Below are 113,368 nucleotides of genomic sequence, written 5' to 3'. Positions count from 1 at the left end.
GCGCGCTCGGCAAGGGCCTGGTCGTCACGGACCACGCGGCCGTCAAGGCCCCCGCCTGCCACGACGGCTCCCCGCTCGAACCGGAGCAGGCCGCGCAGAACGGCGCCGCCTACCTGGCCACCACGCTCGCCGCGAATGGCGGCCATCTGAACACGCCCCCGATGCCCGGCGCGGAGGACAGCGAGCCGCAGCCCGACTTCGGCAACACCGCCGACGCGGTCGTCGCCCTGTCCGCCGCCGGCCACAAGGACAAGGCCGCCGCCTCCGTCGCCTGGCTGAAGAAGAACTCCGCCGCCTGGGCCGAGCAGAGCGGGCCCGCCGCGTACGCGCAGCTGATCCTCGCCGCCCGCGCGACCGGCGCCGACGTGCGCGACTTCGGCGGCGCGAACCTGGTCGCCGAGCTGAACGCGACCGGCCCCGAGCCCGCCGCCGTGGCGAAGCCGAAGCCGGCCGACACCGAGGACGAGGAGAAGAAGGACAGCGGCGACGGCGACGGCATCGGCGGCGTCTGGTGGTTCGTCGGCATCGGCCTCGCGGTCGGCGCGGGCGCCGGCTTCCTCATCAGCGGCCGCCGCAAGAACCAGCAGCTGTGAGCCGCCTCGCGCGGGCGGCCGCGCTGCTGGTCGTCGGTGCCGTCCTGGTCGTGCTCGGCGCGGGCACGGCGCAGGCGGCCGGCTACCGCTACTGGTCGTTCTGGGAGGGTTCGGCGAGCGGCTGGTCGTACGCGACGCAGGGGCCCTCGCTGGTCCGGCCCGAGGACGGTTCGGTGCAGGGCTTCCGGTTCGCCGTGAGCACGAACTCGCAGGACGCCACGCAGCCCCGCCGCGCCCCCGACTTCGCGAAGATCTGCGCCGACACCCCGGCGAAGGACGGCAGCAAGCGCGTCGCGCTCGTCATCGACCCCGGTGTCGCCGCCGACGCGCCGGACGGGAAGACCCCGCCCGCGATGCGGACCGCGTGCGCGCGGGTGGCGGAGGACGCGAGCAGCGCGGAGGCTCTGGCCTCGGTGGCGAAGCCGCTGCGCTACGACACCAACGCCATGCTCTGCGCGATCTCCGGCTACCCGGCCACGGGCTGCGGCGAACAGGTCTCCGGCAACGGTGACGGCGGCGGCAAGGCACCCGCCTCCGCATCCGACGGCGGCGGCAACGACGACGGCGGGCCCTCCGCGAGTGTGCTCGTCGGCGTCGGCGCCGTACTGCTCCTCGGTATCGCCGCCGTCGCACAGGCCCGCCGCCGGCGCGGATGACCGGCACCACGGCCGGCCGCACGGACCCCGCGACACACCGGCTCCCCGCCTGGCGCGCCCCCGCCGCCGCGCGCGGCAACGCGCTGCCGGCCGGGGCGTGGTGGCTGTGGGCGCTGGGCCTCGCGACCGCCGCGTCCCGGACCACGAACCCGCTGCTGCTCGGGCTGCTGGTGGGGGTCGCCGGCTATGTGGTGGCCGCCCGCCGCACGGACGCGCCGTGGGCCCGCTCGTACGGGATGTTCATCCGGATCGGGCTCTTCGTGATCGCGGTCCGGCTGCTGTTCTCCATCGTGCTCGGCTCCCCGATCCCCGGCACGCACACCCTGTTCACCCTGCCCGAGGTGCCGCTGCCCGACTGGGCGAAGGGCGTCCGGATCGGCGGCCGGGTCACCGCCGAACAACTGCTGTTCGCGCTGTACGACGGGGCGAAGCTGGCGGCGCTGCTGATCTGCGTCGGCGCGGCGAACTCGCTCGCCAACCCGGCCCGGCTGCTGAAGTCGCTGCCCGGCGCGCTGTACGAGGCCGGGGTGGCCGTCGTCGTGGCGATGACGTTCGCGCCGAACATGGTCGCCGACGTGCTGCGGCTGCGCACCGCCCGCCGGCTGCGCGGCCGGCCGACCGGCGGGGTGCGGGCCGTCCTCCAGATCGGGCTGCCGGTCCTGGAAGGCGCCCTGGAACGGTCGGTGGCCGTGGCGGCCTCGATGGACGCGCGCGGCTACGGGCGCACCGCCCGCGTCCCGGCCGCCGTCCGGCACACCACGAACGTCCTCACGCTCGGCGGGCTGCTCGGAGTGTGCGCCGGTACGTACGGGCTGCTGGCCGCCGAGGGCGCCGGCTACGGCGTGCCGCTGCTGGTGGCCGGGCTGGCCGCCGCGCTGGCCGGGCTGCGGCTGGGCGGGGCGCGTTCGGTGCGGACCCGCTACCGGCCCGACCGGTGGGGGGTACGGGCCTGGCTGGTCGCCGGGTCCGGCGCGGCGGTCGCGGCCGCGATGATCTGGGCCGGGCACGCCGATCCGGCCGCGCTGCACCCCGGCGTCGTGCCGCTGGTCGCCCCGGTGCTGCCGCTGTGGCCGGCCGCGGCCGTGCTGCTCGGGCTGCTGCCGGCGCTGGTCGCGCCCGTCCCGCCCTCCCCCACCGGCTTCGAGGAGCAGCTGTGATCCGGTTCGACGATGTTTCGGTGCGGTACGAGGGCGTGGAGCGCCCCACCCTGTCGGGGATCGACCTCACGGTCCCGGAGGGTGAGCTGGTGCTGCTCGTCGGACCCTCCGGGGTCGGCAAGTCAACCCTGCTCGGGGCCGTCTCGGGGCTGGTGCCGCACTTCACGGGCGGCCGGCTCACCGGGCGGGTCACGGTCGGCGGGCGCGACACCCGTACGCACAAGCCCCGCGAGCTGGCGGACCTGGTGGGCACGGTGGGCCAGGACCCGTTGTCGCACTTCGTCACGGACACCGTCGAGGACGAGCTGGCCTACGGCATGGAGTCGCTGGGCCTGGCCCCGGACGTGATGCGGCGGCGGGTCGAGGAGACCCTGGACCTGCTGGGCCTGGCCGGGCTGCGCGACCGCCCGATCGCCACGCTGTCCGGCGGGCAGCAGCAGCGGGTCGCGATCGGCTCGGTGCTCACCCCGCACCCGCGCGTCCTGGTCCTCGACGAGCCGACGTCCGCGCTGGACCCGGCGGCGGCGGAGGAGGTCCTCGCGGTCCTCCAGCGGCTCGTCCACGACCTGGGCACCACGGTCCTGATGGCGGAACACCGGCTGGAGCGCGTGGTGCAGTACGCGGACCAGGTCGTCCTGCTGCCCTCGCCGGGCGCCGCCCCGGTGATGGGGACGCCAGCCGAGGTGATGGCCCTCTCCCCGGTGCACCCGCCGGTCGTCGCGCTCGGGCGCCTCGCCGGCTGGGAGCCGCTGCCGCTCTCGGTCCGCGACGCCCGCCGCCGCGCCGCGGACCTGCGGGCCCGCCTGGCGGACGCGGAGCCGGGCGCCCACCGGGGAGCGCCGGACGCGTCCGGCGCCGTGCACCCGGCCGCGCCCCTCCCCCCGCTCCGCCCCGCGCCCCGCCTCGGCGTCCTCGCCCGGCTGTTCGGGCGCACCCCCGGTACCGAGCCCGTACCGGAGTCCGCGCCCGCGCCCGGCGACACCGCCGCCGCCCGCGTCGAGCGGCTGGGCGTGCGGCGCGGCCGGGTCGAGGCGCTGCGCCGGGTCTCGCTCACCGTGCACGCGGGCGAGACGGTGGCCCTGATGGGCCGCAACGGCGCCGGCAAGTCCACGCTGCTCGGCGCCCTCGTCGGCATGGTCGAGCCCACCTCGGGCACCGTGCTGACCGGGGGCCGGGCCCCGCACCGCACCCCGCCGCGCGAGATGGTGCGCCGCATCGGTCTCGTACCGCAGGAGCCCCGGGATCTGCTGTACGCGGACACGGTCGCCGCCGAGTGCGCGGCGGCGGACGCCGACGCGGGGGCGGAGCCGGGCCGTTGCCGGGCCCTGGTCTCCGAGCTGCTGCCGGGTGTGGCGGACGGCACGCACCCCCGTGATCTGTCCGAGGGGCAGCGCCTCGCGCTGGCCCTCGCCCTGGTGCTCACCGCACGGCCGCCGCTGCTCCTGCTGGACGAGCCGACGCGGGGTCTGGACTACGCGGCGAAGGCCCGGCTGGTGCGGGTGCTGCGGGCGCTCGCGGCGGAGGGCCACGCGATCGTGCTGGCCACCCATGACGTGGAGCTGGCCGCCGAGCTGGCGCACCGGGTGGTGATCCTCGCCGACGGGGAGGTCGTCGCGGACGGGCCGACCGCCGAGGTGGTGGTGTCCTCGCCGGCGTTCGCCCCGCAGACGGCCAAGGTGCTCGCCCCGCAGGAGTGGCTCACGGTCTCGCAGGTGCGGGCGGCGCTCGGGGGTGGCGCGTGAGCGGCGGGGAGCGGCGCGGCGGCGGTCCGGTCCGGCTGGGGCCGCGCGCGGTCGTGGCGCTAATGCTGATCAGTGCCATCGGGGTGGCCGCCTTCGGCTGGCCGCTGCTCGCGGACGCGGACTCGGGGCTGGCGCACGCGCAGGACGCGCCGTGGCTGTTCGCCGCGCTGCTGCCGCTGCTGGTCGGGGTGGTGGTCGCGATGATCGCGGACGCGGGCCTGGACGCGAAGGCGGTGGCGATGCTGGGGGTGCTGGCCGCGGTGGGGGCGGCGCTGCGCCCGCTGGGGGCGGGCACGGCGGGCCTGGAGCCGATGTTCTTCCTGATGGTGCTGAGCGGGCGGGTGCTGGGGCCGGGGTTCGGCTTCGTGCTGGGGTCGGTGACGATGTTCGCGTCCGCGCTGCTGACCGGCGGGGTGGGGCCGTGGATGCCGTTCCAGATGCTGTCGATGAGCTGGTTCGCGATGGGCGCGGGCCTGCTGCCGGGCCCGGACCGGCTGCGCGGGCGCGGTGAGCTGCTGATGCTCGCCGGGTACGGAGCGGTCGCGTCGTTCGCGTACGGCACGGTCATGAATCTGTACGGGTGGACGATCGTGCCGGGGCTCGCCTCGGGCATCTCGTTCCGGCCGGGTGATCCGCTGGGCGACAACCTGGTGCGCTTCCTGGCGTACTGCGCGACGACGTCGCTGGGCTGGGACCTGGGCCGGGCCGTGCTCACGGTGGTCCTCACGCTGACGGTCGGGGCGCCGCTGCTGAAGGCGCTGCGCAGGGCGACCCGGCGGGCTTCCTTCGAGGCCCAGGGCCTGTTTTGAGTTCCCCGTCGTCCGCCCGGAGGGCGGGCGCGGCGGCGGTCGGTGCGTGCGATCGGTGTGCGGCGGTCCTGGTCATGTGGCGGAGCCACCTGTCCTGGACCGCCGTGCGGCGAGCGTGCGTGCCGGGCGTCGGGGCGCAGACGGGGAACTCAAAACAGGCCCTGGGGTCACATTCGGGGGCCGTGCGGAGTGAGGGCACCCACAGGACTTTGGTCCCGTACTAGGCGGGGTAGGAGGCGCGGGGCCGGACCACAGGGCCCCGGTACACCCACTGTGACCTGCTATGAAGCGTTTTGAGGGGGTTCGGGACCTTCGGCCCCGGGTGCGAGGCGGGGTCGTATCGGGGGTCGTTGCCACGGCCGAACGGCGCCGCTAAGACTGGAACCCGTCGCCGAGCACCGCAGGTCCTCACCCGGATCACGGTCAACGAGCGCCGGTCCACGCAGGATTCGGACCGAGCCCGCGACTCCCCCGTTCCCAACCGTTAGGTTCCCTGTGTCGTTCGCCCGTAACCTCGTCTCCGCGCCCCGCATCTCCCGTCGCAAGGCCGCCGCTGCCGGCGCCACCGTTCTGCTGGGCGCCACCGGCCTCGGCCTGGGGGTCTCCTCCACGGCCATGGCGGCCCCGTCCGCCGTGCCGACGTCCGCCGGGAGTGCCCAGGACACGGCGCGGCAGATGATCGGTGACGGCGCCCAGTTCCAGTGCTTCAGCAACATCGTCAGCCACGAGAGCGGCTGGAACCCGACCGCGACCAACGCCTCCTCCGGTGCCTACGGCCTGGTCCAGGCGCTGCCCGCGTCGAAGATGGCGTCGGCCGGTTCCGACTGGAAGACCAACCCCGGTACGCAGATCAAGTGGGGTCTGGACTACATGAACTCCCGCTACGGCAGCCCCTGCGCCGCCTGGTCCTTCTGGCAGGCCAACAACTGGTACTGATCGGGCCCGTCCCGGACAGCCGGTGATCACCGAAGCCCCGACCGCCTCGCGCGGCCGGGGCTTCGGCCTGTCCGGGTGCCGGTGAGCATCCCCGTACGCCCGCCCGCGCCTCCACTCGCACCCCGGTCCGGATGTCGAACGGGCGCACGGAATCATGGCGGGCATGTCCGCCCTGCTCTCCGGCTTCGCCCCCATCTGGGTCCTGACCGGCATCGGCTACGCGGTCGGGCGCGGCGGACTCCTCGGGGCGCAGGCGGAGGCGGTGCTCGGCCGGTTCGTCTTCCACGTGGCCATGCCCGCGGCCCTGTTCACCATGGTGTCGGCGGCGAGCCCGGACGTCTTCGGCCATCCGTCGATGGTGGCGTTCGCCGCGAGTACGGCGGTGGCCGCCGGTGTTGGGTTCGTCCTGGCGCGGCGGGTCTTCGGCCGGGACCGGGCCGGGGCGGCGGTCGGCGCGATGACCTCGGGCCAGGTGAACTCCGCCAATCTCGGCATTCCGGTGGCGGTGCAGGTGCTGGGCGACGCCTCGTTCGTGGCGCAGGTCATCCTCTTCCAGGTGCTGGTGCTCTCGCCGGTGATCCTGACGCTGCTGGACTCCGGGACGCGCGGCGGCGGGGAGGGGGAGCCGGGCGGACGGCGGGGCGGCGGGGTCCGCCGGATGCTCACCATGCCCGTGCGCAACCCGATCATCCTGGCCTCGCTGCTCGGGGTGGCCGTCTCGGCGTCCGGGCTGCGGCTGCCGGCCGCGCTGACGCACCCCTGCGAGGTGCTGGGCGCGGCGGCGGTGCCCACGGCCCTGATCACGCTCGGCCTGTCGCTGCACCGGGGGCCGGGCGGGGGCGAGGGGCGCGGGGGGCGCGGAAGCCGGGCGGAGACGGCGGTCGTCGTCGCGGTGAAGACGCTGGGGCAGCCGCTGGTCGCGCTGCTGGTGGCGGGCCCGCTGCTGGGGCTGCCGGACGACCGGCTGCCGGCGGTGGTGCTGTGCGCGGCGCTGCCCTCGGCGCAGAACTCGTTCATCTACGCCCGTGAGTACGGCCTGGACACCGGGCCGGCCCGCGACGCGATCGTGGCGTCCACGCTGGTGTCGATGGTCACGCTGTCGGTGGCGGCCTGGGCGCTGGGGGGCCGGTGAGCGGCCGTGAGCCGTTCGAGTGGCGGGTGGTCGGGGGCGGGCCGATGCTTGAGGGGCGACGATCCACATACCGAAGGGGTGCGGGGACGTTTCACGTCTCCCCGCACCCCTTCGGTCAGGTCCGGGCCTCCAGCGCCCGGCCCGCGTCCTCCGGTGCCGCGGGTGCCGGCGGGGCGGCGCGCGGCCGACGCGGCCCGGTGAGCACGTACGTGATCAGGAAGCCGAGCGCGACGACGGTCGCCCCGCCCACCGCGTCCAGCACCCAGTGGTTGGCGGTCGCGATGATCGCGGAGACGGTGAACAGCGGATGCAGCGCGCCGAGGGCCTTCATCCACGGTTTCGGGGCGAGCAGTACGACGATCACCCCGCACCACAGGGACCAGCCGAAGTGCAGCGAGGGCATCGCCGCGTACTGGTTGGTGACGGCCGTCAGCGCCCCGTAGTCGGGCTGGGCGAAGTCCTGGACGCCGTGGACCGTGTCGATGAAGCCGAGGCCGGGCATCAGCCGCGGCGGGGCGAGCGGGTAGAGCCAGAAGCCGACGAGGGCCAGCAGGGTGGCGAAGCCGAGGGCGGTGCGCGCCCAGCGGTAGTCGGCGGGGCGGCGTACGTACAGCACGGCGAGGATGGCCAGCGGCACGAGGAAGTGGAAGGTCGCGTAGTAGTAGTCGAAGAAGGCCCGCAGCTCGCCGGTGCGGGCGACCGCGTGGTTGAGGGCGTGTTCGATGTCGATGTGCAGCCGGCGCTCGACGGAGTGGATCTGCCGGCCGTGCCGTTCGGCGGTCTCCCGTCCGGCCGTGGCGGCCAGCCGGATGTGCGCGTACGCGGAGTAGACGACCCGCAGCAGCAGCAGTTCGAGGAGCAGGTTGGGCCGGCCGAGGGCCCGCCGCAGCGGCAGGAGCGGCGTGCGGCGGGAGGCGGCGGGTTCCGCGTACGCGGTGGGCAGCGGCCGCCGCCAGTACGGGGAGGTGCGCGGCAGGAACGGGGCGGCGCAGGCGGCCCCGAGCGCGGCGATGAGCAGCACGTTGTCGCGTACCGGGAACGCCGCCCCGATGTTCGGCAGCAGCACGGTGCCCGGCAGGGTGGTGACCAGGACCACGACGGCCGGCCACACCATCCGGTCCGAGGCGCGCCGGCCCGCCCGGCCGACCACGGCGAGCAGCACCCACAGCAGCTGGTGCTGCCAGGCGGTCGGGGACACGGCGACGACGACGCAGCCGGTGACGGCCACGGCGAGCAGGAGCTGCCCGTCGTGCGCGTACCGCACGGCGCGGCGCAGGCCGATGGCGCAGACGGCGGCGCCGAGCGCCAGGAACAGCGCGATCTCCGGCGGCCCGGTCAGGCCGGATCGCAGCAGCGCCCCGTGCAGGGACTGGTTGGCGAGGCTGTCCGCCTGGTCGCCGAGGCCGGCCCCGGCGACGTGGTGCACCCAGTACGTCCATGAGTCGTGCGGCATGACGGCCCAGGCCAGGGCGGTGCAGCCGGCGAAGGCGGCGATGGCGGTGAGCGCGGCGCGGCGCCGGCCGGTGAGCCGGAGCAGGACCGCGAAGAGGAGCACGGTCGGCTGGAGGGCGGCGGCGACGCCGATGAGGACCCCGGCCCTGCGTTCCCCGCGCACGGCGAAGAGGCCGACGAGGACCAGGAGGACGGGCAGGATGCTGACCTGGCCGAGGTGGAGGGCGTCGCGCACCGGCAGCGAGAGCATGAGCAGGCTGATCGCGACGGGTGCGGCGAGCAGGGCGGTGCGCCGGCCGACCGGGCCGGGCAGGGCGCGGGCCGCGACGACGCCGAGAGCGGCGACCAGCAGCAGCGATCCGAAGGTCCAGGCGACGCCGAGGCTCTGTTCGGCGGTACGGGTGAGCGGCTTGAGGACGAGCCCGGCGAACGGGGTGCCGGTGAAGTGGTCGGTGTCGTAGAGCGAGCCGGGTACGTGGAGCACGCCGTGCGGGCCGATCCAGGTCTCCAGGTCGGTGAGCCGTTCGCCCGGCGGCCGGCTCAGGACGGCCGCCATCTGCCGCAGGGCCAGCGCGGCCACGATCAGCCAGAGCACCGCCCGTGCCGCGGTGGTCCCGGGTCCCGCCGTCGCGCTTCCGCTGCCGCCGTGCTCCGCGTTCGCCACGCTGTGCCGTTCCTCCCGAGGTCTGCCACCGGCCGACTGTCCGGCATGTGTAGAACCTTCGCACTGTGTGACGGGATAGGCACAATCAACCCGCTCTTCGAAATTCACCCCCATTTGTCCTAAAAGATGCCCGGTCAGGTGTGCGGAACGGCCGGAACCGGGGTGCGTCCGCGCACGTCTGAGCCCGTGATCAGCAACGACGGGGAGGACGGAAGATGCGGCGCGCGCGGAGAGAACGCGGGACGGGCAAGGGGGCGCGCGGCTGGGCGGCCCGTGCGCTCTCCCTGACCCTGATCCTGGTGTCGTTGCAGCTGGGATCGCTGATCGCGCCGGCGTACGCCTGCGGGTGCGGGGCGATGGTGGTGGACCGCGACAGCCGGGTCGCGGTGGACCGGGAGACGTCGGCGGTGGGCTGGGACGGCCGCACCGAGCAGATCGTGATGCGGCTGAGCGTCCGGGGCGACGCGCCCGACGCGGCCTGGATCATGCCCGTACCGAACCGCGCCACGGTCGAGCTGGGCGACGCGGAGCTGTTCACGGAGCTGGAGGCGATCACCGCGCCGGTCCACGAGGAGCGGCACTACTTCTGGCCGCGCGAGAAGGACTGGCCGTTCGGCGGCTCGGACCACGCGGTGGGCGACAGCGCCGCCGGGCCCCGGGCTCCCGCGCCGGTCGAGGTCGTCGGCCGGGAGCGGCTGGGCCCCTTCGACGTGGCCCGGCTGGCGGCGACGGACCCGGAGGCGCTGGAGGGCTGGCTGACGGAGAACGGCTTCGAGCTGCCGGACCGCCTCGCCACCGCCCTGACCCCGTACGTGGAGCAGAAGTGGGAGTACGTGGCGGTGCGGCTGGCGCCGCGGGACCGGGGGGCCACGCTGAGCGGCACGCTCGACCCGCTGCGGCTGCGGTTCGCCAGCGACCGGCTGGTCTATCCGATGCGTCTGTCGAAGCTGGCCGCCACCCCGCAGTCCCTGGACCTGTACGTGCTGGCCGACCACCGCATGGAGCCGCGCGGCACGATCGGCGGGCGGCCCGCGAAGGTCTCCTACGCCGGCCGGGTGGACCCGGCGGCGGAGCCGTACGAGGCGCTGTCGGCGGTCACCGGCGACAAGCCGGTCTTCCTGACGGCGATGCACCAGTACTTCCCGACGCCGGAGCGGATCAACGGCGACCACGAACTGCTGGCGACCGCCGAGGACACCCCGTACCGGACGGTGATCCACCGGGAGACGCTGCTGACCTGGGGCGGCATCCCGGCCTGGCTGCTGACGCTGCTCGCCGGCGCGGCGGCGGTGGTCGTGACCGTGCTGCTGCTGGTACGCGCCCGGCGCCGGCGCCCGGTGACGCCCCCGGCCCCGGTCCTCACGCCGCCGCCGCTGCGGTGAGCCGGGTCCGCATGTGCGTACGAGGGGTGAGGTGTCACCGGCAGCCATCGCCCTCGAAATCACGTGGCCCATACATGTGTGCGATGCCCAGAATGGCCCCATGACCTGGACCGTGGCCCCCGAACCCTTCGACTCCGCCGACGCGGCCCTGCTCCGGCGCGACTACTACGGCGAGGTCGCCGGCCGCTACTGGGGGCGCCCGGCGACGGCCGCGGAGATCGACGAGGGGCTCACCGACGACGGCGCTTCGCTGCTGCGGGCGCCCACCGGGGACTTCCTGGTGGGCCGCTCCGGCGGCCGCCCGGCGGGCTGCGCGGGCCTGGTCCTCGTGGGCGGCGGCACCGCCGAGCTGACCCGCGTCTTCGTCCGCCCGGAGTTCCGGGGCACGGGTGGCGGCGGGCTGCTGCTCGCGGCGGTGGAGGCCCGCGCGCGGGCCCTGGGGGCGGCGCTGCTGCGGCTCGACACCCGGCACGACCTGGTCGAGGCCCGCGGCCTGTACGCGAAGCACGGCTACCGGGAGGTACCGGCGTTCAACGAGGGCCCGTACGCCGAACGCTGGTTCGCCAAGGAGCTGCGCGGGACGGCGCAGTAGGTGCGGGGGCCGGGGGTCTTCCCCGTACGCGTACGGGTCACTCGCTCCGGTGGGGGTGGCCCGCCGCGTGGTCGCGCCTCGGTTCGGGGCTGTGCGGCCACTCCTTGCTCGATCCGCTCGTCTCGGCCGTCAGCTCCGAGACCAGGGCGACCAGGTCGGTGGGCCGGTCGGGCCCCCACCAGTCGCCCAGGAGCGCGGCCAGCGAGTCCTCGCGGGCCTGGGCGAGCTTGACCACCGCCTCCGCGCCCGGCTCGGTGAGCACCATCTGCACCCCGACGCGCCGGACGAGCCCGCGCCCCTCCAGCTGCCGGGCCGCCTCGTTGATCACGCGCAGCGGTACGGGCGCCACCTCGGCGAGCCGGGCGGGCTCCACGGTGCCGTGGCGCTTGATGCGCAGCAGCATCCAGCCGGCGGCCGGCAGCAGATCGAGGCCCGCCCGCTCGGTGATCTTCACATAGACCTCGCGCCGGCCCTCCCGGGTGGCGAGCACGGACAGGGCCCGCGCGCACTCGTCGTACGAGGAGCGCTCGACCGGGTTGGAGGCCAGCGTCTCGGTCGGGTCGGGCGCCGTCACCGAGCCGCGCAGCGGGTCCTCCTTGAGGAACCAGGCGAAGACGAAGGCGACCAGGACGACGGGCGCGGCGTACAGGAACACATCGGTGATCGACGTCGAGTAGGCCTGGAGCACCGGGCCGCGCAGGCCGGGCGGCAGCTGCCCGATGGCGCGCGGGTCGGCGGCCAGGGCCTTGGCGTCGACGCCTGGCGGCATCGACCGGCCGGCGAGCGCGGCGCCGAGTTTGTCCGTGAGCCGGTTCGTGAAGATCGTGCCGAAGATCGCCACACCGAACGAGGCCCCGATGGACCGGAAGAACGTCGCGCCGGAGGTCGCCACGCCCAGGTCCCGGTACGAGACGGCGTTCTGCACGACCAGGACGAGGACCTGCATCACCAGGCCGAGCCCCGCGCCGAACACGAAGAAGTAGGCGCTCATCTCCCAGGTGCCGCTGGAGACCGTCAGCCGGTGCAGCAGGAGCAGGCCGATCGCGGTGATGCCGGTCCCGGCGATCGGGAAGACCTTCCAGCGGCCCGTCCGGCTGACGATCTGCCCGGACACCGTGGAGGTGATCAGCAGCCCGAAGACCATCGGCAGCATGTGCACACCGGACATCGTCGGCGTGATGCCGTGCACCACCTGGAGGAAGGTCGGCAGATAGGTCATCGCGCCGAACATCGCGAACCCGATGACGAAGCTGATCACGGCGACCAGGCTGAACGTCCTGATCCGGAACAGTTTCAGCGGGATCACCGGCTCGGCGGCGCGCCGCTCCACGAACACGAACGCGATCAGCAGCAGGGCGGCCAGCACCGCGAGGCCGATGATCTTCCAGGAGCCCCAGGGCCAGGTGGTGCCGCCGAGGGAGGCGACGAGGACCAGGCAGGTGGCGACCGCCGCGATGAGGAAGGTGCCCAGGTAGTCGATGGTGTGCTTCGTCCGGCCGACCGGGATGTGCAGCACGGCGGCGATCACCACGAGGGCGACCACCCCGATGGGCAGGTTGATGTAGAAGACCCAGCGCCAGGAGAGGTGCTGGGTGAAGAAACCGCCCAGCAGCGGCCCCAGGACGCTCGTCGCCCCGAACACCGCGCCGAAGAGGCCCTGGTACTTGCCGCGCTCACGGGGCGGGACGATGTCACCGACGATCGCCATCGACAGCACCATGAGCCCGCCGCCGCCGAGCCCCTGGAGGGCACGGAATCCGATCAGCTGGGGCATGTTCTGGGCGATACCGCAGAGCGCGGAGCCGATCAGGAAGATGACGATCGCGGTCTGGAACAGCTTCTTGCGCCCGTACTGGTCGCCGAGCTTCCCCCAGAGCGGAGTCGCGGCCGTCGAGGCCAGCAGATAGGCCGTGACCACCCACGACAGGTGTTCGAGCCCGCCGAGGTCGCTGACGATCGTGGGAAGTGCCGTGGAGACGATGGTCTGGTCGAGTGCGGCGAGCAGCATGCCGAGAAGCAGTGCGCCGATCGCCACCAGGACCGACCGCGTGGAGCGGTCCGCGCCGGGGGCCTGGGCCGGGGGGCTCAGCTGCTGGGCCATGAGACATCTCCTCGGAGGCTCTCCTCGGATGATCCGCTACACACCCATCCTGTCTGTTCCACCCCGTTATGGCCTGCCGGAGACCCACCTGATTGGGGTTCTCGGCGGCGGGCTGCATAATCGCAGGCAGTTCAAGGGGAGGGGACCCACCATGACCGGACATATATGCCCGGAGTGCGGTACGGAAGGCAGACCGGGCACCGGCCCGGGCTGCGCCTGCGCGGGCCGCGCGGTGTACGGCGCCACGGGCGCGCCCGGTCACCTCACCGACCCGGAGCGGGCCGCCGAGCAGCGGCGCATCGCCGAGGAGCACCACGCCGGCCGGTCCGCCGAGATGGCCGCGGCGGAGGACTTCGACCCGCTGCGCATCCGCCCGTACGTGACGCTGGGCGGCGACACCGCGGCCGCGCCGTCCCCGACGACCCCGCCGGGCGCCCCGCACGTCTACGCCCCCGAGGCCGACGCCGCGACGACCATGCCGCTGTATCTGCCGCCCATGGCCCCCGCGCCGCACGCCGGCGACGGGACCGACGAGCCCACGACCGCACTGCTGCTCACCCGCCCGGACCCGGTGGCGCCGCGCCGCCGCAAGCCCTTCGCCGCCGTGGTCGCCGGGGCGGCCGTGGTCACCGTCGTCGGCACGGCCGCCTTCATCGGCGGGCTGTTCAACGGGGACGGCGGCGGGGAGGCCGACCTCGACCAGGCCCTGCCCTCCACGGTGGCCAGCCTCCCCGACGAGAGCGTCGAGCCCTCGCCGTCCGCATCGGCCTCCGCATCGCCGTCCCCGTCGCGCTCGGCCTCCCCCTCGGCGTCCGCGACCGCCTCGGCATCGGCGTCCGCGTCCGCGTCGTCCTCCGTATCCCCCTCCCGCTCCGCGTCCGCGTCCGCTTCGGCGTCCGGGGCGGGCCACGCCTCCTCGTCCCCCTCGGCCACGGCGGGGAGCAGCGCCCCGGTGGAGGGCGTGGCCCCGCCGCCCACGACCCCGGACGAGGGGGAGACGCTGCGGCGGGGCGATTACGGACCGGCGGTGGCGGAGTTGCAGAACCGGCTGCGCGAGGTCTGGGTCTACAACGGCCCCGTGGACTCCTCCTACGGGGACCGCACCGAGCAGGCCGTGGGCGATCTCCAGAACTGGTGGAACATCACGGGGGACCCGAAGGGCGTCTACGGCCCGCACACCCGGACCCGCCTGGAGGCGGTGACGACGGGACGCGGCCGCCGCTGACCGCTGCCCGCTGCCTGTTCCCCGCTGTCCGCACGGCCGGACGCGGGACCGCCGGCCGGAGGGATTCGCCAACACCGGCATGTTTTTGTATCGTGGAGGAACAAAGTGGCCTCCGCGCGCACACCCTGACCGGCGGGCGGGGGCCGCTTGATCTCTCGCGCCGCTCACCCCCGCGGCGCCCTCCCCCGTTCTGGAGCCCGCCCATGCCGGCCACCGCCCTCACCGCCAAAGCCCTCCTTCTGGACATGGACGGCACCCTGGTGAACTCCGACGCCGTCGTGGAGCGCTGCTGGCGCCGCTGGGCGCTGCGGCAGGGGCTGGACCCGGAAGAGGTGCTGAAGGTCGTCCACGGCCGGCAGGGGTACGCCACGATGGCGGTGCTGCTCCCGGACCGCCCGATGGCGGAGAACCACGCGGACAACCGGGTGATGCTCGCCGAGGAGACCGCCGACACGGACGGGGTGGTTCCGATCGGCGGCGCCCCCGCCTTCATGGACGCCATCGCCGCCCTGCCGCACGCCCTGGTCACCTCGGCCGACCTGCCGCTGGCGACGGCCCGGATGGGCGCGGCCGGACTGCGGATGCCGGACCTCCGCGTCACCGCCGAGAGCGTCGGGGCCAGCAAGCCGGACCCGGAGGGCTTCCTCAAGGGCGCGGCGGCGCTGGGCTTCGATCCGGCGGACTGCGTGGTCTTCGAGGACTCCGAGGCGGGCATCGCGGCGGGCCGGGCGGCCGGCATGCGCGTGGTGGGCGTGGGCCCGCGCGCGGGAGCCCACGCCCCGGACGTCCACGTGCCGGACCTGGCCCACCTGCGCGTGGAGCCGGCACCGGACGGCACGATCACCCTGCACATCGCGACGGCCTGAGCCGAAGAGACCGGCCCGCCCGCATCCGGGTGGGGCCGGTGACCTGAGCCGCGGGCGCCACCCCCGCCAGGCACGGCCGCACCCGCGACCACCCGCACCCCATACGCCCGACGCGGCTCCTCACGCCCCCTCAGACACCAGCGCCACGAACCTTCGTACGGCCCCCGCCTCCATCCGGCGGGGGCCGTTACGCATGCGCTCCCGTCCTGGTCAGGGGCGTCGGCCTCCCGCCGCCCGCCGCGCCGCACCGGCTCGGCGCGCCCGCGTGCGCGAGCCCGCGCTCCCCCCGCACCACAAACGTCTCCGTCAGATCCCTTGATGTGACGTGCCCATGTCGCCACTCTGTTACCTGGCGCCCACCCCACGGCAACCCGGCGCCGCCACGATGGCCGGGTCGTCGCTGACGGCCCGTCCGCATCCCCCCACATCAAGGGAGTTCGCATGTCAGGTGTCTACGCGCGTCGCATAGGCGTCCTCGCCGCATCCGCCGCCCTGGCCGCCGCCACCGGCCTGCTCGCCGCCCCGAGCGCCCAGGCGGCCATGCCCACTCCGGTCTCCGCGGCCACCGCCCGTACCTATCTGAGCCAGCTGACCGTCAAGGCGGAGGGCTCGTCCAGCGGGTACAGCCGGGACAAGTTCCCGCACTGGATCACCCAGTCGGGGACCTGCAACACCCGCGAGGTCGTGCTGAAGCGGGACGGCACGAACGTCACCCAGAGCTCCAGCTGCGCGGCGACGAGCGGCACCTGGTACTCGCCGTACGACGGCGCCACCTGGACCGCCGCGTCCGACCTGGACATCGACCACATGGTCCCGCTCGCCGAGGCCTGGCGATCGGGCGCCGCCAGCTGGACGACCGCGCGACGGCAGGCGTACGCCAACGACCTGACCCGGCCGCAGCTGATCGCGGTCACGGACAACGTCAACCAGTCCAAGGGCGACAAGGACCCCGCCTCCTGGCTGCCGCCGCGCGCCGCGTACAAGTGCACATATGTGCGCGCCTGGGTACATGTGAAGCACTACTACAACCTGACCGTGGACACGGCCGAGAAGTCGGCCCTTCAGTCCGCGCTCAGCGGCTGCTGAACCGGGGCGCGCGACACCGCGCGTCCACCCCCCGGTGGCCCCACCGGCCGACGCCCGCACGACGGGCCGGCCGGGCGGGGCCACCGATGCGTTTTCGGCCTTCTACTGCTGTTCATGACAAGCCACCGAGCCCCTCCAGGGGCGGCGCCGGGTCGCAGCGAGCCGCCATCGGGACGAATCGGGCCCACGACTCCAGCGGGACTCAGGTGAGAACAGAGGCAGCCATGGTCGGGGCACCGACCGCCCTCCACCAACCCCCATGGCCGGAAAACTGCGTTGCCATTGGTTCAGGCCAACAGAGGAAGGAAGACTGCCCAGTTCGAGGCGGTATCGACCTGCCGATCGGCTCACAACTGGCCATCGAATTCTGGCCAGTCGGCAGAACGTTGAACTTGCAAGTATTGGTGAGGTCTACCTAATCTTTGGCGCCCAGTCGGTTCACGTCCCCACCAGACCGAAGGAGCCTCCCCCACCATGACCCCACACCTCCACCGGGCCCAGCCCTACGCCCTCGCGCTCTTCCGCATCGTCGCCGGTCTCCTCTTCGCGTGCCACGGTGCCGCCTCGATCTTCGGGATTCTCGGCGGCGCCCACGGCGGCGGCTCCATACCCGCCGGCACCTGGCCGGGCTGGTACGCGGCGGTGATCCAGCTCATCGGCGGCATCCTCGTCGCCCTCGGCCTGGGCACCCGCGTCGCGGCCCTCGTCTCGTCCGGCTCCATGGCGTACGCGTACTTCACGGTCCACCAGTCGCACGCCCTCCTCCCCATCGAGAACGGCGGCGAATCGGCCGCGATCTTCTGCTGGATCTTCCTGCTGCTCGTCTTCACCGGCCCCGGCGCCTTCTCCCTGGACGGCCTGATCACCGCCCGCACGCCGCACCGCCAGAACCGGGACCACAGCCAGGGGCAGAACTCCCCCGTCGCCGTCTGACCCCCCGCCGACCTCCCCTTCCCACTCCCCCCTCCCCCGGGGCCCGCTGACCGACCGGGCCCCGAAACCCCCCACCGGACCCCCCTCGAACCCCCATCGAAACCCCCTGTCAGACCCCCTGCCGAAACCCCTGTCGGACTCCCCACCGACCTCCGTACGCCTCCGTGTACCGCCGGGAAACCGCTCCCCGGTGGTACACGCTCAAGCCTCGCTCAAGCGAGGTGCCGAACATCACGCATATATATGGATCACCGGGTGAACGGCGGGCGTACGCTGTACAGCTGGACCTGCCGCTCCTGCCGCTCCCCTGCGACGTCGCGGCGTTGTCACCGATCGGGGAGTAGAAGGTGCTGGAGAGTGTGGGTGCGCTGATCGGCAGCCCATGGATCTATGCCGTGGTCGCCCTCTCCGTGCTGCTCGACGTCTTCCTCCCCGTCCTGCCCAGCGGTGTCCTGGTGGTCACCGCCGCCACGGCGGCCGCCGCCGGCACCACCGGGGTCGCCGCCGACGCCGTGGGCGCCGCCCGGCATGTGACCGAGGTCCCCTCGCTGCTCGCCCTCCTGCTGTGCGCCGCCACCGCCTCGGTGCTCGGCGACCTGGCCGCGTACCGGCTGGCCCGGCGCGGCGGGGAGCGGCTGGACCGCGCCATCGCACGCTCCCGGCGCCTCAACTCCGCGCAGGAGCGCCTGGGCGCCGCCCTGAGCCGGGGCGGCGGCATCCTCGTCGTCATCGCGCGCTTCGCCCCCGCCGGGCGCTCCGTCGTCTCCCTGGGCGCGGGCGCCTCGCACCGCAAGGTGAAGGAGTTCCTGCCCTGGTCGGCCGTCGCGGGCCTGGCCTGGGCCGGCTACAGCGTGGGCCTCGGCTACTTCGGCGGGCAGTGGCTGGGCGCGGGCTGGCTGGGCACGGCCGTCTCCGTCCTGGCCCTGTTCCTCGCGGGCTCCTTCGCGGCGCTGCTCATGCGCCGCCCGGCCGAGGCGGCCCGCGCCGCCGCGGCGTCCTGACGGCGGCCCACCGGCCCTACGGCGTTCTGGCGCCGCCCCGTATCTCCAGGCCGTCGAGCAGCCGGGCGGTCGCCTCGGTGATCTCCTCGACGGCACGGTCGAAGACTTCCCGGTTGTGCGCGGCCGGGGCGCGGAAGCCCGACACCTTGCGGACGAACTGCAGGGCGGCGGCGCGGATGTCCTCCTCGGTGGCTTCTTCGGGGAGGGCGGGCGGTCGGAGCGTCTTGATACTGCGGCACATGTCTCCAGTGTGACCCGCACCACTGACAACGGCGCCCGACGGCGGCATCCGGTCCGGCCGGTCAGATGACCGGCTTGAGGCGTCCCGTGCACAGGGCCCAGATCACGAACGTGTCGATGGCCAGGGAGACCACCGCCCAGATCGGCTGGTAGGGCAGCCACATGAAGTTGGCGATCATGTTGAGCGCCGCGAGGCCCACACCGGCCCCGCGCGCCCAGGCGAAGCCCCGGAGGATGCCCCAGCCGACGAGCGCGACGAGGATGCCCAGGACGAGGTGGATCCAGCCCCAGGCCGTCACGTTGAACTTGAAGACGTAGTCGTTGATCCGCGCGTACACGTCGTCCGAGGCGATTCCGGCGATGCCCTTGATCGCCCCGAGCACCCCGTCGACCATCAGCAGCACGCCGGCGAACATGATCCCGCCGGACGCCCAGGGGTTCTCGTCCTCCGGCCCGGTCCCGCCGCCGGGAGGCGGGGAGGGCGACGAAGGGGTGCCGGGCGGGGGCGCTGTCTGTGCCATGAGGACTCCTCGGTCGGTGGAAGGTGCGGGCCAGACCGACCCTGCGCCCCCGCCCCCGGCACGGCCACACGGACGCGCCCGTTAGGGTGACGCCGGCTCCGGCGTCCCGCCCCTCGCCCACCCGGTTCGCGCCCTCCCCGCCGCAGGTCAGGAGCGTCCGACATATGCCGCTGAACGACACATGACTGCCGTAGGATGCCGGGCATGAGCGAACGCGCGATGCAGGAACCGACCCTCCTCCTCCTGACCGCCCTGGCCGACCAGCCCCGGCACGGCTACGCCATCACGCGCGAGATCGAGAAGATCTCTGACGGCCGCGTGAAGATGCGGACCGGCACGCTGTACGGGGCGCTGGAGCGCCTGCTCAACGAGGGCCTGATCGAGGTGCACGCGGAGGAGGTCGTGGACAGCAGGCTGCGCCGCACGTACACGCTCACCGCCACCGGCCGCGAGGTCCTGGCCGCCGAGGCGCGCCGCATCGCCGCCACCGCGCGCGAGGCCACCCGGCGGCTGGGTGTCGCCGGGAAGCCGGCCACCGCATGAGCACCCCGCTGCTGCGGCTCTACCCGGCCGGTTACCGCCGTGCCTTCGGGGACGACATCGCCGAGGCGTACCGCGAGGCGGTCGAGGGCGCGGGCCGGTCCGCGCGGCTGCGCGAGGCGGGCGACATCATGGCGCACGCGCTGCGGGTGCGGCTGCGCCTGGGCTCCGCGCAGCGCGCCGGCCGGCTGTTCGCCGCCGCCGCGCCCTTCGCGCTGGCCGCGACGGCCGCGTACGCCGCCTTCGGCCTGGTCTCGATGCTCGCCGACTGGCGGCTGAGCGGGACTTCGGACTTCCTCCTTCCGCTCAGCTACGTCATGATCGGCTGCGATCTGGTGACGCTGACGGGCGCGGTCCTGGCGCTGGGCGGCCGCTTCACGACGGGGGCGCGGTGGGCGTTCGCGGGCGCGCTGGCGCAGCAGCTGGCACTCGTCCTGGTCCCGCTGTCGGCCGGGGCACTCGTTCCGCCGGCCGCCGCCCCGTACATCCTGGCGCCGGTCGCGGTGGCCGCGCTGCCGGTGGCCTGCCCGCCGGACCTGCGCCCGCCCGGCCGCGCCCTGGGGGCGTCGGCGCTTGCGGCGCTGTCGCTGTGGACGCTGCTGGGTGTGGCCGCGCTGGCCCTGACGGACATCACCGGCCATCTCGCGATCACTCTGTGGCGCCTGGGCGTGCCGATGGCCGCCACGCTGCTGCTGGCGGGGCGCCCGGCGCTGTCCCGGCTGCGGACGCCGGGGCAGTTCGCGCTCGCGGGGGTGCCGTTCGTGGCGATGGGGTACTGCGCGGGGGTGGTGGGCCGGGACACGCTGGTCCCGGCCCTGGCGGAGATGGTGGCCGCGGGCATCGCGCTGCGTCTGTGGCGGGTGCGGAGCGGGGCGGGGGCGGGCTGAGGGGCCCTGCGGGCTACGCGGTGACGCGTATCTTCGACTGGCCGTGCCCGAGCTTCTCCCAGTCCTCCATGAACCGCGCCCGCAGCCCGTGCCGGGCGGCGAGGTCGATCAGGGTCTCGGTCCGGTAGTAGAAGTCCTCGCGCAGCACCTGGTGTTCGGCGCCGGTGGTGCGGTCGAAGGTGAAGTCGAAGTGCCCGCCGGGCGCCAGTACGCGGCCGACATGGGCCAGGCACTCGTCGATGATCTCCAGCGGCGAGTGCGAGAACACGCTGTGCGCGTGGACGACGTCGAAGTACGCGTCCGGCAGGAAGTCCAGCGTCAGGTCCTTGGTGATGGTCAGGTGCGGCACCTTGGCCTGGAGCCCCTGCGTGGTCAGGGTCTGCTTGGCGGCCATCAGGATGTCGGGCGAGATGTCGATGCCGTAGTAGTGCCCGGCCTCCAGGTAGTCGATGAACCGCCAGCCGGCGCGCAGGTTGCCGCAGCCGATGTCGAGCATCCGGGCGCCGGGGGCGAGCCCGTGCTCGACGAGGTAGTCGAACTGCATCTGCCCCAGGGCCAGCCACCGCTCGTGCGTCTGACTGCCCACGGCGGCCTCGGGGTTGCGCCGGGTGTCCGAGGCCATCACGGCCCGGTAGTAGTTCACGTGGTCCGGGTGCTTGAACGCGAGCCAGCGGTCCCTGGCCGCCCGCTTCAGATAGGGCGCGATGCGGTCCGGACGGCGTGCGGCGTAACGGACCTTGTGGGCGAGCGACTCGCGGTTGGCGACGAGGTTCTTCTTGGAGGCCATACTGCTCCACCTTCTCCACTGCGTGCGGCACCCCGGAAGGCCGCAGCGTGAAGCGGCCCGGGGCGGGACGTAACGCTGTCACTATAGGTCGGTCACCGACATATACAAACCAACGACGTACGCGTACTCCCTCCTCGCCGTCCGGCCCGCTCCCGCCTCCGTCGCTACCGCTCGCGTCCGCGTCCGCGTCCGTGATCGAGGTCCGCGTCCAGGCCGGGCAGTTCCTCGTGGCCCTCCGAGTAGTGATTGACCCATCCGCAGAGCGCACAGGCGTACCGACCGGCCAGACCGTGCACCTCGGTGCCGCAGCGGGCGCAGTCGGTGCGGGTGATCTCCGGAATCGCGGGCTCGGGCTCACTGGTCACACCGGGACTGTACCGAGCACGCCTTCGACGCGCGCGAACCACGACTGTCGGACCGGCCTGCCATCCTGCCTGTGTGACGATGACATGGGCCGACTTCTGGGCACTGATAGCCACCCTGAACGGCGAAGCGACCGAAGCCAACTGCCGGCGCCTGGCGAAGAGGCTGAGCCGCCGCCCCCTCCCCGAGATCACCGCCTTCGCGGAACGCCACGCGGAAGCCCTCTACCGCCTCGACCAGGAGAAGTTCGGCACCCTCCCGGTCGCCGACATGACCCTCGACGACGGCGCACCCTTCCCGCAGTCGGGCGACTCCTTCCTCTACGCCCGCTGCGCCGTGGTCGCCGCAGGCCGCCACACCTGGGAGAGCGTCTTCTCCGACCCCGCGAAGTTCGCCCCGTACACCGCCACCACCTACGACGGCGAGCGCCTTCTCTACGTCCCGGACGAAGCCTACGAACTGGCCACGGCCGAGGAATGGCCCCGTACCACCCGCTACTGCTACGAGTCGTTCAGCAACAAGGACGGCTGGCCCGCACTCCCCCACCACGCGAACCGTGGAGGCGAAAGTGAAAGCCCCTGACCTGTCCCACGGTGCGCGTCTCACCGCCCATGGCTCCGTCTCGACATCCCTGGCCCTGTGCAGTGATCGCGCACTCCTCGAACTCATGGACACGGCGGTGCCGCTCGGAACCGGCATCGGCGGGAAGTGCGCTCTGCTGGAGATCGCCGGAACCCCGACCTTCGTGAAGCGGGTGCCCCTTACCGACCTGGAGAGGCAGCCCGAGCACGTCCGGTCCACGGCGAACCTGTTCGAGCTGCCCGGCTTCTGCCAGTACGGCATCGGCGCCATCGGCAGCCCGGGCTTCGGGGCCTGGAGAGAACTCGCCGTGCACACCATGACGACGAACTGGGTACTCGCGGGCGAGTACGAGGGCTTCCCCCTCATGTACCACTGGAGGGTCCTGCCCGATGCGACGCCCCTGCCCGACGAACTGGCGGACGTCGAACGGGCCGTGGCGTACTGGGACGGCGATTCGCGGGTACGCCACCGAATCCGGGCTCTCCAACACTCCTCGGCGAGCATCGCACTGTTCCTGGAGTACATCCCGCAGAACCTGCACCAATGGCTGAGCACTCAAATCGAAGCCGGAGACCGGACCACCAACCGGGCCTGCGCCATGGTGGAGCGGGAGCTGGCACCTCGTTCATGAACAGCCGCGAACTCCTGCACTTCGACGCCCACTTCGAGAACATCCTGACCGACGGCCGGCGCCTCTACTTCGCGGACTACGGCCTCGCCCTGTCCTCCCGGTTCGAGCTGTCCCAGAACGAGGCCGACTTCTTCGACCGGCACCGGACCTACGACCGCGATTACACCGCCACATATCTGGTGAACTGGCTGGTCACCGCTCTCTTCGGTTACCGGCGAGAGGACAGGGACGGCCGCTACGAACTGGTGCGCGCCTTCGCAGAGGGCAAGCGCCCCACCGGAATCCCCAAGGAGGCAGCAGCAATCCTCACCCGCCACGCACCAACCGCCACCGCAACATCGAACTTCAACCACACATTCCAACACCAAAGCAGAAAAACCCCGTACCTCCCCCGAACCGACCACGCGTACAGCCCACCCGCCACAGACACCAAAGACTCCCAACCATGATCGGCCGGGGGCCTCTGTACTGGCAGGCGCGGACGGCCTCGAACCGCCAGCACCTGCTTTCCAAGTTCGACCGGACGGTCCCACTCGCTTGCGCTCCCAAGGCTGCCGCTGCCGTGAGGAGCCGGGCACGACCGCCTCAATCCGCCGCCGTTGATGTCAGTGATGTGTCAGATCCTTCGCCCCTACGGCCCGCGGTATGCCGACGGGCGACGCCTGACTGTGGGTCTCTCCTGATGCTCACGTACGCCGGGCGCTCGAGGTCGCGAACCTCCATGAGGGCAAAGAGATCGAGCTCACGTCTCGCGAACCGATGGAGGAACTGGAAAAAGAGCTCTAGCCTCGGGCTTTCATGAGGTGGGCTGTCCGAAGCGTGATCGAAAACGTGAGAAGTGCTCCTGACCTGCAACGATGGGACTTGTCGAAGGTCCAGATCGTGCCGTGGAAAGAAGCACTTCTCAGGTGAAGAAGCGTATCGGGTCGTACCCGCGTATCCGCATCGAGGGCGGCGGCCGGGCGGTGGTCTCCCAGGCCGGGGGCGTGCTGCTGGTCGAGACGGTCCGCAAGGCCGGGCTGGACACCGCGATATCCGCGGCGCTGGCGCCGTGGCGGAAGGCTCGGGCGGTGCACGACCCGGGCAAGATCCTGCTGGACGTGGCCCTCGCGGTCGCGCTGGGCGGCGACTGCCTGGCCGATGCCGGGATGCTGCGGGCCGAGCCGGCCGTGTTCGGCCCGGTGGCCTCCGACCCGACCGTCTCCCGCCTCGTCGACACCCTGGCCGAGTCCGGCCCGAAGGCTCTGAACGCGATCCGGTCCGCGCGGGCCGAAGTACGCGAACGAATATGGAAGTTGGCGGGATCCTCGTCGCCGGACGCCTCCGGGCAGGTGATCGTCGACCTGGACGGGGTGCTGGTACTGGCCCACTCCGACAAGCAGGACGCGGCCGCGACCTGGAAGAAGACCTTCGGACATCACCCGCTGGTGGGCTTCGTCGACCACGGAAGCGGCGGCACCGGCGAGCCGGTGGCCGCGCTGCTGCGGCCCGGGAACGCGGGCAGCAACACCGCCGCCGACCACATCACCACGGCCCGACTCGCCCTGGCCCAACTGCCGAACAAGTACCGGCGCGGACGCCAGACGCTCATTCGTACCGACTCCGGCGGTGGCACCCACGAGTTCGTCGCCTGGCTCGCCCAGCGGGGCAGGTGGCTGTCGTACTCGGTCGGCATGACCATCACCGACGCCATCCACCAGGCCGTCCTCAAGATCCCGCCCGCCGCCTGGACAGTGGCCGTCGAACCGGAAGGTGAGATCCGTGACGGCGCCTGGGTCGCCGAACTCGACGGTGACGTCCTCAAGGGCTGGCCGCAGGGGATGCGGCTGATCGTCCGCAAGGAACGCCCGCACCCCGGCGCCCAGTTGCGCCTCACCGATGCCGACGGACTGCGGCTCACGGCGTTCGCGACCAACACCACCGGCGTTCCGATCGCCGCACTCGAACTCCGGCACCGCCAACGCGCGAGAGCCGAGGACCGCATCCGAAACGCCCGCGCCACCGGCCTGCGCAACCTGCCACTCCACGACGCCGCACAGAACCAGATCTGGCTGGAGATCGTCCAAATCGCCCTCGACCTGCTGGCCTGGATGCCCATGCTCGCCCTCACCGGGCAAACCCGCAGGTGGGAGCCCCGGCGGCTGAGGCTCCGACTGTTTTCCGCCGCCGCTCAGCTCGTCACCACCGCCCGCCGCCGACACCTGAGATTCGCAGGCCACTGGCCCTGGACCGACCTGATCACCGACGCCATCGCCCGACTCGAAGCTCTCCCGAACCCCGGCTGACCAGCACGTCCCCGCCCCTGCGAGCAGCACCACCCCGACCGGAGCCGTGGAACCCGACGCCCACCCGACGCGACAGCCGGGCCATCAGCCTGCCCGCCACCCGCCCGAACAGCCGAAACGGCCCGCCGGAGGAACCGACGGACCGTCACGAAAGATCGAGGTTAGGACGTCCTCGCTGGTCATCCGCCAATCCGAGGCGCTGGGCCTGTCAAGACAGCACTTGCGCCACTGGGCGCCCCAGTTGACCGTGGCTGACCGCTCGATCTGGCACGCTTGCCCCTCACTACCCGCCGCCTGACTCACTGCCTCGCAAGTTACCCCAAACAGCTACCAAGTTGGATCGCTCTCCTGCACTATGAGTGTCAGATCATCAGCTGCCGCCCCCACCAGTCAGCCTGCTGCTGCGCCTAGCAGATGATCCGCGTCGGATCGCGCACCACCTAGCAAAGCTAGGAAACCGAATGACAGGGGGCACAGTGCCGCTCATATTTCATTTTCTGAACGTCGGGCACGGCGACTGCACTTTCATCGAATTTCCGAGCGGGCGCCTGATGATGGTCGATATAAACAACAGCAAGTCACTGCCAGAAGACGACCTCGAAGCGCTAGCGGAAAACAAGGGAATCTCGCACTACGCCTTCAAGTACATGGCGACTCAAGGTTCTCGATCATGGGAACATTATTATGAGTCTCTACTGGTCGACCCATACGAATACTATTCAGCAAATTTCGCCGGCCAATCCATATTTCGATATATTCAGACGCATCCAGACATGGATCACATGAGCGGCCTTCATAGATTCTTCTGGCAAGAGCGCGTCGAGCTTCAAAATTTTTGGGACACCGCACACAAGAAAGAACTCGAAGAGGATAGCTTCGCGAAGAACAGCTTCGCTTACGTGGACTGGGCCGTCTACAACTGCCTGCGCCTGGGATTTGGGCCAGAAGACGCAAATGGCCAGTCGAGTAGTCACAAAGTAATCAAGGCAGAGAGGGGGGATACGGCTTCGTTCTGGGAGGAGGATGGCATACAGATACTTTCTCCAACAGCAGAGCTTGTATCTGCATGCAATGAGACGGAGAACTATAACGATTGCTCCTACGTAGTCAAGATCAGCCACGCGGGTCGCCACGTCATCCTTCCCGGTGATGCGGAAAAGGCATCCTGGGACTCGGTTCTTTCCCACTACCCCAAGGAAGACTTGCAGTGCGACATCCTTAAGGCATCTCACCACGGGCGGATGAGTGGATATCACGAAGAAGCTGTCAAAGCCATGGGGCCTGACACTGTCATCTGTTCCGTTGGCAAGAAGCCATCGACGGACGCGTCAAGCGAGTACGCGAGGGTCGCCAATCGTGTACTTTCAACGCGCTATAACGGTTCCATGAAAGTCAAGATTTGGGATGATGGAGACGTTTGGATCTACAATCATTCCGGCGATCGCATCGCTACGATCGAATCGTGAGGCCTCTGTTTCGTGACCAGTTCAAACCTCAGCAACATATTCGACGGATACACTCGCCGGGCACGCCTCGCCCCAGCCTTTATCGCCACCCTACCAGTGTCACTGACTTGCATTGCCGCGATTCCGAATTTTGCTAACTGGCATAAGTTGTGGCTTTTGGTGCTCGCAACAGGGGCGATCGGACTAATCGACCAGATCGTCAGGGATCGAGGTCGGAAAATACAGCCTACGCTGTGGGAGTCCTGGGGCGGCCCTCCTACAACGCAGGCATTGCGTCACAGGGACTCCACGAATTCTAAACTTCTTGCACGCAGGCATCAACAAATAGAATTGCTATTGGGCGAACAAATGCCGTCCCGGAGACAAGAAGCCAGAAGCCCCAGCAAGACTGACGAGGCATACGAAATGGCCGTGCGGTACTTGATCTCACGAACGAGGGACACCACAACCTTTCGCCTGATATTCCTTGAGAATTGCCAGTACGGATTCAGGCGCAACATGCTCGGCATGCGCACAGTTGGCCTGTTCCTATCTGTTTCTGCCTGTATTGCAACCCTAGGATTCGCTATCGGGACCTTTTACGGGCTACCTATTTGGCGGGTAGGCTTCTCTCTGGTCGCCGCAGCCAGCCTAATACTGACACTGATCTGGTGGCGGGTTGTCAACCCGGATTGGGTCCGATCCGCAGCCCGTGACTACGCAGAACGACTACTCGATAGCCTCGACGTCCTTCTACCTATCGAGACTCAGCAAGCGCAGGCTGGAGACTCACAGACTTAGTGGCCAGTAAACGGTGCCGTTTGTTGCCGACTATCTGTGCTCGGGTTCTATCGAATGGTTGGCGGAGTCGAATTTCATGCTATCTTTCCGTATCAGTTGTCGCCGGAGAAGGGCTTGGTCCAACACGGCAGTGGACGGCACCGAAGGACCAGAGCGAATGCACGAAATCAGGAGGTCTCACAACAGATGCCAGGAGGATTTCAGCGTTCCCACGAGTTTCGCATTCTCCAAAATCCCTGGCGAGTCGCTCAGAAACCCAGCCCAGATCAGGTTTCGTGATCACCTCCGCCGCTCCCCATAGCGGCATTCTGGCCCGTCTGCGCCGGTCCGGGTCGGACCGGGCTGGTCTTCACCGAAGCTCGCGGCGGGCAGCTGCGCCGGAACAACTTCCGCCGGCTGTGGCTGCGGGCCCTGAAGGACACCGATCTTCGCGACGTCCACTTCCACGATCTGCGCCACACCGGGAACCCCTCGCCGCGACCGGCGGCGCCACGACACGGGAGCTGATGCAGCGGATGGGGCACTCGTCGGTGCGGGCCGCGCTGATCCATCAGCACCTCGTGAACGGGCGTGACCACGCCATCGCCGCACACGCCGACGAGCAGATCAGGAAGGTCCGGCCTGCCGAACCCGGCGAGGCATCTGGCACGTATGTGGCACGGCGCCTCTCCCCCGCCCTCGCGGCCGGGGAACGAACAAGGCCCAGGCTCCCGGTTCAGTACCGGTGACCTGGGCCTTCGTGGTTCAACCTGCTGGTGGGCGCGGACGGTTTCGAACCGCCGACATCTGCTTTGTAAGAGCAGCGCTCTACCCCTGAGCTACGCACCCGTGGACGAAGGAACAGGGTACATGGCCTTCGGCGCATGTCGACAATCGGTTCGGGCGGGGTCGGGCGGGGCGTACGGGGGATAGCCCCACCCCGGAGACGGTAGCCGTCCGGATCGTGGGGGCGGGGTGCCGCTGCCTACCGTAAGGACATCGCAAGAGGCACATCGCAGAGCCGGCCCAGGGGGACCTGATCACATGACCATCCGCAATCGCCACGCACTTCTGGCCGCCGGGGGCGCCGTTCTGCTCGTCGCGGCGCTCACCGGGTGCGGGAGCACGGACGTGGACGACGCACCCGTCGAGCACAAGTCGTTCGCGTACGACGGGAAGGCGCTGACCATCGACGCGGAGAACTCCGTGGTGGAGGTCGTCCCCGCCGATGTGGACGAGATCGAGGTGACCCGGAGGGTGGACGGCTGGGTGGTCCTCGGGAGCGGGCCGGACCCCGTGTGGAGGCTGGAGGGCGACACCCTCACGCTCCGGGTGAACTGCAAGGCGATGATCAGCGACTGCGAGGCGCGGCATCAGATCAAGGTGCCGCGCGGGCTCGCGCTCACCGTGGACGCGGACAACGGGAAGGTCACCGCGTCCGAGTTCACCACGGCCCTGAAGCTGTCCTCCGACAACGGCGGCGTCGTCGTCAAGGACGTCAGCGGGCCCCTGGACCTGAAGAGCGACAACGGGGCCATCCGCGGCGAGCGGATCGCGTCCCGGTCCCTGGTGGCCCGGTCCGACAACGGGTCCGTGGACCTCGATCTCGACCGCGTCCCCGACCTCGTGGACACCGTGAGCGACAACGGGCGCATCGCCATCAGCCTGCCCCGGGGCTCGACCACGTACGCCGTGAGCGCGTCCTCCGACAACGGGCACGTCTCCGTCGAGGTGCCGCGCAGCAACACCAGCGCGCACGTGGTGAAGGCCCGCAGCGACAACGGCGGCGTCGCCGTCCGCCACGGGAGCTGAGCCGTCCGGCCCGGAAATCCGGGGGCCCGCACGACCGTCCCGTACGCCGTGAACTATCCGGCCCGTGTGTTCGTCCTTACTGGTGGGAGAATGTATCGGGCAGGCTGGAACGGCACGGGAGAGGCATGTGACGGCGACACACGCGGGACCGCAGGCGGCAGTCGTCCGGGCGGTCCGGGGGCGGAGTCGGCGTCCTGCGGCCGGGCAGGCCCTCCGTGACGTCTGCTTCCTCGTCCTCGCGCCGCTCCCCCTCCTCGCCGCCCTCCCCCTCTCCTTCGCCGGCGGTGGTACGCGGCGGTGGTTCGGGGGCCGGGGCGGCGGGCAGCGCGCCGAGGCGCAGGCGGCGAAGGACGCGGCCGCCGAGGCGTTCTACGAGCTGGACACCGCCCAGCGCGACCTCCGGATCTCCATAGAGACGATCACCGCCGTCGACAGCTCGCCGGCCGCCCGCAAGGCCGTCGACGACTTCGCCGCGCTCGGGCGGCGCATCGACGAGGCGAGCCACGCCTACATCACCGCCGTCGACGCCCACGACCTCGACCGGGACGACCTGGAACCGTCCGTCGCCTCGCGGGCGCGCGCCGAGCTGACCTCGGCGAAGGAGCAGCTGGTACGGGTCAAGGGCGAGCTCGACCGGTTCGGCGCCGGTCTCGGGCCGCTGCTCGGGAGCGCCGAGACCCAGCTCGCCCGGCTGGCCCCCGCCGTCGAGCGGGCCCGGCAGGCGCTCCTCGGCGCGAGCAACGCCCTGGACGCGGTGCGGGCGTCCGGGCTGCGCGCCGACGACCTGGCCGCCCGGCTCGCCGCGCTGGCCCCCGAGCTGACCAAGCTCAACCAGGGCGCGGGGCGCCACGGCGTGCCCGAGACCCTCCAGCGCGCCGACCGGGTGCTGCGCGACGCCGAGGCGGTGCGGGCCGAGGCACAGAAGCTGCCGGAGCGCGCCGCCGAGATCGACCGCCGCCTGGTGACCCTGCGCACCCGTGCCCAGGCCCTGACGACCCGGTCCGCGTCCGTCGAGCCCGTGCTCAGCGAGTTGCGGCGGCGGTTCTCCGCCGCCTGCTGGCAGGACCTCCAGCCGGTACCGGAGCAGGCCGAGGTCAATGTGCGCCGGGCCGAGGAGAAGCTCAAGGAGGCCGCGCTGGCCCGCGAGGAGCAGCGCTGGGCGGATGCCACCTCCCGGCTGAGCACCGTGCACGCCCTGCTCAACGCGACGGACGAGGCGGTGTCCGCCGCCGGTGACCGGCTGCGCCGGCTCGACGAGGTCGCCAAGGACCCGCAGCGGGAGATCGAGCGCACCCGGTTCGCCATCCGCGACGCCCAGCGGCTCGCCATGGCCGGCCGGCACACCCCCGAGCCGCGGCACGCCCGTCCGCTGGACGACGCGGTGTCCCGTCTCGACCAGGCCGTCACGGCGCTGGAGAACCGCCACCCGGACTACTGGCACTTCCTGACCGTGACGGAGTCCCTGCGCCGGACCGTCGCGGACGTCGTGGCCGACATCCGCGAGGAGCGGGGCGCGGGCAGCCACTGACGTGTCCGCCCGCTGCCGCTAGCCTGGCGTCATGCCTCGTTACGAATACCGCTGCCGTTCCTGTGGGGACACCTTCGAGCTGAGCCGGCCCATGGCCGAGTCCTCCGCGCCGGCCTCCTGCCCGGCCGGGCACGAGGACACGGTGAAGCTGCTCTCCGCCGTCGCCGTGGGCGGCTCCCGTACCGCGCCCGCCGCCGGGGGCGGGGGCGGTGGGGGCGGCTGCTGCGGCGGGGGCTGCTGCGGCTGACGAAGGGGTCAGCGCTTGCGGGACAGTGTCAGGCCGTCCGACACCGTGAGGAGCACGCTGTCCATCCGGGCGTCCGCCGACACATGGTCGTTGAACTCCCGGATGGCCTTCGCCGCGCCCGTCGCGGCGGGGTCCGTCACCTGGCCGTGGAAGAGCACGTTGTCCGTGGTGATGACCCCGCCCTGCCGCATCCTCGGCACCAGTTCCTCCCAGTACGCGATGTAGTTGCCCTTGTCCGCGTCCAGGTAGGCGAAGTCGATGTGGGGTTCTGCGGGCATCGCGCGCAGGGTGTCCAGGGCGGGCGCGATGCGCAGGTCGATGCGGTCGGCGACGCCCGCCTTCGCCCACGCCTCGCGGCCGTACGCCGTCCACTCCTCCGAGACGTCGCAGGCGATCAGCCGCCCGTCCTCCGGCAGCGCCCGGGCCATCGCCAGGGCGGAGAAGCCGGTGAAGGTGCCGACCTCCACGATGTGCCGGGCGCCGGTCAGCCGGACGAGGAAGGCGAGCAGCGGGCCCTGCTCCTCGGCGGACTGCATGCCCGCGTGTTCGGGCAGCCGGGCGTAGGTGGTCTCGACGAGCTCACGCTGTACGGCGTCCAGCGGCGGATTGTGCGCCAGCATGTACGCGTACAGCTCGTCGGTGATCTCGGTGGAGTTTCCCTTGGTCATCGCACACGCCCCTTGGTCATCGCACACGCCCCTCGCTCGTCGCGCCCGCCTCTCCGTTATCGCACACCCCTCTCCGCCGTCGCACGCCTCCCGGGCATGTCGCCGGCCCGGCGGTGTCCCGTCAGGCGCCCGATGCCCGCAGGAAGCGGCGCAGGATCTCCTCGCCCGCCGCCACGCCCCGTTCGGCGGTGGCCTCGACGTGCGGTGCGGTCCAGCCGGCGTCGGCGAGTTCGCCGTGGCCGGGGCGCCAGCCCTCGTCGGCGGCGAGCAGCAGGTCCGCGTCGAGGAGCGAGTCGCCGGCGGCGAGGGTGCGCGTCGCACCGGTGCGGCGGGCGACCTCGCGCATGGCGGCGCTCTTGGTGAGCGGCCGCGGCACGACGTATATCTTGCGGCCCTGGAGGGACACGGTCCAGCCGCGCGGCTCCGCCCAGTCGGCCAGCTCCTTCATCCACTCCGGGGGCAGTTCGGCGCGGTCGACGACGAGATAGGCGAACAGGTCCTCGGCTACGCGTTCCTTCAGCAGCCAGGCCGGGTCGGCGGTGGCGACGAGATGGGCGCGGACCTCCTCCAGCGGGGCGCACTCGTCGGCGAGCCGGCGGGCGACGGTCCGCTGCCAGTCCGGGTCGGACTCGCCGTCCACCAGGATGTGGCCGCCGTTGGCGCAGATCGCGAACTCGGCCGGGTTCCCGGGCAGCTGGATGCGGTGGTACTGCTCGCGGGTGCGGGTGGTGGTGGGGACGAAGACCGTGGACTCGGCGTCCGTCAGGTCGGTGAGGAGACCGGCGGCGGTCTCGGTGACGTACGAGAGGGGCTTGTGTCCGTAGACCTCGACGCACAGCAGCCGGGGCGCCTGTACGTCCTCCATGGTGAGGTTGAGGGCGGCGGTCGAGTAGATCAGGGTGCGGTCGAGATCGCTGGCGATCAGGGTGACCGGGGAGGCCGTCACGCGGTCTCCACCGCCTTGCCGTCGGCGCCCGTGGCCCCTCGTGTGTAAGCGGGGTGGATGAGCCCGACACAGGTGTACGGGAGCGAGTCGACCTCCTCGACCGGTACGCCGCGCTGCTCGGCCAGCAGCCTGATGTGGTCCAGGTCCGGGCCGGCTCCGCGCCGCGCGAGGATCTTCCACGGGACGCGGCGCAGCAGGACGCGTGTGGTCTCGCCGACGCCCGGCTTCACCAGGTTGACGTCGTGGATGCCGTACTCCTCGCTGATGCGCTCCACGGCGGCCCAGCCCTCCCAGGTGGGGGCCCGGTCCGCGGTGAGCAGCTCCTTCACCTCGGCGTCCACGGCGTCCGCGACCTCGGCGAAGCGCGCGGCGACGGTGTCGAGGAAGAGGCCGGAGACATCCGAACCGGCCAGCTCGCGGTAGAACTTCGCGCCGTGGAAGTCGTGCGGCCCGACGAGGTCGGCGCGCAGGACGGTACGGGAGATGAGCCCGGAGACGGTGGAGTTGAGGCAGGCGGAGGGGATGAGGAAGTCCTCGCGGGTGCCGTACGTCCGCACGCAGCCGCCGGGGTCGGCCAGCACCGCGATCTCCGGGTTGAAGCCCTCCACTCCCCCGGCCTTCTCGAACTCGACGATCGCGGCGGCCAGTTCGCGGGTGATGGCGCCCTTGCCGGTCCAGCCGTCCACGAAGACGACGTCGGCCGGGTCGTGCCGGGCGGCCAGCCAGCGCAGCGCGTTGGCGTCGATGCCGCGTCCGCGCACGATGGAGACGGCGTAGTGGGGCAGTTCGACGCCACGGCGCTCCTGGGCCCAGCGGCGCATCAGCACGCCGACCGGCGTACCGGCCCGGGCGAGCGAGACGAGGACGGGGCGCGGGCCGCGCTCGGCGAGCACCGTCTCGGTCACCGTGCCCACGGCGCGGGCGATGCGGGCGGCCGACAGGTCGAGGGCCTCCTTGAACAGCCGCTGGTACTCGGCGGAGGGCTGGTACTCGATGGGGAGCGACTCCGCGTAGTGCGCGCCCCCGCTCTGTATCGCCTCCTCGCGCTCCTCCGTGGGCGCTTCGAGCCGGGTCTCCGAGAGGTCCTGGAGCAGCCACCCGACCTCGTCCGGCGCGTACGAGGAGAACGCGGGGCCGCGCAGGGGTTCGGGGAGCTGCATCAAGGCTTCTTCCTGGCATTCGGCGGCTGTCGCCACGGGTACGTACGAGGGGATCACCGCGAGCAGGACGTGCGCGGTGTGCGGAGCGAGCCGGTCGAGCAGGCCGCCGGGGGCGTGCAGCGCCGGGGTGTCGGCGGTCGAGTCGACGACGACGACCACGGCGTCGAAGCCGGCGCCGGCCACGTTGTACGCGTAGCGGTCGCCGGGGCCGTCGGCCGGGTCGTCGTGGGCGGGGAAGACGATCCGGGTGCGTATCGCGTAGCCGGGGTCGTCCACGGCCAGGACCGGGGAGCGGGTCGTGGTGGAGGAGCGGATCTCGGCGTCGGTGCGCTCCTCCAGGGCGGTGGCCAGGCGCAGCGGCGCGTACATCAGCTCCTCGGAGCCGAGGACGAGGACGCGGCGGGGGGTGTCGCCGAGGGCTTGGGCGACACGGTCCGCCATGGCGGGCAGGGCGGGCTCCAGGAGGGCGCGGTGGGCGCCGGTGAAGCCGTGCCGGCCGCCGTCCGGGACGCCGGCGGGCCAGGGGAGGTCGATGCGGGTGTGGGGGCGCGGGGCGGGGGCGGCCCCGTCGGCGGCGCCCGGGTCGGCGGCCGCCTCGCGTTCCGCCACCAGCGCCTGCCCCTTCTCCAGGACGCCGTCCGGGAGCGTGACCGTGCCGGTGGTGCGGGCCACCAGGTCCACGCGGGCGCCGATCTCCGCCGCGAACTCCGCGAGCCGTCCCCGGTCGTCCGGTGAGCGCATGTCCACCAGGGCGACGATCACGTACCGGTCGCGGGGGTAGCGCTCGTGCAGGGCGCGGATGGTGTTGAGGACGGTGTTGCCGGTGGAGAACTCGTCGTCCACGAGCACCAGCGCCGAGCCCTCCCCGCCGTGCCGGTCCGCCGCCAGCAGCCGGGGGTCCTCCGGGAGCAGCAGATGCGAGGTGGCGTGCGAGTGGGACTCCTCGAAGCCGCCCGCCCGGGCCACGCCGGGCACCGGCCTGCGGGTGGAGTGGAGGTAGGGGGCGTCGCCGAGGCCGTCCGCGACGGAGTGCCCGAGGCCGGTGGCGGTCTCCGCGTAGCCGAGGACGACCGCCCGGCGCGCGCCGTCCTCGCCGAGGAGGGCGCGGACCCGGCGGCCCAGCTCGACGCCGGCGGCGTACACGACGGAGGGGCGCTGCGGGACGTGCTTGCCGAGGACGTTGGACACGAGCAGGTGCGCCCGCTTGGGGTTGCGCCGCAGGGCCAGGCCCAGCAGCTCGCGCAGTTCCCCGTCGCCCACCAGCCCGACGCCCAGTCGCTCCGCCACCCAGCTACCCGACCACACCACGTTCGCTTCTCTTTCCGTTCGTCCGCCGGGCCCGGAGCAACCGCCCGGCCCGTCCGTACCCGATCCTGCCGCCGGTTGCGGTCACTCCGCGAGGCAGGCCGTCAGCAGGTCCACGAAGCCGATGTCCTCCCGCGCCACGCCGAAGACCTCGGCGCGCAGCAGCGTGCGCTCCGCCCAGGCCCGGTGGGGCTTCACCTCGTTCATCTTGTTGGTGTAGGCGGAGCGCAGCACTCCGCCGCCGTTGCTCTCGGGCCGCAGGATGTCGCGGGCGTCGCTGTACTCCTCGTGGCTGACCACGGACAGCGCGTGCACGGGGGCGACGTGGGAGGGGTGGATGCAGGTCTTGCCGAGGAGGCCGTTGGCCCGGTCCAGCTCGATCTCGCGCAGGAGCCCGTCCAGGTCGTGGGCGATGAGCGCGGTGCGCAGCGACTCGGCCCGGTTCTGCTGGAAGGGGCTGCTGCGCAGCTGCGGCTTGAACATGCGCTCCTGGCGGGGGAAGTACTCCCAGACGGGTCCGGTGACCGTGAAGCCCGTCCCGTCGGCGCGGCCCAGCATGTTGACGACGTCGGCGATGACGTGGGCGACGATCCCCACGTCGTACGCCGTCATGTCCGGGGAGCGCCGCAGTCCGTAGGCGGAACAGAAGTCGGTGACGCCGAGGCGCAGCGCGAGTACGCGGTCGCGGTGGGCGGTGATGATCTCGGCGATGCCCCGGAGGGTGTCGGTGCGGGTCTCCAGGTGGAGCAGTTCGGGCGATTCGAGGACCGGCATGGCGAAGAGCCGCCGTCCGGCGCTCGCCTCGGCCTTGGTCAGGGCGTCCATGAAGGGCGTCCCACGTTCGCGGGTGAACTTGGGCAGTACGAATCCGGACAGCAGCCGGACCGACGCGCCGAGGCGGCCCACCAGATCGGTGATCTGTTCCGGTTCGCGGACCCGGATGAACAGCAGCGGCAGCGCGGCGGGGCGGGTGTCGAGGTCGGCGAACTGCCGGACCAGGTTCTCCTCGGCTCCGGGGACCTCGGAGTCGTCGATGGAGTCCTCCAGGCACAACACCATCGAGACGACTCCGCGCCCGGCGAGCTTGACGATGTCGTCGGCGAGCCGGGGGCGGGTGGCGGGACTGTAGAGCGTGGCGCCCAGCGCGGCGGAGAGCAGGGGGCCCGGTGAGTCCCGGTCGAACTCACAGGGCTCCTGGAAGAAGAGCCCGTCCTTCGCAGCAGCTGCGATATGACCGAAATGACGCATGCAATTCCCCCCGTACTCTCTGACCGATCGGACAACGTGTGGCCGGTAATAGTACGTACGAACGGGTGTCGGCAGTTCCCAGCTGAGGTGAATTCCGGATGTCGTACCCCTTTCGTACTGCTTTCGAGGGGGGCGGAGCGGGTGAATCCGACCGGCTGCCGGAAGGGACACCACGCCCCCCGCGTTGTCCGCGCGGGCGGCCAGCAGGCAGGATGACCGGCATGACGCACGCGATGGTGAAAGGCTCGAACGTCCCCCTCGACGCCATGGCCGTACGGGCCGTGCTGCGCTGGACGCCGGGCGCCGGGGTGCCCGACGTGGACGCCTCGGCCCTGCTGCTCGGCGCCGGCGGGCGCGTGCGCTCGGACGAGGACTTCGTCTTCTACAACCAGCCGCGCCATCCGTCGGGCCTGGTGCGCAGGCTGCCCAAGCGCAGTCTGCCGGAGGGCCTGACGGACACCATCGAGGCCGATCTGAACGCGCTGGACCCGTCGGTCGACCAGGTCGTCATCGCCGCGTCCTCGGACGGGGCCGCCTTCGAGCACGTACGCGATCTGCGCATCCTCATCTACGACGCGGCGGCGGCCGGCGGCGAACCGCTCGCCGTGTTCGACGTGCGCGCGGAGACCGGCGAGGAGACCGCGATCATCTGCGGCGAGCTGTACCGGCGCGGGGACGGCTGGAAGTTCCGGGCGGTCGGGCAGGGCTATCCGACCGGTCTCATCGGCCTGGCGACCGCGTTCGGCATCTCGGTCGACGAGGCGGAGCCCGAGCCGCAGCCCCAGGCCCCGGCACAGCCCGAGCCGCAGTACCGGCCGGACCAGGCGCCGCCCGCTCCCGCGTTCCCGCCGGCTCCGGCGCCCGCGCCCGACTCGCAGGCCACCGTGCTGCACCAGCAGCCCTCGTACGGCTATCCGCAGCCCGCCGCGGCCCCGGCCCCGCAGCCCTCGTACGGCTATCCCCAGCCGGCCTCGCCGCAGCCCGCCTACGGCTACCCGCAGCCCGCCCCGGCGGCCGCGCCGGCGCCCGACCCGAACTTCACGCTGCCCCCGCAGGGCCCACAGTTCATACGGCCCTGAGAACGGCACGCGGCGACGGGACACGCTCAGGTGCGGGTCTTGTAGCCGCGGCCCCACTGCATGCCGAAGCCGTACATCCGGTCCAGCTCGGACTGGAAGCCGTAGACGAACTTCACCTCACGCCGCACGATCAGCTCGTCCTTGACGTTCTCCAGCGTGAACACCGCGCAGGAGCGGGCCTGCGGGGCGCGCTCGTCCAGCTCGATCTCGATGCTGGGCCCGTTGCCGGGATAGAGGGTCACCTTGGCGTGCGTGCGGTCGAAGGCGGGCGTCTGGTCGTAGATGTAGACGAAGCACATCAGCCGCTTGATGTGCTCGCGCTGATCGATGTTGACGTAGAGGGTCTCGCCGGAGGGGGCTCCGAAGCGGTCGTCGCCGCTGAGCCTGATGTACGGCGGCCCGTTCAGATCGCCGAGCAGGTTGCCCAGCGGCTGCACCACGCCCTTGGTGCCGTCCGCCAGCTCGTACATGCAGCCCAGGTCCAGGTCGACGTTGACCATGCCCTGGGTGTGCGCCTGGACGGCCTCCGGCTGGAACAGCTTCAGTGGGTGCAGCAGCCGGCCGCTCTGGCGGGAGCGGCCCCCGATGTCCGAGGTGCGCATGCGCCAGGAGAGGTTCACCCGGAGGTTGCCGCTGAGCGCTCCCTGCTTGGTCAGCGAGACCGTGGCGTGCCGCCGGGTCAGCACGATGGAGTTGGTGGCCGCGCTGCCCGCTTCGAATCGTGTGTCCCGCCCCGGCCACAGGCTGTCCCAGAACGCCATCCCCGACCCCGCCCCTTTCTCGGTCCCTCACCCGTCGCATGCGGCGCATACGGCGCATACGGCGCACGCACCACCGCGGGGCGGCTCCGGGCCGTCTCCGGGGTGTCCCGGAGCCGTTGCCGTACGAGCCGCCCCGCAGAGAGCGTTCCCTCCATACCTACCGGGTCACACCCCGGCGGTCACTTCGGTGCTGCCTTCCTCCGCCTCCAGCGCCTTGTTGCGGCGGACCGAGGACCAGAAGGACCAGGCGATCAGGACGACACCGATCAGACCGGTGATGATCTCGTTGATCTCGTACTGGATGGTGACGAGCAGCAGGACCGCCAGCGCGCCGATCGCGTAGTGCGCGCCGTGCTCCAGGTAGACGTAGTCGTCCAGGGTGCCCTGGCGGACCAGGTAGACCGTGAGCGAACGGACGTACATGGCGCCGACGCCGAGGCCGAGGGCCATGAGCACGATCTCGTTGGTGATGGCGAAGGCGCCGATCACGCCGTCGAACGAGAAGGAGGCGTCGAGCACTTCCAGGTAGAGGAACATGAAGAACGCGGCCTTGCCGGTGAGGGCGATGGCCGAGACCTTCTTGCCGCTGCGCTTGGCCTCTTCCTCCGCCTCGTGCTCGCGCTCCTCCTCCTCTTCGAGTTTGTCCTCGAAGTAGCCGGAGAGCCCGCCGACGATCAGATACGTGATCAGACCCGCGACGCCGGAGAGCAGGACGGTCGCCGCCTTGTCCGCGTGGCCGCCGCCGTGCTGGTGGGCCTGCGTGGCGACGGTCAGGGAGGCGATCAGCAGAACGATCAGCGCGACGCAGACCGACAGCATGTCGACCTTGCCGAGCTTGGCGAGCGGGCGCTCGATCCAGCGCAGCCACTGGATGTCGCGCTCCTCGAAGATGAAGTCGAGGAAGATCATCAGCAGGAACATGCCACCGAAGGCGGCGATCGCCGGGTGGGCGTCCGTGACCAGCTGCTTGTACTGGTCCGGGTCGTTGAACGACAGGTCGATCGCGTCGATCGGGTTCAGACTCGCCGTGACAGCCACGATCACGACGGGGAAGACCAGCCGCATACCGAAGACCGCGATCAGGACGCCGATCGTGAGGAAGATCTTCTGCCAGAAGGCAGACATCTTCTTCAGGATTCCGGCGTTGACCACCGCGTTGTCGAACGACAGCGAGATCTCCAGGACGGACAGGATCGCCACCACACCGAAGGCTTCCCACCCCCCGTAGAAGAATGCGGCCACAAGACCGGCCACGGTGATCGCGAACGACCACCCGAAGGTTTTCAGAAGCACTGGCTACCCCATCATGTATGTAACGGGTCTCCCCCGATGTGCACGGGGCTCCCCCGCGCCGTGCGCGGCTTTACGAAACGTTGACCCCGAAGTCTAGAGCGATGCCGCGCAGCCCCGACGCGTACCCCTGACCAACTGCACGGAACTTCCACTCGCCGTTGTAGCGGTAGAGCTCGCCGAAGATCATCGCGGTTTCCGTCGAGGCGTCCTCGCTGAGGTCGTACCGTGCCAGTTCCTGGCCGTCGGCCTGATTGACGACGCGGATGAACGCGTTGCTGACCTGGCCGAACGTCTGGCCGCGGTTGTCGGCCTCGTGGATCGAGACCGGGAAGACGATCTTGTCGCAGTGGGCCGGCACCTGCGTGAGGTGGACGATGATCGACTCGTCGTCGCCCTCGCCCTCACCCGTGAGGTTGTCACCGGTGTGCTCCACGGAACCGTCGGGGCTCGTGAGGTTGTTGTAGAACACGAACCATTCGTCGCCGAGCACCCGGCCGGACTGGCACAGCAGCGCGCTGGCGTCGAGGTCGAAGTCGGCCCCGGTCGTGGATCGTGCGTCCCAGCCGAGACCGACCAGCACCTGGGTGAGATTGGGTGCGGCCTTGGAGAGGGAGACATTGCCTCCCTTGGCGAGCGTGACGCCCATGGTGTGTCCTCCCCGAGTTGGTGAACCGTCTTTTGTACCGGACGGAGCCGCCGGCCGCACGTGTTCGGCCGGCGGCTCCGTCCGCCCTGCGCGTCCGGCGCCGCACGTGGTGCGGCGCCGGACGGATGCTGATGCCGGGGCCGGGGCCCCAGGGCGACTCAGACGTTGACGCCGAAGTCCTGCGCGATGCCGCGCAGACCGGAGGCGTAGCCCTGGCCGATGGCCCGGAACTTCCACTCCGCGCCGTTGCGGTACAGCTCGCCGAAGACCATGGCGGTCTCGGTCGAGGCGTCCTCGGACAGGTCGTAGCGGGCGAGCTCGGTGTTGTCGGCCTGGTTGACGACGCGGATGTACGCGTTGCGGACCTGGCCGAAGCTCTGCTGGCGGGACTCGGCCTCGTAGATCGAGACCGGGAAGACGATCTTGTCGACGTCGGCCGGCACCGTGGCCAGGTTGACGTTGATGACCTCGTCGTCGCCCTCGCCCTCACCGGTGAGGTTGTCACCGGTGTGCTCGACGGAGCCGTCGGGGCTCTTGAGGTTGTTGAAGAAGACGAAGTTGCCGTCGTTGGCGACCTTGCCCTCGGCGTTCGTCAGCAGAGCACTGGCGTCGAGGTCGAAGTCCCCGCCGGTGGTGGTACGGGCGTCCCAGCCGAGACCCACGATGACCGCGGTCAGGTTGGGCGCGGCCTTGGTCAGCGAGACGTTGCCGCCCTTGCTGAGGCTGACTCCCACGAGTCCTCCCATTGGTTTCTTGGGGGCCGGCCGGTGCCGGCGCCTCCACGTCGTGTTGACATCGGATCAACGAGTGGATACTAGTGACCGGTTCCCGGCCTCAACAGGCATTCGGGCCTCGGGTCTCCGGTCTGCGGTCCACTCCCGAACCGGTTTTCAGAGCGCGCCGAGCGCCTTGACGTAGTCGTTGAGGTCGCGCGCGTCGGGCAGCCCGTTGACGACCGTCCAGCGCACCACGCCCTCCTTGTCGATGATGAAGGTGCCGCGCACGGCGCAGCCCTTCTCCTCGTCGAAGACGCCGTACGCCCGCGAGGTCTCGCCGTGCGGCCAGAAGTCCGACAGCAGCGGGTACTCCAGGCCCTCCTGCTCGGCGAAGACGCGCAGGGTGTGGATGGAGTCGTTGGAGACGGCGAGCAGCTGCGTGTCGTCGTTCTCGAACGTGGGCAGCTCGTCGCGGAGCGCGCACAGCTCGCCCGTGCAGACGCCGGTGAAGGCGAACGGGTAGAACAGCAGCACCACGTTCTTCTCACCGCGGAAGTCGGAGAGCTTCACGGTCCGGCCGTGGTTGTCCTTCAGCTCGAAATCCGGGGCCTGGGTGCCGACCTCGATCGCCATGGAAACGCGTCCCTTCGCTACATCACCGGGCTGGGCTGTCCGGGTGACCCCCACCCTACGCAGAGGAGGGGGCCGCCCGTGCGGCACCCGGTAAAGCGGGACGCACGAAGACCCCCGGCCGGCGCGATGCCTGTCGGGGGCCCTCAGTGGTCGGAGCGGTCAGCGCTTGGCCTTGGCCGCTTTGGGCGTGACGAGTCGGCTTCCCGACCAGTCCTTGGCCGCGTTGACGCTCTTGGTCTGGGTGAGACCGGCGGTCTGCGAGGCCTCGTTGATGTCGCTCGGCTCGACGTATCCGTCGCGGCCGGTCTTCGGCGTCATCAGCCAGATCTCGCCGCCCTCGTCGATCAGACCAATGGCATCCACCAGCGCGTCCGTAAGGTCGCCGTCCTCGTCGCGGAACCAGAGCAGGACGACGTCGGCGATGTCGTCGTACTCCTCGTCGACGAGGTCCTGGCCGGTAATGGCCTCAATGCCCTCACGGAGCTCATGCTCGACGTCGTCGTCGTAGCCGATCTCCTGGACCACCTGTCCGGGCTCGAACCCCAGGCGTGTCGCCGGGTTGGTCCGCTCCTCCGCGTGGTCCGCGGTCGCGCTCACGGGTTGCCTCCTGATCATGTTTCGGAAAATGCTTCAGCCACGCGCGTGCGCGGGGCGCTGGCCGTAGTCCACACGGGAGCGGCGGATCGCGCAAGTACCCAGCGTACGAGACCGCCTAAACGGTGACGATTCCTCCCACGTCGCCGTCCTGTCGGCGGTCCTCCACGAGGGCCCGCGCGCTTTCTCCGCTCCCTGTGCGACCTACGTCCATGGACAGCTTATGCCGTTTCGCGTCGGCATCCGGAGCCGAGCCGTGTTTGGGAACACTTGGACGCCTTGGGCGTATGGTTACGGTCCGTCCTCGGTCATCCCGACTGTCCCTCCTGTCCCGACACCTTCTGCTGCACCGATACCCACTCGGCGGCGGTCCATCCGCCCCGGCCGGACCGGGTCCGGAACGCGTGCGCGGTTACCTCTCGGTAGAGATGACGTAAGCGTTCCAGCGGTACACGATGGGGAAGGCGTACACATCGATACGGCCGGGGGCAGGACTCCCGCAGCAGACCCCGAAGCGCAGCACCGAACAGCGAAGGAACAGCGTGGCTTCCGGATCAGATCGCAACCCGATCATCATTGGCGGCCTTCCGAGTCAGGTCCCGGATTTCGATCCCGAAGAGACCCGTGAATGGCTCGACTCCCTCGACGCCGCCGTCGACGAGCGCGGCCGTGAGCGGGCCCGCTATCTCATGCTCCGGCTCATCGAGCGAGCGCGCGAGAAGCGTGTCGCCGTGCCGGAGATGCGCAGCACGGACTACGTGAACACGATCGCCACGAAGGACGAGCCGTTCTTCCCCGGCGACGAGGAGATCGAACGCAAGATCCTCAACGCGACCCGCTGGAACGCGGCCGTGATGGTGTCGCGCGCCCAGCGGCCGGGCATCGGCGTGGGCGGCCACATCGCCACGTTCGCGTCGTCCGCCTCCCTGTACGACGTGGGTTTCAACCACTTCTTCCGCGGCAAGGACGACGGCCGGGGCGGTGACCAGATCTTCTTCCAGGGGCACGCCTCCCCCGGGATCTACGCCCGCGCGTATCTGCTGGACCGGCTGAGCGAGGCGCAGCTCGACGCGTTCCGCCAGGAGAAGTCGAAGGCGCCGAACGGGCTGTCCAGCTACCCGCACCCGCGGATGATGCCGGACTTCTGGGAGTTCCCCACGGTGTCGATGGGGCTCGGCCCGCTCGGCGCGATCTACCAGGCGCGGATGAACCGCTACATGGAGGCGCGCGGCATCGCCGACACGTCGGACTCGCATGTGTGGGCGTACCTGGGCGACGGCGAGATGGACGAGCCGGAGTCGCTGGGCCAGCTGTCGATCGCCGCCCGCGAGGGCCTGGACAACCTGACCTTCGTCGTCAACTGCAACCTCCAGCGCCTCGACGGGCCGGTGCGCGGCAACGGCAAGATCATCCAGGAGCTGGAGTCCCAGTTCCGGGGCGCCGGGTGGAACGTGATCAAGCTGGTCTGGGACCGGTCCTGGGACCCGCTGCTGGCGCAGGACCGCACGGGCATCCTGGTCAACAAGCTGAACACGACGCCGGACGGGCAGTTCCAGACGTATGCGACGGAGACCGGCGCGTACATCCGGGAGCACTTCTTCGGCGACGACCCCCGGCTGCGCGACATGGTCAAGGACATGACCGACCAGCAGATCCTGCACCTGGGGCGCGGCGGCCACGACCACCGCAAGGTGTACGCGGCCTACGCGGCGGCCAAGGCCCACAAGGGCCAGCCCACGGTGATCCTGGCGCAGACGGTCAAGGGCTGGACCCTCGGGCCGAACTTCGAGGGCCGCAACGCGACCCACCAGATGAAGAAGCTCACCGCCGAGGACCTGAAGCGCTTCCGGGACCGGCTGCACATCCCGATCGCGGACAAGGAGCTGGAGGACGGCAACCCGCCGTACTACCACCCCGGCCGCGACACGGAGGAGATCCAGTACATGCACGACCGCCGCAAGGGTCTGGGCGGCTACGTCCCGACCCGTGTGGTGCGTGCGAAGCCCCTGGCGCTGCCCGGCGACCAGGCGTACGCGGCGGCGAAGAAGGGTTCGGGGCAGCAGTCGATCGCCACCACGATGGCGTTCGTCCGCATCCTGAAGGACCTCATGCGGGACAAGGAGATCGGCAGGCGCTTCGTGCTGATCGCGCCCGACGAGTACCGCACGTTCGGGATGGACGCCTTCTTCCCGAGCGCGAAGATCTACAACCCGCTCGGGCAGCAGTACGAGTCGGTGGACCGCGATCTGCTGCTCGCGTACAAGGAGTCGCCGACCGGTCAGCTGCTGCACGACGGGATCTCGGAGGCCGGCTGCACGGCCTCGCTGATCGCCGCCGGTTCGGCGTACGCCACGCACGGCGAGCCGCTGATCCCGGTGTACGTCTTCTACTCGATGTTCGGCTTCCAGCGCACCGGCGACCAGTTCTGGCAGATGGCCGACCAGCTCGCCCGCGGCTTCGTGCTCGGCGCGACCGCCGGCCGGACGACGCTGACCGGCGAGGGCACCCAGCACGCCGACGGGCACTCGCAGCTGCTGGCCTCGACCAACCCGGCCTGTGTGGCCTACGACCCGGCGTTCGGGTACGAGATCGCGCACATCGTCCGGGACGGGCTGCGCCGGATGTACGGCGGGACGCCCGAGGAGAACGAGGACGTCTTCTACTACCTCACCGTCTACAACGAGCCGATCCAGCACCCGGCGGAGCCGGCCGACGTGGACGTCGAGGGCATCCTCAAGGGCGTCCACCGCTACCGGAGCGGGGAGAAGGGCGAGATCCCGGCCCAGATCCTGGCCTCCGGGGTTGCGGTGCCGTGGGCGGTGGAGGCCCAGCGCATCCTCGCGGACGAGTGGAACGTACGGGCGGACGTCTGGTCGGCGACCTCCTGGAACGAGCTGCGGCGCGAGGCCGTGGACGTGGAGCGGTACAACCTGCTGCACCCGGAGGAGGAGCAGCGCGTCCCGTATGTGACGCGCAAGCTGTCCGGGGCGCAGGGGCCGTTCGTGGCGGTGTCGGACTGGATGCGGTCGGTCCCGGACCAGATCGCCCGCTGGGTGCCCGGCACGTACCAGTCGCTGGGGGCGGACGGCTTCGGCTTCGCGGACACGCGGGGCGCGGCGCGGCGGTTCTTCCACATCGACGCGCAGTCGATCGTGCTCGCGGTGCTCACGGAGCTGGCGAAGGACGGGAAGATCGACCGTTCGGCGCTGAAGACGGCGGTCGACCGCTACGAGCTGCTGGACGTGGCCTCGGCCGATCCGGGGGCCGCGGGCGGAGACGCGTAACGCCGTGTCCGGAACGGGGCGGCGGTGCCCGCAAGGGTGCCGCCGCCCCGCGGCGCGTCCGGGCCCGTTCAGTTCTCCCACACCTTGAAGGCGCGGACCTGGTACGGGGAGCGGGGCAGCCAGGTGCCGCCGCCCGGGTAGGTCTCGAACTCGCCGGTCTCCTGGCACTCGGCGGACTGGTAGGTCGTGACGGGCCGGCCGGTGCGGTTGGCGAGGGACTGGGCGGTGGTGCCGGGTTTCAGCGGCACGCAGCTCTCGATGTCGATGGTGGACAGCTCATGGGTCTGCCGGGCTCCGGTGAAGTCCGGCTTCGTCCAGAGGCAGAGCTGTCCACTGGCGCAGTCCCCGAGGCGGACGGGCGCGGCGGCGGGCACTGCGGCCCCGGCGGGCACGGCGGCTGCGGCCGACGCCGCCGCTCCGGCGGTCGCGGGCGTGAAGAGGGCCGTGGTGATCAGGGCGACGGCGGCCAGGGCGGTCGCGGCAAAGGTCGTACGCATGCGAGATGAACCCCCGTGGTGATGGAACCTGTGAGGGGAGCGTCCACCGGTGTGGATCTCCCGCCATCCACCCTGCGTGATCACGGAGAGTAATCGGAAGGGTTCGGAGCGGGATTCACCCGTACAGGTGACGGCCCCGCCGGATCGCTCCGGCGGGGCCGTGGTGCGCGCGGGGCCGTAGTGCGCGCGCGGGGGTGTGGTGTGCGCGGGGCCGTGGTTGCGCCCAGGGGCGTGCCGCGGCCGTCAGATGTGGCCGCCGCCCATGCCCGCCTCCGCGTTCTCGCCGCGCTTGGTCAGCGTGGCGACGAGGGCGGCGATCACCGCGACGATTCCGGCGACCATGAACGCGGTGCTCATGCCGGAGACGAACGTGTCGTGCGCGACGCCCACGATCTTCCCCGCGATCTCCGGCGGGGTCTTCTCGGTGACCGGCGGCATGCCGACCTTGATGGCGGAGGACGCCTGTTCGAGCTGCTCGGGGGTCAGCTGCTGCAGCCCGGCGTCCTTCCAGTTGCCCGGCAGCGCGGAGTCGACGCGCGAGGCCATGATCGCGCCGAGCACCGCCGTACCGAGGCTGCCGCCGACCTGCATCGCGGCCTGCTGGAGGCCACCGGCGACGCCGGACAGCTCCATCGGGGCGTTGCCGACGATGACCTCGGTGGCGCCGACCATGACCGGGGCGAGGCCGAGGCCGAGCAGGGCGAACCAGATCGACATCGTCAGCGTGCTCGTGCCGACGGTCAGCTGGGACATGCCGAAGCAGGCGACGGCGGTGCAGACCATGCCGCCCACCAGCGGGACGCGCGGGCCGAACTTGGTGATCAGGGCGCCCGCCACCGGCGAGGCGACGATCATCATCGCGGTCAGCGGCAGCAGGTGCAGGCCCGCGTCCACGGCCTTCATGCCGTGCACGTTCTGGAGGTAGAAGGTGACGAAGAACAGGCCGCCCATGAACGCGAAGGCCATCAGCACCATCAGCACCGTGCCGGCGGAGAGCGGGACGGAGCGGAACATGCCCAGCGGGACCAGCGGCTCCCGCACCCGCTGCTCGACCATCGCGAACGCCAGGAACAGGACGGCCGCGCCGACCAGGTAGCCGACCGTCTGGAGGTCGCCCCAGCCCCACTCGGCGCCCTTGATCAGCGCCCAGATCAGGCAGAACATCGCGCCGGACAGCAGGACGATGCCCGCGATGTCGAAGGAGCGCGGCGCGTTCTCGGCGCGGTGGTCCTTGAGGATCAGGATGCCGAGCACCAGGGCGATCACGCCGACCGGCACGTTGATGAAGAAGACGGACTGCCAGCTGACGTGCTCGACGAGCACCCCGCCGAGGATCGGGCCGCCCGCGGTCGAGGCGCCGATCACCATGCCCCAGATGCCGATCGCCATGTTCAGCTTCTCGGCCGGGAACGTGGCGCGCAGCAGCCCCAGCGCGGCCGGCATGAGCAGCGCGCCGAAGAGGCCCTGGAGCACCCGGAAGGTGATGACGAGGGCGACGCTGTCGGACAGCCCGATGGCGCCCGAGGCGGCCGCGAAGCCGACGACACCGATGAGGAAGGTCTGGCGGTGACCGAAGCGGTCACCCAGCTTGCCCGCGGTGATCAGGGAGACCGCGAGGGCGAGCATGTAGCCGTTGGTTATCCACTGGACGTCGGCGAGCGAGGCGCCGAGATCCTGCTGGATGGCGGGGTTGGCGATCGCGACGATCGTGCCGTCGAGCGCGACCATCATCACGCCGATGGCCACGGAGAACAGCGTCAGCCAGGGGTGGCCGCGCAGCCCTCCGGCCGGTGCGGGACCGGGGCCCTGTGGGTCCCGCGGAGCCTTTTCGACGGTGGTCTGACTAGTCATACGCGCGAGATTAGTGTCAGCCGCTGACAGTTGACAAACCATTTCACTATTCGGTAACTGTCACGTAGCTCACAGGTAGGCTGAGCTGGACAAAGCAGGGAAAAGAGGACCAGTTCAGTGACCGAAGGGCAGCCGTCCGCGGCCCTCCCGACGGGGCTGCGCGAGCGCAAGAAGCGGCGTACCCGCGACGCGCTGCTCGTCGCCGCCCTCGAACTCTTCACCACCCACGGGTACGAGGAGACCACCGTCGACGAGATCACCGACGCGGTCGAGGTCTCCCAGCGCACCTTCTTCCGCTACTTCGCGGGCAAGGAGGCCGTCGTCTTCGCCGTGCAGGACATGGTGGAGTCGCACTTCCTCTCCGAACTGCGCCAACGGCCCGCCGGTGAGGCCCCGTTCGAAGCCATGCGCCAGGCCGTGCTGTGCGCCTGGAACGATATCGGAGCGACCGTGGAGTCCATCATCCCGGTCGAACTCCACATGCGGGCCTACCGGATGATCGAGTCCACCCCGTCGCTGCTCGCCGTCCATCTGCACCGCGGCATCCAGCTGGAGAACCGGATCGCCGAACTGATCGCGGGGCGCGAGGGGCTGGACATGGCCCGCGACCCGCGCCCCCGGGTCGCGGTCGCCGCCTTCTCCGGCGTGACGCGGGCGGCCGGCCAACTGTGGGGCCAGGGGCGGGACGCCGGGATGGATTCGCTCCGCACGCTGACCGAGACCTACCTCGACGCGCTCACCCCGGCCCTCGCCGGGGACTGGCGCGCACCGTAGAGCGCCACCAACGTACAAGCGCCGCCCACGCACGCAGCGTGAGGCGATCGCCGTGTCATTCCGCACAGTCGGGTGATGTGCGTCACCCCGCTCCCGAACCGGCCCCGTGCGTCTCCTAGGGTGGTCCGGAGTGACTTCCTTCGATTCCTCCCCCACGCTCACCGCCTGGCGCGCGCTGCTCGCCCTGGCGGTCGTCTTCGTGATGCTCGCGACCACCGGCTGGACCGCCGTACGCCATCAGCGTTCCACCGACGGCCGCGCGCTCGCGCTGGCCGCCTGGGCCAAGGGATCGATAGCGGGCCGGCCGCTGCCCGACGCCGCGGCCCCGCCGTACAAGCTGGCGTACTTCTTCGGCACGCTGACCGCCGCGCAGCGCGACCACCTCGCCGACACCTACCCGCTGGTGGTCGGCAACCTCAACGGCGCCCCGGTCACCACCCGTTACCGGGCGAACCGGCGGGCGATCGTGCGGGCGAGCGCGGTCGAGCGCGAGCGCGTCCACGACACCAGGCTCTCCCCCACCGGCCGCGCCCGCGCCCAGCAGCGCCTGGACCGCTTCCGCTCGATGCTCGGCCGGGACCGGCACTTCCTGGCGTTCGACCCGTCCGGGCGCGGGCTGGCCGCCGAGGTCTTCGGCGACCTCGACCGGGCCGGGCGCATCTCGCTCGTCGTGCCCGGCGTGGACACCGGCCTGCTGACCCTGGAACGCACCGGCGCGAAGGTCAACGCCGCGCCCGTCGGCATGGCCCGAGCGCTGTACGCCGCCGAGCGCGCCGCGGACCCCGGGGTGCGCACCGCCGTGATCGCCTGGGCCGACTACACCACGCCGGTGGGCATCGGGATGGACGCCGCGACCGGCACCCTGGCCGAACGCGGGGCGGTCCGGCTGGACGCGCTGGTCCGGGCGCTGCCGGGCCCCGCGCCCGTCTCGCTGTTCTGCCACAGCTACGGCTCCGTCCTGTGCGGGGTCGCCGCGAGCAGGCTGCCCGGCCGGGTGGCGGACATCGCGGTGGCCGGCAGCCCCGGCATGCGGGCGGACAACACCGCCGAACTGCACACCCGGGCGCATGTGTGGGCGATGCGCGACAGCGGCGACTGGATCGAGGACGTGCCGAACCTGGAGATCGGCGGCCTGGGCCACGGCGCCGACCCGGTGGACCGGGGCTTCGGCGCCCGCGTCGTCTCGGCGGACGGGGCGATCGGCCACAGCGGCTACTTCGTGCCCGGCACCGAGAGCCTCGACAACTTCGCCGCCATCGGCGTGGGCGCGTACACGTCGGTGACCTGCGCGTCCGCCGACAACTCCTGCAACGCCGGGGTGTACGCCGACGCGCCTGCCTGACGCGCGTAGAGAAAACCGCCTCCGATGGCCGGAAGCGGTCGCTTCGGAGAGGGGACGGGGCGGGTAAGTGCCGCATACGATGAGGCCCATGGGTGATGTGCTGGCCGGAATTCATGCCACCTGGGAGTTCGACACCGACTCCGTGCTCATCCGCTACGAACGGGGCATCCGCACGCCGAGACTCCTCCAGAGCCTCCGCGAGCGCCGCATCCCGCACGCGGCGCTGTCGTCGGTGACGCTGACTCCGGGCAGGCGGGGCACCGTGGTGCTGCGTGCCGTGCCGCGCCCCGGCGCCGATCCCCTCCTGGAGGCCGCCGCCGGGCAGTTGAAGGACGGCTGCGACCCCTACCGGCTGGTCCTGCCCGCCGCCCGCGAGACCCTCGCGGAGTACTACGCGGACGAACTGCGGGCCTGTCTCGGCGGGGACGCGGCCCGGCCCGCCGACCGCTTCCTGGTCGCCGCCCCCGAGGCCCCGATGCAGTTCAAGGCGTACGACGGCCGGGCGGGCTTCGACGGCGAGCGGATCTCCTTCCGCTGGTTCTGGACGGGCGCGTCCTCCGAGAAGTGGAAGGCCGGCGACCAGACGTTTCCGGTCACGGACCTGTGCGGGGTCGAGTGGCGCTCGCCGGAGGGCTTCGAGGGCTATCTGCGACTGCTGCCCAAGGGCTCCGACCCGCTGGGGCCCGCGTCCGGCGGGCTCACCGGGCCCGCGTCCGGCGGCGGGCCGCGGTCCGGCACGGCGACGGGCGTCCAACCGGTGATACCCCGGCCCGCGCGCGCCGACCAGGACCCCGCCGCGGTGATCTTCGGGCTCGGCTACGGCCCGGTCCACGAGTCGCTGCCCTTCGCGGCGGCCGTACTGGAATCCGTACGCAGGAAACAGTCCGGGCCCCCGCTCACCGCGCCCCACGCCACCGCCGCTGTCGCCCGGCGCGACCCGGCGGACATCGCGGAGCGCATCCATCACCTCGGTGAGCTGCACCGGGCCGGCCTGGTGACCGACGAGGAGTTCAGCGCGAAGAAGGCGCAGCTCCTCGCCGAGCTGTAACGGCCGTCCCGCCCATGACCGAGCCGATAGCGGGCCCCGCGCCCGTGCGCGCGGAAGCGACCCGCGCCGAATCAGGCGTGGGCCGCTTCCTCATTGTTGTCCCGCGCCGGGCTTCGTGTCCTCGACGGCGATGCGTTCCGGATCCCGGCTGAGTGCGTCAGGGGGTCAGTACCCACTTCTGATTGGCGAGACCATTGCAGTCCCAGATGACCAACTGGGTGCTGTCGGCGGTGCTGAAACCGGGGTCAGTAAGGCACTTGCCGGAGTTGACGTTCTTCAGCGACCCGTTGGCCTGGGGAATCCACTGCTCACTGAGGCTGTCGGACAGACAGTCGTAGATCTCCACCTTGGTCCCGTTCGCGGTGCCCGCCCACACGACGTTCAGGCACTTGCCGAGCCCCCTCACGGTGTGGTCCGATCCGAGAGTCCACCACTGGGCGCCGGTGCCGTTGCAGTTGTAGATCTGGACGGGCGTGGCAACCGTCGTCCTCGACTTGCGGATATCCACGCACTTGCCGCCGTATCCGACGAGCCGCCCCTGGCTGCCCTGGACACCCACGACCACGGCACGGAGCAGATTGCCGGCATACGAGCCGGGCTGGGAGCACAGGCCGGTCGACGTTCCGTTGCCCGTGACCACCCCGCCGAAGGCCTCGTATTCCACGGGCCATCCGTTGACCACATAGAAGCAGCCGATCTCGGTACGCCACATCGTGCCCGGCGACACCCCGGTGCACGAGACGGAGCCGACGGGACCGTTACGGTGCGGCGAGCAGTTACCAGGGCTTGCCGCGTGGGCGGTGGCCGGGAGGGTCAGGGCCGCGAACACGGCCATCAGGATCGTCATCAACATCGACGATGCGCGTCTCGGAACACGTCTCACTGAGAACCACCTTCCTTTCGGGAGAAGTTGTGAAGAGGACTCGCGAAACCTGTGGAATTGTTGTGGGCATATCAATCACTGTCAACGCACTCCCTTGCTATGGCCGGATTTTGCCGGGCAGGGGATCGGCGATACACCGTCATGCGCCTTGCCGGTGCGGCGCCGTCATCGAGCCCGAGGGGCCGTCATCCCGAAGCACGGGAAATACGGCGGTTCGAAGCGCATCTCACCAACCGCCCGCAGAAAATGTCCGAATACCGCTCCCCGCAGGACCGGCCCGGGAGTCGACCGGACCGGGCGCCGCCCACCCACCCCGCACACACGCGGCCGGCCCGCCACCGCCGAAGCCGCGCCCGACCGGCGAGCTCGTTGGTTCCGCGGCCACCGCCCTCCGACGCCGTACGGGCTCGCGCTCCGCTGTCGGTACGCATCCGTCCCGCGGCTCGCGACCCGACCGGCCAAGGCACCCGCAGCCGGTCCGCGCGGCCGCTACTCGCGGGCGAGCGCGGTCAGGCTCATGTCCGGGTAGCGGTCGCCGGCGACCCGGCCGGCGATCGGTTCGAGGAGGGCCAGTTCGTCGTCGGTGAGCGTGATGCGGGTGGCGGCCGCGTTCTCCCGGAGGCGGTGGCTCCTGCGGGTGCCGGGGATCGGGACGACGGCGATCCCGTGGACCCGGGCGCGCTGCTGGACCCAGGCGAGCGCGATCTGCCCCGCGGTCGCGCCGTGCGCGGCGGCGATCGTGCGGACCGGTTCCAGGAGGGCCGCGTTGGTCTTCGCGTTCTCGCCGGTCATCCGGGGCTGCGAGGCGCGGAAGTCGCCCTGCGACAGCTCCTTGCCCGCGTCCGCGAAGGACCCGGTGAGGAAGCCCCGGCCCAGCGGCGAGTACGGCACGACCGTGACGCCCAGGTCGGCCGCGGCCGCCACCGCGCTGCGCTCCACGTCGCGGCTGAAGAGGGACCACTCGGACTGGAGGGCGGCGATGGGGTGCACCGCGTACGCCTCGCGCAGTTCGGCTCCGGTGACCTCGCTGAGCCCGAGCTGCCTGACCTTGCCCTCCTTCACCAGCTCGGCCATGGTGCCGACGGACTCGGCGAACGGGACGGCCGGGTCGTGGCGGTGCATGTAGTAGAGGTCGATGACCTCGGTGCCGAGCCGGCGCAGGCTGGCCTCGACGGCTGTGCGGATGTAGGCGGCGTGGTTGTTGACGCCCCGGTAGTCCGGGTCGGCCTCGCGCCGCTCGATGCCGAACTTGGTGGCGAGGGTGATCTCGTCGCGGTGCGCCCCGACGAACGGCGCGAGGAAGGTCTCGTTGGCACCGCTGCCGTAGATGTCGGCGGTGTCGAAGAGGGTGACGCCCACCTCCAGCGCCGATTCCAGCGTCTCGCGGGCCGAAACCTCGTCGGTGTCGCCGTAGAACTCGCTGATGCCCATGCAGCCGAGGCCCTGGACCCCGACCCGCGGGCCGCCCCTGCCGAGCTCCGCGGTGGCGATCTTGTCGTCCGTCATCAGGCACCGGTTCCTTCCGGCGCCCGCCGGGCGCCCGCGTAGAAGTCGATCTTGTAGTCCAGCACGGCCAGGGTGTCCTGGAGCTCCGCGATCCGCGTCCGCACGTCGCGGCGGGTCGCCTCCAGCAGTTCCTGGCGTTCCTCGAAGGTGTGGTCGCCCTCGCGTATCAGCTCCGCTTGACATCCTCTCCGCCCTAAAGGACTCCGTTGGGGAATGCAGAAACTGGCGTCGTCGACTCGTTGTGGTTGGCATGATCGTTCTGTTCGTTGGAGCGAGGGGTGGGCTGGGTGTCGTTGGAGTCCCGGGATGACCGTGGGGTGCCGGAGCTGACCGCTCGGGTGGTGCGGGCGGCGTTCCCGAAGGGCACGCTTGCGGTGCGGGTGCGCGAGGCTCTCGGCTCGCTGTTCGAGGACGGGTCCTTCGCGGAGGCGTTCGCGAAGCGGGGGCGTCCGGCGGTCTCGCCCGGCGCGCTGGCGCTGGTCTCGGTCCTGCAGTACGCAGAAGGGCTCACCGACCGGCAGGCCGCTGACCAGGTGCGGGCCCGTATGGACTGGAAGTTCCTCCTCGGCCTGGAACTGGACGACCCCGGGTTCGACTTCTCTGTCCTGAGCGACTTCCGCGTCCGACTGATCGAGCACGGCCTGGAGGAGAAAGCCCTGGACCTGGTCCTGGAGCGGATCTCCGCGCTTGGGCTGCTGCGGTCGGGGGGCCGTCAGCGCACCGACTCCACCCATGTGCTGGCGGCGGTGCGGACACTGAACCGGATGGAGTTCGTCGGCGAGACCCTGCGCGCCGCGCTGGAGGCGCTGGCCGTGGCTGCCCCGGACTGGCTGAGCGGGTTGGTCACCGCCGACTGGGTCAAGCGCTACGGCGCCCGGGTCGACTCCTACCGGTTCCCCAAGGGCGAGAACGTCCGCGCGCAGTGGGCCGAGCAGGTCGGCCGGGACGGCTTCACCGTCCTTGAGGCCGTCCATGCCCCCGGGGCCCCCTCCTGGCTGCGGCAGATCCCGGCCGTCCAGGTCCTGCGCCGGGCCTGGGTCGAGCAGTACCACCGCGACAGCGAGGGGGTGCACTGGCGGGAGGGCAAGGACCTCCCGCCGGCCAGACGTCGGCTCTCCTCGCCCTACGACCCCGACGCCCGCTACGGCGTGAAGCGGGGATCGGGCTGGTGCGGCTACAAGACCCACCTGAGCGAGACCTGCGAACCCGACGCCCCGCACCTGATCACCCATGTCTGCACCACGGACGCCACCGTCGCCGACACCGAGATCACCGAGGCCGTCCACCAGGGCCTGGGACAACGGGAGTTGCTTCCCGACGAACACGACGTGGACGCCGGCTATGTCACCGCCGCGCACATCGTCACCGCCCGGGACCAGTACGGGATCGAGCTGGTGGGGCCGGTCGGCCTGGACACCTGCCACGAGAACCATGACGGCGAGCACTTCACACAGAGCGCGTTCACCATCGACTGGAACGCCAAGACGGCCGTCTGCCCCCAGGGCAAGGTCAGTGCCAGCTGGTCCGATCAGCGCAAGAGCAGCGGCACACCCGTCTCGCGGGTGCACTTCACCGCTCAGGACTGCGCGGCCTGTCCGGTGCGGGACAAGTGCACCAGGGCGTCGAACGGCAAGTGGGGCCGAAGCCTCACCCTGCTGCCCCGCGAGCAGCAGCAGGTTCTCGACCAGCGCCGCCGGGAACAGCGAACCGAGGAGTGGAAGAAGCGGTACGACATCCGGGCCGGTGTCGAGGGCACGATCTCGCAAGCCGTCCGCCGCACCGGCATCCGCCACACCCGCTACACCGGGCAACGCAAGACCCACCTCGGCAACGTCCTCGCAGCCACCGCCATCAACATCATCCGACTCGACGCCTGGCTGAACGGCACCCCCCTCGGCCCAACACGCACCTCCCACCTCGCCGCACTCACCCTGACAGCCTGACCACCAGCCCCGTTTCTGCATTCCCCAACGGAGTCCTAAAGGGCGGAGATTCCCGCCTGCTTGCCGGTGGTCACCGGCTGGGGCTTCGGGTGGGTTCCTGTTTCTTCGCGCTGTGCCGGGACAAGTCCCGGTCCTACCTGCGCTCCGCAGGCTGACACCGCCAGTCCGGCGGCCTTGGCGACGTTGACCGCCGCGTTGATATCCCGGTCCAGGACGGTCCCGCACGCCCCGCACGTCCACACGCGGACATTCAGGGGCTTCGGGCCGTCCTTCACGCCGCACTGCGAGCACACCTGTGATGTCGGCTCGAAGCGGCCGATCTTCACGAAGGTGCGCCCGTACCGAGCGGCCTTGTACTCCAGCATGTTCACGAACGCCGACCATCCGACGTCGTGCACGGACTTGGCCAGGCGTGTGCGGGCGAGCCCCTTGACCGCCAGGTCTTCCACGGCGACCGCTTGGTTCTCGCGGATCAGCTTCGTGGAGAGCTGGTGGTGGAACTCACGCCGCGCATCCGCGACACGGGCGTGTGCTCGTGCGACGCGGACCCTGGTCTTATCCCTGTTCTTGCTGCCTTTCTTCTTGCGGGACAGCTCCCGCTGCGCCTTCTTCAGGCGCTTCTCCGCCCTGCGCAGGAAGCGCGGGTTGTCGATCTTCCGGCCGTCGGAGAGGACGGCGAAGTGCCCGATTCCGAGATCGATGCCCACCACGGGCACAACCTCGGACAGCACCTCTTCCGGGCCGGTCTCCACGACGAAGCTCGCGAAGTACCGGCCCGCACTGTCCTTGACCACTGTCGCCGTCGACGGCACCGAAGGCAGGGAACGGGACCACTCCACCTTGACGTCGCCGATCTTCGGCAGGCGCAGTCTCCCGCCGGTGGTGACCGACCAGCGGGCGTTCGCGGTGAAACGGACCGCCTGCCGGGCATCACGCTTCGACTTGTACCGGGGCGCGCCCATGCGGGGGCGCTTGCCCTTGAGCCCGTCGAAGAAGTTACGGTACGCGGCGTCCAGGTCGCGGAGGGACTGCTGGAGAACGACCGCTGACACTTCGCCGAGCCAGGCCCGCTCCGGGGTGTCCTTCGCTGCAGTGATGAGCTGTTTCGACAGGTCGCCGGCCTTCGGGAACGGCAACCCCTCCACACGGGCGGTCTCCCGAGCGCGGAGCGCGTCGTTGTAGACCACCCGCGCGCACCCGAACGCTCTCGCCAACGCCGTGCGCTGACCGGCGCTCGGGTACAAGCGGAAGCCGTACCGAAGCCGCATAGGGCCAACCTGGCATCAATATGGGACCAGTGCCAGAATGGTCCCATGACGAAGCATGTGAACCTGCGCCTACCCGACGACGTGCACAGCCTGGCCGTCGATGCTGCCACCGCAGACGACCGCTCCCTGAACTCGTGGCTGATCGCCGTGGTGCGCCGAGCCGCCAAGTCGGCCCGGACGAACAGTGAAGATCCGGGCCCACAGTCGAGGTCAGAGCAGTCTTGAGATTCGCTTCACCACCGGGCCGAAGCCCGGTGCACTACGAATAGGACCGGTAGCGGACCATGTGGGCGACCGGCATGCCGGTCAGCCGCAGCTTGGTGACGAAGGCGAGCCAGTCCAGGTCGCGGTCGCTGAATCGGCGCTGCCCGGTGTGCGAACGGTCCACGTGGGGCATGAGGCCGATCCGCTCGTACCAGCGCAGCGTGTGCGCGGTCAGGCCGGTGAACGCGGACACCTCGCTGATCGTGTACCGGTCCTGCCCGTCGGGCCGCGGGTGCGCCGAGGGGCCGGAGGCGCAGAGGTCGGTCCGTGTCGAAGTGGTCTCCATCACCGTCATGCCTCCACGCTATGACGTTGGAGTGCACTCCAAGCAAGCACCGACGGGTGCGGGTTTCCGGCGACCGGGATCAGGAATCTACTCTCGTACGCATGCAGAGCCTGGCGATGATCGAGAACTGGCCCGTCCCCCACGCGGCGGCGGCCGTCGTACGAGCGGACGGCACGGTCGCCGGTACGCACGGCCCGACCGCGCACCGCTTCCCCCTCGCGTCCGTCACCAAACCGATCGCCGCCTACGCGGCGCTGGTGGCGTACGAGGAGGGTGCCGTGGAACTGGACGAGCCGGCCGGCCCGGAGGGCTCGACCGTACGCCACCTCCTCGCCCACACCAGCGGCCTCGCCTTCGACGAGCACCGGGTGATGGCCCCGCCCGGCACCCGGCGCCTGTACTCCAACGCCGGTTTCGAGGTCCTGGGCGACCACATCGCCGAGGCCACCGGCATCCCGTTCCCGGAATACGCGCGGCAGGCGATCCTCGAACCCCTCGGGATGACCGCCACCACGGTGGACGGCTCCCCCGCCAAGGACGGCGTCTCCACGGTCGACGATCTGGCGCGCTTCGCGGCCGAGGTGCAGGCGCCCCGGCTGCTCGACCCGCGCACGGTGCTGGCCGCACAGAGCGTCGTCCACCCCGGCCTCAAGGGCGTCCTGCCCGGCTACGGCCACCAGAACCCCAACGACTGGGGCCTCGGCTTCGAGATCCGCGACTCCAAGTCCCCGCACTGGACCGGGGCAGCCTCCTCCCCCGCGACCTTCGGGCACTTCGGCCAGTCCGGCACCTTCCTCTGGATCGACCCGGCGGCGGGCGCGGCCTGCGTCGCCCTCACCGACCGGGCCTTCGGCCCGTGGGCGGCCGAGGTGTGGCCCGCGTTCACGGACGCGGTGCTGGCGGAACTGGGCCGGTAGCACCACCGGTTCGGGTGGTCATTACGTGATTCATGTCACCTCTCCGCGAGCGACTGGCTACGGTCGGCCGGGTACGGAACCGAACGCCGCGAGGCGTCGCATCCCGGAGGTCCCCGTGGGCAGCCTTCAGCCGCTCGATCCCGCCGCTTCTCCCCTCAGCTACTACGGATCGGAGCTGCGCCGTCTGCGCGAAGCCGCCGACCTGAGCCAGGTCCAGCTGAGCGAGAGCATCTACTGCGCCAACACACTGGTCAGCCAGGTCGAGACGACCCGGAGAATCCCCACGCGGGACTTCTCGGAGCGGATCGACGCCGCCCTGCGCACGGACGGCCACTTCTCGCGGCTGGTGAGCCTGGTCCTGCGCAGCCAACTGCCGTCCTGGTTCCAGGAGTACGCGGAGATGGAGGCGCGGGCCGCGTACATCTCCACGTTCCAGTCCCAGTTGATCTACGGCCTGCTCCAGACCGAGGAGTACGCCCGAGCCGTGCTGGCCACCGGTGTGCCGGACGATCTGGACACCCTGGTCGCCGCCCGGATGGAGCGCCAGCGCATTCTGGAGGGCGCGCGTCCGCCGCTTGCCCTGGTCGTCCTGGACGAGGCCGTCCTGTACCGGCCGATCGGCGGCCCCGCCGTCATGCGCGCCCAGCTGAACCGGCTGCTGGACTTCGCCACCAACCGCTGGACGCGCGTTCAGGTACTGCCCTTCGCCGTAGGCCAACACGCAAGCCTCGCAGGCTCGTTCAATGTCCTGCGTTTCGACGACGACCCGGACATCGTCTACACCGAGGACCTGATCTCGGGCCACATGACCGCCAACTCGGACACGATCAGGGAAGCCTCGCTCCGCTATGCTTCGCTCCAGGCCGCCGCGCTCTCCGTGGAGGATTCGGCGGTCCTGATCGCCCGCGTCATGGAGGAGCGCTATGGAAACCGGCCACGCACCGAAGGCTGCGCAGTGGCGTAAGTCCAGCTACAGCGGAAACACGGGTGGCGACTGCGTCGAGTGCGCCGTGGCCGGCAGCGCCGCGTGGCGCAAGTCGTCCCACAGCGGAAACACGGGTGGCGACTGCGTCGAGGTGCACGACGGCTGCGCCGCCTCCGTGCCCGTGCGGGACAGCAAGGTGCAGGACGGCCCCGTCGTCGTCATCGGCGCCGACGCCTGGCGCACCTTCGTCGCCGGACTCTGATCCTCACAAGGGCCTGGGAAGACCATGCGGGTCTCCCAGGCCCTTCGCGTACCCCGAACCCGGCGACCGCGCCCCTTCGGCCCGCCGCGTCAGGCCGGCAGCTCCCAGACCAGGACCTCCGCCGGGTCCGCCGCGCACAGTTCGAGGCCGCTCCCGCCGGTGACGCGCGCCGCGTCCCCCGCCGTCAGCTCCTCCCCGCCGACGCGCACCGTGCCCCGTACGACGTGGAGGTACGCCCGGGGCGCGTCGGGCACGGGCGCGCGCCCGCCCCGGTCGAGCCGCCGCACATGGAGCACGGCCCCGGCCGCCGGGAGCTCGTACGGGGTGGCGTCGGTCATGCCGGGCACGGTCGTGTACGCGGGCTCGCCGCCGGCCTCCAGGGGGGCCAGCCACATCTGGAGGAACGTCAGCGGGCGGTCGCCGTCGTTGCGTTCGACGTGGCGGACCCCGGAGGCGGCGCTGAGGTGCTGGAGGTCGCCGGCCCGGACGACCGTGGCGTGGCCGGCGGTGTCCCGGTGGGTCAGCTCGCCCTCGACGACCCAGGTGACGATCTCCGTATGGCTGTGCGGGTGTTCCTCGAAGCCCGCGCCGGGCGCGAGGCGCTCCTCGTTGCAGGCGAGGACCGGGCCGAAGCGGAGGTTGTCGGGGTCGTAGAAGGTGCCGAAGGAGAACGAGTGCCGGGACGCGATGCCGGCCGCCTCGTCCCCGCCCTCGAACCGGTCGCCCGCGCGGTGTACGGATATCACGCGTCCACGGTAGCCCGGCCGGGCCCGCGGGACCCCCGGCGGGCGCCCGGCCGGCCCGCCACCGGCCCCGGCCCTCCGCACGTGCGTCCCGATAAGGCAGTCTTGTCTCCGTGCCCCGACCCGATCCTGAGCAGCCCGCTGCGAACGACGCCCATCTCCACGCCGCGACCCTGAAGCGGCTGGAGCAGTCCTCCGGCCGGCTGGCCGCCAACGCGATCGCCCGCATGGACGAGTCGCTGCCGTGGTACCGGGCGATGCCCCCGGAGAACCGGTCCTGGATCGGCCTGGTCGCCCAGGCCGGTATCGCCGCGTTCACCGAGTGGTTCCGGCATCCGGAGACCCCGCAGGCGATCTCCACCGATGTCTTCGGGACGGCGCCGCGCGAGCTGACGCGGGCCATCACGCTGCGGCAGACCGTCGAGATGGTGCGGACGACGATCGAGGTCATGGAGGCCGCGATCGACGAGGTCGCCGCGCCCGGCGACGAATCGGTGCTTCGGGAGGCGCTGCTCGTCTACGCCCGCGAGATCGCCTTCGCGACCGCCCAGGTGTACGCGCAGGCCGCCGAGGCGCGGGGCGCCTGGGACGCCCGGCTGGAGTCGCTCGTGGTGAACGCGGTGCTCTCCGGCGAGGCCGACGAGGGCGCCGTCTCGCGGGCCGCCGCGCTCGGCTGGAACTCGCCGGAGTACGTCTGCGTCCTGCTCGGCACCGCGCCGGACGGGGACAGCGAGCTGACCGTGGAGGCGATCCGGCGCGCCGCCCGGCACGCCAAGCTCCAGGTCCTGACCGGCGTGCTCGGCAACCGGCTGGTCGTCATCGCGGGCGGCAGCGACAACCCCCTCCAGGTCGCGAAGGCCCTGATCGGGCCGTACGCGGCGGGCCCGGTGGTGGCCGGTCCGGTGGTGGCGGACCTGCTGGCCGCGACCCGGTCCGCGCAGGCCGCGGCGGCCGGACTGAAGGCGTGCGGGGCGTGGCAGGACGCGCCGCGGCCGGTGCTCGCGGACGATCTGCTGCCGGAGCGCGCGATGGCGGGCGACCCCGCCGCGCGGGAGCAGTTGGTGGAGGAGATCTACAGACCGCTGGAGGAGGCGGGCTCCGCTCTCCTGGAGACGCTGAGTGTGTATCTGGAGCAGGCGAGCAGCCTGGAGGGTGCGGCCCGGATGCTGTTCGTGCATCCCAACACCGTGCGCTACCGGCTCCGACGTGTGACAGACGTCACCGGCTGGTCACCTTCCGATGTCCGTTCGGCGTTCACTCTGCGAATCGCCCTCATCCTGGGGCGCCTGGCCGACCGGGATACGCAGTCCTAGACTTTTGTCGGACATCAACAATTCCCCCTACGGTTCTTCGTCCCTGTCCCCACGGGTGTTCCGGACCGTTCACAAGAGAGAGTGTGAGGGTGCTCGTACTCGTCGCTCCCGGCCAAGGCGCTCAGACGCCCGGCTTCCTGACTCCCTGGCTCGACCTCCCCGGCGCCACCGACCGCGTCGCGGCCTGGTCCGAGGCCATCGGGCTCGACCTCGCCCACTACGGCACCAAGGCCGACGCGGAGGAGATCCGCGACACCGCGGTGGCCCAGCCGCTGCTGGTCGCCGCCGGTCTGCTGTCGGCCGCCGCGCTCGGCGCCTCGCCGGGTGTCGTCGCCGGCCACAGTGTCGGTGAGATCACCGCCGCCGCCCTCGCCGGAGTCATCGGCGACGAGGCCGCGCTCCGCTTCGTCCGCACCCGCGGCCTCGCCATGGCGGAGGCCGCCGCGGTCACCGAGACCGGGATGGCCGCGCTGCTCGGCGGCGACCCCGAGGTCACCGTGCCGCATCTGGAGAAGCTCGGGCTGACCCCGGCGAACGTCAACGGGGGCGGCCAGATCGTCGCCGCCGGCACCGCCGAGCAGCTCGCCGCGCTGGGCGAGGACAAGCCGGAGGGGGTGCGCCGCGTGGTGGCCCTCAAGGTGGCCGGCGCGTTCCACACCCACCACATGGCGCCCGCGGTCGAGCGGCTGCGCGCGGCGGCCGGTGACCTCGACGTCTCCGACCCGTCCGTGACGTACGTCTCCAACGCCGACGGCAAGACCGTGGCCACCGGCCACGAGGTCATCACCCGGCTCGTCGGCCAGGTCGCCAACCCGGTCCGCTGGGACCTGTGCATGGAGACGTTCAAGGCGCTCGGCGTCACCGCGCTCATCGAGGCCTGCCCCGGCGGCACGCTCACCGGTCTGGCCAAGCGGGCGCTGCCCGGCGTGCAGACCCTCGCGCTCAAGACCCCCGACGACCTCGACGCGGCCCGCACGCTCATCGCTGAGCACGCGGGTGCCCGGTAAGGAGCCCGAGAGCATGTCGAAGATCAAGCCCAGCAAGGGCGCTCCGTACGCGCGGATCATGGGCGTCGGCGGCTACCGCCCGACCCGGGTGGTGCCCAACGAGGTCATCCTGGAGACGATCGACTCGTCCGACGAGTGGATTCGCTCCCGGTCCGGCATCGCGACCCGGCACTGGGCCTCCGAGGAGGAGACCGTGTCGGCGATGTCCGTCGAGGCGGCCGGCAAGGCCGTCGCGGACGCCGGGATCACGCCGGAGCAGATCGGCGCGGTGATCGTCTCCACCGTCTCGCACTTCAAGCAGACCCCGGCCATCGCGACCGAGATCGCCCACCGGGTCGGCGCCGGCAAGCCCGCAGCCTTCGACATCTCGGCCGGCTGCGCGGGCTTCGGCTACGGGCTGACCCTGGCCAAGGGCATGATCGTCGAGGGCTCGGCGGAGTACGTCCTCGTCATCGGCGTGGAGCGGCTGAGCGACCTCACCGACCTCACCGACCGGGCGACGGCGTTCCTGTTCGGCGACGGCGCGGGCGCGGTCATCGTCGGCCCGTCCCAGGTGCCCGCCATAGGCCCGACCGTCTGGGGTTCCGAGGGCGACAAGTCCGAGACGATCAAGCAGACCGTCTCCTGGACCGATTACCGGCCCGGGGACGCCAAGTTCCCGGCCATCACGCAGGAGGGCCAGGCGGTGTTCCGCTGGGCCGTCTTCGAGATGGCGAAGGTCGCCCAGCAGGCGCTGGACGCGGCCGGGATCGCTCCCGAGGACCTGGACGTCTTCATCCCGCACCAGGCCAACATGCGGATCATCGACTCGATGGTGAAGACGCTCAAACTGCCGGAGAGCGTCACGGTCGCCCGTGACGTGGAGACCACCGGCAACACCTCCGCCGCCTCGATTCCGCTCGCGATGGAGCGGCTCCTGGCGACCGGCCAGGCCAAGAGCGGCGACACCGCGCTCGTCATCGGCTTCGGGGCGGGTCTCGTCTACGCCGCGACGGTCGTTACTCTCCCCTAGGCACACCGGGCCATTCGCCCGGACGCCCGAACCCAGCAGAAACACATCGAAGGAGCGCCGCCATGGCCGCCACGCAGGAAGAGATCGTCAAGGGTCTCGCCGACATCGTCAACGAGATCGCCGGTATCCCGGCCGAGGACGTCCAGCTGGAGAAGTCCTTCACGGACGACCTCGACGTCGACTCGCTGTCCATGGTCGAGGTCGTCGTCGCCGCCGAGGAGCGCTTCGACGTGAAGATTCCCGACGAGGACGTCAAGAACCTCAAGACCGTCGGCGACGCCGCGGACTACATCCTCAAGCACCAGGACTGATCAGCCGGTTCGTGTCTCGCCACCCGGCGGTGACGCCGCTGATTCACGACCCCCTACACGTGGAGAAGATTTTCCAGTGAACTCGACCAATCGCACCGTGGTCGTCACCGGTATCGGCGCAACCACTCCGCTGGGTGGCGATTCCGCATCGACCTGGGAGGGCCTGATGGCGGGCCGTTCCGGCATCAAGCCCCTCGAGGGCGAACGTTTCGCCGAACTGCCCGTCCGGATCGCGGCCCTGGCGGCCGTCGATCCCGCCGACGTCCTGCCCCGTCCGCTCGCCCGCCGTCTGGACCGCTCGGCGCAGTTCGCGCTGATCGCGGCCCGCGAGGCGTGGGCGGACGCGGGTTTCACCGGCAAGGCCGGTGAGGACGAAACGATCCAGCCCGAGCGGCTGGGTTCGGTCATCGCCTCCGGCATCGGCGGCGTGATCACCCTGCTCGACCAGTACGACGTGCTGAAGGAGAAGGGCGTACGCCGCGTCTCCCCGCACACCGTGCCCATGCTCATGCCCAACGGCCCGGCCGCGAATGTGGGTATCGAGGTGAACGCCCAGGCGGGCGTGCACACCCCGGTCTCCGCCTGCGCGTCGGGGGCCGAGGCGATCGGGTACGCCGTCGAGATGATCCGCACCGGCCGTGCCGATGTGGTCCTCGCCGGTGGCACCGAGGCGGCGATCCACCCGCTGCCGATCGCCGCCTTCGCCAACATGATGGCGATGTCCAAGAACAACGACGAGCCGGAGAAGGCCTCGCGCCCGTACGACGTGGGCCGTGACGGCTTCGTCCTCGGCGAGGGTGCCGGTGTCGTCGTGCTGGAGTCCGCGGAGCACGCGGCGAAGCGCGGTGCGCGGGTCTACTGCGAGGTGCTGGGGCAGGGGCTGTCCGCCGACGCCCACCACATCGCGCAGCCGGAGCCGACGGGACGCGGGATCGCCGCGGCCATGCGGAACCTGCTGGACCAGACGGACCTCAAGCCGTCGGAGATCGCCCACCTCAACGCCCACGCGACGTCCACCCCGCAGGGTGACATCGCGGAGGTCAAGGCGCTGCGTGCGGTGCTGGGCGAGGACCTGGACCATGTCGCGATCTCCGCGACGAAGTCGATGACGGGTCATCTGCTCGGTGGCGCCGGCGGTATCGAGACCGTGGCGACGGTGCTGGCGCTGCACCACCGGATGGCTCCGCCCACGATCAACGTGGAGAACCTGGACGAGTCGGTCGACGCGGACATCGTCCGGGACGCGCCCCGCGCGCTCCCGGAGGGCCCGATCGCGGCGATCAACAACTCGTTCGGCTTCGGCGGCCACAACGTGGTCCTGGCGTTCCGCAGCGTCTGACGCGTACGTGTGAAGCCCGCGTCCCCCGAGTGGGGGCGCGGGCTTCGTCGTGTGCGGTGGCGACGCGGTAGAAATCAGCCCCTCCGGCGATTGAGGAGCGGGGTCCGGGGCGGAGCCCCGGGATCAGACGACCTGGTGGAGCCAGCGCACCGGGGCGCCCTCGCCCGCGTGGCGGAAGGGCTCCAGTTCGTCGTCCCAGGGCTTGCCGAGGAGCCCCGCGATCTCCGCCGCCAGATCCGTATCCCCGCCCGCCGAGCGGGCCAGCGCCGCGCGCAGCCGGTCCTCCGGGACGAGGATGTCGCCGTGCATGCCGGTGACGGCGTGGAAGATGCCCAGCGTGGGCGTCGAGCTGTAGCGTTCGCCCTCCGCCGAGGGGGAGGGCTCCGCCGTCACCTCGAAGCGGAGCAGGTCCCAGCCGCGCAGCGCCGACGCCAGCTCGGAGGCCGTGCCGGAGCGCGCCTTCCAGGAGAACTCGGAGCGCCAGGTGCCCGGCGCGGCCGGCTGTCTGATCCAGTCGAGCTGCACCCGCCCACCGAGGACACCCGCCACCGCCCACTCGACGTGGGGGCAGAGCGCGCGCGGTGCGGAGTGAACGTACAGGACTCCACGTGTCGTCACCGGGACCTCCAGTGTGGGACGAGGTTCGCCTTTCCCAGCGGCCTGTCATCAGTAAACAGCATCGGGAGTTATTCTCCGGAAAAGCGACAGTATGTGACGCGGTGTGATGTTCGGATGCCACCCGAGTGGAGCCGGGCGCCGCGGGGACCGCGGGTGCGCCGGGGAAAAGCTACCGCGCCCGCGGGGCGCGGGGGTGACGTACGGTCGGTCACGGGGCCCTTCTTCGCTCAGTCTTCACCGGGCGGAGTGTCGGGCATGAAACAGGAGGAGACCAGGCCATGCCCGACCAGTCCGTACGGCACCGCTCGCGCACCGCTCTGGCCGGGCTGGCGGCGCTGGCCTGTGTCGGTACGGCGGCGCTGGCCGGCTGCGACTCGGGGTCCGGCGGGACGACGAAGGGGGCGGCGTCGGCGGAGCGCGGGCCCACCCCGGCGGCGGGCCCGGTCTGGGACCCGAGCCCGGCGTCGATCGCGGCCGTCGGGGACTCCATCACCCGCGGTTTCGACGCGTGCTCGGTGCTGGCCGACTGCCCGGAGGTCTCCTGGTCGACCGGTACGGACGCCTCGGTACGGAGTCTGGCGGTGCGGCTGCTCGGCGCGGCCGGCGCGGCCGACCGCAGCTGGAACCACGCGGTGACGGGCGCCCGGATGGCGCAGCTGCCGGAGCAGATGGCGCTGGCGGCGGCCGAGGACCCGGATCTGGTGACGGTGATGATCGGGGCCAACGACGCCTGCCGCGACTCGGTGCGGGCGATGACCCCGGTGGCGGACTTCCGCAGGTCGTTCGAGGTGTCGATGCGCAAGCTGCGCGACGGGGCGCCGAAGGCGCAGGTGTACGTGTCGAGCGTGCCGGACCTGAAGCGGCTGTGGTCGCAGGGCCGGGTCAATCCGCTGGGCAAGCAGATCTGGAAGCTGGGCATCTGCAAGTCGATGCTGAGCGACGCGGACGACATGAGCGCGGCTGCGGTGGCCCGGCGCACGGCGGTGCGCGAGCGCGTGGTGGCGTACAACGAGGTGCTGCGCGAGGTGTGCGCGAAGGACAGTCGCTGCCGGTACGACGGCGGGGCGGTGTTCGACTACCGGTTCACCGGCAAGCAGCTCAGCCAGTGGGACTGGTTCCATCCGGGCCGCAACGGGCAGGCGCGACTCGCCGAGATCGCCTACGCGAACGTCACGGCGGACCGTCCGCCCGCGTAGAGTCGTTGATCATGCAGACGGGTGCGCACACGGCGATCGGTAAGGAACACTTCGGCACACTCGCGGACGGCACCGCCGTGCACCGCTGGACGCTGGAGCGCGACGGCGCACGGGTGCGCTTCCTGACGTACGGCGGCATCGTGCAGTCGGTCGAGGTGCCCGACCGGGACGGGGTGCGGGCCGGAATCGCGCTCGGGCTGCCGGATCTGGCGTCCTATCAGGAGTACGCGAGCCCCTACTTCGGGGCGCTGGTCGGCCGGTACGCGAACCGGATCGGCGGGGCGGCCTTCGAGCTGGACGGCCGCACGTACCACCTCTCGCGCAACGAGGGCCGCAACCAGCTGCACGGCGGGGTGTGCGGCTTCGACAAGCGGGTGTGGGACGCGCGGGAGATCACGGACGGGGTGGAGCTGTCGCGGGTCTCGGCGGACGGCGAGGAGGGCTTTCCGGGCCGTCTGGAGGTGACGGCGGCGTACACCCTGGGCGAGGGCGGTGCGCTGCGCATCGCGTACCGGGCGGTGACGGACGCGCCGACCGTGGTGAATCCGACGAACCACAGCTACTGGAACCTCGCGGGCGCGGACAGCGGCAGTGCGCTGGGCCAGCGGCTTCGGATCGCGGCCGGGGCGGTCCTGCCGGTGGACGCGGAGTCGCTGCCGACCGGTGAGGTGCTGGCGGTGGCGGGCACCCGGTTCGACTTCCGGGAGCCCCGGCCGGTGACCGCGGGGTACGACAACAACTACGTGCTCGACGCGGACGGGACGGGGCCGGCGGCCGAGCTGTACGACGAGGCGTCGGGGCGCGTGCTGACGGTGACGACGACGGAGCCCGGTCTCCAGCTGTACACCGCGGACCACCTCGACGGCCGGCCGTTCGGTCCGGGTGCCGGGATCGCCCTGGAGACCCAGCACTACCCGGACTCGCCGAACCGTCCGGAGTTCCCGAGCACGGTGCTGCGGCCGGGCGAAGAGTACGCGTCGACGACGGTGTACGGGTTCTCGGTGCGCTGAGCGGGGGCGCTCGGCGGGCGCTCAGCCCTCGGCGGCCGTCTCGCCCTTGCCGGCGCCGGCCGCCGCGTCCTCCCCTTCACGGTCCTCGTCCGCCGTGTCCTCGCCGACCAGGCCGCGCGCCAGCAGGGTGGCCCCGGCGACGGCTCCCGGCATGAGGAACACGGCGGCGAACGGCAGCATGAAGGCCAGCCCCAGCGGTACGCCGAAGCCGAGGGTGCGCATGCGGTGGCCGCGAAGCAGGGCCAGGCGCTCCTTGAGCACCATGCCCCGGCGCTGGAGGGCGACCGCGGTCAGCTCCTCGGCGAGGAAGTATCCGGTGACGCAGAAGCCGATGACGGGGACGACGGTCTGCCCGGCTACGGGCACGAAGCCGAGGGCGAAGAGCAGCACCGCGTACAGCCCGACCCGCAGCAGGACGCGCACGCTGTCGCGCGCGGAGATCCACAGCTCCCGCCAGAGCGGCAGCCCGGATTCGGGGACCGTGCCGCCCCGGGTGCGCTCGACCTCCTCGGACAGCGACTCGTAGAAGGGCTGGCCGACCAGCAGGGTCACGGCGGTGAAGGTGATGACGGCCAGGAAGAGGCCGAGGACGAAGACGAGCACGGTCAGCGCGGTGCGCAGCAGCCCGGACCAGGGCGAGGCCCAGTCGTCGGCGAAGGGGGTCGCCCAGGCCACCAGGTCGTCGGCGCCGTAGCCGAGTCCGACGAGGGCACCGGCGTACAGCACGAGGGTGATCAGTCCGGGCAGCAGCCCTATGCCGAACCACTTGCCGTGGCCGAACACCCAGCGCTGGCCCTTGATCAGAAAGCCGAGCCCCGCCCCGAGATCACGCATGGCGTCAGCCTAACGGGATCGGGGCGGGGCGTGCGGGGCGGTCAGGCGACCGCGAGCTCCACCTTGATGTTGCCGCGGGTGGCGTTGGAGTACGGGCAGACCTGGTGGGCCTTCTCCACGAGCGCCCGCGCGGTCGCCTCGTCGACGTTCGGGATGGTCGCGGTGATGGCGACCTCCAGGCCGAAGCCGCCGGCCGCGGTCTTGCCGATGGAGACCGCCGCGGTGACCGTGGAGCCGGAGATGTCGGCCTTCTCCTGCCGGGCGACGACGCCGAGCGCGCCCTGGAAGCAGGCGCTGTATCCGGCGGCGAAGAGCTGTTCCGGGTTGGTGCCGGCGCCGCTGCCGCCCATCTCCTTCGGCGGGTTGACGACGACGTCGAGCTTGCCGTCGTCCGAGGCGACGCGGCCGTCCCGGCCGTTCTCGGCGGTGGCGACGGCGGTGTATGCGACGGTTATGTCCTGAATCGTCATGCTGAGGATTCCTCCTGCTGTGCGCCGCGACTCGCGCCCACGATCGCGACGGCCTGGATCGAGCGTAACGGGTACGGAAAGACGGGTGCCGGCAGGGCGGGTGCCGGACGGGGTGGTTCAGCCGAGGGAGACGATCATCTTTCCGGTGTTCTCGCCGCGCAGCAGTCCGAGGAAGGCGTCGACGCCGTTCTCGATTCCCTCGACGACCGTCTCGCGGTACTTCAGTTCGCCGGAGGCCAGCCAGCCGGCCACCTCGTGCACGAACTGGTCCTGGAGGTCGGCGTGGTCGGCGACGAGCATGCCCTGGAGGCGCAGTCGCTTGCCGATGACGAGCGCCAGGTTGCGCGGGGCGGGGGTGGGCTCGGTGGCGTTGTACTGGGCGATCATGCCGCAGATGGTGGCGCGGCCGTGCACGTTGAACGAGGAGATCGCGGCTTCCAGGTGCTCGCCGCCGACGTTGTCGAAGTAGACGTCGATGCCGTCCGGGGCGGCCTCGCGCAACTGCTGGGCGACCGGCCCGTTCTTGTAGTTGAACGCGGCGTCGAAGCCGTACTCCTCGGTGAGGAGCCTGACCTTCTCGTCGGAGCCGGCGGAGCCGATGACGCGGGAGGCGCCCTTGATCTTCGCCATCTGGCCGACCTGGCTGCCGACCGCCCCGGCGGCGCCGGAGACGAACACGGCGTCGCCCTCCTTGAAGGAGGCCACGTCGAACAGTCCGGCGTAGGCGGTGAGCCCGGTCATGCCGAGCACGCCGAGGTAGGCGGAGAGCGGGGCGAGCGAGGCGTCGACCTTGACGGCGTGCTGGGCGGGGACGCTCGCGTACTCGCGCCAGCCGAGGCCGTGCAGGACGTGGTCGCCGACCTCGAAGCCCTCGGCCGCGGAGGCGACGACCTCGCCGACGGCGCCGCCGTCCATGGGGTGGTCCAGCTTGAAGGGCGGGGTGTAGGACTTCACGTCGTTCATCCGGCCGCGCATGTACGGGTCGACGGAGAAGTGCAGGTTGCGCACGAGGACCCGGCCCTCGGCGGGGGCGGCGACCGGCGCCTCACGCAGCGCGAAGTCCTCGGCCTTCGGCCAGCCGTGCGGGCGGGCCACCAGGTGCCATTCACGGCCGGACGCGGGAAGAGCGGACATGGGCTCGGGTCTCCTCGATGTGGGGGCACGGCGAAAAAGCTTCACCATGTGAAACAACCATGCTCTTGGATATTTCATGTTGTCAAGCAACTGGGTATCCTGTGTGTCATGACCTCCTCGCGCACTGATCCCCTGACACTCGAAGTCATCGAGCTCATCGGCACCGTCGTGGCGCGCTACTACGAGGAGTACGAGCAGGCCGCCGCCGCGCACAGCCTCACCGGCGCCCAGGCACGTGTTCTGGGGCTGCTGTCCGTCGAGCCGCTGCCCATGCGCCGGATCGCCCAGAAGCTGAAGTGCGAGCCGTCCAACGTGACCGGGATCGTCGACCGGCTGGAGGCGCGCGGCCTGGTGGAGCGGCGCCCGGACCCGACCGACCGCCGGGTGAAGCTGGCCGCGCCCACCGCACGGGGCACCGCGACGGCCGCGCGGCTGCGTGACGCCCTGGGCTTCGCGCGGGAGCCGCTGGCCGGTCTGTCGGACGCGGAGCGCACGGTGCTGCGGGATCTGCTGCGGCGGATGCTGGGCGCCGGACCGGACGCCTGACCGGCGGGCCCCCGGGCACGATGGGGCCATGAGCCCTTCTTCCGCCGCCCCCTTCGGCCCCCGTGAGTTCCAGCTCGTCCTGCTGCGCCGGATGGCCGACCATCAGCCCGGCCTCGTGGAGGACGCCCGGCACGAGCTGAGCGCCACGCTCGCCGAGATGCGCGAGGCGAACCGGCGCTGGCAGGCCATGGTCCGGGCGCCGGGCGGCCGGGGCTCGCTGCGCCGCTACCGCTCCGTGCTCGGTGAGCCGGAGCAGGCCGGCCGCCGGACCATCGGCGACCTGGAGTGCGACGTGCTGCGGTGGCCGGTGCCGCTCTGGCCGGAGCTGCGGTTCGAGGTGATGGTGGCACCGGGCGGGGCGGTGTGGAACGAGTGGCTGGTCCGGGCACCGGGCGCGGCGGCGCCGGTCCTGCGGACGGTCGAGGACCTGGTGCCCTGGTCGTGCACGGTGGACGAGGTGGCCCGCGCCTTCGCCCCGGCCCGCCCGATGGAGGGCAGCGCGCCGACCCGCTGGGCGCTGGCGATCGGCTCGGGCGCGGACGGCCATGTCGCGGAGTTCACCTGGGGATTGCTCCAGCGGGTGCTGCCGGGCGGCCGCTGACGGCACGGGGGCGCGGGGCGGAGGGTGCTGCCGGGCGGCCGCTGACGGCCGGGGCGCGGGGGTGCGAGCACGTCCGCGGGCGCTCCCCTCCGGCGGCGCGCCCGACACGCCGTCAGGTGGTCCCTCCTACGGCTCAGCCCAGCGGGCGGCGCCTCCCCGAACGGCGCAGGCTTTCAGGAGAGCCGGCTGCCCGTCGGTCCCCCTCAACGCTTCCGGGAGGAACCCGCCGTGACCGTCAGCCTGGAGCAGTTGCGCCGTTGCCACATCGCCGTGGACCTCGGAGCCTCCCGCACCCGTGTGTACGTGAAGGGGCCCGGCCTCGTCGTGGACGAGCCGAGCGTCGCCGCCGTCAACACCCGTACCGGCTCCCTGCTCGCCGTGGGCGCGCTGGCCGAACAGATGACGGGCCGCACCCCCGACTACATCCGGGTGGCGCGTCCGGTCTCCGGCGGGACGGTGGTGGACATCGAGATGGCGCAGCGGATGCTCCGTCATCTGCTCGGCGAGAAGCTGCGCCGCCAGTTGCGCCGCAAGCCCTGGCTGCGCGCCGCCGCCTGCACCCCGCACGACAGCGACCCGCTGGCCCGGCGGGCGTCGGTGGAGACCCTGGTCGGTCTCGGTGCCCGCCGGGTGGAGCTGGTGGACACGCTGATCGCGGCGGCGGTCGGCAGCGGGCTGCCGGTCGAGCAGCCGACCGCGACCATGATCATGGTGTGCGGGGCGGCGACGACCCAGATCGCGGTGCTCTCGCTGGGCTCGATCGTGACGGCGGTACGGCTGCCGATCGGCGGCGACGCGATCGACCACGCGGTCATCCAGCATCTGCGCCAGTACCACGAGCTGATGCTGCCGAGCCAGTCCGTGCGCCCCCTCCAACTCGCCCTCAGCGACAACGGGCTGACCACGCAGGGCCCCTCGGTCACCGAGATCCACGGCCGGGACGTGGCCACCGGGCTCGCCCGGACCGTCCAGGTGGACACCGCCGCGATCCGCCAGGCGATCCACCGCCCGCTCACCGCGGTCCTGGACGGCGTCGGCAAGGTGCTGCGCAACTGCCCGCCCGACCTGGTCGCCGACCTCGCGGACTGCGGGATCATGATGGTCGGCGGCAGCGCCCTGCTGCCCGGCCTCGACCAGATGCTCCGCGAGGCGACCGGGGTGCCGGTGCACATCGCGGAACAGCCCGACACCTGCTCCATCCTGGGCCTGGGCGCGATGCTGGACGGCGAGATCAGCCCCATGGTCCTCGACCCGCTGGCGAGCTGACCCGGACGGCGGGAGCGGACGGTGACGGACCGGCCGCCCGGGGTGCCGCAGGAGCCCGGCCTGCCCCGCTCGCCGCTGCTCCCCCGGCTCCTGGAGGCGGTGCTGAGCGTCGGCTCGGACCTCGAACTGCGGGCCACGCTCCAGCAGATCATCGACACCGCGACCGCCCTGACCGAGGCCCGCTACGGGGCGCTGGGCGTCCTCGACCCCGGCCGGGGCACGATCCGCGAGCTGTACGTCTGCGGGATGAGCGAGGAGGAGCAGGCGGCGGTCGGTGACTTCCCGGACGGGCACACCGGACTGCTGGGCGCGCTCACGGACGCCGCGGAGCCGCTGCGCTCCGACGACCTGACCGCCGATCCGCGCTCCACCGGCCTGCCCGCCGGCCATCCGCCGATGCGCTCGTTCCTCGGCGCCCCGATCCGGGTCCACCACGAGGTGTTCGGCAACATCTATCTGGCCGAGAAGGACACCGGGCACTTCACGGAGACCGACGCCGGACTGCTGAAGGTCCTGGCCGCGCAGGCCGGCATCGCCATCGGCAACGCCCGCCTCTACGAGAACGCCCGCCGGCGGGAGCGCTGGATCGAGGGCGCGGCGGCCGTCACCAACACCCTGCTCACCGGGGAGAACCTGTCCGACGCGCTGACCGCGGTCGCCGAGCGGGCCCGCATCCTCAGCGACGCCGCGGCCGGGGTGATCCTGCAGCCCACCGAGGACGGCGGGATGGAGATCGTCGTCGCCGCCACCCGGGAGGACCCGGCCGGCCTGGTGGGCACGGCGATCGCGCCGGGCTCGCCCGTCCTGGAACAGCTGCTGGGCGGCGAGGCCGTCTTCATCGAGGACTCGGCGACCGATCCCCGGATGACCACACCGGTGCGGTCGCGGTTCGGCCCGAGCATGATGCTGCCGCTGCAGAGCGGGGGCCGGCTCATCGGCACGCTCGCGCTGCCCCGGCGGCGCGGCGCCCGCCCGTACAGCGACATGGAGCGGCTGCTGGCCGCGCAGTTCGCCTCGCAGGCGGCGCTGGCCCTGGTGCTCGCCGACTCGCAGCAGGACCGGGAGCGGCTGGCGGTGTACGAGGACCGCGACCGGATCGCGCGGGACCTGCACGACCTGGTCGTCCAGCGGCTGTTCGCCACCGAGATGATGCTGGAGTCCACGCGCCGCAGGGCCGGGGCCGGGGAGACGGCCGAGCTGCTCGGCCGGGCCGTCGACGAGCTGGACTCGACGATCCAGGAGGTGCGGACGGCCATCTTCGCGCTCCAGCAGCCGCCCGCCGACGCCCCCGCCACCTTCCGGGGTCAGGTGCTGCGGGAGACCGGGGGCGCGGCGGCGCTGCTCGGTTTCCGGCCGTCGGTGCGGTTCGCGGGGGCGGTGGACGCGCTGGTGCCGGAGCCGGTCGGCAAGCGGCTGCTCGCGGCGCTGCGGGGCGCGCTCGCGGCGGCGCACCGGCGGGCCGGGGTGTCGGCGATCGAGGTGGTGGTGGACGCGACGGCGACGCTGCCGGACGGGCGGGGCGCGGTCCGGCTCACGGTCGCGGACGACGGGCGGGAGCCGGACGGGTCGCGGGCGCCCGCGGTGGTCCGGGAGGCGCCGCTGTGAGCGGCGCGGTCACTGTCCGGGGGCGGCCCGGAGCGCCACGCGGGTGTTCGAGTGGGCGACGCCCGCCTCGCGCTTGAGGCGGCGCAGGAGGGTGTCGAGCGCCGCGGTGTCGGCCGCGGTGGCGCGTACCAGGTAGTCGTGTCCGCCGGTCACGTGCACCACTTCGGTGATGCCGGGCAGGGCCAGCACCGCCCGTTCGAAGGTCTCGTTGGTGGTGTCGATGCGCAGGGTGACGTCGATGAAGACGACGAGCCCGGTGCGGGTGTCGGCGGCCGGGTCGATGATCACGGTGAAGCCGCGGATCACGCCGTCCTTGCGCAGCCGTCTGACCCGGTCGGCCGCCGCGTTGGCGCTGAGCCCGACCCGTACGCCCAAGTCGCGGTACGAGATCCGGGCATCCTCCTGGAGGACGCCGAGGATTTCCCTGTCCAGACGATCCATGGACCAATTGTCGCAGCTTCGGCGCGTATGCGGGGATCGGGGAGGTGTCCCCCGCACGGCTCAGGCCGACGCGCTCACCGCCGGTGTCCCGCCTTGACTGGCTGTGTGGACACAGCCGTGAAGCAGTCACCCCCGCGCGCGGGCTCCTCCGCCGCCTATCGCAACCTGATCATGGCCACCGTCGGATTCACGCTCACGTTCTGGGCCTGGAACCTGATCGCGCCGATGTCGGGGGAGTACAAGGACCGGCTCGATCTGGACTCCTTCCAGCAGTCCCTGCTGGTCGCCGTGCCCGTGCTGGTGGGTTCGCTGGGCCGTATCCCGGTGGGCGCGCTGACCGACAGGTACGGGGCGCGGCTGATGTTCCCGCTCACCTCGGCGCTGACGATCCTGCCGGTGCTGCTGCTGATCCCGGCGAAGAACTCGTACGGCGCGATGCTCGCCGTGGGCTTTCTGCTGGGTATCGGCGGTACGACGTTCGCGATCGGCATTCCGCTGGTCAACTCGTGGTTCCCGCCCGCCAAACGCGGCCTCGCGCTCGGTGTCTTCGGCATGGGCATGGGCGGCGTCGCGCTGTCGGGCTACTTCACCCCGCGCATCGCGAAGCACGGCGACAACCTGCCCTTCCTCGTGGTCGCCGGGGCCCTGGTGGTGTACGCGGCGCTCTCGGCGGTGCTCATCAACGACCACCCGGACCGGCAGGTGCCCACCGACTCGCTGGGGCACCGGCTGGGGTCGGCGGGCCGGCTGCGGGTGACCTGGGAACTGTCGGCGCTGTACGCGATCGGCTTCGGCGGGATCGTCGCGTTCGGGGTGTACCTGCCGACGTATCTGAAGACGTGGTACGAGCTGACGCCGACCGACGCCGGTACCAAGGCGGCCGGGTTCGCCCTGGTGACGGTCGTCTTCCGGCCGTTCGGCGGCTGGCTGTCCGACCGGCTGCACCCGGCGGTGGTGACCTCGGTGGCGCTCGGGGTGGCCGCCCTGATGGCCATCGTCCAGGCGTTCGACCCGAGGCTGGACCCGACGGGCACGGTGGCGCTGCTGGTGATGGCGGCGGGCCTGGGCATGGCGAGCGGCAGCGTCTTCGCCCTGGTCTCGCAGGTCACCCCGCAGGCGAAGGTGGGCAGTGTGACCGGGATCGTCGGCGCGATGGGCGGTCTGGGCGGGTTCGTTCCGCCGCTGGTGATGGGCGCGATCTACAGCGCGAAGGACTCGTACTCGATCGGCTTCATGCTGCTGTCCGACCTGGCCCTTGCGGGCTGTGTGTACGCCTTCGGCCGCATGCGCACGGTACGGCGGGACGGATGACGGGGCGAGATGTGCGCGGGGGTGAGGCGTGGGCCTCATTCGAGGCGCTTTCGAGGGCCGGGGGCATCCGATCGCTCTAGACGAGTAGTTCCGATGTGTTCAGTGATCGAATGCGGTCAGCGACCGCAGGACCGGGGCTCCGGTCTTGTGGTTGTGCCAGATCGCGGCGGCCATCGCGAGGATGCGCTGGGCGACACGGACGGCGACGCCCTCGAAGGTGCGTCCGCCGTGCTGCTCCAGGTCGAGCTGGCCTTTCAAGGTGTCGTTGACCGACTCGATCAGCTGCCGCACCGACTTGAGCAGCGACTCGCCCTTGCGGCGCTTCTCCCGCTTGAACGACGGGCGGAGCAACTGGGCGCCGCGGAAGGCGAGATCGGTCTCGAACTCCTTGGAGGCGAAGCCCTTGTCCGCGATGACGAGCAGACCGGGCCGGTCGGCGGTCAGGTCTGGTTCGCGGTCCAGCATCGCGGCCAGGACCTCGCGTTCGTCGATCTTCGGGCTGGCCAGGGCCCAGGTGATGGGCATGCCGGTCGGCGTGCAGACCAGGAAGAGCCGCAGGCCCCAGTAGAAGCGGGAGTGCGAAGCGCAGTACCCGTATCCGGCCCAGCCGGCCATGTCCGACCGCTTCACCGTCGGGCGGGACATGCCGCACGGCACGGGCGTGGAGTCCACGATCCACTGGTTGTCGAACCAGAAGTCCGTGTCCACCGCGAGCATCCGTATTGCCTTCTTCACCAGCGGCAGCGCCGCACGCAGCCGCTTGTTGTATCCCGGCCGCTTGGGCAGGTACGGGAACATCGCACTCAGGTTGCCGTGAGCGAAACGCAGCCAGCGGGCTTCCGAGGCGAAGCCCAGCAGGGACTGCGCGACGGCCAGACAGACCAGCTCGGAATCACTCAACTGCGGTGGCCTGCCCAGGCATCGGGCCCCTCCGATCTCGTCGTCGATCTTCACGTACAGTCCGGTGATGAGGGCGTCCAAGTCTTCGTTCGTCACAAAACGATCTTGGGCGCCCTCGCCATGTCTCCGGGCGGACCATCAACATTCGGAACTACTCGTCTAGGGTGCGCAGGGTGATGCCACTTCTGCCCGCACTCCAGGACGCGACCGGTCCGGCGGCCGCCCGCGAAGCCGTCCGGTTCGACGACGTCAGCCTCACCTACTCCGCCCTCGCCGAGGTCACGGCCGGTCTCGCGGCCCGGCTGGCCGGCGCGGTCCGGGTGGCCGTCTGGGCCACACCGACCGCCCACACCGTCGTCGCGGTGGTGGCAGCCCTCCGGGCCGGGGTCCCGGCCGTCCCGCTGAACCCGAGGACGGGCGGGCGGGAGCTGGCACACATCGTCACGGACAGCGCCCCCGCCCTGGTCCTGGCCGCCCCCGGCGACGAGTTGCCGCCCGCGCTGGCCGGCCTGGAGCGTCTGGACGTCCCCACCGTGCCGCAGGGCGGCCCCGCCCCGGCCGCGCTCCCCGAGCCGGACCCGGAGTCCGCCGCCCTCGTCGTCTACACCTCGGGCACGACCGGCCCGCCGAAGGGCGCCGTGCTGCCCCGCCGGGCGCTCGCCGCCTCGCTGGACGCGCTGGAGGACGCCTGGGAGTGGACCGCCGACGACGTCCTCGTCCAGGCACTGCCGCTGTTCCACGTGCACGGGCTGATCCTGGGCGTGCTGGGTCCCCTGCGCCGGGGCGGCTCGGTGCGCCACCTGGGCCGGTTCTCGCCGGAGGGCGTGGCCCGTGAGCTGGCCTCGGGCGGCACGATGCTGTTCGGCGTACCGACCATGTACCACCGGCTCGCTGAGGCGCTGGCCGGTCCGCGGGAGTCCGCCGCCGGTCTGGCGAAGGCGCTCGCGGGCGCCCGGCTGCTCGTCTCCGGTTCGGCCGCGCTGCCCGTCCACGACCACGAGCGCATCGCCGCGGCGACCGGCCGCCGGGTCATCGAGCGGTACGGCATGACGGAGACCCTGATGAACACGGGCATGCGGGCCGACGGGGTGCCGCGTCCCGGCACGGTCGGCCCGCCGCTGCGCGGGGTGGAGCTGCGTCTGGTGGAGGAGGACGGCGGCCCGCTCGCCGACCCGGACGCCATCGGCGAGATCCAGGTGCGCGGCCCGAACCTGTTCACCGGCTATCTGAACCGGCCCGACGCGACGGCCGCCGCGCTCACCGCCGACGGCTGGTTCCGCACCGGCGACATGGCGGTCCTCGACCCGGACGGCTATGTGCGCATCGTCGGCCGCAAGGCCACGGACCTGATCAAGAGCGGCGGCTTCAAGATCGGCGCCGGTGAGATCGAGAACGCGCTGCTCGACCACCCCGGGGTGCGCGAGGCGGCGGTCACCGGGGAACCCGACCCGGATCTCGGCGAGCGCATCACGGCCTGGGTGGTTCCGGCCGACCCCGCCGCCCCGCCCTCCGCCGACGAGCTGGCGGACCATGTCGCGGCCCAGCTGGCCCCGCACAAGCGCCCGCGCACCGTCCGCTACCTGGACGCGCTCCCCCGCAACGACCTGGGGAAGATCATGAAGCGGGCCCTCCATGGCTGAGCGGCTGACGGCACGCGAGGCGATCGCCGCGCTCACCGCCGACTTCACCGAGCTGCCCGCCCCGGCCGGCGACACCACCGGCGACGGCCCGCTCGGCTGGACCGGCTACGCGGAGTCCCGGGCGCGCGCCACCGCCCGTACCGGCGAGCGGGAGTCCGTCGTGCACGGCACCGCCGAGGTCGGCGGGCACCCCTGTGTCCTGCTCTCCTTCGAGTTCGGCTTCCTGGGCGGCTCGCTGGGGCAGCGCACCGGCGACCGGCTGGTGGCGGCGTACGAGGAGGCCCTGACCCGGCGGCTGCCGCTCGTCTCGCTCATCGCCACGGGCGGCAGCCGGATGCAGGAGGGCATGATCGCGCTGACCCAGCTCCAGCGGGTGGCCCGCGCCTCGGCCCGGCTGCGGGCGGCCGGCCCGGCGCAGCTCGCCGTCCTGCGCGACCCGACGACCGGGGGCGGCTGGGCCACGCTGGGCGCGGGCGCGGACGTGATCCTGGCGCTGCCCGGCGCGCAGATCGGGTTCGCCGGTTCACGGGTGCGCCCGGCCGGCGCCGACCCCGCCGCGTACGAGGCGGCCGGGCAGCTCGCGGCCGGTTCGGTGGACGCGGTCGTGGCGGCCGGGGAGCTGCCGGACACGGTCGGGCGCTGGCTCGGCCTGCTCGGCCACCACGCCACCCCGCTCCCGGCGGCCCCGGTTCCGGCGGCGCTCGGGGCGGTCGATCTGCCGGAGACGGGCTGGGACGCGGTGCTGCGGGCCAGGTCGGCGGAGCGGCCGCGCGCCGGCGCGTATCTGGACGCCTACTTCGAGGCGCGGCTGCCGCTGAGCGGCGACCGCTGCGGCGGCACGGACGCGGGGCTGCTGTGCGGGTTCGGGCTGCGCGCGGGGAGCCCGGTGGCGTACGTGGCGCAGTGCGGCACCGCGACCCGGCCGGCCGGTTACCGCACGGCGGCCCGGGTGATCCGGCTCGCCGACCGGCTGGGCGTCCCGGTGCTCACGCTGGTGGACACGCCGGGCGCGGCCAACGACGCGGAGGCGGAGCGCTCGGGTGCGGGCGCGGCCATCGCGGACGCCTTCGCGGCGATCGCGGCGGCACGGGTGCCGGTGACGACGCTGGTGATCGGCGAGGGCGGGTCGGGCGGTGCGCTGGCGCTGGCCGCGCCGGACAACACCCATGTCACCCCGGACGGCTACTTCTCCGTCATCGCGCCGGAGCTGGCCGCCGCGATCCTCAAGCGCTCCCCGGACGAGGTGCGGGCCACGGCCGGCCAGCTCCGGCTGCGTCCGCAGGATCTGGTGGAGCTGGGCGCGGCCCGCTCGGTGGCCGGCCCGGCCGCCGACGGGCAGCGGGCGTGAAGGGTGGCTAGCGTGAGGGAGGGGCAGCCCACTCACGCGAGGAGATGACCGACGATGCCCGCAGAAGCGACCAAGGGCACACCGTGCTGGGCCGACGCGACGTTCCCCGACCTGGAGGGCGCGAAACGCTTCTACGGTGAGCTGCTGGGCTGGACGTTCGGCGAGACGCAGGCCGAGTACGGCAACTACACCCAGGCGTATCTGGGCGGCAAGGCGGTCGCCGCGCTGATGCCGCCGGGCCCCGGCGGGATGCCGCCCGGCTGGTGTCTGTACCTGGCCTCGCCGGACGCGGCGGCCACCGCGTCGGAGATCCGCGAGCACGGTGGCACGGTGCTGGTGGAGCCCATGCGGGTCGGCGAGTTCGGCACGATGGTGCTGGCCCGCGATCCGGGCGGGGTGACGTTCGGCGTCTGGCAGCCCGGCACCCACAAGGGCTTCGAGGCGCGGACCGTGCCCGGCTCCTACAACTGGGCCGAGATCTTCACCCGCGAGCCGGCGAAGGCGGACGCCTTCTTCCCCGCGGTCTTCGGCTACGGCGTGAAGCGCATGGCGAACGACGCGGTCGACTTCACGCTCTACGACCTGGGCGCCGACCCGGTGCTGGGCCGGATGAGCATGACGGCCGACTTCCCGCCGGACATGCCCTCGTACGTGAACGTGTACTTCTCGGTGGCCGACTGCGACGCGGCGGCGGAGAAGGCGAAGTCGCTGGGCGCGACGCTGCGGTTCGGGCCGATGACGATCCCGTTCGGCAGGTTCGCCGCGCTCACGGACCCGCAGGGCGCGCCGTTCTCCCTGTTCGACAACGGCACGACGGCCGGCGAACCGCCTCGGCTGGAGGACGTGTCGTAGCGGCCGCCGGCCCGGCTACGGCTGGGGGTCGCGCGCGTCGTACCGGGTGAAGGCGGGCCAGCGCAGCGCCAGCAGCACCACCGCGAGGACGCAGGCGATGCCTCCCCCGGTCACGGCGAGGCCGGGGGAGGTCAGATCGGCGGCGGACCCGGCGATGAAGTCCCCCAGCCGGGGCCCGCCGGCGACGACCACGATGAAGATCCCCTGGAGCCGGCCGCGCAGCTCGTCCGGGACGGCCGCCTGGAGCATGGTGTTGCGGAAGACCATGGACGTGTTGTCGGCGGCCCCGGCGAGCGCCAGGAACAGCAGCCCGAGCCAGAGCTGCCGGGTGAGCCCGAAGACGGCGATGGCCGCGCCCCAGCAGCCGACGGCGACGATCACCGCCAGCCCGTGCCGCCGGACGTTCCCCAGCCATCCGGAGAACACCCCGCCCAGCAGCGCCCCGAGCCCCGGTGCGGCGACGAGCAGCCCGGTGGTCTTGGCGTCGCCCCCGTACCAGAGGACGGCGACGACCGGGAAGAGGGCGCGGGGCTGGGCGAGCACCATGGCGCACAGGTCGCTGAGGAAGGTCATCCGCAGGTTGGGCCGGGTCCCGAGGAACCGCAGCCCGTCCAGCACGGAGGCCCGCTTCCGGCCCGCCGCCGCCTCGCGCTCGGGCAGCATCGAGGGCAGCCGCCACATGGCGTACAGGGAGGCGGTGAAGGCGACGGCGTCGACCCCGTAGGCGGCGCGGTACCCCCACCACCCGACGATGAGCCCGCCGAGCATGGGCCCGACGAGGGCGCCGGTGGTGCTGGTCATCGAGTTCAGGGCGTTGGCGGCGGGCAGCTGTTCGGCCGGCAGCAGCCGGGCGATCATCGAGCTGCGCGCGGGCGAGTTGAGCGCGAAGCAGACGGCCTGGAGCGCGACGACCCCGTACAGCACCTCCACCCGCTCCAGGCCGGCGACGGTGACCGCGACCAGCAGCACCGACAGCACGAACGAGCCCAGCGCGCTGGCGAGCCCGAGCTTGCGGCGGTCCACGGTGTCCGCGACGGCCCCGCCGTACAGGCCGAACACGACGAGCGGTACCAGCGAGCAGACGCCGATGAGCCCCACGGAGAACGCGGACCCGGTCAGGTCGTACACCTGCAACGAGACCGCGAGCGCGGTCATGCCCTGGCCCACCCAGGAGACGGTGTTCCCGAACCAGAGCCGCCGGTAGTCCGGGGAGGTCCGCAGCGGGGTCACATCGGCGAATATCCGCGCACGGGGCGCCGGCTCGGGGCCGCCCTCGGCGGGTTCGGTCAGGGGTTCGGTCAGGGGTTCGGTCACGCGAAATGGTACCGACCGGCGCCGCGGCCCCTCGGCCCGCCGTCAGTTCCGGGGCGGCGTTACGGGCTCGGCCTCAGCGGCGCCCCCGTGGTGACCGGCGCGGTGGCGGGCGCGGTGGTCGGCGCGGTCCAGGAGCAGGTCGGCGGCCAGGGCGAGGACCTGCCCGCGGCTGCGGCCCTCGTGGTCGGCGGCCAGGAAGTGGGCGCCGATGGCCGTACAGAAGGCGAGCAGGCTGCGCGCCTCGATCTCGTCCGGGTCGGCGCAGAACGTGCCGAACTCTTCGCGCAGCAGGGCCATGCGGCGGTTGTCGACGCGGCGCAGCCGCTCGGTGACCGCCTCGTCGTTGCGAGCCCAGGCGCGGATCGCGAGGTCGATGGGCAGCAGCCGATCGCCGGAGAAGGTGAGCGCGCCCGCCCGGCTGATCCTGGTCCGCGCATCGCCGCCCTCGCGATCGACGCGGTGGGCGACCTCGTCGGTGCTCTCACGCTCCCAGGTGTCCAGCATGGCCTCCAGCAGGGCGCCGCGGTGGGCGAAGTGCCCGTAGAAGCCGCCCTTGGTGACACCGAGCCGCTTGGCCAGCACCTCGATGCGGACGGCGTCGGGGCCGCCGTCGACCAGGGCTCGCAGGCCCTCCTCGATCCATCGTTCACGCGGGGTCCGGACCGTAGCCACCGTGTGTCCCACCTCACATTTCGACGAGTATACGCCGCCGTATAAACGGCGTTACGCTCGATCCATACGCTACCGTATACAAGGCGGAGGCAGCGCGATGACCATGGGTTCCGCCGACTTCGGCACAGGCTTCGACACCGACTTCGGCGCACGTGCGCGTGCGTCGTACCGGCCCCTCCCCCACCGGGAACGGTAGGGAGCCGATCGTGGCCACCAGACTTCCCAACGACGCGCATGCCGCGCTTCCCTGGCGGATTCACGCGCTCACGCGCGACTTCGAGGTCGAGGACCTGTGGACCATCCGCACCCCCGGCGCCGGAGCGGACGACTTCCCCGCCGCGCTCACGGCCATGCGGGCGCGGCGACGCAGCCCGTTGCCGGTACGGGCCCTGTTCGCGGTCCGCTGGAAGCTCGGCGCCCTCTTCGGCTGGGACGGGCCCGCGGCGGGAGCGGGGGGCCGGGGGCGCGCGGTGCTCGACCGGCTTCCCGACGACCTGCGCGCGACCACACCCGGCCCGGGCGCCGGGCTCGGTCCGCTCACGCCCGTCTACGTACTCGACGACGAGTGCGCCCTGGAGCTGGCGAACAGGACCGTCCACGCCGTCATGCACCTCGGCTGGACACCGTCCGCGCAGGGCGGGTACGAGCTGCGCATGGCGGTGCTGGTCAGACCCAACGGCCTGCTCGGACGCCTCTACCTGACCGCGATCACCCCGTTCCGGCGCCTGCTCGTGCTGCCGGCCTTCATCCGTCAGAGGGAGGACGCCTGGCAGGAGCGACGCGTCGCGGCCGGGAACGCCGTCGAGCAGAACCCCGAGCATGTCACCGAATCACAGAGGCGGGATCTCCGTTGACCAGTGCAGCCGTTCACTACGACCAATTACTCGCCGCGCAGTACACCTGGATGCTCGGCGGTGACATCGGCGGCCTCGCCGCCGAACAGAAGGCCCTGCTCCGGCGCCTCGGCGTGCGGCCGGGGCCGGACGGGGGCCTGGCGGTGGACCTGGGGTGCGGGCCGGGCCAGCAGTCGCTGGCACTGGCCCGGATCGGCTTCGCGTCGGTGGTCGCCGTCGACACCAGCAAGGATCTGCTGGACGAACTCGCGCTCCATGCACGGGGCGAGGGCGCGACCGGAATCTCCCCCGTCCACGGCGACCTCCGCGGCGCGCTCCGGCGCGTGGCCCGCCCCGGCACGGTGGACGCGGTGGTGTGCATGGGCGACACGCTGCCGCACCTTCCGGACAAGGCCGACGTGACCAGGCTCCTGGCCGACGTGGCCGACGCCCTCGCGCCGGGCGGCCGGTTCGTCGCGACCTACCGCGACCTCTCCCGGCGCCTGGAGGGCACCGACCGTTTCATCCCCGTCCGCAGCGACGAGGACCGCGTGCTCACCTGCTTCCTGGAGTACGTGGCGCACGACACCGTCATGGTCCACGACCTCCTGCACACCCGGTCGGGACACACCTGGACCCAGCAGGTCGGCAGCTACCCCAAGCTGCGCATCGCCGCGGACTGGCTGACCGAGCAGTGCCGCGCGGCCGGCCTGGAGGTCCACGACGACACGGAGGGACCGCGCGGCATGCGCCTCGTCCACGCCGTCAAGAGCCGCGGCGGTGAACGATGCCCGGAGTGACCGGCCCCAGGCGCCGGGGCGACCTGTTCGCCGGCCCGGAGAGCGAACGCCGGTTCGCGAGCCCCGGCACCGACGGCGAGCGCCGGATGCTGACCGACGTCCTGGCGGCCCAGCGGGTGACGTTGCGGCTGAAGTGCTCCGGTCTCGGGCCGGAGCTGGTCCTGCGATCGGTGCGACCGTCCACGCTGTCGCTGCTCGGGCTGGTACGGCACCTCGCGGACGTCGAGCGGCGCTGGTTCCGGCAGGTCCTCGCGGGAGAACCCGCGCCGCCCCGGTTCTCCGACGCCGCCAACCCCGACGGAGACTTCGAGGGCGCCCGCCCCGGCCCGGAGGCCGTCGAAGCCGCGTGGGAGGCGTGGCACACGGAGGTCGCGTTCGCAGAGCACTTCACCGCACGGGCCCCCGATCTCGACGTCGAGGGCGAGGACACCTGGCGCGGCACGGTATCGCTGCGCTGGGTGCTCATCCACATGATCGAGGAGTACGCCCGCCACAACGGCCACGCCGACCTGCTCCGAGAACGCATCGACGGAACCATCGGCCTGTGAAGCCACGAAGCAAGGGACAGCTCAAGCGGCACCCGTCTGCAACAACAGTCCTCAAGGCCACTGAAATTCGGCTCGCTTTCATCAGCGCCGAGGGTCAGCGCAACCGATTCAGGGTGATCTTCACGAAGAACCACCCCGCCGGTCATCACCCGCCTCGACGGCAGGTGGACGCGGGAGCCGTGGCCGGAGATCGAGGGCCACGTGCACGACCTGCGAGCCGCCGACAAGGCGGAGCGAAGCTCGGAGGATTCCGTGGCCGCCGATGGCCCCGCACCCTGCCGGGCGAAGCACGAGGACCTGGTGCATGAGATCGCGGGCAGCGACTACGCACACCGGATGACCGTCCCCCGTCCAACGGCCGAGGTCACTACGTCGCCGCCTTGCTCATGCTCTTACCGAACCGCTCGGCCTCGATCTGCCCCAGCGCGACGTGTCCATGTTGGCCGGCAGCGTATTCGAGGGCAGGTCCTGGCCCCAGGAGAGCTGGGAGCACTTCCGCTGGCTGCCCCTGCTCCGGTACCGGCGCCGACGTCCTCGCCGAACCCTGGAACGCCGAGTGCCTGGACCTGGTCGACGACGACCGGACGGGAGGACTGCGCGAGGCTCCGCGCCGGCTGCCCTTGAGCACGGCAGCCGGCGCGGTTCAGGCTGCAGTCAGCTCCCTCATCTCCGCATGATGAACGGCTTCCCATCGCCCACCCAAGCCCAAATCACCTTCTCTCCGTCGACTGACGCGACGTACAAGGTGGCACCTCCGCTCGACTCGAACCAAAGGTCAACCATCCAGTCCTTGGAGTAGTAGCCAAACCCCCACTCGCCCGTCCCGCTGACAACTTCTTTGGACTCGACGTGCACACCTGCGCCGGCAGTGTATGAGGTTTTCAGTGAGTGCGCCTCGAATTTCTTACCACTCTTCAGAATGAGGACCGACCCGCCTGCCCCTTTCCAAGTGCCAATGAGATCGGATTCTTTTACAGAATCCACATCATCCAGATGGGGCGAGGTACTGCATGCGGAAGTTGTCATGACGAACAGGAGTGCGGAGATAACCGACACCACGAGCCGTCGGAGGCCGCGCGAGTTGAACATTACTTCCTTCGCTTACTTAGGGGCAGAAAAGGTTCTCACGCCACATCGCCATCACATCTTCTTCCGTCGTAAATCTCATTTGAATTCCCCGCTCCGAAAGAATTCGAAAAGTCGCCCCTCGCATGAAATGAACCCTCACCGCCCCGTCAGGATCGACATACACCGCCTCCCGCTCGGTGCGCTCACCCACAACCTCGACCCGCTCACCAGTCTCGACCGCAGGCGCGTTCAGGACAGCCAGAACACACACCCGGCGGCGTACGCGCGCCACCACCCACGACCCCGCCCCCATGATTCACAGGTTGCGCACAAGCCGCCCAAATATGAAGGGCCCGCCTCACAGCGTCAAGAGTGATCAATCGACCACAGACAGCTGGTCGCATAAGCAAATGAGAGTGGCCGTCCGGAACCGGTCATGACGATCCGCACATGAGGCACGAACAGCCCGAGGCGGATGACCAGGGCAACGAAACAGGCAGCCGAAGGGGCAATCTTCACGGCCCACACCATCCGCAGCCCCACCCGGCGCCCAAAGAAGATCCCGATAGCGAATCGGGGGACCGACTGCCAGAAGCCCAGCAATCAGGCCAAGACCAGCTCATGCCAGCGCCGGATTGCCTCCGGGTCGTGCTGGTAGTAGTGACAGCTGGCCCCGGCGGCAGGCTCCGCGTCCCAGCCAGCGGCTGTCTGTTCACCGGGAGTGTGCCGCAGATCGATCTCCACACCGTGCCGGGTATAGAACTCCAAGCACAAAGGAAACCGGTGGTCCGCCATCACAGCGTTCGCAGCGGTCTCCCGCGACAGCTCCACCGCATTTCCGTGCACCGGCCCCACCATCCGCACCACCGTGGTGACCCTCTCCGGCCCCAGCGCGGCCTTTGCATCGATCTCCATGTACTGCTGGGCACACAGCAGCATCAGATTGTCCACATCGTCCCGCAGCACCTACCTCCACTACGCGCCGCCACCAGAAAGATTCGACAACGCGCGAGCCCACCCTCGAATGGCATCTTCCCCCCAAGAGGCGAGGGCTCCTGGCAAGCTCAGTCACGTCGAGGTAAGGAAAGCTCCCGGCGTGAGTGCACAGATGCCGTGCCCCGGATGGCAGCACCTGGGGCGAGCACGCCCTCTCCGGCCGGGCGGAACTCCAGCCGGTGATGGGTGCAGTCGGCCGTCAGGCGACGCACGAGCGGAGAGCGACCTCCGACTCGCCGCCCCTTGAAATCGCATGAGGTCGCTGCACCTCCGAGGCTTCCAGAGGGGCACGAACCCTGGACTCAAATCAGCCTTGAGTCTGAACTCAAGGCGAGCTAGAATCGCTCGCGTGAAGCGCAGAGACCTCATGAAACGGCTGAAGCAGATCGCAGCTGAGAAGGAGGTTGACTTCACGGGGCCGGAAGGCAGCGGGCGCGGGCGGCACGAGACGTACAGGATCGGCGCCGTCAGAGTCCATGTCCCCCGGCACTCCGAGATCGCGGAGGGCACCGCCGAATCGATCATCCGGACGGCCAAGGGTGCGTAAGCCCCCTTGGCCGTCCGGGCCAACGCTCTCAACATCATCGAACCGAGCGGACAAAGGGGCGCACTGAATGACCACGCACAAGGCAACAGCAGAGCGTCAGGGACGCTTCTGGGTCGTGAGGGTCGATGGCCTCCCGGAAGGGGAGCAGAACGTCACTCAGGGCCTCACCTGGACCGAGGCCCAGGAGAACGCCCGGGATCTGGTCAGTCTCGTTCTGGACATCGAGGACGATCCGGCCCTCTACACCGTCGACCTCGTCCCGGCCGACCCGGCGATGTTCGAGGTCGTACGGGAGGCAGAAGAAGCCGATGCCGCCGTGCAGGAGGCGGAGAAGCGCCGCCGCGTGGCGATGACCCGAGCGGCGAAGACACTCGTCGGCCTCGGACTCACACAGGCCGAGGCCGGCCGCATGCTCGGCGTCACACACCAACGCATCGCCCAGCTCGCACCGAAGGCAGCGAACAAGAACGCCAAGAGGAGGCCCATGGTCGCCTGACAGACGTGACGCGCGGCCGTGGGATCACACGTAAGCGGGGCAGAACCGCACATGAAAACGCCACGCAACCCACGTTTCCCCAGGTCAGAACGATTCTGCCTGGGGACGCTCGGTGGGGCGGGTGGGACTCGAACCCACGGCCGACGGATTATGAGTCCGCTGCTCTAACCGGCTGAGCTACCGCCCCGTCTCGGCGTGGCGCGTACATGTGTGCGCACCGTCTGCCGCAGCATAGCCGGTCATACGATCTCCCGCTGCGGTTGGCCGGCTGCTGATGACCATGAAGACGGCGGGGTCCGCCGGGCGGTTCCTGGCACACGAAAAAGGGCCCCGTACGGGGCCCTCGTCCGTTGGCTCCCCCGACTGGACTCGAACCAGTAACCCTCCGGTTAACAGCCGAATGCTCTGCCAATTGAGCTACAGGGGATCGCGCTCCCCCGACTGGACTCGAACCAGTAACCTGCCGGTTAACAGCCGGCTGCTCTGCCAATTGAGCTACAGGGGATTGCTGCGGTGCCTCGAACGCACCTGCCTGGCGGATGCCGGGCGGCGCGCGCTCGCTGCGACACATACATTAGCGCAAGCAGGGGGGTGCTTTGCCAATCGGTATCGGCCGGGGTGATCTCGGGCGTCTGCGGGTAGGCGGGCAGCACACGTCGCACGGAGCGAAGGAAGGGTGGCACCCATGCGGTACCGGCTCACGTTCATCGCCGGACTGGCCGTCGGTTACGTGCTCGGCACGCGGGCCGGGCGGGAGCGCTACGAGCAGCTGAAGAAGTCCGCGCGCCAGTTCGCCCAGAACCCGGCCGTGCGCAACACCTGCGAGACCGCGGCCCAGAGCGGCCGGGAGTTCGCGGGCAAGGCGTACCACGCGGTGGGCGAGAAGGTCGGCGACAAGGTGCCGCCCTCCGTGACCGACCGGGTGCGGTCGTTCCGGGGGCGCGGGGCCGGGAACGGCGTCGAGGACGACTGGGGGACGACGAACACCTAGCCGGCCCTCCGGGCCCGCCCACGCTTCTGCCGCGTCTCCGGTACGGCAAACCGCCGGGGTGCGGCAGAATCTGTGTATGGGCATAGTCGCCGGCTTGGACAGTTCTTCCGCGTTCACACACATCGTGGTCTGCGATACGGACACGGGCGCCGTACTGCGCGAGGGGTACGCCGCGCATCCCGTCGAGGCCAAAGCCACCGAGGTCGACCCGCAGGCGTGGCTGCTCTCCCTCGGTGAGGCCGCCACCGGCGGGCTGCTCGAAGGGGTGCAGGCGATCGGTGTCTCCGCGCAGCAGCACGGGCTCGTCCCGCTGGACCACCAGGGCAACCTCGTACGCCCGGCGCTGCTCGGCAACGACAAGCGGGCGCAGGCCGCCGCGGCCGATCTGATCGACGGGCTCGGCGGCCGGCAGGCCTGGGCCGAGGCGGTCGGCGCGGTGCCGCAGGCCGCGCAGCCGGTGGCGAAGCTGCGCTGGCTGGCCCGGACCGAGCCGGAGCAGGCGCAGCGGGTGGCGGCGGTGCTCCAGCCGCACGACTGGCTGGTGTGGCAGCTGCTGGGCCGTCCGGCCCGGCGGACCACCGACCGGGGCGCCGCGTCCGGGACGGGGTACTGGTCGGCGGGGACGGAGTCCTACCGGCCGGACCTGGTGGAGCTGGCGCTCGGGCACCAGGCGGCGCTGCCCGAGGTGCTGGGCCCGTCCGACGCGGCCGGGATGACGCCGGAGGGGCTGCTGATCTCCGCCGGTACCGGCGAGATCATGGCGGCGGCCTTCGGCCTGGGGGTCGGCGTCGGGGACGCGATCGTGTCGCTGGGGGCCTCGGGGTCCGTGATGGCGGTGCACCACGAGGCGCTGGCCGATCCGAGCGGGATGATCACCTCGTTCGCCGACGCGACGGGCATGCATCTGCCGGTGGTGCATACGTCCAACGCCGTACGCGCCCTGCGCGGCACCGCGGAGATGCTGGACGTGGAGGGGCTGGAGGCGCTGTCCGCGCTGGCCCTGAAGTCGACGGCGGGCTCCTCGGGGCTCGTCCTCCTGCCGTATCTGGAGGGTGAGCGCACCCCGCGTCTGCCGCACACCGCGGGGACTCTGTGCGGGCTGCGGCGGGAGTCGATGAAGCCGGAGCATCTGGCGCGGGCCGCGTTCGAGGGGATGCTCTGCTCGCTGGCGGACGCGCTCGACGTGCTGCGCGGCCGGGGCGTGGAGGTGCGGCGGGTGTTCCTGCTGGGCGCGGCGGCCGAGCTGCCGGCCGTACAGCAGCTGGCCCCGGCGCTGCTGGGCACGCAGGTGGTCGTGCCGCAGCCCGCCCAGTACGCGGCGCTGGGCGCGGCCCGGCAGGCCGCCTGGGCGCTGGGGGTCTCGCAGGGGGCGCTCGACGGGCGCACTCCCCCGGCCTGGCGGGGCGCGGCGGCGCAGGTGCTGGAGCCGGGCGAGGAGCTGGCGGTGGGGCAGGCGGTGCGCCAGCAGTACATCGCGACGCGGGACCAGATCCACCCGGGCGCGTTCGACCCGGCACCCTGAGTGCGGAGGGGACCGCGAAATTATGGACCGGGTCTGTTTTTTGACCTGGACTTGAACAAAACCGTTCGCGGTCCCGGCAAGCGGTACCGGAAGATGGGTCGGCTCCCCCGACCTACGCCGACTCCGATCTTCGCCGACTCCGAGAGACACGCGTGCTCATAAAAATCCTGCGGGCCTATCTCGGTCCGTATCAGAAACCACTCGCGGTGCTGGTCGTTCTGCAGCTGTTGCAGACCTGCGCCACGCTCTATCTCCCGACCCTCAACGCGGACATCATCGACAACGGTGTCGTGCAGGGGGACGCGGGCTACATCCTCCGGTACGGCGGCGTGATGCTCGTCGTCAGCGTCGCCCAGGTGGTCTGCAACATCGGCGCCGTGTACATCGGCGCCCGTACCGCCTCCGCGCTCGGCCGGGACGTGCGGGCGGCGGTCTTCGACCGGGTGCAGTCGTTCTCCTCGCGCGAGGTGGGACGGTTCGGCGCCCCGTCGCTGATCACCCGTACGACCAATGACGTCCAGCAGATACAGATGCTGGTGCTGATGACGTTCACGCTGATGGTGTCCGCGCCGATCATGTGCGTCGGCGGCATCATCATGGCGCTGGGCCAGGACGTGCCGCTCTCGGCGGTGCTCCTCGCGGTGGTGCCGGTGCTCGGGATCGCGGTCAGTCTGATCGTGCGGAAGATGCGTCCGCTGTTCCGGCTGATGCAGACGCGGCTCGACACGGTGAACCGGGTGCTGCGCGAGCAGATCACCGGCAACCGCGTGATCCGCGCCTTCGTGCGGGACGCGTACGAGGAGGAGCGCTTCCGGGGCGCCAACACCGAGCTGACCGACGTGGCCCTGTCGACGGGCCGGCTGATGGCGCTGATGTTCCCGACGGTGATGACGGTCGTGAACGTGTCGTCGATCGCCGTCGTCTGGTTCGGCGCGCACCGCATCGACAGCGGCGGGATGGAGATCGGCGCGCTGACCGCGTTCCTCGCCTATCTGATGCAGATCGTCATGTCGGTGATGATGGCGACCTTCATGTTCATGATGGTGCCGCGCGCCGAGGTGTGCGCGGAGCGCGTCCAGGAGGTCCTGGAGACCGAGTCCAGCGTCGTGCCGCCCGTCGAGCCGGTCCGCGAACTGCGCGCCCACGGGCATCTGGAGGTGCGCGGCGCGGACTTCCGCTATCCGGGCGCCGAGGAGCCGGTGCTGCGGTCGGTGGACCTGGTGGCCCGGCCGGGCGAGACGACCGCGATCATCGGGTCCACGGGCAGCGGGAAGTCGACGCTGCTCGGTCTGGTGCCCCGGCTGTTCGACGTGACGGACGGCCAGGTGCTGGTCGACGGGGCGGATGTGCGGACGCTCGACCCGGTGCTGCTGTCGAAGATCGTGAGCCTGGTGCCGCAGAAGCCGTATCTGTTCTCCGGGACGGTGGCGACGAACCTGCGGTACGGGAATCCGGACGCGACCGACGCGGAGCTGTGGCACGCGCTGGAGGTGGCCCAGGCGAAGGAGTTCGTCGAGGACCTGGAACACGGCCTGGACGCGCCGATCGCGCAGGGCGGCACCAATGTCTCGGGCGGTCAGCGTCAGCGGCTGTCGATCGCGCGGACGCTGGTGCAGCGTCCGGAGATCTATCTCTTCGACGACTCGTTCTCGGCGCTGGACTACGCCACGGACGCGGCGCTGCGGGCCGCGCTCGGGAGGGAGACGGCGGAGGCGACGGTGGTGATCGTGGCCCAGCGGGTGTCCACGATCCGTGACGCGGACCGGATCGTCGTGCTGGACGAGGGGCGGGTCGTGGGCACCGGCACGCACCACGAGCTGATGGCCGGCAATGACACGTACCGGGAGATCGTGCTCTCCCAGCTGACGGAAGCGGAGGCCGCGTAATGGCCGGGCCTGGCGGACGCATGATGGCGGGCGGGGCGCCGACCGAGCGGTCCATGGACTTCAAGGGGTCCTCCAAGCGGCTGCTGAAGCGCTTCGCCGCCGAGAAGAACACGCTGTACGTGATGCTGCTCGCGGTCGCGCTCAGCGTCGGGCTCTCGGTGGTCGGCCCGAAGATCCTCGGCAAGGCGACGGACCTGGTGTTCGCGGGGGTCATCGGCCGCGAGATGGACGCCGGGACGACCAAGGAGCAGGCCGTGGAGGGTCTGCGCCGCGGCGACAGCGATCTGGCCGACATGCTGGCGTCGGTGGACTTCACACCGGGGCAGGGCATCGACTTCGGCGCGGTGGGCGACGTCCTGCTGCTGGCGCTGGCGGTGTACGTCGGCGCCGGGCTGCTGATGCTGGTGTCCACGCGGCTGTCGATCCGGGTCATCAACCGGGTCGTGTTCCAGCTGCGCGAGGACATCCAGACCAAGCTGTCGCGGCTGCCGCTGTCGTACTTCGACCGTGCCAAGCGCGGCGAGGTGCTGAGCCGGGCGACGAATGACATCGACAACATCTCGCAGACGATGCAGCAGACGATGGGCCAGCTCATCAACTCGGTGCTGACGATCATCGGCGTGCTGGTGATGATGTTCTGGATCTCGCCGCTGCTGGCTTTGGTCGCGCTGGTGACGGTACCGCTCTCGGTGGTCGTGGCGACGCGGGTGGGCAAGCGCTCGCAGCCGCAGTTCGTGCGGCAGTGGCAGGTGACGGGCAAGCTCAACGCCCATATCGAGGAGATGTACACCGGGCACACCCTGGTGAAGGTCTTCGGCCGGCAGGAGGAGTCCGCGCGGGACTTCGCCGAGCAGAACGAGGCGCTGTACGAGGCCGGGTTCAAGGCGCAGTTCAACAGCGGGATCATGCAGCCGCTGATGATGTTCGTGTCCAACCTGAACTATGTGCTGATCGCCGTGGTGGGCGGGCTGCGAGTGGCCTCCGGCGCGCTGTCGATCGGCGATGTGCAGGCGTTCATCCAGTACTCGCGGCAGTTCTCGATGCCGCTGACCCAGGTCGCCTCGATGGCGAACCTGGTGCAGTCCGGGGTGGCGTCGGCGGAGCGGATCTTCGAGCTGCTGGACGCCGACGAGCAGGAGCCCGACCCGGCGAAGGGCGCGGCGCAGCACCCCGGCATCCTGCGCGGCAGCGTCGCGCTGGAGAACGTGGCGTTCCGCTACGACCCGGAGAAGCCGCTCATCGAGGACCTGTCGCTGCACGTCGAACCGGGCCACACGGTGGCGATCGTCGGTCCCACGGGCGCCGGCAAGACGACGCTGGTCAACCTGCTGATGCGGTTCTACGAGGTGACGGGCGGCCGGATCACGCTGGACGGCGTGGACATCGCGAAGATGTCGCGGGCGGACCTGCGCTCGGGCATCGGCATGGTCCTCCAGGACACCTGGCTGTTCGGCGGGACCATCGCGGAGAACATCGCCTACGGGGCGCCCGGCGACGTCGGCCGGGAGCGGATCGAGGAGGCGGCGCGGGCCGCCCACGCCGACCGCTTCATCCGGACCCTGCCCGACGGCTACGACACGGTGATCGACGACGAGGGCTCCGGGGTCAGCGCGGGCGAGAAGCAGCTGATCACCATCGCGCGGGCGTTCCTGTCGGACCCGGTGATACTGGTGCTCGACGAGGCGACCAGCTCCGTGGACACCCGGACCGAGGTGCTGATCCAGAAGGCGATGGCGGGCCTGGCGCACGGCCGGACGAGCTTCGTGATCGCGCACCGGCTCTCCACCATCCGGGACGCCGACGTCATCCTGGTCATGGAGAACGGCTCGATCGTGGAGCAGGGCACGCACGACGAACTGCTGGCGGCCGAGGGCGCCTACGCGCGGCTGTACGCGGCGCAGTTCGCCCAGGCGGTCGCCGAGGTCGACTGAGCCCGGCCGGGCCCGAGGGTCCGGGAACGGTTTCCGCGGCTGCCCCGGCCGTGCGCGTGTGCGCGTCAGTCGAGGTAGCCGCGGAGCTGTTCGGCGGAGGTGTGGTCGCGCAGTCTGGTGAGGGTGCGGGACTCTATCTGGCGGATGCGTTCGCGGGTGACGCCGAAGATGCGCCCTATCTCCTCCAGGGTGCGGGGCCGTCCGTCGACCAGCCCGTAGCGCAGCTGGACCACCCTGCGCTCGCGTTCGCCGAGGGTGGAGAGCACCGCCTCCAGGTGCTGGCGCAGCAGCAGGAAGGCGGCGGACTCGGCGGGGGACGCGGCGTCGCCGTCCTCGATGAGGTCGCCGAGGGAGACGTCCTCCTCCTCGCCGACCGGGGCGTGCAGCGAGACGGGTTCGCGGGCCAGGCCCAGGATCTCGCCGACCCGTTCGGGGGTGAGGTCGAGCTGGGCGGCGACCTCCTCGTGGCTGGGTTCGCAGCCCCGTTCCTGGAGCATCCGGCGCTGGACCCGTACGACGCGGTTGATCAGCTCGACGACGTGGACCGGGACGCGTATGGTCCGCGCCTGGTCGGCCAGGGCGCGGGACATGGACTGGCGTATCCACCAGGTGGCGTACGTGGAGAACTTGTAGCCGCGCGTGTAGTCGAACTTCTCGACGGCCCGGATCAGCCCGAGGTTGCCCTCCTGGACGAGGTCGAGCATGGTCAGGCCGCGGCCCACGTAGCGTTTGGCGACGGAGACCACGAGCCGCAGATTGGCCTCGATCAGGCGGCGTTTGGCGGTGCGGCCCATGACGACCAGGCGGTCCAGGTCGACGGCGAGCCGGGTGTCCGGGTCGGGGGCGCGGGCGAGGCGCTCCTCGGCGAACAGCCCCGCCTCGACGCGCCGGGCGAGCTCCACCTCCTCGGCGGCGGTGAGCAGCGGGATGCGCCCGATCTCGCGCAGGTACTGGCGGAACAGGTCGGAGGTGGGGCCGGTCTCCGGCCTGGCGCGCGGCGTCGGTGGCGCCGGGGTTTCCATGACGGTCCGGGTCTGCACGTGGGCGACCTCCAGGTGATCGCTGCCGGACCCCGGGACGGGGCCGCGCTCCGATGGCTCATGGCACCGGCATCCAGTGTGGGGCACGACACACAACCGCCACGAGGGGCGTGCGGTGACTTTCTGAGACGGCCCGGTTACGTCAGAGGGCGGCGGCGCCGTGGTTGCGCAGGGTCTGCGCGTACTGCTGGAGGACCCAGACCTCGTTCTGCGCGGCGGCGAGGTGGTCGGGGGCGACGTTGCTGCCGAGGCGGGCCAGGCTGCTCTGGACGTCGTTGATCCGGCGGTCCACGGCGCGCAGCCGGACCTTGACCAGGTGTTCCCCGGCGTAGGTCTCGTCGATGGACTTGCCGTGGAAGACCTCGACCGCCAGCTCGGTGATCAGCTTGCGGACGGATTCGCTGGGGGTGGCGTCCAGGACCCGGACGAGGTATTCGCGGCTGTCGGCGAGGCCCTGTTCGGCGCCGCCCGCCTCCTCGATGCACTGGCGTACGGCGGCGTAGGGCGGTGCGGTGAACTCGTCGGACCCGTAGGCGTCGAAGGCGGGCGCGACCAATTCGGGGCGCTGGAGGGCGAGCTTGAGCAGTTCGCGCTCGGTGCGGTGGGCGGGGCTGCGGAGGTTGAGCGCGGGGCCCGAGGGGACGGGCGGGGCCTGGATCTGCTGGGAGCGGCCGGCGCCGCCGCGGCCGGTCCGGCCGGGTCCGCGCGGGTCGCCGCCGCGGCCGCGGGCCCACTGGGCGAGCTGGTTGACCCGGTGGACGACGTATTCCTGGTCGAGGATGCCGATGAAGCCGGCCAGCTGGACGGCGACCTCGCGCTGCACGCTGCGCGTCTTGATCTTGGCGACGACGACGGCGGCCTCGTCGAGCGCGGCGGCGCGTCCGGCCGGGGTCTCCAGGTCGTAGCGGCCGACGATCTGGCGGAGCGCGAACTCGAAGAGCGGGGTGCGCGGTTCGACCAGGTCGCGGACGGCGTCGTCGCCCTTGACCAGCCGCAGGTCGCACGGGTCCATGTTGTCCGGGGCGATCGCGATGTAGGTCTCGGCGGCGAACTTCTGGTCGTCCTCGAAGGCGCGCAGGGCGGCCTTCTGACCGGCCGCGTCGCCGTCGAAGGTGAAGATCACGCGGGCGCTGCCGTTGTCCATGAGGAGGCGGCGCAGGATCTTGATGTGGTCGCCGCCGAAGGCGGTGCCGCAGGTGGCGATGGCGGTGGTGATCCCGGCGAGGTGGCAGGCCATGACGTCGGTGTAGCCCTCGACGACGACGGCCCGGCTGGACTTGGCGATGTCCTTCTTGGCCAGGTCGATGCCGTACAGCACCTGGGACTTCTTGTAGATCGGGGTCTCGGGGGTGTTGAGGTACTTCGGGCCGTTGTCGTCCTCGCGGAGCTTGCGGGCGCCGAAGCCGACGACGTCCCCCGCGGTGTCGCGGATGGGCCACATCAGGCGGCCGCGGAAGCGGTCGATGGGGCCGCGCCTGCCGTCCTGGGAGAGGCCGGAGGTGATCAGCTCCCGGTCGCTGAAGCCCTGGCCGCGCAGGTAGCGGGTGAGGTGGTCCCAGCCGGCCGGGCTGTAGCCGATGCCGAAGTGGGTGGCGGCGGCCTGGTCGAAGCCGCGGTCGGCGAGGAACCGGCGGCCGATCTCGGCCTCGGGGCCGTCGAGCTGCTCGGCGTAGAACTGGGCGGCCGCCTTGTGGGCCTCGACCAGCCTGATGCGCTCGCCGCGCTGGTGGGAGGGGTTGTAGCCGCCCTCCTCGTAGCGCAGGGTGATGCCGGCCTTGGCGGCGAGCCGCTCGACGACCTCGGCGAAGGTGAGGTGGTCGATCTTCTGGACGAAGGCGATCGTGTCGCCGCCCTCCTGGCAGCCGAAGCAGTGGAAGAGGCCCTTGCTCGGACTGACCTGGAAGGAGGGGGACTTCTCGTCGTGGAAGGGGCACAGGCCCTTGAGGTTGCCGCCGCCGGCGTTGCGCAGCTGGAGGTACTCGGAAACGACGGCGTCGATCGGGACCGCGTCCCGTACCGCCTTCACGTCGTCGTCATTGATCCTGCCCGCCACGATTGAATTCTACGGGTGGGCTCGGACAGGAAAGCCGCGGCCGGGGCCGGGGCCGCGCCCGCTCCCCGGCCGGCGCGGGTGCGGGCGGGGTGCCCGTGCGCCGGCCGGGGGCCGCTCAGACCAGGGATTCCAGGGGCACGGAGGGGTCGGCCAGGGCGTCCGGGTCGACCGGGCGGCCGGCCCTGATCAGCTTCTGGATGGGCTCCGTGACGTCCCACACGTTGACGTTCATCCCGGCGAGCACGGTGCGGTCCTTGAGCCAGAACGCGATGAACGTGCGCTTGCCGGCGTCGCCCCGGATGACCACCTGGTCGTAGCTGCCGGGCGGCGCCCAGCCGGAGTACTCCAGGCCGAGGTCGTACTGGTCGGAGAAGAAGTAGGGCACCCGGTCGTAGGCGACGTCCTGGCCGAGCATGGCGCGGGCGGCGGCCGGGCCGCCGTTCAGCGCGTTGGCCCAGTGCTCGACCCGCAGCCGGGTCCCGAGCAGCGGGTGGGCGGCGCTCGCCACGTCGCCGGCGGCGTAGATGTGCGGGTCGCTGGTGCGCAGCGAGGCGTCCACGGCGATGCCGCCGCCCTCCTCGCGCGGGGCGATGTCGAGCCCGGCGGATTCGGCGAGGGCGGTGCGGGGGGCGGCGCCGATCGCGGCGAGGACGTCGTGGGCGGGGTGCTCCTCGCCGTCGTCGGTGCGTACGGCGAGGACCATGCCGTCCTGGCCGACGATCTCGGTGAGCCGGGCGCCGAAGTGGAAGCGGACGCCGTGGTCGCTGTGCAGCTCGGTGAAGATCTGGCCGAGTTCCGGGCCGAGGACCCGCAGCAGCGGGGTGGCCTCGGGTTCGACGACGGTGACCTCGGCGCCGTAGCCGCGGGCGGCGGCGGCGACCTCCAGGCCGATCCAGCCGGCCCCGGCGATGACCAGGTGGCCGTTGTCCCGGCCGAGCGCGGACAGGACGTGGCGCAGCCGGTCGGCGTGGGCCAGCCGGCGCAGATGGTGGACGCCGGCCAGGTCGGTGCCGGGCACGTTGAGCCGGCGCGGTTCGGAGCCGGTGGCGAGCAGCAGCTTGTCGTAGTGGATGACGGTGCCGTCGCCGGTCTCCACGGTGCGGGCCTCGCGGTCGAGCGAGGTGACGGGCTGGCCGAGGTGGAGTTCGATGTCGGCCGCCGCGTACCAGCCGGTCTCGTGGACGAAGACGCTGTCGCGGTCCTCCTTCCCGGACAGGTAGCCCTTGGACAGCGGCGGGCGTTCGTACGGATGGTCGCGCTCGTCGCCGATCAGGATGACCCGGCCGCTGAATCCTTCCGACCGGAGCGTCTGGGCCGCCTTCGCCCCGGCCAGCCCTCCGCCCACGATGACGAACGTCCGATGTGCGTCTGCCACTTGATGCCTCCTCGGTGCTTGCTGCGCGGCGCCAACTGCGAGCGTCCCGCACGCAGCGTAGTGCCGAAAGGGGGTGTGGCCCGATCACGTCACCCCTGGTGGCGGTCGGCGCCGGGGGTGAGATGGGCGTGCAGGGCGCGGGCCGAGGCGTCGGTGAGGGCGGCGATCTGGTCGACGAGGACCCGTTTGCGGGCGCGGTCGTCGGGGGCCGCCTCGTAGAGGGCGCGCAGCTGCGGCTCCAGGCCCTCGGGGGCGCGGGCGGTGAGCGCGGCGGCCAGTTCGGCGATGACGATCCGCTGGTCGGCGCGGATCTCCTCCTGTTCGGCGCGCTGCATGACGTAGCGGTCGGCGATGGCCTTGAGGACCGCGCACTCGTTGCGGGTGGCGCGCGGGACGACCAGTTCGGCGCCGTAGCGGCTGTGGCGGCCGGGGCCGTACGCCTGGCGGGTGGCGGTCTCGGCGGCGAGGCAGAAGCGGCCGATGAGCTGGCTGGTGGCGTCCTTCAGGCGGGCCTGGGACACGGCGGAGCCGTCGTAGCCGTGCGGCCACCAGTCCTGGGCGATGAGCCGGTCCAGCGCTTCGGCCAGTTCCTGCGGGTCGGTGCCGGCCGGGACGTAGCGGCCGACGGCGACGTCCCAGATCTCCCGGCGCTCCGGCGCGGCCTCCAGGCAGTCGGGGTCGATGTGGCCGGCGTGCAGCCCGTCCTCGAAGTCGTGCACGGAGTAGGCCACGTCGTCGGACCAGTCCATGACCTGGGCCTCGAAGCAGGTGCGGTGGGGCGGCGCGTCCTGGCGGAACCAGGTGAAGACGGGGAGGTCGTCCTCGTAGACCCCGAACTTGGGCGAGCCGGGGTCGGTGGGGTGGGCGCCCCGGGGCCAGGGGTATTTGGTGGCGGCGTCGAGGGCGGCGCGGGTGAGGTTGAGGCCGACGCTGACCAGGTCGCCGGTGCGGGTGTCGGGGACGAACCGTTTGGGTTCGAGCCGGGTGAGCAGCCGCAGCGACTGGGCGTTGCCCTCGAAGCCGCCGCAGTCGGACGCGAAGTCGTTGAGGGCCTGTTCGCCGTTGTGGCCGAAAGGCGGGTGTCCCATGTCGTGGGAGAGGCAGGCCGCCTCCACCAGATCGGGGTCGCAGCCGAGCGCGGCGCCGAGTTCGCGGCCGACCTGGGCGCACTCCAGGGAGTGGGTGAGCCGGGTGCGCGGGCTGGCGTCCCAGGCGGGGCTCCGGGTGCCCGGTGTGACGACCTGGGTCTTGCCGGCGAGCCTGCGCAGCGCCGCGGAGTGCAGGACGCGGGCGCGGTCGCGCTGGAAGGCGGTGCGGCCGGGCCGTTTGTCGGGCTCGGGGTCCCAGCGCTCGGCGTCGGCGGGGCCGTAGGGCGCCGTACCGGGGTGCTGTGTGCCGTCCGTGCCGTTCATGGTGCCGACCCTAATCGGCCGCACCGACAGGACGGGTCAGGCGGAGGCCGGCAGCGGTGTGTTCATCGGTATGTCGCACACGGCCGGGGCGGCCGTCCGGGTTTCGTCGTACCGGCGCAGAAGCAGCCGGGCCATCGCGGGGTGGGCGCCGAGCGGGGCGGCGGCGATCCAGGGCGCGTGGGAGGCGGCGGCCGCGGCGAAGCGTCCGGGGGCGGTGAAGCAGGAGGCGACGGCGATCCGGTGGTGGCCGCGTGCGGCGAGGGCGCGCACGGCGGCGGGGACGGTGGGCGCGGCGGCGGAGGCGTACGCGGGTACGACGGGCACGCCGCCGAGCCGTTCCCCGAGGAGCCGGGCGGTACGCCGGGTTCCGGCGGCCGATTCGGGGTCGCGCGATCCGGCGGCGGCCAGCACCACGGCGGCGCCGCTGCCGCCCCGGTCCGCCGTGCGCCAGCCGGCCTCGACGAGGCGGTCGTGCAGCGCCTCCACCAGGAGCGGGTGCGGTCCCAGCGGCGCGGCGACGCGGGCGCGCAGGGCGGGGGCGGCGGCGACGGACGCCGGGATGTCGTGCTTGACGTGGTGGCCGCGCCCGAGCAGCAGGGGTACGAGGACGGCCTCGCCGGCGCCGAGGGCGGCCAGGGCGTCCGGCAGCAGGGGCGCGTTGAGTTCCACGTGTCCGAGGCGGACGTCGAGCCCCGGCCGCAGCTCGCGCACCCGTTCGAGGAGTGCCGCCACGGTGGGCGGGGTACGGGGGTCGCGGCTGCCGTGCGCGACGACGACCAGGGCGGGGGCGGGTTGGCGGGTGCGCTGCATGGGCCGATGGTGGCGGACGTACGTTGCCGGGTCGTTGCGCGCCGGTCACATGCACCGTCCGCCGCCTCGCGGGGAGGCGCCGGCTGTCAGCGCGCGCCCCTCCCCCGTTCCGCGAACAGGTGCTCGATGACCTGGGCCACCCCGTCCTCCTCGTTGGTCCGGGCGCGCGCCGGTATGGCGGCCAACACCGCGGGGTGGGCGTTGGCCATGGCGTAGCCCGTACCGGCCCAGGCCAGGACCGTGAGGTCGTTGGGCATGTCGCCGAACGCGATGACGTCCGCCGCCCCGATGCCCCGCGCCTCGCACAGGGCCGCGAGCGCGCCGGCCTTGTGGACGCCGGGCGCGCTGATCTCCAGCAGCCCGCGCCCGCCGGAGTGGGTCAGCTGGACCATGTCGCCGGCCCCCTCGCGGGCGGCGGCCATCAGGGTGTCCGCGTCGAGCCGGTCCGACCAGGCGAGCAGCTTGGTGACGGGGGCCTCGGTGAGCCACAGGTCCGCGAGGGAGGCCACCGGCAGTTCGGCGCCCGCGTCCTCGGACAGGCGCAGCCGGTAGGCCGGTTCGTACAGCACGTGGTTGCCGGTCTCCAGGGCGAAGCCGATGCCGGGGACGGCGGCGGCGAGCGCGGCGGCGACCTGCCGGGCGACGGCCAGCGGCAGGGCGCTGGAGGAGACGACCGTACGCCCGGCCAGGTCGTAGACGAGGGCGCCGTTGCTGCACACGGCCGTGCCGGTGAGCCCGGTGGCGTCGGCCAGCCGGTCCACGAAGCGGGGCGGCCTGGCGGTCACGATGACGATCTCCGTACCGGCCTCCTCGGCCGTGCGCAGGGCGCGCAGGGTGCGGGGCGAGAGGGAGCCGTCACGGCGCAGAAGGGTGCCGTCGAGGTCGGAGGCGATCAGCCGCGGAAGTGACATCGCCCGATGGTACGCGGGCCGTCCGGGCCCGGTGGAGAACCCTTTCGGCCGTCCGCTCGTCCTGAAGGGCGGGGCCGCATGCGCCCCGGTACCGGAGGCGGGCGAGTGGGGGCGGGGACGTGAGGGCACGGATGCGGCGGACGCCGGAGGCCGGACGGGCGGGCGGCGACCGGCCGCGCGGGGCGGCCGGCCGGCTCCTTCGAGCCGCCGGCCGGCTGCGGCCCCGGCTGCCGCGCACCCGGCGGGGGCGGCGGCGGGCGGTGCAGGGGCTGATGGCGGCCTGTGTGCTGGCGCTCGCGCCCGCGACCTGGCTGCACACGGTGGCCGACGCGCGGATCAGGACCGTCCAGGACGTGCCCGCGCGGCAGGTCGCGGTGGTGTTCGGGGCCGGGCTGTGGAACGGGAAGCCGTCCCCGTACCTCGCGAACCGGCTGCGGACGGCTGCCGCGCTCTACCGGGAGGGCAAGGTGAAGGTCGTCCTGGTGACCGGGGACAACAGCCGCGAGGAGTACGACGAGCCGGACGCGATGCGCACGTTCCTGGTCGGGAAGGGCGTGCCCGACGACCGGATCGTCAGCGACTTCGCGGGCTTCGACACCTGGGACTCGTGCGTGCGGGCGAAGCGGATCTTCGGCGTCGACCGGGCGGTGCTGGTGAGCCAGGGCTTCCACATCCGCCGCGCCATCGCGCTGTGCCGGGCGGCGGGCATCGACGCGTACGGGGTCGGCGTGGACGCGAAGCACGACGCGACCTGGTACTACGGCGGCACCCGGGAGGTGGCGGCGGCGGGCAAGGCGGCGTTCGACGCCCTGTTCAAGCCGGACCCGCACTTCCTGGGGCCCCGGGAGCCGGGCATCGACGACGCCCTGGCGGCGGCCGCCCGCTGACCGGGGCCGGGCCCGGCCGCCGCGCTCAGGGCGCGGTGACCGGAGCCGTCTCGGCGGCGACCCAGCCGAGGTAGCCGGCGCTGCCCCGGAGAACGGGCAGGGCGATGATCTCCGGGGTGTCGTAGTCGTGCGCCTCGATCAGACGGGCCTCCAGCTCCTCGTACCGTTCGGCCGTGGTCTTGCAGAACAGCTGCCACTCCTCGGTGGCCTCGATGGCGTTCTGCCAGCGGTAGACGGAGGTGACGGGCGCGGAGATCTGCACACAGGCGGCGAGCCGCGCCTCGACCAGTCTCCGCGCCAGTTCCCTGGCCTTCTCCTCGCTGTCCGTCGTGGTCAGTACGGTCAGCCATGCCGGCGTCGTCGTCACTTCGGCCTCTCCTCGCAGCGGTCGGCGGTCCTCCCCGATTGTGGGCGACCGGCTCCCGCCGCGCCATCAGCCGCCGTACGGACGGACCCGCCTGGCGTCCCGCAGCGCCCGGCCCCACCAGATGAGCTGGTCGAGCAGCGTCTTGACGGCCGCGTCCGGTCCGGCGGGGTCGCGGTGCCTGCCCTCGTCGTCGAACTGGCCGCCGGCGTTGTGGAAGGAGACGGTGTCGCGGATCGACACGCTGTGCACCTCGGCGAAGACCTGCCGCAGATGCTCGACCGCGCGCAGGCCCCCGGCCACACCGCCGTAGGAGACGAACGCCACCGGCTTGGCCTGCCACTCCGAGCGGTACCAGTCGATGAGATTCTTCAGCGGCGCCGGGTAGGAGTGGTTGTACTCGGGGGTGACGACGACGAAGGCGTCCGCCTCGGCGAGCCGGGCCCCGATCCCGGCCACCTGTTCCCGCTCCCCGGGTTCCAGGCGGTACTTCAGGGAGGCCGGCAGATCGAGTTCGGCGATGTCCAGCACATCGGTCTCGATCGCCGGATGCGCGTCCGTGTGGGCGAGGAACCAGTTGGCGACGACGGGCGCGAACCGGCCCTCGCGGTTGCTGGCGAGGATGACGGCCACCTTCAGGGGGGCGGTCTCGGGCAGGGCGGTGGCGGTGGATTCCGCGGTGGTGAGGTCCATGACGAAAACGTTCCTGTATCAACCATGGTTGAGGTCAAGCCCCGCTGGAGGCGGTCGTGCCGGGCGGCCCCCGGCGGCCCGCGACCGCCCCGCCGCGGGGCGCCGGCCTGCGCATACGGTGGCCGTATGACGACTTCACCCGCAACGGCCCTTCCGTACGCCGAGTTCGACGGCCGGCCCGCCACCGAGGACGATCTGCGCCGGGCCCTGTTCTTCAACTACGGCCACTTCACCGCGATGCAGGTGCGCGGGGGCCGGGTCCGGGGCCTGGATCTGCAGCTGGCCCGGCTGGACGCGGCCAACCGGGAGCTGTTCGAACTCCCCCTGGACGGCACCCTGGTGCGCCGGCTGATCCGGCACGCGCTGGAGAGCGCGGGGGCGGCGGACGCCTCGGTGCGGGTGCACGCGTATCCGCCGCTGGACACGGGCGCGACGACGGTCATGGTGACGGTGCGCGGGCCGGCCCGGATGGCGCCCGAGCCCCAGCGGCTGATGTCGGTGCCCTACGCCCGGACCGCCCCGCACCTCAAGCGCCCCGGCGAGTTCGGCCAGACCTATTACGCGACCCTGGCTCGCCGGTCCGGGTACGACGACGCGCTGCTGACCCTGCCGGACGGCTCGGTGACCGAGGGCGCGATCACCAACATCGGCTTCTGGGACGGCACATCGGTGATCTGGCCGCAGGCGCCCGCGCTCGCCGGTGTGACCATGGGCGTCCTGGAACGCGAGCTGCCGGGCGCGGGCCTCCCCTCGCTGCGCCGCCCGGTCACCCTGGACGGCCTCGGCGCCTTCCGGTCCGCGTTCGTCACCAACTCGCAGGGGATGGCCCCGGTCGCCCGGATCGACGACACCGCGTTCACGGTGGACGAGGAGCTGATGCGGCGGCTGGCGGCGGCGTACGAGGGGGCGCCGGACGAGGCCGTCTGAACGGGGCCGTCCGAACAGGGCCGTCCGAACGGTCCGCCCCCTCCGGGCCAGGAGGGGAGAGGTCCGGAGGGGGCGGCGGCCGGGGGCGGCGGTGCGCACCGTCCCGTGGGGGGTTGAAATGCGCATTCCCTCTCGGCACCGCTCCACGCATGTGAGCTACGACACACCCGCAGCCGCTGCCGTCACTCGAACGGCACCTGGGCGCCCGGGCCCCCGCCCCTCCCCCGCCACCACCGGCGTGACCTGCGGCGATGAGCCGTGGCAAGGAGGGCGCGCCGGGCCGAACGGGTGAGAGCTGACTCGGTGTCAGCAGGCATGGGCGCCGGTACGGCTGTTGGCTCGGGGTCAGGACACACCCGCCAGCGCCCCCGGCCCGGAGGAACCCTCATGCGCCGTCCTGCCCGACTCGTGACCGGCACCGCCGCCGCGGCCCTCGCCGCCGCCGCGCTCGGCCTCTGCGCCGCCGCCCCGTCCGCGTACGGGGACGAGCCCGCCGCCCTGCGGATCACCCCGGCGAGCGCCGCGCCCGGCACCACGGTCACCGTGGACACCACCGCCTGCGGTGGCGCCGGCGGTGCGACGGGCGACGCGAGCGCGCTGGACGCACCGGAGTTCCCGCTGGCGCCCGTGGGCCTCGAAGAGGCGCTGGCCGGCTCCTTCCAGGTGCCGGGCGGCATCGCGCCGGGGCCGTACCGCATCGGCGTGGACTGCGCGAACGGCGCGAAGGCCACCGGACAGATCGAGGTGAAGGCGGCCCCCCGGCCCGCCGGGAACGGCACGGACAGCGCGGCCGGCACGGATGCCGCGGACGCCGCCGACGCCACGGACGGCGCGGCCGACTCGCCCGCGTACGACTTCTCCGACCTGGAGGGGCTGGGCAGCGAGGAGGACTCCGGCGGCCTCGACGGCCTGGACGCGGAGGCGGCCGGCTCCGCCCTCGTACCGGACGCGCCCCCGGCGGCGGACCACGCCTCGCCCACCGAGCGCCCCGACCCCTCCGGCCACGCGACCGGGTCCGGCGGCTACGACCAGTCCGGGTCCGGGCGCGAGACCCCCTCGGGGCACCGCACCTCGCCGGCGCCCACCGCCCCCTCGGGGCATGTGAAGACCGGAGTCGGCGGCAGCGTCGGCCCGGACACCACCCAGATCGCGGCGGGAGCCGGCGTACTCGCCGCTGCCGCCGTCGGCGGAGCCTGGCTCCTGCGTCGCCGGGCGAGCGGCACGCGGGACGCCGGCTGACGGAGGCATCCACCCCTCCGTACCGCCAGGTGGCCGTCCCGGTGGCCCCGAGCCACCGGGACGGAACCATTCCGTTTCCGCCCCCGGAGGACGCACGTGTCCCAGAAGGCCAAGGGCTGGCTGCTCGTCGTCGTGGCGCTGGCCGGGGTCTGGCTGATCCAGAACGGCGCGGGCGCCCGGCTCACCCCGCCCGGACCGGCCGCCGCGCAGGCGTTTGCCGCCGGCCCCGCCCTGCTGCCCGGCTCGCCCGTCGCCGAACCGCTGCGCCCGTCCGCTCCCGTACGGCTGCGGATTCCCGCCATCCGGGTGGACGCGCCGATGATGCGGCTGGGGCTCGGGGCGGACGGCAGCCTGGACGTGCCGCCGGCCGGGAACACCGACGTCGTCGGCTGGTACAAGGACGGCACCCCGCCGGGCGCCGAGGGCACCGCGATCGTCGCCGGGCACGTGGACAACGCCCAGGGGCCGTCCGTCTTCTACGACCTGGGCTCGCTGAAGAAGGGCAGCACCGTCGAGGTGGACCGGCGGGACGGCCGTACCGCCGTCTTCACGCTCGACGCGATCGAGGTGTACGAGAACGAGGACTTCCCCGACCAGCGGGTCTACGGCGCGTCCGACTACGCCGCGCTGCGGCTGATCACCTGTGGCGGCGGCTACTCCGACGCCACCGGCTACCGGGGGAACGTGGTGGCGTACGCCCACCTCACGAGCGTGCGCTGACCTCGCCCGGGTACGCCGGCCTCACGCGCGTACGTCCGCGCACCGCGCGTCAGCCCTGCCACTGGTCGAATCCCAGCTTCGCCACCAGTGAGAAGACCACCACCAGCAGCACCCCGCGCACGAACTCGCTGCCCTTGCTCAGCGCCATCCGGGCGCCCAGCAGCCCGCCCGCCAGGTTGAAGACCGCCATCAGCGCGGCGAGCCCCCACAGCACATTGCCCTGGTGGGCGAACATCGCGAGGGCCCCGGCGTTGGTGCAGACGTTGACGATCTTGGCGGTGGCCGAAGCGGTGACCAGGTCGAGGTGGAGCACCGCCGTCAGGGCCAGCACCAGGAAGGTGCCGGTGCCCGGCCCGAACAGCCCGTCGTACAGGCCGATGCCGCCGCCCACCAGGACGATCGCCGTGACCGCGCGGGCCCTGGTCACCGGGGGCGGGACGGCGTCGCCGGCCGCCCGGCCGAACTGGGGCCGCAGCATGACGAACGCGGCGACCGCCAGCAGCACCACCATGATCACCGGGCGCAGCACCTCGCTGCTGATCCCGGCCGCGAAGAACGCCCCGGTCATCGAGCCCGCCAGGGCCGCGAGCCCGATCCGGACCGCCGTGCCGACCTTCACCGGCGCCCTGCGCGCGTAGGTGACGGCGGCGCCCGAGGTGCCGACGATGGCGACGGCCTTGTTGGTGCCGAGGATCTGCGCGGCCGGCAGCTGCGGCAGGCCGAGGAGCAGCGCCGGGAGCAGCAGCAGTCCGCCGCCGCCGACCACCGCGTCGACCCACCCGGCCGCCGCGGCGGCGAGGCACAGCACGACGAGGGTGGTCAGGGTGATGTCCGGCATGGGCCAGACCCTATGGAGCGGACGCGGACACCGTCCAACCGTCGCGGGGCCCCGGCGGGAAAGTTGAGCCAAGTCTGAGGTTTCCGCAGCCCACGGGCCGTTTCGGGGGCCTCACAGAGTCACGCGGCGGGTGCTGAGCGCACGGTTCCGCTCGGGAAACAGCGGGGAACCGGCCGGGTAACACCGCCGGGACACGCTGTCGGGCATGAGCACACAGGCCCGGCGCCTGTGGCCCTGCCGAGACCGCTCACCGACGACGGAGGTCCCGAGATGCCGGTGTCCACTCCCCCGACCGCCCCCGCCCCCTCCTCCCCCGCCGCCGTGCCGACCCTCGTGGTCGTCGGGCACGGGATGGTCGGCCAGCGCTTCCTGGAGGCCCTGGCGGAGCGCGGGCTGACGGCCGCCGCCGGTACCGCGCGGGTCGTCGTCCTCGGTGAGGAGCCGCGTGCCGCCTACGACCGGGTGCGGCTGACCTCGTACTTCGCGGGGCGGACGCCGCAGGACCTGTCGCTGGTGGAGCCGGGCTTCATGGAGCGGCACGGCTTCGAGCTGCGGCTCGGGGACCCGGCGGTGTCCGTGGACCGTGCGGCGCGCACGGTGACCGCGCGGTCCGGGGAGGCGTTCCGCTACGACACGCTGGTGCTGGCGACCGGGTCCGCCCCGTTCGTGCCGCCGGTCCCCGGCAGGGAGAGCGCCGGGTGCTTCGTCTACCGGACGATCGAGGACCTGCTCGCCATCGAGGAGTACGCGAAGTCGGCGCGGACCGGCGCGGTGGTCGGCGGCGGGCTGCTCGGCCTGGAGGCGGCCGGCGCGCTCAAGGGCCTGGGCCTGGAGACGCATGTGGTGGAGTTCGCGCCCCGGCTGATGCCGGTCCAGGTGGACGAGGGCGGGGGCGCGGCGCTGCTGCGGACCGTCGAGGAGATGGGCCTGACCGTGCACACCGGGGTCGGTACGCAGGAGGTGCTGGCGGACGGGGGCGGCGCGGTGACCGGGATGGCGCTGTCCGACGGGTCGGAGCCGGCCGTGGACCTGGTGGTGTTCTCGGCCGGGGTCCGCCCCCGCGACGGGCTGGGCCGCGACTGCGGTCTGGCGGTCGGGCCGCGCGGCGGGATCGTGGTGGACGAGGAGTGCCGCACCTCCGACCCGGCGGTCTTCGCCATCGGGGAGTGCGCGCTCGCGTCGGACGGCCGGGTGTACGGGCTGGTGGCGCCCGGCTACGAGATGGCGCTGACGGCCGCCGAGGTGATCGCGGGCGGCGAGGCGGCGTTCACCGGCGCCGACCTGTCGACGAAGCTGAAGCTGCTCGGCGTGGACGTGGCCTCGTTCGGCGACGCGCACGGCACCACCGAGGGCTGCCTCGACGTGGTGTACGCGGACGCCCGGTCCGGGATCTACAAGAAGCTGGTGATGGCCCCGGACGGCACGCTGCTGGGCGGGGTGCTGGTGGGCGACGCCGAACAGTACGGCACGCTGCGCCCGATGACGGGCAGTGTGCTGCCGGTCGCCCCGGAGCAGCTGGTGCTTCCGGCGGGCGCGGGCGGCCCGGTGGCGCTCGGCCCCTCCGCGCTGCCCGACGAGGCGGTAATCTGCTCCTGCCACAACGTCACCAAGGGCGCGATCCGCGCGCACACCACGCTGCCCGAGGTGAAGAAGTGCACCAAGGCGGGCACCGGCTGCGGCAGTTGCGTCAAGGTGATCGGCCAGTTGCTCCCGCAGAGCGCGGACCGGGGCCTGTGCGGCTGCTTCGCGTACTCCCGGGGCGAGCTGTACGAGATCGTCCGCACCCTGCGGATCACCTCGTACGCGGAGCTGCTCGACTCGCACGGGCGGGAGGCGGCGCGCGGCGGGGACGGCTGCGAGGTGTGCAAGCCGGCGGTCGGTTCGGTCATCGCCTCGCTGGCGCCCACGGTCGGCGCGAGCGGCTATGTGCTGGACGGCGAGCAGGCGGCCCTCCAGGACACCAACGACCACTTCCTGGCCAACCTCCAGCGCAACGGCTCGTACTCGATCGTGCCGCGCATACCCGGCGGCGAGATCACCCCGGAGAAGCTGATCGTGATCGGCGAGGTGGCCCGCGACTTCGGGCTCTACACCAAGATCACCGGCGGTCAGCGCATCGACCTGTTCGGCGCCCGGGTGGACCAGCTGCCGCCGATCTGGGCCCGGCTGGTGGAGGCGGGCTTCGAGTCGGGGCACGCGTACGGGAAGTCGCTGCGCACGGTCAAGTCCTGTGTGGGGCAGACCTGGTGCCGCTACGGCGTGCAGGACTCGGTGCGGATGGCGATCGACCTGGAGCTGCGCTACCGGGGGCTGCGCGCCCCGCACAAGCTGAAGTCGGCGGTCTCGGGGTGCGCCCGCGAGTGCGCGGAGGCCCGGGGCAAGGACTTCGGGATCATCGCCACGGCCGGCGGCTGGAACCTCTACGTGGGCGGCAACGGCGGCGCGACCCCGCGCCACGCCGACCTGCTCGCCCAGGACCTGTCGGACGCCGAACTGGTCCGGCTGATCGACCGCTTCCTGATGTTCTACATCCGCACCGCGGACCGGCTGGAGCGCACCTCGGCCTGGCTGGAGCGGATCGACGGCGGCCTGGAGCACGTCCGGGATGTCGTCGTGCACGACTCGCTGGGCCTCTGCGACGAGCTGGAGCGGCTGATGGCCGACCATGTGCGCGGCTACCGCGACGAGTGGGCCCAGACCCTCTCCGACCCGGAGCGGCTGCGCCGGTTCGTCACCTTCGTCAACGAACCCGGCGCCCCCGACCCGTCGGTGAGGTTCGTCCCGGAGCGCGATCAGGTCAAGCCCGACCTGGACATCCTCGCGGGCCCGGTGCTCGCCGTCCGTACTCTCGAAGGGACCGCCTCCTGATGACCACACAGACGACGCAGACGACGCAGCACGCGCAGACCGCGCAGGACGCCCCGACCGTCCGGCTCGCCGCCGGGGACGGCTGGCTCACCGTGTGCGACCGCTCGCTGCTGACCCCCGGCCGGGGGGTCGCCGCCCTCCTCCCGGACGGCCGGCAGGTGGCGCTGTTCCTGGACCGGGCCGGGCGGACGTACGCCATCGACAACCGCGACCCGTTCACCGGCGCCTACGTCCTCTCGCGCGGGCTGCTGGGTTCGGACGGCGGGCAGCCATTCGTGGCCTCGCCCCTGCTCAAGCAGCGGTTCGACCTGGCGACGGGCGCCTGCCTGGACGACGACGAGGTGTCCGTGCCGGTGTTCGAGGTACGCGCGGACTGACCGCGACCTGCGGACACGGGCACCTACCTGCGCCGTTCCGGGACCGCCCGTACCAGCGTGGTAGGGCCGGGTCGGCGGCCGGCCAGGCGGCGGAACCACTGTCTCCGCGTCCGACCGCGCGCCCTCTGCCCTCAGGCAGCGGTCACTCCTGCGGGTGAAGCGGGTTTGGTTCCCGTCGTGTTGATGTTCATCGGGCGTACGTTGGTCTGTGCAGCCGGGTGAAGGGGGTGGGCTGGTTGATCCGTGCGTACAAGTTTCTGTTACGGCCCACGGCGGGTCAGGCGATCGCGCTCGGTGAGATGCTGCGCGATCACTGCTCTCTCTACAACGGTGCGTTGCAGGAACGCCGTGACGCCTACCGCCACCCCTCGAAGACGAGCATCAAGTACGGGATGCAGTCCGGGCAGCTCAAGGACATCCGGGCCTTCGATCCCGAGCGGCAGGGCCGGTGGTCGTTCAGCTCTCAGCAGGCCACGCTGCGAAGGCTGGACAAGGCGTTCACGGCGTTCTTCCGCCGGGTCGAGGCCGGGGGCAAGCCCGGCTACCCGCGCTTTCGCGGGGTGAACTGGTTCGACACGGTGGACTTCCCCCGAGACGGTGATGGCTGCCGCTGGAACTCCACCCCGCGCGACCAGGTCACCCGAGTCCGTCTCCAGGGCGTCGGGCACGTCCGGGTCAACCAGCACCGCCCGGTGCTGGGCACGGTCAAGACCGTCAGCGTGAAACGCGAGGGCCGCAAATGGTTCGTCGTACTCACAGCCGAACGCCCCCTGCCCGAACCGCTGCCCGCGACCGGCTCGGACATCGGCATCGATCTCGGGATCGCCTCGTTCCTCACCGACTCCAACGGCGTCCACATCCCCAACCCGCGCCACGCCCGCAAGGCTGCCCGCAGGCTGGAGGCCGCGCAGCGGGCCCTGTCCCGGTTCCCCCGGTGCAAGGCCAAGGACCGCACCCGTAACCACCAGCGGGCAGTGGAGAAGGTCGCTGCCCTGCACGGCAAGGTGCGGCGCAGGCGGCTCGACCACGCACACAAGACCGCGCTCACCCTGGTCCGCGAACACGACTTCATCGCGCACGAAGACCTCAAGATCCGCAACATGAGCAAGGCTCCCGCACCGAAGCCCTCCCCCGGAACCGCAGGTGTATTCCTACCCAACGGGGCGGCAGCCAAAGCAGGACTCAACTACTCGATCGCTGACGCCGGATGGGGGGTGTTCCTGACGATCCTGAACGCAAAGGCTGAGAGTGCCGGGCGAGAAGTGATGGCCGTGGACCCCCGCAACACCTCCCGCACGTGTCCCGAATGTGGGCACGCCGCCCGGGAGAACCGGCCCGCACAGGAGAAGTTCCACTGCGTCACCTGCGGCCACCAGGCCCACGCCGACGAGGTCGGGGCACTCAACGTCCTACGGGCCGGGCTGGTCCGTCGCCACGCCAGCACGGCATGGCGAGAAGCCCCGCCCACCAGGGCGGGGAGGAGTCACCCAGACGACCTCCCAGATGATGTGATGTGGCGGTGTGCGCATCGCTGAACTGCGGATTGAAGGAATAGCCCAGCTCGCCGCCGAAGTTCTTGGACGCGGTGCGGGCTGCACATTTTTCTCCGCAGGACGCTCCTCAGGAAACCGCCAGCGGCGCCCCGCCCCTCAGCAGCGAGCCGCCCAGCGGGGTCAGGGTGTGCAGGACCGAGCCGCCGTGCCGCAGGGTGTGGACGAGCCCCGCCTCGCGCAGGACGCAGGCGTGCTGGCTGGCCGAGGCGAGGGAGACCCCGGCGCGCCGGGCCAGTTCGCTGGTCGTGCAGCCGTCGCCGATGGCCCGCAGGACCGTGGAGCGGGTCTGCCCGAGGAGCCGGCCGAGCCAGGGGCCGGGTTCGGCGAAGGCCGGGGCGACCGGATGGGCGACCGGGTAGACCAGGACGGGCGGCAGCAGCGGGTCGCGCAGGACGACGGGGGTGCCCCGGCAGAAGAACGAGGGCTGGAGCAGCAGTCCGCGCCCGTCCAGCCGGAGGTCCCGGTCGACGGGGTAGTCGGCCTCCAGGACGGGGGCCCGCCACCGGATGACGGGCGGGAGCGAGGCGAGCAGCGCGTCGGTGCCGCCGTCCAGCAGGGCGCGGCCGCGGATCGCGCGGTCGGCCCCGACGGCGGACTGGATGTGCGGCCAGTAGGGCTGGACGGCGGCGCGGTGGTAGTCGCGTAAGGCGTCCACGAGCCGGCCCAGGGGGGCGGCGCCGCCCTCGCGGAGCGCGTCCAGGCGGGCGCGGCGGGCCGGCTGCCGGGCGTCGGGCGCGCGCTGGGCGTCGAGCACGGCCAGCTCGGCGCGCAGCCGCTCGGGCGAAGTCGCGCGCACGGCTTCCATTCCGGCGTCGAGTCCGAGCGGTTCGGAGTTTTCCTGAGAAGGCGTCAGAAAGTCGGGAAAATATCCGCGCTGCGGAACGATCGCGGACAGCAGGCGTACTTCACCGCTCAACTTCGGGCGGGTTTCCGCGCGCCATTCCCCGAAGACCGCGGAAGCCCTCCGGTCCCTCAGCCGGTGAAAGCTGAGAATGGTCTCCCACAGCGCGTCCGGGCCGGAGGCCATCCGCACCCGCGAAAGGTCCCATCCGGAAACATGGATACGCAGCACCTAACTCCCACCCCTTGCACCTGCAATTACCCCCTCGCAAGAGTATGCGAATCG

At 71.6% G+C, this 113,368-nt stretch carries 106 protein-coding genes, 4 tRNA genes and 3 pseudogenes (1 of these 113 running past the window's edge); 65 read left to right on the top strand and 48 right to left on the bottom strand.

Going from position 1 to position 113,368, the window contains the following annotated elements:
- From DNK56_RS08600 to DNK56_RS08570, 7 genes are all read left to right on the top strand, one after another.
- A protein-coding gene (locus DNK56_RS08600) for a prenyltransferase/squalene oxidase repeat-containing protein (RefSeq protein ID WP_111332057.1) crosses the window boundary here: on the top strand, positions 1–593 show its end. Its footprint begins 667 nt before the window's first position; 593 of the gene's 1,260 nt are visible here — the last part of the coding sequence; the start codon falls outside the window, past its left edge; it ends in the stop codon at positions 591–593.
- Entirely contained in the window at positions 590–1,249 is a 660-nt protein-coding gene (locus tag DNK56_RS08595) for an SCO2322 family protein (protein WP_111332055.1), read from the top strand. The genes DNK56_RS08600 and DNK56_RS08595 overlap by 4 nt, the downstream gene beginning before the upstream one ends.
- Entirely contained in the window at positions 1,246–2,406 is a 1,161-nt protein-coding gene (locus DNK56_RS08590; RefSeq protein WP_111332053.1) for an energy-coupling factor transporter transmembrane protein EcfT, read from the top strand. The genes DNK56_RS08595 and DNK56_RS08590 overlap by 4 nt, the downstream gene beginning before the upstream one ends.
- On the top strand, positions 2,403–4,148 hold the full coding sequence (locus DNK56_RS08585) for an ABC transporter ATP-binding protein (protein WP_111332051.1): 1,746 nt from the start codon (positions 2,403–2,405) through the stop codon (positions 4,146–4,148). The genes DNK56_RS08590 and DNK56_RS08585 overlap by 4 nt, the downstream gene beginning before the upstream one ends.
- A 62-nt stretch (positions 4,149–4,210) precedes the next feature.
- Complete coding sequence (locus DNK56_RS08580) at positions 4,211–4,957, top strand: ECF transporter S component (RefSeq protein ID WP_241989947.1); 747 nt, start codon at positions 4,211–4,213, stop codon at positions 4,955–4,957.
- Between the two features lie 495 nt (positions 4,958–5,452).
- The gene (locus tag DNK56_RS08575) at positions 5,453–5,893 is read left to right on the top strand and encodes an aggregation-promoting factor C-terminal-like domain-containing protein (RefSeq protein WP_111332047.1); all 441 of its coding nucleotides are present in this window, start codon (positions 5,453–5,455) and stop codon (positions 5,891–5,893) included.
- 163 nt (positions 5,894–6,056) lie between these two features.
- A complete protein-coding gene (locus DNK56_RS08570) occupies positions 6,057–7,025 on the top strand; it encodes an AEC family transporter (protein ID WP_241989808.1) in 969 nt (322 codons plus the stop codon).
- 115 nt (positions 7,026–7,140) lie between these two features.
- Here DNK56_RS08570 and DNK56_RS08565 read toward each other — a convergent pair whose 3' ends face one another.
- On the bottom strand, positions 7,141–9,072 hold the full coding sequence (locus DNK56_RS08565; RefSeq protein WP_111335601.1) for a bifunctional glycosyltransferase 87/phosphatase PAP2 family protein: 1,932 nt from the start codon (positions 9,070–9,072) through the stop codon (positions 7,141–7,143).
- Positions 9,073–9,434: 362 nt separating this feature from the next.
- Here DNK56_RS08565 and DNK56_RS08560 point away from each other — a divergent pair, with 362 nt between their 5' ends.
- Entirely contained in the window at positions 9,435–10,523 is a 1,089-nt protein-coding gene (locus tag DNK56_RS08560) for a DUF2330 domain-containing protein (protein WP_111335599.1), read from the top strand.
- Positions 10,524–10,623: 100 nt separating this feature from the next.
- Positions 10,624–11,115 (top strand): GNAT family N-acetyltransferase, encoded by a 492-nt coding sequence (locus DNK56_RS08555; RefSeq protein ID WP_111332042.1) that lies wholly within the window; start codon positions 10,624–10,626, stop codon positions 11,113–11,115.
- A gap of 37 nt (positions 11,116–11,152) precedes the next feature.
- Here the strand turns inward: DNK56_RS08555 and DNK56_RS08550 are convergent, their stop codons facing one another.
- The gene (locus DNK56_RS08550) at positions 11,153–13,216 is read right to left on the bottom strand and encodes an MDR family MFS transporter (protein WP_111332040.1); all 2,064 of its coding nucleotides are present in this window, start codon (positions 13,214–13,216) and stop codon (positions 11,153–11,155) included.
- A 151-nt stretch (positions 13,217–13,367) separates the two neighbouring features.
- Here DNK56_RS08550 and DNK56_RS08545 point away from each other — a divergent pair, with 151 nt between their 5' ends.
- The 5 genes from DNK56_RS08545 (at position 13,368) to DNK56_RS08525 (ending at position 18,327) form a co-directional block, all read left to right on the top strand.
- Positions 13,368–14,441 carry a peptidoglycan-binding domain-containing protein gene (locus DNK56_RS08545; protein WP_111332038.1) on the top strand — a complete coding sequence of 358 codons (1,074 nt, stop codon included), beginning with the start codon at positions 13,368–13,370 and terminating at the stop codon, positions 14,439–14,441.
- A 203-nt stretch (positions 14,442–14,644) separates the two neighbouring features.
- Positions 14,645–15,307: an HAD-IA family hydrolase gene (locus DNK56_RS08540; RefSeq protein WP_111332036.1), complete on the top strand. Its 663-nt coding sequence runs from the start codon at positions 14,645–14,647 to the stop codon at positions 15,305–15,307.
- A 441-nt stretch (positions 15,308–15,748) separates the two neighbouring features.
- Complete coding sequence (locus DNK56_RS08535) at positions 15,749–16,393, top strand: HNH endonuclease family protein (RefSeq protein WP_111332034.1); 645 nt, start codon at positions 15,749–15,751, stop codon at positions 16,391–16,393.
- A 474-nt stretch (positions 16,394–16,867) separates the two neighbouring features.
- Positions 16,868–17,326 carry a DoxX family protein gene (locus tag DNK56_RS08530; RefSeq protein ID WP_111332032.1) on the top strand — a complete coding sequence of 153 codons (459 nt, stop codon included), beginning with the start codon at positions 16,868–16,870 and terminating at the stop codon, positions 17,324–17,326.
- 347 nt (positions 17,327–17,673) lie between these two features.
- A complete protein-coding gene (locus DNK56_RS08525) occupies positions 17,674–18,327 on the top strand; it encodes a DedA family protein (protein WP_111332030.1) in 654 nt (217 codons plus the stop codon).
- A gap of 16 nt (positions 18,328–18,343) precedes the next feature.
- Here DNK56_RS08525 and DNK56_RS08520 read toward each other — a convergent pair whose 3' ends face one another.
- Entirely contained in the window at positions 18,344–18,568 is a 225-nt protein-coding gene (locus tag DNK56_RS08520; RefSeq protein WP_111332028.1) for a DUF2277 domain-containing protein, read from the bottom strand.
- A 61-nt stretch (positions 18,569–18,629) separates the two neighbouring features.
- A complete protein-coding gene (locus tag DNK56_RS08515) occupies positions 18,630–19,088 on the bottom strand; it encodes a DUF7144 family membrane protein (protein ID WP_111332026.1) in 459 nt (152 codons plus the stop codon).
- A 204-nt stretch (positions 19,089–19,292) separates the two neighbouring features.
- Between DNK56_RS08515 and DNK56_RS08510 the strand changes: the two genes are divergently transcribed.
- Both DNK56_RS08510 and DNK56_RS08505 read left to right on the top strand, forming a co-directional pair.
- Entirely contained in the window at positions 19,293–19,631 is a 339-nt protein-coding gene (locus tag DNK56_RS08510; protein WP_111332024.1) for a PadR family transcriptional regulator, read from the top strand.
- The gene (locus tag DNK56_RS08505; protein WP_111332021.1) at positions 19,628–20,515 is read left to right on the top strand and encodes a hypothetical protein; all 888 of its coding nucleotides are present in this window, start codon (positions 19,628–19,630) and stop codon (positions 20,513–20,515) included. Before DNK56_RS08510 ends, DNK56_RS08505 begins: the two co-directional genes overlap by 4 nt.
- Positions 20,516–20,528: 13 nt before the next feature.
- Here DNK56_RS08505 and DNK56_RS08500 read toward each other — a convergent pair whose 3' ends face one another.
- Together DNK56_RS08500 and DNK56_RS08495 are read right to left on the bottom strand one after the other, a co-directional pair.
- Positions 20,529–21,302, bottom strand: a complete 774-nt coding sequence (locus DNK56_RS08500) for a class I SAM-dependent methyltransferase (protein ID WP_111332019.1) — start codon at positions 21,300–21,302, stop codon at positions 20,529–20,531.
- 164 nt (positions 21,303–21,466) lie between these two features.
- Complete coding sequence (locus DNK56_RS08495; protein WP_111332016.1) at positions 21,467–21,667, bottom strand: hypothetical protein; 201 nt, start codon at positions 21,665–21,667, stop codon at positions 21,467–21,469.
- Between the two features lie 79 nt (positions 21,668–21,746).
- On the opposite strand from DNK56_RS08495, the gene DNK56_RS08490 reads away from it, so the two are divergent.
- From DNK56_RS08490 to DNK56_RS35830, 5 genes and pseudogenes are all read left to right on the top strand, one after another.
- Positions 21,747–22,247 carry a DUF4240 domain-containing protein gene (locus DNK56_RS08490; RefSeq protein WP_111332014.1) on the top strand — a complete coding sequence of 167 codons (501 nt, stop codon included), beginning with the start codon at positions 21,747–21,749 and terminating at the stop codon, positions 22,245–22,247.
- 1 nt (position 22,248) lies between these two features.
- Positions 22,249–23,327: pseudogene (locus tag DNK56_RS08485) on the top strand (protein kinase family protein).
- Between the two features lie 459 nt (positions 23,328–23,786).
- The gene (locus DNK56_RS08480; RefSeq protein WP_111329981.1) at positions 23,787–25,163 is read left to right on the top strand and encodes an IS1380 family transposase; all 1,377 of its coding nucleotides are present in this window, start codon (positions 23,787–23,789) and stop codon (positions 25,161–25,163) included.
- A 359-nt stretch (positions 25,164–25,522) separates the two neighbouring features.
- Positions 25,523–26,629 (top strand): ComEC/Rec2 family competence protein, encoded by a 1,107-nt coding sequence (locus DNK56_RS34660; RefSeq protein WP_146610509.1) that lies wholly within the window; start codon positions 25,523–25,525, stop codon positions 26,627–26,629.
- 1,295 nt (positions 26,630–27,924) lie between these two features.
- Positions 27,925–28,137, top strand: a complete 213-nt coding sequence (locus tag DNK56_RS35830) for a hypothetical protein (RefSeq protein ID WP_241989807.1) — start codon at positions 27,925–27,927, stop codon at positions 28,135–28,137.
- Positions 28,138–28,162: 25 nt separating this feature from the next.
- On the opposite strand, the gene DNK56_RS08470 is transcribed toward DNK56_RS35830, so the two are convergent.
- A tRNA-Val gene (locus DNK56_RS08470) sits at positions 28,163–28,237 on the bottom strand.
- A gap of 195 nt (positions 28,238–28,432) precedes the next feature.
- Here DNK56_RS08470 and DNK56_RS08465 point away from each other — a divergent pair.
- The 3 genes from DNK56_RS08465 to DNK56_RS08455 all read left to right on the top strand — a co-directional run bounded on the left by DNK56_RS08465 (position 28,433) and on the right by DNK56_RS08455 (position 30,975).
- The gene (locus DNK56_RS08465) at positions 28,433–29,200 is read left to right on the top strand and encodes a DUF4097 family beta strand repeat-containing protein (RefSeq protein ID WP_111332011.1); all 768 of its coding nucleotides are present in this window, start codon (positions 28,433–28,435) and stop codon (positions 29,198–29,200) included.
- Positions 29,201–29,327: 127 nt separating this feature from the next.
- On the top strand, positions 29,328–30,728 hold the full coding sequence (locus tag DNK56_RS08460) for a hypothetical protein (RefSeq protein WP_111332009.1): 1,401 nt from the start codon (positions 29,328–29,330) through the stop codon (positions 30,726–30,728).
- Positions 30,729–30,759: 31 nt separating this feature from the next.
- A complete protein-coding gene (locus tag DNK56_RS08455; protein WP_111332007.1) occupies positions 30,760–30,975 on the top strand; it encodes an FmdB family zinc ribbon protein in 216 nt (71 codons plus the stop codon).
- Positions 30,976–30,983: 8 nt separating this feature from the next.
- Here DNK56_RS08455 and DNK56_RS08450 read toward each other — a convergent pair whose 3' ends face one another.
- The 4 genes from DNK56_RS08450 to DNK56_RS08435 all read right to left on the bottom strand — a co-directional run bounded on the left by DNK56_RS08450 (position 30,984) and on the right by DNK56_RS08435 (position 36,302).
- Positions 30,984–31,643 carry an O-methyltransferase gene (locus DNK56_RS08450; RefSeq protein WP_111332005.1) on the bottom strand — a complete coding sequence of 220 codons (660 nt, stop codon included), beginning with the start codon at positions 31,641–31,643 and terminating at the stop codon, positions 30,984–30,986.
- 121 nt (positions 31,644–31,764) lie between these two features.
- Positions 31,765–32,589, bottom strand: a complete 825-nt coding sequence (locus tag DNK56_RS08445; RefSeq protein ID WP_111332003.1) for an HAD family hydrolase — start codon at positions 32,587–32,589, stop codon at positions 31,765–31,767.
- The gene (locus tag DNK56_RS08440; RefSeq protein ID WP_111332000.1) at positions 32,586–35,036 is read right to left on the bottom strand and encodes a phosphoribosyltransferase; all 2,451 of its coding nucleotides are present in this window, start codon (positions 35,034–35,036) and stop codon (positions 32,586–32,588) included. The genes DNK56_RS08445 and DNK56_RS08440 overlap by 4 nt, the downstream gene beginning before the upstream one ends.
- A 102-nt stretch (positions 35,037–35,138) precedes the next feature.
- Positions 35,139–36,302, bottom strand: a complete 1,164-nt coding sequence (locus DNK56_RS08435) for an HpcH/HpaI aldolase/citrate lyase family protein (RefSeq protein ID WP_111331998.1) — start codon at positions 36,300–36,302, stop codon at positions 35,139–35,141.
- A 221-nt stretch (positions 36,303–36,523) separates the two neighbouring features.
- On the opposite strand from DNK56_RS08435, the gene DNK56_RS08430 reads away from it, so the two are divergent.
- Positions 36,524–37,381 carry a TerD family protein gene (locus DNK56_RS08430; RefSeq protein WP_111331995.1) on the top strand — a complete coding sequence of 286 codons (858 nt, stop codon included), beginning with the start codon at positions 36,524–36,526 and terminating at the stop codon, positions 37,379–37,381.
- Positions 37,382–37,407: 26 nt separating this feature from the next.
- Here the strand turns inward: DNK56_RS08430 and DNK56_RS08425 are convergent, their stop codons facing one another.
- The 6 genes from DNK56_RS08425 to DNK56_RS08400 form a co-directional block, all read right to left on the bottom strand.
- On the bottom strand, positions 37,408–38,142 hold the full coding sequence (locus tag DNK56_RS08425; protein ID WP_111331993.1) for a TerD family protein: 735 nt from the start codon (positions 38,140–38,142) through the stop codon (positions 37,408–37,410).
- A gap of 165 nt (positions 38,143–38,307) precedes the next feature.
- The gene (locus DNK56_RS08420) at positions 38,308–39,435 is read right to left on the bottom strand and encodes a DUF475 domain-containing protein (RefSeq protein WP_111331990.1); all 1,128 of its coding nucleotides are present in this window, start codon (positions 39,433–39,435) and stop codon (positions 38,308–38,310) included.
- Positions 39,436–39,505: 70 nt separating this feature from the next.
- Complete coding sequence (locus DNK56_RS08415; RefSeq protein WP_111331987.1) at positions 39,506–40,081, bottom strand: TerD family protein; 576 nt, start codon at positions 40,079–40,081, stop codon at positions 39,506–39,508.
- Positions 40,082–40,239: 158 nt separating this feature from the next.
- Positions 40,240–40,815: a TerD family protein gene (locus DNK56_RS08410; protein ID WP_111335597.1), complete on the bottom strand. Its 576-nt coding sequence runs from the start codon at positions 40,813–40,815 to the stop codon at positions 40,240–40,242.
- A 156-nt stretch (positions 40,816–40,971) separates the two neighbouring features.
- Positions 40,972–41,430 carry a peroxiredoxin gene (locus DNK56_RS08405; RefSeq protein ID WP_111331985.1) on the bottom strand — a complete coding sequence of 153 codons (459 nt, stop codon included), beginning with the start codon at positions 41,428–41,430 and terminating at the stop codon, positions 40,972–40,974.
- A 159-nt stretch (positions 41,431–41,589) separates the two neighbouring features.
- A complete protein-coding gene (locus tag DNK56_RS08400; RefSeq protein WP_111331982.1) occupies positions 41,590–42,027 on the bottom strand; it encodes a DUF3052 domain-containing protein in 438 nt (145 codons plus the stop codon).
- Positions 42,028–42,566: 539 nt separating this feature from the next.
- Here DNK56_RS08400 and aceE point away from each other — a divergent pair.
- Positions 42,567–45,308 (top strand): pyruvate dehydrogenase (acetyl-transferring), homodimeric type, encoded by a 2,742-nt coding sequence (gene aceE, locus DNK56_RS08395; RefSeq protein WP_111331980.1) that lies wholly within the window; start codon positions 42,567–42,569, stop codon positions 45,306–45,308.
- A 68-nt stretch (positions 45,309–45,376) separates the two neighbouring features.
- Here the strand turns inward: aceE and DNK56_RS08390 are convergent, their stop codons facing one another.
- Together DNK56_RS08390 and DNK56_RS08385 are read right to left on the bottom strand one after the other, a co-directional pair.
- Positions 45,377–45,805: a peptidase inhibitor family I36 protein gene (locus DNK56_RS08390; RefSeq protein ID WP_111331978.1), complete on the bottom strand. Its 429-nt coding sequence runs from the start codon at positions 45,803–45,805 to the stop codon at positions 45,377–45,379.
- Positions 45,806–46,048: 243 nt separating this feature from the next.
- Positions 46,049–47,656: an MFS transporter gene (locus DNK56_RS08385; RefSeq protein WP_111331976.1), complete on the bottom strand. Its 1,608-nt coding sequence runs from the start codon at positions 47,654–47,656 to the stop codon at positions 46,049–46,051.
- A 117-nt stretch (positions 47,657–47,773) separates the two neighbouring features.
- Between DNK56_RS08385 and DNK56_RS08380 the strand changes: the two genes are divergently transcribed.
- The 3 genes from DNK56_RS08380 to DNK56_RS08370 all read left to right on the top strand — a co-directional run bounded on the left by DNK56_RS08380 (position 47,774) and on the right by DNK56_RS08370 (position 50,820).
- A complete protein-coding gene (locus DNK56_RS08380; protein ID WP_111331974.1) occupies positions 47,774–48,430 on the top strand; it encodes a TetR family transcriptional regulator in 657 nt (218 codons plus the stop codon).
- Positions 48,431–48,560: 130 nt separating this feature from the next.
- Positions 48,561–49,772 carry an alpha/beta hydrolase gene (locus tag DNK56_RS08375; RefSeq protein ID WP_111331972.1) on the top strand — a complete coding sequence of 404 codons (1,212 nt, stop codon included), beginning with the start codon at positions 48,561–48,563 and terminating at the stop codon, positions 49,770–49,772.
- 88 nt (positions 49,773–49,860) lie between these two features.
- Complete coding sequence (locus tag DNK56_RS08370) at positions 49,861–50,820, top strand: DUF4429 domain-containing protein (RefSeq protein WP_111331970.1); 960 nt, start codon at positions 49,861–49,863, stop codon at positions 50,818–50,820.
- 157 nt (positions 50,821–50,977) lie between these two features.
- Here the strand turns inward: DNK56_RS08370 and DNK56_RS08365 are convergent, their stop codons facing one another.
- From DNK56_RS08365 to DNK56_RS08355, 3 genes and pseudogenes are all read right to left on the bottom strand, one after another.
- Positions 50,978–51,667, bottom strand: a complete 690-nt coding sequence (locus DNK56_RS08365; RefSeq protein ID WP_241989806.1) for an RICIN domain-containing protein — start codon at positions 51,665–51,667, stop codon at positions 50,978–50,980.
- Between the two features lie 525 nt (positions 51,668–52,192).
- Positions 52,193–53,209 carry an aldo/keto reductase gene (locus DNK56_RS08360; RefSeq protein ID WP_111331967.1) on the bottom strand — a complete coding sequence of 339 codons (1,017 nt, stop codon included), beginning with the start codon at positions 53,207–53,209 and terminating at the stop codon, positions 52,193–52,195.
- Positions 53,209–53,385, bottom strand: a pseudogene (locus tag DNK56_RS08355) (MerR family transcriptional regulator); the annotation flags it as partial. The gene DNK56_RS08360 and the pseudogene DNK56_RS08355, both read right to left, overlap by 1 nt.
- Before the next feature lie 111 nt (positions 53,386–53,496).
- Between DNK56_RS08355 and DNK56_RS08350 the strand changes: the two are divergent.
- Positions 53,497–55,152: an IS1182 family transposase gene (locus tag DNK56_RS08350; RefSeq protein WP_111335593.1), complete on the top strand. Its 1,656-nt coding sequence runs from the start codon at positions 53,497–53,499 to the stop codon at positions 55,150–55,152.
- Between the two features lie 35 nt (positions 55,153–55,187).
- Here the strand turns inward: DNK56_RS08350 and DNK56_RS08345 are convergent, their stop codons facing one another.
- The gene (locus DNK56_RS08345; protein ID WP_111331964.1) at positions 55,188–56,420 is read right to left on the bottom strand and encodes an RNA-guided endonuclease InsQ/TnpB family protein; all 1,233 of its coding nucleotides are present in this window, start codon (positions 56,418–56,420) and stop codon (positions 55,188–55,190) included.
- Positions 56,421–56,465: 45 nt separating this feature from the next.
- Here DNK56_RS08345 and DNK56_RS08340 point away from each other — a divergent pair, with 45 nt between their 5' ends.
- Complete coding sequence (locus DNK56_RS08340; protein WP_241989804.1) at positions 56,466–56,645, top strand: Arc family DNA-binding protein; 180 nt, start codon at positions 56,466–56,468, stop codon at positions 56,643–56,645.
- 49 nt (positions 56,646–56,694) lie between these two features.
- On the opposite strand, the pseudogene DNK56_RS08335 reads toward DNK56_RS08340, so the two are convergent.
- Positions 56,695–56,979, bottom strand: a pseudogene (locus DNK56_RS08335) (MerR family transcriptional regulator); the annotation flags it as partial.
- 92 nt (positions 56,980–57,071) lie between these two features.
- Here DNK56_RS08335 and DNK56_RS08330 point away from each other — a divergent pair.
- From DNK56_RS08330 to DNK56_RS08320, 3 genes are all read left to right on the top strand, one after another.
- Positions 57,072–57,887, top strand: a complete 816-nt coding sequence (locus tag DNK56_RS08330) for a serine hydrolase domain-containing protein (RefSeq protein ID WP_111331962.1) — start codon at positions 57,072–57,074, stop codon at positions 57,885–57,887.
- A 115-nt stretch (positions 57,888–58,002) separates the two neighbouring features.
- On the top strand, positions 58,003–58,851 hold the full coding sequence (locus DNK56_RS08325) for a helix-turn-helix domain-containing protein (RefSeq protein WP_111331961.1): 849 nt from the start codon (positions 58,003–58,005) through the stop codon (positions 58,849–58,851).
- Positions 58,811–59,074, top strand: a complete 264-nt coding sequence (locus tag DNK56_RS08320) for a DUF397 domain-containing protein (RefSeq protein WP_111331958.1) — start codon at positions 58,811–58,813, stop codon at positions 59,072–59,074. Before DNK56_RS08325 ends, DNK56_RS08320 begins: the two co-directional genes overlap by 41 nt.
- Before the next feature lie 89 nt (positions 59,075–59,163).
- Here the strand turns inward: DNK56_RS08320 and DNK56_RS08315 are convergent, their stop codons facing one another.
- Positions 59,164–59,820, bottom strand: coding sequence for a pirin family protein (locus tag DNK56_RS08315; protein WP_111331955.1), 657 nt, complete (start codon positions 59,818–59,820; stop codon positions 59,164–59,166).
- Between the two features lie 110 nt (positions 59,821–59,930).
- Here DNK56_RS08315 and DNK56_RS08310 point away from each other — a divergent pair, with 110 nt between their 5' ends.
- The 5 genes from DNK56_RS08310 (at position 59,931) to fabF (ending at position 64,799) form a co-directional block, all read left to right on the top strand.
- The gene (locus DNK56_RS08310) at positions 59,931–61,130 is read left to right on the top strand and encodes a PucR family transcriptional regulator (protein ID WP_111331953.1); all 1,200 of its coding nucleotides are present in this window, start codon (positions 59,931–59,933) and stop codon (positions 61,128–61,130) included.
- A gap of 89 nt (positions 61,131–61,219) precedes the next feature.
- Positions 61,220–62,137 carry an ACP S-malonyltransferase gene (locus DNK56_RS08305; protein WP_111331951.1) on the top strand — a complete coding sequence of 306 codons (918 nt, stop codon included), beginning with the start codon at positions 61,220–61,222 and terminating at the stop codon, positions 62,135–62,137.
- A gap of 13 nt (positions 62,138–62,150) precedes the next feature.
- Positions 62,151–63,149, top strand: coding sequence for a ketoacyl-ACP synthase III (locus DNK56_RS08300; protein WP_111331949.1), 999 nt, complete (start codon positions 62,151–62,153; stop codon positions 63,147–63,149).
- Positions 63,150–63,211: 62 nt separating this feature from the next.
- Positions 63,212–63,460: an acyl carrier protein gene (locus DNK56_RS08295; RefSeq protein ID WP_111331947.1), complete on the top strand. Its 249-nt coding sequence runs from the start codon at positions 63,212–63,214 to the stop codon at positions 63,458–63,460.
- 76 nt (positions 63,461–63,536) lie between these two features.
- A complete protein-coding gene (gene fabF / locus DNK56_RS08290) occupies positions 63,537–64,799 on the top strand; it encodes a beta-ketoacyl-ACP synthase II (protein WP_111331945.1) in 1,263 nt (420 codons plus the stop codon).
- A 123-nt stretch (positions 64,800–64,922) separates the two neighbouring features.
- Here fabF and DNK56_RS08285 read toward each other — a convergent pair whose 3' ends face one another.
- Positions 64,923–65,417 carry a DUF3145 domain-containing protein gene (locus DNK56_RS08285; protein WP_111331943.1) on the bottom strand — a complete coding sequence of 165 codons (495 nt, stop codon included), beginning with the start codon at positions 65,415–65,417 and terminating at the stop codon, positions 64,923–64,925.
- Between the two features lie 278 nt (positions 65,418–65,695).
- On the opposite strand from DNK56_RS08285, the gene DNK56_RS08280 reads away from it, so the two are divergent.
- Positions 65,696–66,613, top strand: coding sequence for an SGNH/GDSL hydrolase family protein (locus DNK56_RS08280; protein ID WP_111331941.1), 918 nt, complete (start codon positions 65,696–65,698; stop codon positions 66,611–66,613).
- An 11-nt stretch (positions 66,614–66,624) separates the two neighbouring features.
- A complete protein-coding gene (locus tag DNK56_RS08275) occupies positions 66,625–67,623 on the top strand; it encodes an aldose epimerase family protein (protein ID WP_111331939.1) in 999 nt (332 codons plus the stop codon).
- 21 nt (positions 67,624–67,644) lie between these two features.
- Here the strand turns inward: DNK56_RS08275 and DNK56_RS08270 are convergent, their stop codons facing one another.
- From DNK56_RS08270 to DNK56_RS08260, 3 genes are all read right to left on the bottom strand, one after another.
- On the bottom strand, positions 67,645–68,457 hold the full coding sequence (locus DNK56_RS08270) for an EI24 domain-containing protein (protein ID WP_111331937.1): 813 nt from the start codon (positions 68,455–68,457) through the stop codon (positions 67,645–67,647).
- Positions 68,458–68,498: 41 nt separating this feature from the next.
- Positions 68,499–68,927: an organic hydroperoxide resistance protein gene (locus tag DNK56_RS08265; RefSeq protein ID WP_111331934.1), complete on the bottom strand. Its 429-nt coding sequence runs from the start codon at positions 68,925–68,927 to the stop codon at positions 68,499–68,501.
- 117 nt (positions 68,928–69,044) lie between these two features.
- Positions 69,045–70,061 carry an NADP-dependent oxidoreductase gene (locus tag DNK56_RS08260; protein ID WP_111331932.1) on the bottom strand — a complete coding sequence of 339 codons (1,017 nt, stop codon included), beginning with the start codon at positions 70,059–70,061 and terminating at the stop codon, positions 69,045–69,047.
- Positions 70,062–70,169: 108 nt separating this feature from the next.
- Here DNK56_RS08260 and DNK56_RS08255 point away from each other — a divergent pair, with 108 nt between their 5' ends.
- The 4 genes from DNK56_RS08255 (at position 70,170) to DNK56_RS08240 (ending at position 74,079) form a co-directional block, all read left to right on the top strand.
- Positions 70,170–70,607, top strand: a complete 438-nt coding sequence (locus tag DNK56_RS08255) for a MarR family winged helix-turn-helix transcriptional regulator (protein WP_111331930.1) — start codon at positions 70,170–70,172, stop codon at positions 70,605–70,607.
- A 28-nt stretch (positions 70,608–70,635) separates the two neighbouring features.
- Positions 70,636–71,208, top strand: a complete 573-nt coding sequence (locus DNK56_RS08250) for a hypothetical protein (protein ID WP_111331928.1) — start codon at positions 70,636–70,638, stop codon at positions 71,206–71,208.
- 228 nt (positions 71,209–71,436) lie between these two features.
- Complete coding sequence (locus DNK56_RS08245) at positions 71,437–72,474, top strand: rod shape-determining protein (protein WP_111331925.1); 1,038 nt, start codon at positions 71,437–71,439, stop codon at positions 72,472–72,474.
- 21 nt (positions 72,475–72,495) lie between these two features.
- Entirely contained in the window at positions 72,496–74,079 is a 1,584-nt protein-coding gene (locus tag DNK56_RS08240) for a GAF domain-containing sensor histidine kinase (protein WP_111331923.1), read from the top strand.
- Between the two features lie 9 nt (positions 74,080–74,088).
- On the opposite strand, the gene DNK56_RS08235 is transcribed toward DNK56_RS08240, so the two are convergent.
- Complete coding sequence (locus DNK56_RS08235; RefSeq protein WP_111331921.1) at positions 74,089–74,520, bottom strand: Lrp/AsnC family transcriptional regulator; 432 nt, start codon at positions 74,518–74,520, stop codon at positions 74,089–74,091.
- A 105-nt stretch (positions 74,521–74,625) separates the two neighbouring features.
- On the opposite strand from DNK56_RS08235, the gene DNK56_RS08230 reads away from it, so the two are divergent.
- Positions 74,626–75,831 carry an MFS transporter gene (locus DNK56_RS08230; protein WP_241989803.1) on the top strand — a complete coding sequence of 402 codons (1,206 nt, stop codon included), beginning with the start codon at positions 74,626–74,628 and terminating at the stop codon, positions 75,829–75,831.
- A gap of 99 nt (positions 75,832–75,930) precedes the next feature.
- On the opposite strand, the gene DNK56_RS08225 is transcribed toward DNK56_RS08230, so the two are convergent.
- Entirely contained in the window at positions 75,931–76,827 is an 897-nt protein-coding gene (locus tag DNK56_RS08225; RefSeq protein WP_111330452.1) for an IS982 family transposase, read from the bottom strand.
- A gap of 80 nt (positions 76,828–76,907) precedes the next feature.
- Between DNK56_RS08225 and DNK56_RS08220 the strand changes: the two genes are divergently transcribed.
- From DNK56_RS08220 to DNK56_RS08210, 3 genes are read left to right on the top strand one after another with little or no spacing between them, the layout of a single operon-like run.
- A complete protein-coding gene (locus DNK56_RS08220) occupies positions 76,908–78,371 on the top strand; it encodes an acyl-CoA synthetase (RefSeq protein WP_111331916.1) in 1,464 nt (487 codons plus the stop codon).
- On the top strand, positions 78,364–79,719 hold the full coding sequence (locus tag DNK56_RS08215; RefSeq protein WP_111331914.1) for a carboxyl transferase domain-containing protein: 1,356 nt from the start codon (positions 78,364–78,366) through the stop codon (positions 79,717–79,719). The genes DNK56_RS08220 and DNK56_RS08215 overlap by 8 nt, the downstream gene beginning before the upstream one ends.
- A gap of 54 nt (positions 79,720–79,773) precedes the next feature.
- Positions 79,774–80,571 carry a VOC family protein gene (locus DNK56_RS08210; protein ID WP_111331912.1) on the top strand — a complete coding sequence of 266 codons (798 nt, stop codon included), beginning with the start codon at positions 79,774–79,776 and terminating at the stop codon, positions 80,569–80,571.
- Between the two features lie 15 nt (positions 80,572–80,586).
- Here DNK56_RS08210 and DNK56_RS08205 read toward each other — a convergent pair whose 3' ends face one another.
- On the bottom strand, positions 80,587–81,861 hold the full coding sequence (locus DNK56_RS08205; protein WP_199563853.1) for an MFS transporter: 1,275 nt from the start codon (positions 81,859–81,861) through the stop codon (positions 80,587–80,589).
- Positions 81,862–81,927: 66 nt separating this feature from the next.
- Positions 81,928–82,557, bottom strand: coding sequence for a TetR/AcrR family transcriptional regulator (locus tag DNK56_RS08200; protein WP_241989802.1), 630 nt, complete (start codon positions 82,555–82,557; stop codon positions 81,928–81,930).
- Between the two features lie 206 nt (positions 82,558–82,763).
- On the opposite strand from DNK56_RS08200, the gene DNK56_RS08195 reads away from it, so the two are divergent.
- From DNK56_RS08195 to DNK56_RS08185, 3 genes are read left to right on the top strand one after another with little or no spacing between them, the layout of a single operon-like run.
- Positions 82,764–83,411 carry a DUF2867 domain-containing protein gene (locus DNK56_RS08195; protein WP_111331907.1) on the top strand — a complete coding sequence of 216 codons (648 nt, stop codon included), beginning with the start codon at positions 82,764–82,766 and terminating at the stop codon, positions 83,409–83,411.
- On the top strand, positions 83,408–84,190 hold the full coding sequence (locus tag DNK56_RS08190) for a class I SAM-dependent methyltransferase (protein ID WP_111331904.1): 783 nt from the start codon (positions 83,408–83,410) through the stop codon (positions 84,188–84,190). Before DNK56_RS08195 ends, DNK56_RS08190 begins: the two co-directional genes overlap by 4 nt.
- Positions 84,178–84,738 carry a DinB family protein gene (locus DNK56_RS08185; protein WP_111331901.1) on the top strand — a complete coding sequence of 187 codons (561 nt, stop codon included), beginning with the start codon at positions 84,178–84,180 and terminating at the stop codon, positions 84,736–84,738. The genes DNK56_RS08190 and DNK56_RS08185 overlap by 13 nt, the downstream gene beginning before the upstream one ends.
- Positions 84,739–85,401: 663 nt before the next feature.
- Here DNK56_RS08185 and DNK56_RS34655 read toward each other — a convergent pair.
- Positions 85,402–85,827, bottom strand: coding sequence for a hypothetical protein (locus tag DNK56_RS34655; protein WP_146610510.1), 426 nt, complete (start codon positions 85,825–85,827; stop codon positions 85,402–85,404).
- Positions 85,828–86,409: 582 nt separating this feature from the next.
- Positions 86,410–86,772, bottom strand: coding sequence for a hypothetical protein (locus DNK56_RS08165; protein WP_199563817.1), 363 nt, complete (start codon positions 86,770–86,772; stop codon positions 86,410–86,412).
- Positions 86,773–87,151: 379 nt separating this feature from the next.
- Between DNK56_RS08165 and DNK56_RS08160 the strand changes: the two genes are divergently transcribed.
- Together DNK56_RS08160 and DNK56_RS35825 are read left to right on the top strand one after the other, a co-directional pair.
- On the top strand, positions 87,152–87,349 hold the full coding sequence (locus DNK56_RS08160; RefSeq protein ID WP_146610511.1) for a type II toxin-antitoxin system HicA family toxin: 198 nt from the start codon (positions 87,152–87,154) through the stop codon (positions 87,347–87,349).
- A gap of 67 nt (positions 87,350–87,416) precedes the next feature.
- Positions 87,417–87,845: a type II toxin-antitoxin system HicB family antitoxin gene (locus tag DNK56_RS35825; RefSeq protein ID WP_241989801.1), complete on the top strand. Its 429-nt coding sequence runs from the start codon at positions 87,417–87,419 to the stop codon at positions 87,843–87,845.
- 113 nt (positions 87,846–87,958) lie between these two features.
- Here DNK56_RS35825 and DNK56_RS08150 read toward each other — a convergent pair.
- The 3 genes from DNK56_RS08150 to DNK56_RS08140 all read right to left on the bottom strand — a co-directional run bounded on the left by DNK56_RS08150 (position 87,959) and on the right by DNK56_RS08140 (position 88,350).
- Positions 87,959–88,032, bottom strand: a tRNA-Ile gene (locus DNK56_RS08150).
- A 164-nt stretch (positions 88,033–88,196) separates the two neighbouring features.
- A tRNA-Asn gene (locus tag DNK56_RS08145) sits at positions 88,197–88,272 on the bottom strand.
- Between the two features lie 5 nt (positions 88,273–88,277).
- Positions 88,278–88,350, bottom strand: a tRNA-Asn gene (locus DNK56_RS08140).
- A gap of 180 nt (positions 88,351–88,530) precedes the next feature.
- On the opposite strand from DNK56_RS08140, the gene DNK56_RS08135 reads away from it, so the two are divergent.
- The 4 genes from DNK56_RS08135 to DNK56_RS08120 all read left to right on the top strand — a co-directional run bounded on the left by DNK56_RS08135 (position 88,531) and on the right by DNK56_RS08120 (position 94,175).
- Positions 88,531–88,836, top strand: coding sequence for a YtxH domain-containing protein (locus DNK56_RS08135; RefSeq protein WP_111331891.1), 306 nt, complete (start codon positions 88,531–88,533; stop codon positions 88,834–88,836).
- Between the two features lie 76 nt (positions 88,837–88,912).
- Positions 88,913–90,358 (top strand): FGGY family carbohydrate kinase, encoded by a 1,446-nt coding sequence (locus DNK56_RS08130; RefSeq protein ID WP_111331889.1) that lies wholly within the window; start codon positions 88,913–88,915, stop codon positions 90,356–90,358.
- A gap of 152 nt (positions 90,359–90,510) precedes the next feature.
- Positions 90,511–92,244 carry an ABC transporter ATP-binding protein gene (locus tag DNK56_RS08125; RefSeq protein WP_111331887.1) on the top strand — a complete coding sequence of 578 codons (1,734 nt, stop codon included), beginning with the start codon at positions 90,511–90,513 and terminating at the stop codon, positions 92,242–92,244.
- On the top strand, positions 92,244–94,175 hold the full coding sequence (locus DNK56_RS08120; RefSeq protein ID WP_111331884.1) for an ABC transporter ATP-binding protein: 1,932 nt from the start codon (positions 92,244–92,246) through the stop codon (positions 94,173–94,175). The genes DNK56_RS08125 and DNK56_RS08120 overlap by 1 nt, the downstream gene beginning before the upstream one ends.
- A gap of 65 nt (positions 94,176–94,240) precedes the next feature.
- On the opposite strand, the gene DNK56_RS08115 is transcribed toward DNK56_RS08120, so the two are convergent.
- The 6 genes from DNK56_RS08115 to DNK56_RS08090 form a co-directional block, all read right to left on the bottom strand.
- Positions 94,241–95,230, bottom strand: coding sequence for an RNA polymerase sigma factor (locus DNK56_RS08115; RefSeq protein ID WP_241989946.1), 990 nt, complete (start codon positions 95,228–95,230; stop codon positions 94,241–94,243).
- A gap of 127 nt (positions 95,231–95,357) precedes the next feature.
- Positions 95,358–97,268, bottom strand: a complete 1,911-nt coding sequence (gene dnaG / locus DNK56_RS08110) for a DNA primase (protein ID WP_111331882.1) — start codon at positions 97,266–97,268, stop codon at positions 95,358–95,360.
- 115 nt (positions 97,269–97,383) lie between these two features.
- Positions 97,384–98,643 (bottom strand): NAD(P)/FAD-dependent oxidoreductase, encoded by a 1,260-nt coding sequence (locus DNK56_RS08105; RefSeq protein WP_111331879.1) that lies wholly within the window; start codon positions 98,641–98,643, stop codon positions 97,384–97,386.
- A gap of 89 nt (positions 98,644–98,732) precedes the next feature.
- The gene (locus DNK56_RS08100; protein ID WP_111331877.1) at positions 98,733–100,055 is read right to left on the bottom strand and encodes a deoxyguanosinetriphosphate triphosphohydrolase; all 1,323 of its coding nucleotides are present in this window, start codon (positions 100,053–100,055) and stop codon (positions 98,733–98,735) included.
- Between the two features lie 36 nt (positions 100,056–100,091).
- A complete protein-coding gene (locus DNK56_RS08095) occupies positions 100,092–100,865 on the bottom strand; it encodes a sirohydrochlorin chelatase (RefSeq protein ID WP_111331874.1) in 774 nt (257 codons plus the stop codon).
- Between the two features lie 86 nt (positions 100,866–100,951).
- Positions 100,952–101,761, bottom strand: a complete 810-nt coding sequence (locus tag DNK56_RS08090; RefSeq protein WP_111335587.1) for a Cof-type HAD-IIB family hydrolase — start codon at positions 101,759–101,761, stop codon at positions 100,952–100,954.
- 146 nt (positions 101,762–101,907) lie between these two features.
- Here DNK56_RS08090 and DNK56_RS08085 point away from each other — a divergent pair, with 146 nt between their 5' ends.
- Positions 101,908–102,663, top strand: coding sequence for a SanA/YdcF family protein (locus DNK56_RS08085; protein ID WP_111331872.1), 756 nt, complete (start codon positions 101,908–101,910; stop codon positions 102,661–102,663).
- A 25-nt stretch (positions 102,664–102,688) separates the two neighbouring features.
- On the opposite strand, the gene cutA is transcribed toward DNK56_RS08085, so the two are convergent.
- Both cutA and DNK56_RS08075 read right to left on the bottom strand, forming a co-directional pair.
- The gene (cutA, locus tag DNK56_RS08080; RefSeq protein WP_111331869.1) at positions 102,689–103,030 is read right to left on the bottom strand and encodes a divalent-cation tolerance protein CutA; all 342 of its coding nucleotides are present in this window, start codon (positions 103,028–103,030) and stop codon (positions 102,689–102,691) included.
- Between the two features lie 66 nt (positions 103,031–103,096).
- Positions 103,097–103,720, bottom strand: a complete 624-nt coding sequence (locus tag DNK56_RS08075) for an NADPH-dependent FMN reductase (protein WP_111331866.1) — start codon at positions 103,718–103,720, stop codon at positions 103,097–103,099.
- A 126-nt stretch (positions 103,721–103,846) separates the two neighbouring features.
- Here DNK56_RS08075 and DNK56_RS08070 point away from each other — a divergent pair, with 126 nt between their 5' ends.
- From DNK56_RS08070 to DNK56_RS08060, 3 genes are all read left to right on the top strand, one after another.
- Positions 103,847–104,647 carry an aminotransferase class IV family protein gene (locus tag DNK56_RS08070; protein WP_111331864.1) on the top strand — a complete coding sequence of 267 codons (801 nt, stop codon included), beginning with the start codon at positions 103,847–103,849 and terminating at the stop codon, positions 104,645–104,647.
- A 387-nt stretch (positions 104,648–105,034) separates the two neighbouring features.
- On the top strand, positions 105,035–105,886 hold the full coding sequence (locus DNK56_RS08065) for a hypothetical protein (RefSeq protein WP_241989974.1): 852 nt from the start codon (positions 105,035–105,037) through the stop codon (positions 105,884–105,886).
- A 96-nt stretch (positions 105,887–105,982) separates the two neighbouring features.
- Entirely contained in the window at positions 105,983–106,606 is a 624-nt protein-coding gene (locus tag DNK56_RS08060; RefSeq protein WP_111331859.1) for a class F sortase, read from the top strand.
- Positions 106,607–106,655: 49 nt separating this feature from the next.
- On the opposite strand, the gene DNK56_RS08055 is transcribed toward DNK56_RS08060, so the two are convergent.
- Entirely contained in the window at positions 106,656–107,444 is a 789-nt protein-coding gene (locus tag DNK56_RS08055; protein ID WP_111331856.1) for a sulfite exporter TauE/SafE family protein, read from the bottom strand.
- A 270-nt stretch (positions 107,445–107,714) separates the two neighbouring features.
- Between DNK56_RS08055 and nirB the strand changes: the two genes are divergently transcribed.
- The 3 genes from nirB to DNK56_RS08040 all read left to right on the top strand — a co-directional run bounded on the left by nirB (position 107,715) and on the right by DNK56_RS08040 (position 112,224).
- A complete protein-coding gene (gene nirB, locus DNK56_RS08050) occupies positions 107,715–110,312 on the top strand; it encodes a nitrite reductase large subunit NirB (protein WP_111335585.1) in 2,598 nt (865 codons plus the stop codon).
- The gene (nirD, locus tag DNK56_RS08045) at positions 110,312–110,689 is read left to right on the top strand and encodes a nitrite reductase small subunit NirD (RefSeq protein WP_111331853.1); all 378 of its coding nucleotides are present in this window, start codon (positions 110,312–110,314) and stop codon (positions 110,687–110,689) included. The genes nirB and nirD overlap by 1 nt, the downstream gene beginning before the upstream one ends.
- Before the next feature lie 236 nt (positions 110,690–110,925).
- Entirely contained in the window at positions 110,926–112,224 is a 1,299-nt protein-coding gene (locus tag DNK56_RS08040) for an RNA-guided endonuclease InsQ/TnpB family protein (RefSeq protein ID WP_241989800.1), read from the top strand.
- Between the two features lie 85 nt (positions 112,225–112,309).
- Here DNK56_RS08040 and DNK56_RS08035 read toward each other — a convergent pair whose 3' ends face one another.
- Entirely contained in the window at positions 112,310–113,314 is a 1,005-nt protein-coding gene (locus DNK56_RS08035; RefSeq protein WP_199563818.1) for an ArsR/SmtB family transcription factor, read from the bottom strand.
- Between the last annotated feature and the right edge of the window lie 54 nt (positions 113,315–113,368).

The organism is Streptomyces sp. AC1-42W (assembly GCF_003248355.1).
Taxonomy (GTDB): Bacteria; Actinomycetota; Actinomycetes; order Streptomycetales; family Streptomycetaceae; genus Streptomyces.
Note: the sequence above shows the minus strand (reverse complement) of the source record. Positions and strands in the feature narration are given on the sequence as shown.

Bases quoted from the DNA above. Each gene is read 5' to 3' on its own strand.
- DNK56_RS08590 (WP_111332053.1), top strand. From the start codon at position 1,246: ATGACCGGCACCACGGCCGGCCGCACGGACCCCGCGACACACCGGCTC.
- DNK56_RS08580 (WP_241989947.1), top strand. From the start codon at position 4,211: ATGCTGATCAGTGCCATCGGGGTGGCCGCCTTCGGCTGGCCGCTGCTC.
- DNK56_RS08570 (WP_241989808.1), top strand. From the start codon at position 6,057: ATGTCCGCCCTGCTCTCCGGCTTCGCCCCCATCTGGGTCCTGACCGGC.
- DNK56_RS08555 (WP_111332042.1), top strand. From the start codon at position 10,624: ATGACCTGGACCGTGGCCCCCGAACCCTTCGACTCCGCCGACGCGGCC.
- DNK56_RS08550 (WP_111332040.1), bottom strand. From the start codon at position 13,216: ATGGCCCAGCAGCTGAGCCCCCCGGCCCAGGCCCCCGGCGCGGACCGC.
- DNK56_RS08545 (WP_111332038.1), top strand. From the start codon at position 13,368: ATGACCGGACATATATGCCCGGAGTGCGGTACGGAAGGCAGACCGGGC.
- DNK56_RS08540 (WP_111332036.1), top strand. From the start codon at position 14,645: ATGCCGGCCACCGCCCTCACCGCCAAAGCCCTCCTTCTGGACATGGAC.
- DNK56_RS08535 (WP_111332034.1), top strand. From the start codon at position 15,749: ATGTCAGGTGTCTACGCGCGTCGCATAGGCGTCCTCGCCGCATCCGCC.
- DNK56_RS08530 (WP_111332032.1), top strand. From the start codon at position 16,868: ATGACCCCACACCTCCACCGGGCCCAGCCCTACGCCCTCGCGCTCTTC.
- DNK56_RS08520 (WP_111332028.1), bottom strand. From the start codon at position 18,568: ATGTGCCGCAGTATCAAGACGCTCCGACCGCCCGCCCTCCCCGAAGAA.
- DNK56_RS08515 (WP_111332026.1), bottom strand. From the start codon at position 19,088: ATGGCACAGACAGCGCCCCCGCCCGGCACCCCTTCGTCGCCCTCCCCG.
- DNK56_RS08510 (WP_111332024.1), top strand. From the start codon at position 19,293: ATGAGCGAACGCGCGATGCAGGAACCGACCCTCCTCCTCCTGACCGCC.
- DNK56_RS08505 (WP_111332021.1), top strand. From the start codon at position 19,628: ATGAGCACCCCGCTGCTGCGGCTCTACCCGGCCGGTTACCGCCGTGCC.
- DNK56_RS08500 (WP_111332019.1), bottom strand. From the start codon at position 21,302: ATGGCCTCCAAGAAGAACCTCGTCGCCAACCGCGAGTCGCTCGCCCAC.
- DNK56_RS08490 (WP_111332014.1), top strand. From the start codon at position 21,747: ATGACATGGGCCGACTTCTGGGCACTGATAGCCACCCTGAACGGCGAA.
- DNK56_RS35830 (WP_241989807.1), top strand. From the start codon at position 27,925: ATGGGGCACTCGTCGGTGCGGGCCGCGCTGATCCATCAGCACCTCGTG.
- DNK56_RS08465 (WP_111332011.1), top strand. From the start codon at position 28,433: ATGACCATCCGCAATCGCCACGCACTTCTGGCCGCCGGGGGCGCCGTT.
- DNK56_RS08455 (WP_111332007.1), top strand. From the start codon at position 30,760: ATGCCTCGTTACGAATACCGCTGCCGTTCCTGTGGGGACACCTTCGAG.
- DNK56_RS08450 (WP_111332005.1), bottom strand. From the start codon at position 31,643: ATGACCAAGGGAAACTCCACCGAGATCACCGACGAGCTGTACGCGTAC.
- DNK56_RS08435 (WP_111331998.1), bottom strand. From the start codon at position 36,302: ATGCGTCATTTCGGTCATATCGCAGCTGCTGCGAAGGACGGGCTCTTC.
- DNK56_RS08430 (WP_111331995.1), top strand. From the start codon at position 36,524: ATGACGCACGCGATGGTGAAAGGCTCGAACGTCCCCCTCGACGCCATG.
- DNK56_RS08425 (WP_111331993.1), bottom strand. From the start codon at position 38,142: ATGGCGTTCTGGGACAGCCTGTGGCCGGGGCGGGACACACGATTCGAA.
- DNK56_RS08415 (WP_111331987.1), bottom strand. From the start codon at position 40,081: ATGGGCGTCACGCTCGCCAAGGGAGGCAATGTCTCCCTCTCCAAGGCC.
- DNK56_RS08405 (WP_111331985.1), bottom strand. From the start codon at position 41,430: ATGGCGATCGAGGTCGGCACCCAGGCCCCGGATTTCGAGCTGAAGGAC.
- DNK56_RS08390 (WP_111331978.1), bottom strand. From the start codon at position 45,805: ATGCGTACGACCTTTGCCGCGACCGCCCTGGCCGCCGTCGCCCTGATC.
- DNK56_RS08385 (WP_111331976.1), bottom strand. From the start codon at position 47,656: ATGACTAGTCAGACCACCGTCGAAAAGGCTCCGCGGGACCCACAGGGC.
- DNK56_RS08370 (WP_111331970.1), top strand. From the start codon at position 49,861: ATGGGTGATGTGCTGGCCGGAATTCATGCCACCTGGGAGTTCGACACC.
- DNK56_RS08365 (WP_241989806.1), bottom strand. From the start codon at position 51,667: ATGACGATCCTGATGGCCGTGTTCGCGGCCCTGACCCTCCCGGCCACC.
- DNK56_RS08360 (WP_111331967.1), bottom strand. From the start codon at position 53,209: ATGACGGACGACAAGATCGCCACCGCGGAGCTCGGCAGGGGCGGCCCG.
- DNK56_RS08345 (WP_111331964.1), bottom strand. From the start codon at position 56,420: ATGCGGCTTCGGTACGGCTTCCGCTTGTACCCGAGCGCCGGTCAGCGC.
- DNK56_RS08340 (WP_241989804.1), top strand. From the start codon at position 56,466: ATGACGAAGCATGTGAACCTGCGCCTACCCGACGACGTGCACAGCCTG.
- DNK56_RS08330 (WP_111331962.1), top strand. From the start codon at position 57,072: ATGCAGAGCCTGGCGATGATCGAGAACTGGCCCGTCCCCCACGCGGCG.
- DNK56_RS08320 (WP_111331958.1), top strand. From the start codon at position 58,811: ATGGAAACCGGCCACGCACCGAAGGCTGCGCAGTGGCGTAAGTCCAGC.
- DNK56_RS08300 (WP_111331949.1), top strand. From the start codon at position 62,151: ATGTCGAAGATCAAGCCCAGCAAGGGCGCTCCGTACGCGCGGATCATG.
- DNK56_RS08295 (WP_111331947.1), top strand. From the start codon at position 63,212: ATGGCCGCCACGCAGGAAGAGATCGTCAAGGGTCTCGCCGACATCGTC.
- DNK56_RS08280 (WP_111331941.1), top strand. From the start codon at position 65,696: ATGCCCGACCAGTCCGTACGGCACCGCTCGCGCACCGCTCTGGCCGGG.
- DNK56_RS08275 (WP_111331939.1), top strand. From the start codon at position 66,625: ATGCAGACGGGTGCGCACACGGCGATCGGTAAGGAACACTTCGGCACA.
- DNK56_RS08270 (WP_111331937.1), bottom strand. From the start codon at position 68,457: ATGCGTGATCTCGGGGCGGGGCTCGGCTTTCTGATCAAGGGCCAGCGC.
- DNK56_RS08265 (WP_111331934.1), bottom strand. From the start codon at position 68,927: ATGACGATTCAGGACATAACCGTCGCATACACCGCCGTCGCCACCGCC.
- DNK56_RS08260 (WP_111331932.1), bottom strand. From the start codon at position 70,061: ATGTCCGCTCTTCCCGCGTCCGGCCGTGAATGGCACCTGGTGGCCCGC.
- DNK56_RS08255 (WP_111331930.1), top strand. From the start codon at position 70,170: ATGACCTCCTCGCGCACTGATCCCCTGACACTCGAAGTCATCGAGCTC.
- DNK56_RS08250 (WP_111331928.1), top strand. From the start codon at position 70,636: ATGAGCCCTTCTTCCGCCGCCCCCTTCGGCCCCCGTGAGTTCCAGCTC.
- DNK56_RS08235 (WP_111331921.1), bottom strand. From the start codon at position 74,520: ATGGATCGTCTGGACAGGGAAATCCTCGGCGTCCTCCAGGAGGATGCC.
- DNK56_RS08220 (WP_111331916.1), top strand. From the start codon at position 76,908: ATGCCACTTCTGCCCGCACTCCAGGACGCGACCGGTCCGGCGGCCGCC.
- DNK56_RS08215 (WP_111331914.1), top strand. From the start codon at position 78,364: ATGGCTGAGCGGCTGACGGCACGCGAGGCGATCGCCGCGCTCACCGCC.
- DNK56_RS08210 (WP_111331912.1), top strand. From the start codon at position 79,774: ATGCCCGCAGAAGCGACCAAGGGCACACCGTGCTGGGCCGACGCGACG.
- DNK56_RS08185 (WP_111331901.1), top strand. From the start codon at position 84,178: ATGCCCGGAGTGACCGGCCCCAGGCGCCGGGGCGACCTGTTCGCCGGC.
- DNK56_RS34655 (WP_146610510.1), bottom strand. From the start codon at position 85,827: ATGTTCAACTCGCGCGGCCTCCGACGGCTCGTGGTGTCGGTTATCTCC.
- DNK56_RS35825 (WP_241989801.1), top strand. From the start codon at position 87,417: ATGACCACGCACAAGGCAACAGCAGAGCGTCAGGGACGCTTCTGGGTC.
- DNK56_RS08135 (WP_111331891.1), top strand. From the start codon at position 88,531: ATGCGGTACCGGCTCACGTTCATCGCCGGACTGGCCGTCGGTTACGTG.
- DNK56_RS08130 (WP_111331889.1), top strand. From the start codon at position 88,913: ATGGGCATAGTCGCCGGCTTGGACAGTTCTTCCGCGTTCACACACATC.
- DNK56_RS08120 (WP_111331884.1), top strand. From the start codon at position 92,244: ATGGCCGGGCCTGGCGGACGCATGATGGCGGGCGGGGCGCCGACCGAG.
- DNK56_RS08100 (WP_111331877.1), bottom strand. From the start codon at position 100,055: ATGAACGGCACGGACGGCACACAGCACCCCGGTACGGCGCCCTACGGC.
- DNK56_RS08095 (WP_111331874.1), bottom strand. From the start codon at position 100,865: ATGCAGCGCACCCGCCAACCCGCCCCCGCCCTGGTCGTCGTCGCGCAC.
- DNK56_RS08085 (WP_111331872.1), top strand. From the start codon at position 101,908: ATGCGGCGGACGCCGGAGGCCGGACGGGCGGGCGGCGACCGGCCGCGC.
- DNK56_RS08075 (WP_111331866.1), bottom strand. From the start codon at position 103,720: ATGGACCTCACCACCGCGGAATCCACCGCCACCGCCCTGCCCGAGACC.
- DNK56_RS08070 (WP_111331864.1), top strand. From the start codon at position 103,847: ATGACGACTTCACCCGCAACGGCCCTTCCGTACGCCGAGTTCGACGGC.
- DNK56_RS08065 (WP_241989974.1), top strand. From the start codon at position 105,035: ATGCGCCGTCCTGCCCGACTCGTGACCGGCACCGCCGCCGCGGCCCTC.
- DNK56_RS08055 (WP_111331856.1), bottom strand. From the start codon at position 107,444: ATGCCGGACATCACCCTGACCACCCTCGTCGTGCTGTGCCTCGCCGCC.
- nirB (WP_111335585.1), top strand. From the start codon at position 107,715: ATGCCGGTGTCCACTCCCCCGACCGCCCCCGCCCCCTCCTCCCCCGCC.
- nirD (WP_111331853.1), top strand. From the start codon at position 110,312: ATGACCACACAGACGACGCAGACGACGCAGCACGCGCAGACCGCGCAG.